The sequence below is a fragment of the Pseudarthrobacter sp. MDT3-1 genome, from assembly GCF_054510755.1.
Genome location: NZ_JBTNDX010000003.1, coordinates 1 through 114,363 on the forward strand (window position 1 = coordinate 1; position 114,363 = coordinate 114,363).

Sequence of the window (114,363 nt, forward strand, 5' to 3'; positions counted from 1 at the left end):
AAGCAGCAGGCAGCCTCAAGACAAAGCACGGCGCCCGGAACCCGCACAAACGGGTGCCGGGCGCCGTTCTTGGTTACCGACTCGATCGGATGATTCTGAGCGTATCCTCCTTGCACCATGCGGAGCCGTGAAATGAGGCATGGAGGGATGCTTGATGCAGGCGTCCTCGAGGAGCTTCTCCAGCCGCTGGATCTCCCGGGTCCGTTCCCGGGTGATGATGGTCCTGGCCCGGGTCAGGTCACGCAGTTCACGGATCGGCGGCGGGGGCACAAACGAGGCACGGACCAGCCCGTGGGCGCCCAGATCGGCCAGCCAGGCAGCGTCGGAGACATCGGTTTTGCGGCCCGGGACGTTCCTGGCATCACGGGCGTTGACCAGAACGACATTCAGGCCCTCGTCCTCGAGCAGGTAGTAGAAGGGACGCCAGTAATCACCGGTCGCTTCCATCACCACCAGGCTCACCCGCTCCTTGAGCAGGTGTTCCTTCAGGTTCAGAATCTGGCCGGTCATCGCACCCCAAGTGGTGACCGTAGAGGCAGTTGCCTTCGCTCCGCGGCCCTGGACACGGACGCAGACCTTCGCGTCCTTCTTCGAAATATCAATACCCGCGCACCGCGGGTGGATCACTTCCATCCCGGATCACCCTTCCCAGTCATTCCGGCAGGAATCAAGGTGCATGCGTTCCGGGGAGGGCGGATAAAACGACAAATCTGACATTCGTGCTCAAAGGCAACAATCCACGGTCCCGCGGACAACAAAACTGTGCCCTCCACCACCAAACTAGTCCACAGGCTCACCGGCACCATAGGGGAATCGGGGTCCACCGAAACACACACATCAAGTGTGTCCCCACAGCCTCTGCAAGCACCAGAGATCCACCGGATCAGAGGTGACCCGGCCAAATTTTCCATCCCCACGGCGGAGCGAAGCACCTCAGGAACTAGGCCCGGGAGCAGGAAATCGAGCTCGTCCATGCCGACAAATCTGGTGAAAAGGGCGCCCGCTACGGTCACTTTGCGGCGGTGGTTCCGGAGGTTGCGAGGTCGATGCCACGGGTTTCCGGGAGGCCGAAAGTGGCGAAGAGGCTCACCAGGCTCACGCCGGCCAGAAGCAGCCCGATGGCGGGACTCCCCAGGCTGGCGCCGAGCGATGCGGCCACCAGCGGCGTGATGCCGCCGCCGACGAGCGCTCCGAGGTTGTAGGCCATTCCGGCACCTGTGTAGCGGTAACGGGTGGCGAAGAGCTCCGGCAGGAAGGCGCCCACCGGACCGTAGATTCCGGCGACGATCAGCAGCGTGCCGGACAGCCCGACTGCAAACGACCAGGTGGTGCCGATGTCGAGAATCGGGAAAAGCAGGAGCGACCAGGGGATCGCCACGACGCACGAGCCAACGATCACGGCTCGGCGGCCGATCCGGTCGGAGAGCACTGCGCTGCCAATAGTTCCTGCTGCGAAGAACATCGCGCCGACGATTCCCAGCGAGAGGATGGTGGGTCGGCTGTGGCCAAGGCCCTCGGCACTTGTGCCATAGCTGCTGAGAAAGGCTGTGCCGATGTAGAAGAAAGCGAAGAGCATCATGGTGGAGGCGCCGCCCAGGAGGATCTGGCGTGGCTGGTTTCGCACCGACTCCCACACGGGTAGCTTGCGGGGCCCGGCCGGGACGGCGCTCGAGTTGCTGGCCTCCTTGAAGACCGGAGTCTCTTCGATCTTGAGGCGGATGTAGAGACCGATCATAACGAGCACTGCACTTCCGATGAAAGGAATGCGCCAGCCGTACGTGAGGAATGCCTCCGACTTGTCGCCGAGTGACAGATTGATGATGAGGAAGGTTGCACTCGCGAGGGCGAAGCCAATCGACGGGCCCAGCTGGGGGAAGGCTGCGAAGAGGCCCCGGTGTTTGGGCGGGGCGTACTCGGCGGCCATCAGTGCCGCGCCGGCCCATTCGCCGCCGACAGCGAATCCCTGAAGAAAGCGGAGAACAACGAGGATGATCGGCGCGGCGATCCCGATTACGCTGGCGTCGGGCAGCAGCCCGATGGTGACGGTCGCGATGCCCATGATGAGCAGTGTGCTGACGAGCGTTTTCTTGCGCCCCAGCCTGTCACCGAAGTGGCCGAACAGGACGGCACCAAGGGGGCGCGAGACGAAGGCCACGGCAAAGGTTCCGAATGAGGCGAGAGTGCCGGCGGCCGGGCCGAGCGCCGGGAAGAAGACCTGGGGGAAGACGAGGGCCGCAGCCGTACCGTAGATGAGGAAGTCGTAGAACTCGATGATGCTGCCCATCGAGCTGGCGACGGCGACCCTGGCCATCGAGGTGCGGCGCGGACCGGACCGGTTCGCAACCGGTGCGAGGCTTTCGAGCATGCGATATCTCCTTTGACATCGGTCGTCGAAACGAGGTTTGTTTCGACGCGAAGATGTCATCGTGCCAGCGCCGTGCGTTCGCCAACACCTCCCGATGGAGGTGTTTTCGCGCCACCGGTCAGGGCAAAAGGCGGAGCCGGCGTGCGGCCACTACGGCCTCCGCACGGCTGTGCGCGTCCAGTTTCGCCATGATCGTCTGCATGTAGCTCTTCACGGTCACTGCCTTGAGTGAGAGCCGTTTGCCGGTTTCGGCATAGGAACAGCCGAGCGCCACTTGGGCGAGCACATCCGTCTCCCGCCGGGTGAGGTGCGGGACGCCGGCCGGCGCCGCGTCGGAGCCCTCGAGCCGTGCGGTCACGGCGATGATGCGCTGGGCGAGTTCGGGATCAGTCGTGGTGCTGGCCACCGAGAGGAGCTCGGCATGCGCGAGCCGGACGGTCTCGATGAGGTTCCGGTCCGGTGGCTCCGCGGCCAGGCTTTGGACGACCCGGAGAATCGAGACTCGGTGGTCCACCTCGTCCCGAATGGCCAGTTCCCGCGAGATCCTCGAGGCGCCGGTGCTGAGTTCGGTCACCACGGACTCGCCGATCGATGTCCGCTCCCGCGTTGCCGCGTAGAGGACACACCGGGCACGGCCGTCTACGAGGATGGGGAGCGCCATCATAGTCCGCAGCCCCTCGATGCGTACGGCGGCGTCATGATGATGGGTGATGCTGTCCGAGTCAAAGTAATCGGCCACCCCGACCGTGCGCGCCTGGGAGAGGGCCCGCCCGCCCACCCCCTCCCCGGGCTGCACGCTGAGGTTCTTCAGACCGTGCGTCGTGGTGCCGAAGAACTCGGTGATGGTGAGCTCGGTGCGGTTGACGAGGCCTGCGAAGAACACCGCTGAGCCTGTCCGGGCTGCGGTTTCCCGGATCGCCCGCTTCAGCAGGTCGCGGTCGCTCGGACGGTAGACGTCGTTGTCACTCCCTGTCATAGGGCCCTTCCCCGGTTAGATGGAGCAGGTGGACTGAGCAGCCGGATGGAGCAGGCTAGACGGAGCGGCCGTCGATCTTGTCCTGGATGCGCCGCGCCAGCTCAGCAGTGGGTGTCGAGCGGGGAAAAACAGCCACAACCAGGTCGTCCCCGGCCGGGACGGATGCGGGGTCGCCCTGCGGCAGTACCCCGAAAATACGGCGCACCGCCAACAGCTCGTGTTCCAGGTTCTGGAGGGAACCGCGGGAGGAGTCCAGCATCATTTCGCGCAGCACGTAGTTATGGGTTGAGGTGACAGCAGCGGCGAACCGGATTGCGTCAAGAGTTGATATGCCCGGCAGTGCCTGGCGAAGGTAGTCCGAGAAAAGACGTTCATAGCGGGAGACCATGATCGTTTCCCGGTCCCGCAGCGCGGGCACCGCCTGCACCACGTGGTAGCGCTTTTGGGACAGCTTTCGGCGTTCGGAAAATTTCACGAAGACCAGCTCTGCGGCCTGGCACACAGCCTCCCACGGATCGGGATGGCTGGCTGCCAGGTAAACCGTCAGCTCGGCGAGCAGGGCTTCGTGGTCCGCAAAGATCACGTCTTCCTTAGCGCGGAACTGACGGAAGAAGGTGCTGCGGGAGATTCCGGCAGCGAGGGCAATATCGTCCACGCTGGTCGGGTCGTAGCCATTGTCGGTGAACAGATCCAGCGCGGCCTCGGCCACGCCGGAACGGAAATTAGCCACTGATGCCATCCCGGTACAGTAGCAGCGCGTCACCCTGTCCGCCGCCGCCACAAAGCGCGACGGCGGATTTGCCGCTCCCGCGCCGCATTAGTTCATGGACGGCCGAGACCACCAGCCGCGCTCCGGAGGCGCCGATCGGATGTCCGATGGCGATGGCTCCGCCGTTGATGTTCACCTTGTCCAAACCGACGCCCAGGGCTGCTGCGGAGTGGGCCACCACCGAGGCGAAGGCCTCGTTGATCTCCACAAAGTCAAGATCCCCGGCCGTCCAGCCGGCGCGCGCGAGGGCCGCGGTGATTGCCTGTGCCGGCTTGTCCGGCAGTGTTGTGTCGGGCCCGGCGATCTGCCCGGCGGGCCCGACGACGGCCAGCACCTCGAGCCCGTGGGCATCGGCGTACTCGCGGGTCACCAGCACGACGGCGGCGGCGCCGTCGCTCAGCGGTGAAGCATTTCCGGCGGTGACTGTTCCCTCCGCGGTGAAGGCCGGCTTTAGCCCGGCCAGCACCTCCTGCGTGGATTGCGGGCGGACGCCCTCGTCATCGCCTACCAGTACGGGCGCGCCGCGCTTCTGCGGCACCGAAACAGGGACGATTTCGGCGCTGAATCTTCCCTCGGCCCGGGCCGCGGCTGCCCGCTGGTGGGACAGCGCCGCGATAGTGTCCTGCACCTCGCGGGAGAGCTGAAGGTCCGCGTTGGCGCGGTCCGTGGCAATGCCCATGAGCTCCTGGTCAAAGGCATCCGTGAGCCCATCATGGCTGGCCGAGTCCACGGCCGTGATGCCGCCGTAGAGGTAACCGGCGCGCGAGCCGGTGAGCAGGTGCGGCGCCTGACTCATGGATTCCTGGCCGCCGGCGACCACCACATTCGCCTCGCCCAGTTTGAGCAACCGGACGCCCTCGATGATGGCACTCAGCCCGGAGAGGCAGACCTTGTTCACCGTGACGGCGGGGGCACTGAGCGGTATTCCTGCCGCGACGGCGCTTTGCCGCGCGGGGTTCTGGCCCGCGCCGGCCGTCAGGACCTGGCCCACGATGACCGCGTCGACGGACGCCGGTCCGATCCCGGAGCGCTCCAGGGCCGCGGCGATGGCCGCGGCGCCCAGCTGCACAGCGCTTTGTGAAGCCAGCTGGCCCATCAGCTTTCCTTGAGGGGTGCGGGCCGCGCCCACAACAACTATGTCCTGGCTACTCATTTAGTGGGTTCCTTGCTGGGGGCGGGGGCGCTGAGGTCCAGGGCACGTAGCCGCGACTTCAGGACTTTTCCGGTGGAGTTGTGAGGGAGCTCTTCGGGGAAAAGGATCCTGTCCGGAACCTTGAATCCTGAGAGCAGGCCCTTGACGTGCGAGCGGATCTCCTCGGCCGTGACCGAGCTGGAGCTGCTGCGGATGACAAAGGCCACCGGGCGTTCGCCCCATTTCTCGTGCGCGACGCCGATCACGGCCACGTTCAGCACCGCCGGGTGGCTCATAATGGCTTGCTCCACCTCAATTGTGGAGATGTTTTCTCCGCCGGAGATGATGATGTCCTTGGCCCGGTCCTTGAGCTGGATGTAGCCGTCGGGATGCATCACGCCGAGGTCGCCGGTATGGAACCAGCCGCCGCGGAAGGCGTCGGCCGTGGCCTCGGGATCCTTGAAGTAACCGAGCATCACGTTGTTACCCCGCAGCACGATTTCGCCCAGCGTTGCGCCGTCGGCCGGGACATCGAGCATGTCCAGATCCACGATGCGCGCCGTCTCGGCCTGCAGCATCCCCACCCCCTGGCGGGAGATCTTGACGGCCCTGTCCTGGGCGGAAAGATCATCCCACTCGGTTTGATGCTCACAGATCGTGTACGGGCCGTACACCTCGGTCAACCCGTAAACGTGGACCACGCTGATCCCGATTGACTCCAGTGACGCGATGATCGCGGGCGACGGCGGCGCCCCCGCCGTCGTGATCCGCAGCGGCACCTTGAGCTCGTGGGCCTGGGGTGCGCCGGAAATAATGCTGCACACCGTGGGGGCGCCACAGAGGTTGGTGACTCCGAGAGTGTCGATGGCGTCCCAGACGGCGTCGGCGCGCACTGCCCGCAGGCAGATGTGGACGCCTGCGGCCGCCGTCACGGCCCAAGTGGTGCACCAACCGTTGCAGTGGAACATCGGAAGGGTCCAGAGGTAGCGCGTGTCGCCGGTGAAGTGATTGTGGAAGGTTTCCCCGAGCGAGTTCAGGTAGGCACCGCGATGCGAATACAGCACTCCCTTGGGCTTGCCCGTGGTGCCGGAGGTGTAGTTGAGCGTGATCGGGGCGCGTTCGTCCTCTACGCTCCACGGAAGATCTGCGTCCTGGTGTCCGGACGCGGCGAGGAAGTCTGCGTACTGCGTCGTGCCGATGCCTGCCGGGACGTCCGGATACGGGATGGTGCTGTCAGGCACTTCGATCACCTCAGCCAGCTGTGTCAGGCCCAGGTCCATTCCCGCCACGGTGGCCAGCAGTTCCGAATCGGCAAACAGCAGCCTGGCTTCGGAATGCTCCAGGATGTATTGGAGTTCCCTGGCGGACATCCGCGAGTTCAGGGCCACCAGGACGCCGCCAGCCAGGGGGACGGCGTAATGGGCAATCAGCAGTTCCGGCACATTAGGACACAGGAAGGTTACCCGGTCTCCGGGCTGGATCCTGCTCTTGATCGCTTTGGCCAGCCCCTGGGCTTCGGCGGCGAAGTCCCGGTACGTATAGGAGCGGTCACCGTGGATGATCGCCGTCTTCTGTCCGAACACCTCGGCGGAGCGCTGCAGGAACCGCAGGGGGCTCAGCGGGGTTTCATTGGGAAGTTCAACTGTGGTCATGGCGAATCCTTAGGCGAAGGCGCTTTGTCCGGTGACATCGCGGCCGATCAATAGGGTCTGAATGCTTTGCGTTCCTTCGTACGTATGTATGGATTCGATGTCGAGAAGGTGCCGGATCACGTGGTTTTCCAGCAGGATGCCGTTGCCGCCCAACATGTCGCGGGCAATGGACGCCAGCTCGCGGGCCTTGCGGGTGTTGTGGTACTTCGCCATCGAGGCCTGGGTGGGGCGCATCTCGCCGGCCGCATCAAGTCCCGCGAGGTGGAAACAGTGCAGCTGCATGCTGGTCAGCTCCGAGAGCATGTACGCCAGTCGCTCCTGGACAAGTTGGAACTTTGCCAGCGGCTTGCCGAACTGTGTCCGCTGCGTGGCATAGTTCAACGCGGCTTCGTAGACGGCGGTGGCGTGGCCGAGAGCGGACCAGGCGACCCCCAAACGCGTGGCAACAAGGATTTCGGACGTGTCCTTGAAAGTGCGGGCGCCGGGGAGAAGATTGGCCTTTGGAATGCGGACGTTGTTCAGCTTGATCCGGGCCTGGTGGATTGCGCGCAGCGAGGCCTTTCCGGTGATGGTTTCGGCCTCGTAACCCTCCCGGTCCTGTTCCACCAGGAAACCACGGACATCGCCGTCGTCATCGCGTGCCCATACCACCGTGACATCGCCTACGGAGCCGTTGCCGATCCACTTCTTCTCGCCATTGAGGACGTAGTCCTCCGCGTCGAGCGAGGCGGTGGTTTCCAGTGCCACGGAATCGGAGCCGTGGTCCGGTTCCGTCAGGGCGAAGGCGCCGAGCTTTTCGCCGCGGGCCAGCGGACCGAGCCAGGTCCGGCGCTGGGTGTCGGAGCCAAAAAGGGCAATCGTCCGCAGTACCAGGCCGCCCTGGACTGCGATGACAGTGCCCAGGGAACCGTCCCCGCGGGAGACCTCCATGTTGACCAGGCCGGCGGCCAGCGCGGACATGGGCTCCAGGCCCTGTACGTCAATGCCATCGGCCAGGAGGTTCATGGTGCCCATCCGCTTGGCCAGATGGGCGGGGAACTCGGCCCGTTCCCAGTAGTCGTTCATCTGCGGTATGGCCTCCGCGGTGAAATCCCGGGCACGCCTCCACGCTTCGCGGTCGGGTGCGGAAATGTTGGCGAAGACGGAGTAGTAGTCCGTGTCCAGCGGTTCAGCGACGTCATAGTCGGGCATGGGCTTACATCCTTTTTTGGGGAGGAATTGAGAAATGGCGCGGAGGTGGCGGCGCTTGTTTGAGGCGGGCCGCGCGGCCCTGGCTATCAGGCGAAGCCGGACCCGGGGTGGAAATCCCTACCCCACACACGCCGGGAGGCGCCGCTTTGGTCTAGCAGCGGGGTGAGGCCCCCCAGACGCTGGGAGAAGTTGGCGCCCAGCAGCATGCACAAATCCACTTCCGCCGGACCGGCCACCACCTTTTCGGCGAGCATCAGGCCCACCTCCTCGGCCAGGGCGTCAAGTATCCCTGCCCTGATGGCCTCCGCGTCAGGTGCCGGCACCGAATCTCCGGCATCGGCAGACGGCAGCAAGGCGGCCGCCTCGGGAAGCACCGTGCCGGACTTAGCGAGGTAGCCGCGCAGCCGGGCATCCGCAATGGCTGCCAGGCTGGTACTGACATAAAACCGGTCAGGGTAGGCGGCGTGCATGGTCTCGCAGATGTGCAACTGGACCGCGGGTCCGATGAAACCCAGCAGCGTCAGCGGGGTCATGGGTAGCCCGTGCGGGTCCAGGGCATGGTCCGCCAGCTCGATATCCGTCCCGTCATCAATGACCTGCAGCAGTTCGCAGAACAGCCGGGTCAGGATCCGGTTCACGACAAAGCCCGGCGTGTCCGTTACCAGGACCGCAGTCTTGCCCAGAAGCCGGGCAAGCGAACAAGCGGTGGCGACGCTGACGTCGTCGTTGCTTTCAGTGCTGATGATTTCCACGAGCGGCAGCACAGCCACCGGATTGAAGAAATGCAGTCCCACCAGGCGTTCCGGATGGGCCAGGCCGTGACCCATCGCCGTCACGGAAAGGGACGACGTATTCGTCAGGAGCAGCGCATCAGTGCGCAGCAGGGGCTCGATCTCCGCGAAGACGGCGCGTTTGACGGCCAACTCCTCGAACACCGCCTCGATGACCACATCGCAGTCCCGGTACTCGCGCTTATCCACGGTGCCGCGGACAAGACTTCCCAAGTCGCGGGCCGCCGTTTCGCTGAGTTGCCCCCGGCTCACCAGCTTCTCCAAGTGCCCGGCGATCCAGCCAAGCGCGCCATCCACCTTTGCCTGGGAAAGATCCGTGATCAGGACCGGAACGCCGAGCTGTTTGGCAAAAACAAGGGCAAGCTGGCTCGCCATGAGCCCGGCCCCGATTACGCCAACGCTTCGGACGGGGCGCGGATCGGCGCTGGGTGCGCCCGCCGGCCGCTGCCGTTGAGTGTCCAGTAGGGCCGCGGCATACGCCTGCGCCGATTTTCCGGGCGACTTGCCGGCGTCGACGGCAGCGCCCGTGAGTGAGGCAGTTTCTACGACATTGTCAGGAACCATGTCACCGTTCTACAGTGAAACTGAGTGTCAAGTCAACTGATACTCAGTTTCAAAGAAGGTGATTGTGGCTTTGGAACGGCTGGGTTGGCGCGATGATCTCCGAGATAGTTCCCTTTTCTGTGCGCCTCAATTCGGCTGATGTCGCAGTAGGGCGAGACTAAATCGGGGCTATGCGAGACAATGGGAACGGCGGCCGCCACGCGCAACAGTGAGAGCAGTCACATTGGCCGGACGTCTGTTCAGCCGGTGTGGACTGTAAGTCTCAATGAGGAGGAACGATGGGTAACGAAGCCGAAACTCCGGACGCAGCGGCGTCCGTGGACTTCGAACAGGTCCAGTCGACAGAGCGGTTCCAGGAACTGCGCAAACGTCACCGTAGCTTTGTCTTTCCCATGGCCATTGCATTCCTGCTCTGGTATTTCGCATACGTCCTGCTGGCTGACTACGCCGTCGAGTTTATGTCCACCAAAGTGTGGGGCAACATCAACATCGGCCTGATCCTGGGCCTGCTGCAGTTCGTCTCCACGTTCGCCATCACCGGCTGGTATGTCAGCTACTCCAACCGGAAACTGGACCCCATCGCCGCCGAAATCCGCCACGAAATCGAAGGCCACGAGTTCGACCAATCCGGCAACCGAGCGGACGGAGCGGCGAAATGAGAGGGACCCGGTTCCTGTGAGAAGCCGTGTCTTACGGCTTGAGAGGCGGAATCCCGGCTTTTCCAGGGGTCTGCCCTTTCGCCTTGGAGCCCTTCCATAGATGATGGGAGCGGTGGCTGCTTTCGGTATGCAGCACCAAGACGGGGCAGTCCGCGTGGGCAACACACGCAGTGCTCACGGAGCCGAGGTGCATGCCAAGGAAGCCCCCATGGCCCCGGCGTCCAACCACCAGCAATGAAGCGCCGGCCGCCACTTCCACGAGCTTCGCCGCAGCCGGTCCGCGGACCAGTTGCGAGGTCAGTCTTTCCGGAGTCTCCTCACCGAACGCCTTTTCCAAGGCGTCCGCAAGAGTCTTCGCCGCAGCCGCTTCAAACCGGGCGAAATCGGGCGGAACATATCCGGCGTAAATCTCCGGAAAATCCCAACAGGCAATAGCGACAATGGTGGCGTTCAGGGCCGGAGCCAGCTGTGCCCCCAGACGGAGGGCCTGGATGGACGATTCCGAACCGTCCACACCGACAAGAACCTTGGCTTCCGCATCCATGATCATTCTCCTTCGAAGGTGAATCCCCTGGTTGTTCCTAGTCTGCAGCTCCCATTAGCGGTAGCTGTGTGCCGAGCATATGCGCACCCGCAGGCGAACGGAACTGCCTACGGATGTTTCTCGGGTCTGTCCGGGAATCCGATGCTATTTAGGTCCAATCACCGAAGTAGCCGCATGGGCTAAAGCAGTGTCCACGGGTCCGTCCAAACCGTGTAACCACTCGCCTTATCGACAAATTCGCGGGAGCAAGAGCCTTGAGCTGCTATCCAGAGACCGGATGAGTCGGGCATGACATCACCCTGGGCTCCTCCTTCTACCGCTGTGGGCTGATTTCGTTTTCGTAGTCATTCATAGTGGGCCACGACTGGAGCTACAAACTTGAGGAACTGCCTGAACCGGAGAAGCTTCCGCCGCTGCTGCCATAGCCCGTGGTTCCGCCGGCGCCCCTGGCAGAGCTGACGCTGCCCACGCCGGTGTTCAGGCCGGAGTTGGAGGCAGGAACAGAGAAGAAATAGTAGGACGGGTAGACGGGGCCGAGGATGCTGGGTTCGTAAGTCTGCTTACGGTGGCGGTCCGTGCCTTCCTGCGCGTTCTCCATCTCCGTGCGCATGAGCTTTGCTTCGCGGTCGGTCTTGGTAAGACCCTCGATCACGGTTTCTGCGTGGTTCTTCAGGAGAACTGAAAGATGGCTCCTGGCGTCGCGCAACCCGTCCAAGGCAGTTTCCGGTGTGATCGTGCCGTCCGCGAGTTCTGCGGTCCAGCGCTCGATCTCGGGCAGGCTCGCGTCACGGAAGGACCTGAGGGCCGCGGCGGTGGCGGAGTCACGTTGCCCGTGACGTTTGCTGAGCAGTTGCTCCACGCCCGCCAGATCGCTGCGGAAGGGCGCCAGCTGCCGGTCCCAAGCTGTGGGCCAGGCAGTGAGCTTGTTGAGCAACGCGTTGCTGTCGGCAATGACGTCGTCCAGGGCGTCCAGTTCCGCCGCCGCATCTGCGTACTCCCGCACCAGCTTGAGGTTCGACCGGCGGCCCAACGCCTTCGGTGTCAGGGCATGGACCCGGTTCGAGAGCCCGGTGGTGGCGTTGTACCGGTTGAGGAAATTGCGGTGCTTTTCCACAACACTGCTGCCATAGGAAGAGGACTGGGGGATGGTGCGGGCATTCAGTTCCGTGACATCCAGGTCCGTGCTCACACTGGCATAGCTCCGGTCTCCGCGCGCCAAGTCCTTCCGGCTGCCCGCCCTTGTCACCGCACCCACCGTTAGCCATGCCGCAATGCCCAGGGCGGCCAAGGCGCCGGTCACCCACGCAGCGACCTGGAATGCCGTGGACCGGTACCAGGGCTGGTTGATCAGTTCGGCACCGCGCCGGACTCCGGCGATGGTTCCGTCCGTCCATTGGGCGTCCCGCAGGAGGTCCTTTGCGGCATTTTGGATGTCATCCCTTTATTCCAGCGAGACCTTGCGGTCCTCGCCCATATAGGTGCTCACATGCCGGCCGACAGGATCGAGCGCAAAGATGAAGAGCCCGTTGGCCCACTTCTGCCCGTCGGGACTGATCCAGTCCGGGTGTTCCGCGCAGGCGAACCTGAGAACCTCCTCGTTCAGGTTGTCCGCGGCGCTCCCGTTGTAGGTATACACAGCCACCTTGGTGGGCTCATGGAACTCGATCGCAGTGATGGCCGGGACGAGGGTGTTGCGGTCAAGAACTCCTGCCCGGTCCTCAACAACGACGTTGGTCGGCGGGAGCCCGAGGGCTGCAGCGCAGCCGACAAGCAGTAGCGCAAACACTAAGAGCAGCCTGAACGTCTTGAGCATCATGCAACCGGCCACACAATTTTTGTTTGCGGTTCCGGGGTCAATCCATTCAAAAGGACAAGAATCCGCTGTGGATCTGCAGCGGGACAAGGGCCAGGCACGGGGGTTACGGAACTAATCGCGACGACCTTGCGGTTTCCAAGGGAATAACCTCTATCCGAGCTACTTGACCGTCCGCAGGCCCGATCACCAGCAGGACGCGCTCGGCGGCGACACCGGCAAGCGCAGCGACCACCCGTCTAACCAGCTCAGGTTCCGAGGCGAAGACGACGCCGGCAGGTAGCGTTGTGCCGCCGGCGTCGGCTCTTTTCCAGACAGTGACTTGGGCGCCTGTCGCGGTGGTGATGGCTTTGGACAGCGGCGCTGGATCGGCGGCCGTCACCATGGTGACGTGATCAATGGTTCGCGCCGAGGCCGGCGAGGCGGCTGCCAGGAGCACGTGCTCGCGGCGCCACAGGGCAAAGTGGTAAGCGGCTACGAATCCGGCCGCAACCAGGAGACCGAGCGGCGCGCGGACACGGTCCAGGAGGCTGCCTCCGGTTACCTCACCCAGCAGAAACTCGAAGAGCCGGTAGCCAACGACGAGGAGGGCGATCAGCGCGACCACCGCGCTGATGCCGAAGAACGCTACGAGGTAAACACGCCTGCCTGGCGGAATAGTGTCCGCGGTTCGCGGTTGCCTCGTAGGCCTCCACGCCCGCCACCAGACAGGACCGCCCACAACGAGGGAACTGATACCTCCCAGCAGGAGGGTTCGTGTGCCGCTGCCCGCGAGGGGTGAAACGGCCATGGCAAGCGAAGCATTGATGACTACGCCGACGCCGGACGCAGCCGCTGCCAAGGCAACCCCCGATGTCACCAGCCGACTCGCACGCCGGGTGGCAACAGACCGATGAGCCCCGCTGACGCGGTGATAGCGCCACACCAAAGCACCGACGGCAGCGGCGGCGATGGCTGGACCCAGCGGGGCCAGCAGTTCGTTCATAGGCTCACCCCGATCGAATGCCGTTCTGAGGAGCACAAAAACCACGACGCCGGCGCCACCGAGTGCTGTGATGCCCGCCGCGAAGATCCCCACACCAATCAACGCCACATCCACCAGAGTGGTGTCCAGTTTTCGCGCGCCGCCCCGAAGCCAGTGCCACCGCCACACCATACTTCCGCCAATGGCCCAAACCATCGCCCGGAGCGCCGACTGCCACCACGCGTCCCCGCCCGGGGTGAGGCTGATGTACCCCCGGATCGCGACGTCAAGCAGGCCGCCCAACGCCGTGATGGCGGCAACCGCGCCCACCGCCAGGCCGAAAACCAAACCGATGACCGCCGGGACATCCTCAAGGTGGACTGGATGTTTGACGGGGTGCCGCCACATCCAGCGGTGCCAGACGAAGATGCCGGCCCAGACAAGCCCATCCGACAAGGGCGAATACCACTGAGGTTCCGCCCGGCCGATGAACGACGCCGCCATCCCGAGGAAGGCCGTCACAGATGCGATCAGTGAGACCGCGTAGATGGCAGACAAGTAGATGCCCCACCCCACTGAGCTGCGCTCCGCGCCGTCGTCGAGCCTTTTCCAGACAACCCACCACAGAAGCGCGGCGAGCGGTCCTCCGATCAGCGTGAACGCAAGGGAACGCGCCACACCGGCCACATCGGTTGACGCCAGCACCGCGCCCGTGCTGAACAGGCGCTCCAAGAGGCCACTGAGCCCTACCGCCGCGATCAGCACCAAGGCGAACAGCAGTACGTAGACGATCAGGCGGCGGAGGGTGAGTTGGGCGGAACCTGCCGCTGAAATTGTCGTCGGCACGTCCGAATTCATGGCTTCACGGACGTTCCGGTGCACGACAGGAGCTGGTACGGTGCCTGGTCGATCAGCCATTTGCCATCTGTCTTGACCAGGGAGAAACGATCCTCCATCTCGTACTCGGACGGTCCGAACGGGCCGCCCGAACCTGAACTGACGACGGAGACCTTCACGAGAGCCGAGTTGTCCCGCTCTGTGGCAGAGATCAAAACCACCCGGGTGGGCAGCGGGCCGCTTTCACGGAAGCCGCCGCACGAGGAACTGGCCGCTTCCGTGAGGTAGGAATTGGCTGTGGCCGTATCGCCGCCGATGACCGCGGTGCTGTAACGCTGGACCACTCCCTGGGGTGTCGACCCGTCCAGTGCCTCTGGCTCGCCGCGTGTAAAAACGACTGCCAGTGCCACGATCACCAAACAGCGCAATTGCGGAAAGGATTGCGAGGAGAATCCGCTCGGGCTTTCTCGTCGCAGCGTTCATGCCGTCAGTATGGCGCAGCAGCAGCCCTTTGTATGTGTCGTCCGGCCCTGAGCCGGCATTCTCAGAGAATTTCGACCTGCCGCGGGGCACTGCGACCCAGCCGCAGTAGGAGGAAGCCAAGTTCAGCCATCCCCGGCGGCAAAGTAGACGGCTTGGAGAATGCTGAAGGGCACGAACACCAGCTGGATGAAAATCCAGATCAGGATCGAACGCGCTCAGGTGGATTCCGCCAACAGTGAGCGCGAACAGGAGCTCTGGTACGAAGTAGGCCCTGAATTTGGCGATTCCTGTGCCTCGACTGCTCCTATGGGTCCTGCGAATACGTCTCAGGAGTAGGGTTGCCCTAGTCGACGAAGGGGTCAACATGAGCTACAAATATCGAACCGTCCGCGTTCGCGGTACCGGGCTGGTTGGAACAATCGCCCGGAAGCATGGAAGCGGACCTGACATCTACGAAACGTCCAAGGACCCGAACACATCAGTGGTTCCGGTGTTCTTCGAGGCAACTGGCGAGGTCCGTTTTTTCGACAGGTCGATGCTTGAGGACGTCGTGGCGCCTGTCAGTTAGCAGCGAAAGTAAAGCAACGGTCATAGGTGTGGAAGGCAACCGCACCTGGCGGTGAAGCCAGCGCCGGTGGCGCGGTTCCACCCGCTGATCGACGGCAACAACGCACGGCGTGGGCTCTCGTGCTCTCCGTTAACGCCCACCGCCATGATTTGAGCACCGCTGTCGCTGAAGCTCGCGTCGCCGCGGCCGCGAACCGTGCCGGTTGAGGCCGCCATAGCGGCATCTGCGCGAGGGATGGGGCCCTGGAAGACGGAATGCCTGAGGGTACGTTCAGCTGCCTGACATGTCTCCCCGACGAGATCGCCACGCTCTGCAACTCCGGAAACTGACCTCCGGAAACAGCTGTATCGTTACCGGCCAATCCACTGCATCCCGGGCTACTAGCCGGGTAATGCTGGGATAACGCAGTCGCCGAGAATTTCTCGCACCTCGATCAGGAATCCTTGGCCGCGTAACCGAAATACAACGACGAAACTGTCTCAAAAACTTGACGTGCGCATGCTCTATGGAATGGGCAGATGAGGCACCAGCCAAGAGCGTCGCCCGACCACCTGAATTGTCCCGGGCCCTCGCCCTGGACAACGTCGGGTGGCCGCCAACCGCATACCCTAATAACCGACGGAAGTCACCTCCGCCTGTTCCACCGGACCGACGCGTAGACCACACTCCTGGACTCTACGGACTCGAGGGACTCCTTCCGCCGGGAAACCAGCATCACCCGTGGCATCAACAGCGCCGTCTAGAAGCAGCACGGGGCAGGAATATCTTACGAATGACGCCAAAGCTACGTGGACCGTTCGCCACCGTGACGGTCCGGGGTGCTTGGAAGGACAGGAGTCTGATCCAATCAGGCTGGTGGTCCTGCAGCTGCACGTCCGTCAGTGCAGTGGCAGTCTCCTGGACAACTAGGGCGGCCTCCAGTTCGGCGAGCTTGGCGCCGAGGCAGCGGTGGATGCCGGAGCCAAAAACAATGCCATGGCTGGTGGATTGACCGCGGTGGGCCGTCTCCGCAGGCATGGACTGGCTCGCGAGTGCGGCCGGTGACGTGATTTGGTTGCCGCTGAGTTCGAGGAGGATTTCGGTGCCTGAAGGAATTCGGGCGTCACCGAGGTTCGTATCGTGGGCTGCCACCCGGCGCCACGTGGGGACGGATGATTCGGTGGCCAGCACGTGCCGGACCATGGCCCTGGAACCGGCGTCGGATGCCGCGTCCTTCCAGCCCACGGGCGCGGACCCTTCCAGGAGCCGGAACAGCGTGGTGCTGATCAGTTGGGTGGTTGTTTCCTGTCCGGCGATCAGCAGGAAGTAGCCCAGCGAGCAGATTTCAGTCGTCGACAGGCCGTGCTCTGCCAAGGATTTGAACAGGTTCCGTCCGGGGGCCGCCCTGGATTCCGCGACGAGCTTCCGCAGCCAGACGTAGAAATCTGCGGCGCTGTGGGCCAGTTCGAGTTGCCGGTCTTGGTCCGGCCAGCCCCAGAACAGCTCCATGGACTCACGGCCCCACCGCTTGAGGTCCGCAAGATCCCGAACGGGCAGCCCGAGGAGTTCGAGCATGACGACTGCCGGGGGAAAAGCAGCCACCGCCTGCACGAGGTCCACGCTTCCGGAGAAGCCGAGCTGGTCCGCGGCGTTTCGTGCCGCTTCCTGGGCCAGCTCCCGGATCCGCGGCTCCATGGCGGCGACCGTGGCAGGGGTGAAAAAGCCCGCCACGACCTTGCGGATCCCGGCGTGTGTGTCCGTGTCGTTGCTGGCCAGCACGGGAGGCAACGCAAAGCGGACGCGCTGCAGCACGCGCAGGGCGGGCCCTTCCAGTGGCGTCACGGCGACCAGGGCATTCGCGGGGCTGAAGTCGGCAGGCCGGTGCAGCACTTCGCGGACCGCGTCCGGGTCGCGCACCACGAGGTACGGGCAGCGGGCCCCGTCGGAGCCTTCCGTCTGACGCATGGTCTCCGTCTGTCCCGGACCTCCCACCCGCGGCTTCTCGGTTCTGGCGGTCATCATCGCCGGATTCATGCGGGCAGGCCGTTCAGCCATGCAGCCGCACCGGCGCGGAAAGCAGCCGGGGGCAGTTCCGAGGCCTGCTCGGGAAGGGCGCCGAGCAAGGGCGCCCGCAACGAATCGAGCACCTGCCGGTTGCTGTGGTGTACGAAGTCGGGTTTTCCGGGCCAGCTTCCGAGCACCACCCCAAGGACCTGCAGGTCCCGCGCGTCCAGCGCTTCGAGGGTCAGGGCGGTGTGGTTCAGGGTACCGAGCCCCGGCCGGGCGACCAGCACAAATGCGGCCGCCAGGAGGGATCCAAGCTCCGCCAGGGTGCCGCCGTCGGAATCCAACTCCACCAGCAGGCCGCCTGCGCCCTCCACCAGGACGTGATCGTGGGACGCGGCGAGCTCGCGGACCTTCTTGGCGTGCGCAGCCAGCGTTGGGAGCGGCGTTCCGTCGACGGCGGCAGCGGCGACGGGCGCCAGCGGCTCCTGCAGGACAACTCCGGTTTCTGCTGTCACGGCGCCGGCGAGCCGGACAATCTCGGCAGCGTCGGAATCGCCGTCGGCTGCTCCTGACTGGCACGGTTTGTAAACCGCGACGCTGCGCCCCGTTCCGTGGAGGACGGCGGCCAGGGCCGCCGTCGTGATGGTCTTGCCGACGCCGGTGTCCGTTCCGGTTACGAGGATGATGCCGGGCAGGTTCATGGAAGTTCCTCCAAAATGCTGCGCAGCACTGCGCAGCTGTCTTCGATTTCCTCGTGCGTCAGGGTGGCACGGGCGGTGAGCCGCAGCCGGGAGATTCCGTCCGGAACGGACGGTGGGCGGAAGCATCCGATCCGGACACCGGCAGTCCGCGCCGCCTCGGCAGCTGCCAGGGCTGATGCGGCGGACGGCATGGCGATGGACTGGACGGCCCCCGCCGTTTGCTCGACGGCGGCCCGGTCGGCCGCTGTCTGCTCGACGACGGCGCCGCGGGCTGCAAGGGCAGGGCCAAGCCCGGCGGCCAGGGCTGCAGCGTTGCTTCGCACGGATTCCGCCCGCCAGGGCTCATCCCGGATGATCCGCACCGCCGCGAGGGCTGCGGCGGCGGAGGCCGGCGCCAGCCCGGTGTCGAAGATGAAGCTGCGTGCCCGGTTGAGCAGGTGTTCCCGCAGCAGGGCGGATCCCAGGACCGCTCCGCCCTGGCTGCCCAGGGCCTTGGACAGCGTCGCGGTCACGACCACATTCGGGTGCCCGGCAAGGAAGGTTCCGGCCACCGCGCCGCGGCCCTGGAAGTCACCGGTGCCGATGACTCCGAGGCTGTGGGCCTCATCGATGAGCAGCACGGCGTCGTGGTCCTCGGCCAGGGCCAGCAGGGCAGCGAGCGGGGCTTCGTCGCCGAGGACGCTGTAGAGGGATTCGACGGCGATCAGCGCCCGCGGCTCCGACCGGCCGGCAAGCAGGCGGCCGGCGTCCTCCACGCTGTTGTGGGTGAACGATTCGGTGCGGGAGCGGCTGAGCCGGAAACCGTCGATCATGGAGGCGTGGCAGTGTTCGTCCGCAATGATCAGGGTTCCGGGGCCACCGAGCGCCGTGATCACACCGATGTTTGCCAGGTAGCCGGAGGAGAACACCAACGCCATTTCCATCCCCGCCAGCAGGGCCAGTTCCTCCTCGAGGTCCAGATGCAGCCGGGTGGTTCCGCCCACCAGGCGCGAGGACGTGGCGCCCGCGCCCCACAGCGACGCGGCCGCCGCAGCGGCCTCGGCAACCCGAGGGTCCGCCGCGAGGCCCAGATAGTCGTTGCTGGCCAGGTCGATGAACTGTTCGTCCGCGGCACGGGGGAGCGGGCGGCGGACCAGGCCCCGGCGGTCCCGGACCGCGGCCTGCCGCTCGAGCCACTGGATCATGGAGCGGCTCATGCCGCACCTCCCGCCCGTGCCGGGACGCGCTCATGTACGACGCGTCCGTGTACTTCGGCGACGGCGGCCGTCATGCCCGCCGTGATCTGTTCAATGTCCGCTGCGGTGCTGATGTACGGGGGCATGGTGTAGACGAGGTTCCGGAACGGCCGGACCCAGACCCCGTGCCGGATGGCCGCGGCGGTGACCGCGGCTACGTCGACGGCGTCGTGCAGCTCGATGACTCCGACGGCGCCGATGGTGCGGACATCCCGGACCGCCTCAAGGTCCAGGGCGGGAGCGAGCCCTGTTTCGAGGCCGGCGCCGATCCGGGCGACGTCGGCCCGCCAGCCGCCGTCGCCGATGATGCCGAGGCTGGCGTTGGCAACCGCACATGCCAGCGGGTTGCCCATGAAGGTGGGGCCGTGCAGCAGCGCACCGGCCTGGCCGCGGGACACAGTCGACGCAATCTCCGCGGTGCAGACCATGGCGGCGAGGGTCAGGTAGCCGCCGGTCAGTGCCTTGCCCACGCACATGATGTCCGGCACGACGCCGGCATGATCGGCCGCGAACAGCTCGCCGGTGCGGCCAAAACCGGTGGCGATCTCATCGAAGATGAGCAGCAGGCCATGCCGGTCCGCCACGTGCCGCAGTACTGTCAGGCATTCGGCCGGGTACGCGTGCATGCCGCCGGCACCCTGCAGGACCGGTTCGACGATGATCGCGGCCAGCTCCCCGGAATGCGCCGCCGCGATGTCCCCGAGTTCGGACGCCCACGCACGCACGGTTTCCGGGGTCGCGGAGGCGGCTGCCGGGGGACGGGGCGCGAACACGTTGCCGGCCAGCAGGCCCGGGAACGCGGAGTGCATCCCGTCCACGGGATCACAGACACCCATCGCCGCGAACGTATCGCCGTGGTACCCGCCGTGGATGCTCAGGAACCGCTGCCTCAGCGGGTGCCCGGACGCGGTCTGGAACTGCACCGCCAGCTTCAGTGCAACCTCCACTGCGACCGAACCCGAGTCCGCAAGGAATACCCGCTCCAAGCCCGGCCGGCCGGGCGCGGACGGGGCCATGTCCACCAGCTGCTCGGCCAGTTCCACCGCCGGGGCGTGCGTGAGTCCGCCGAACATCACATGGCTGAAACTCTCCAGCTGCCGCCGCGCGGCGGCGTCCAGCACAGGGTTGCGGTAGCCGTGGATCACCGACCACCACGAGGACATCGCATCAACCACCTCGTGGCGTGCGCCGTCCTCGGCCCGAAGCCGCAGCCGCACGCCGTCGGCCGCCTCGACCTCCCACAGCGGAAGATCCGGGGACGCCGGCGCGTAGGGGTGCCAAAGCCTGGCGCGGTCCCGCTGGATCAGGCCCGGCGGTGTCTCGCCACTCATGGTGCGAGCATTCCATGGCGGGAGCATTCGGCGGTCCAGCCCAACGGAGTCACCTGGACTTTCATGCGGCGCCGGCAGGCGGCGCAGTACCGCGGCGGCTCCATTGCGAGCCGTTCGCCGCAACGGTGGTGAACGTCCGACGCCGGGCCGGCGCCGACGTCGGACGGTTCACCGCAGTGCCCGCAGAACTCAGCCGTGGTTGCGGTTGCTGCATCGCCGGTGGTTGAGCCTGTCGAGCCTGGGGAGCGGTGGGGGATCATAGTGTCTTCTGGAGTTCCTTGATGGGCATGTTCAGCTCGACGAGCAGGTTCAGGTCGGCGTCTGCCGGGCGGCCCAGGGTGGTCAAGTAGTTGCCGACGATGACGGCGTTGATGCCGCCCATGAGGCCTGCCTTGGTTCCGAGGTCGCCGAGGGTCAGCTCCCGTCCGCCGGCGTAGCGCAGCACGGTGCGGGGCATCGCAAGGCGGAACGCGGCGATCGCGCGGAGGGCGTCCTTGCCGTCCATGATGCCCTGGTTTTCCAGCGGGGTTCCAGGGCGGGGGTTGAGGAAGTTCAGCGGGACTTCGTGGGGTTCGAGGGCCGCGAGCTGGGCGGCGAGTTCCGCGCGCTGCTCCAGGCTCTCGCCCATGCCGATCAGGGCGCCGCAGCACAGTTCCATGCCGGCGTCTTTAACCATGTTGCAGGTGTCCAGGCGCTCCTCGTAGCTGTGGGTGGTGACGACCTCCGGGAAGTAGCTGCGGGCAGTTTCGAGGTTGTGGTTGTAGCGGTGGACGCCCCAGCTGGCGAGCTGGTCCACCTGGCGCTGGGTGAGCATACCCAGGGAGCAGGCAATGTTGATGTCCACGGCTTCGTTGATCCGGTCGATCGCGAACTTGATCTGGTTCATCAGCTTGATGTCGGGGCCGCGGACGGCGGCGACGATGCAGAACTCGGTGGCTCCCGTTGCAGCGGTTTCCTTCGCGGCCTTGACGAGTTCGGGAATGTCGAGCCAGACGCCACGGACGGGGGAGTCGAAGAGGCCGGACTGGCTGCAGAAGTGGCAGTCCTCGGGGCAACCGCCCGTCTTGATCGAGATGATGCCTTCCACCTCCACGTCCTCACCGCAGTGCCGCAGCCGGACCTCGTGGGCCAGCTGCAGGGCGGCGGGCAGATCCCGGTCCGGTAGCCTGAGGATTTCCAGAAGCTGGCTTTCGGAGAGGCCGATGCCCTGCTCCAGAACCTGGTTCCGGGCGGTCTCGAGGATTGGGCCGGGGTTGGCCTGGAGCTCTGGCTGCATCGTCATCGATAGTCCTTTGGGGGTGCATAGCTGCGGATATTGCCTCGGAACAAACGCTAGTTCCCAGTTACAAGCGAGATTTTGTTGGGTTTCGACAAAGTGGTGAAGCTGAAATTAGAAGGACCAATACCCAAGCGACGGGACGCTGGACGGAATGTCTTGACTACCTGCAGCCGGGCAATGTGGTGATGGTGGCAGATCTGTCCAGGCTGGGCCGTAGCATCGCTGACCGGCTGACATCGTGACAGTGCTCCGCCAGCGGGGGGATAGTTCCGTTCCCTTGGTGTGGACGGCGACAGCGGAATCCATTCTCGAAAAAGTCGCGCGCGGACGAGTTGCACTCCAAGCCGTCAAGCAAAACTGAGACACACCACTAGAGCATCGCTCCGCCCCTGTGATGGTGTTCGGCGGCGCTGGAATTCAATGAAGGTCAGGAGGCCGCAGGCTCAGCAGCCAGGCTCGGGGGAGAGCGGATGCTGGCCAGGGATGTTTAGGGCAGACTGGTGGCGTGAGCGGAATCCGGTGGGTGCTGCATGTCGATCTCGACCAGTTCATCGCGGCGGTCGAAGTGCTCCGGCGGCCGGAGCTTGCGGGGAAGCCGATAATTGTCGGCGGTCGGGGGGACCCCACGGAACGAGCGGTGGTATCGACCGCATCCTACGAAGCCAGGGCGTTCGGTGTGGGTTCCGGGATGCCCTTACGCATTGCGGCCCGGAAAGTGCCCGACGCTGTGATCCTGCCCGTCGATCAGGAGGCTTACCTCGCGGCGTCTGAAACGGTGATGGCTACGCTGCGCGCGCAGCCCGGCGCCACCCTGCAGGTGCTGGGTTGGGATGAAGCCTTTATGGGCACTGAGACAGAGAATCCGGAAGCCTACGCCCGGCAGGTGCAGGCGGCTGTCCTGGAGCGAACGCAGCTGCATTGCAGCGTGGGCATCGGCGACACGTTGGTCCGAGCCAAGGTCGCCACCGGATTCGGCAAGCCGGCCGGCGTTTTCCGCCTCACTGCCGGGAACTGGCTCGACGTTATGGGCAGTCGGCCCACCAAGGACCTGTGGGGTGTCGGAATCAAGGTGTCGGGCCGGCTGGCCAAGCTCGGCATCAATACAGTGGCCGAGCTCGCCGCGTCCGACCCCCAGAACCTGGTTCCGGAGTTTGGCCCCAGGATGGGTCCTTGGTACGCGGAGCTCGGACGCGGGGACGGCGCCAGCGTTGTGGACGATACGCCGTGGGTTGCCCGCGGGCATAGCCGGGAGACCACCTTCCAGCGGGACCTGACCGAGCCCGCCCAGGTGGACGACGCCGTGAGGGAGCTGACAGCGCGTGTCCTTGAGGATGTTGTGGCTGAAGGACGGCCCGTGGTTGGGCTGACTCTGAAGGTTCGGTACGCGCCGTTCGTGACCAAGAACCACGGGAGGAAGATTCCCGAGACATTCGACCGGGAGGAAATTCTCGCGAGGGCTTTGGGCCTCGCAGCAGGAATCGAAGCGGGCCGTCCGATCCGACTCCTAGGCCTGCGGGCCGAAATGGCCATGCCCGACGATGCCCGAAAGGGACATACGCCTACGCGGGGCGGTTGGTGAGTGAGATGAAGTGTTCCGTCTGGGTTTTATTGGCCGCCGTCCTGTGGTTGTGCGGGTGCACCAGTCCAAGCGGTCCGGTCACGGGGCATTCCGGGGACGTTGCCGGTGTGGTCCTGACCGCCCCGGTCTGTCCCGTCGAACGTGTTGGTCAGGAGTGTCCACCGCGCCCAGTATCAGGGGCCGCGGTTGTGGCTTTGGACGGGGACGCCGTCCGGGGCTCAACACAAACCGATAGCACCGGTGCCTTCCATCTGACGCTGCCTGACGGACGTTATGTAATCAGGGCGACCAACGTCGGCGGCTACGCTTCGACGGCTACCGAGCTTGTGGTCATCTCGGACAGGCCCGTTCACATCACGCTGGTTGTTGACAGCGGGATTCGCTAAGGCTGGTCCGCGCAGGGCCGGCAGATGTCGGCACCGAACCAAGCTATTCCGGCGGCATACGAATGGGGAAACCCCGCACCGTAAGGAGAACGATGACCGAGCCGGATCAAGGACGCGGCTGGTGGCCCGAAGAGTGCTGCCCGGCGGCGTAGAGCCGGACCCGCGGTTCACCCTGGCCAACGAGCGAACCTTCCTGGCTTGGGTCCGCACCGCCCTGGCCTTTCTCGCCGGCGGGCTGGCGCTGGAAGCCTTCGCGATTGAGGCATTCCCCGAACCCTTGCGCAAAGCGCTGGCACTACTCCTGGTAGCTATCGGGATGCTGATCAGTGCCGGCGCCGGTCACTGCAGCTGTGGTGATCATCCTGATCGCACTGAACTAATGCCGGGAGCTCGAGCTGCTCCCACGCACCAGGACCCCGGGCTCCAACCCGAGCGCACGGTGCTCTGCTGGGGCCGGACCGCGATGGCTCTTTTTGCCGCCGCGCTGGTTTTCCTGCGCTGGCTGCCTCACTACCGTTTCTGGATTCTGATTCTCATCGCGGTGGCGGGCACCATCGCGGTCAGCTTTTACGCCACACAGCGCGGCCGCTATTCCGCGCGCGTCAGGGGCATCGCGGCGGAACAGTTTCACTCAGACGTGGCTGCCGTCTTCTGGTCCAGCGGCTCCGCTCTGCTGATGGGGATCCTGGGCCTGATCATCCTGTTCACGGGCTAGCGTCCAGCATCCGGGTTCTCGTCCCGCGCTCTCGGCCGACAACTCTGGTGAGATCCGCTCGGTGGCGGCTGCCGCCGTCGTCCGGCATTTCCACTGTGGCACTGACGCCGCCCACGGCGGCACGGCCGCGCCTACCTGGCGGAGACCAACACCGGCTGGCCGCGTGAACGCTGAGCCGCGATTCCCGCCTCGTCCGGTCTCCTGGGGGCTTTCCTTGTGCCGGGCCGGCGTCTCCGATGGTCTGCGTTGATGCTGGCGGAGTGCGAGCGGCGGAAACACGAGCACCGAGAGCATTCCCGCTCCGACGAGGGCGGAGGCGATTCCGCCTGAGATCAGCCCCTCATCCCGGCCAATGCCTGTCACCCCCACGACAATCGGCAATCCTGTTGCACCAAACAGGATGATGGCCCGCTTGTCGGCATGGCTGGACTTTGGGGGAGCCGCGAGTATCGACGGCAGACCTCGGATGATGAGCAAGAGGAGCAGGAACAGGGGGACCAGTGCGAGAGCTGCGGGGCTGGCGGTTAGCGCGCGTAGGTCGAAGTCTATGCCTGTGTCGATGAAGAAGACCGGCACCAGGAATCCGAAAGCGATGGCGTCGATTTTCCCCTCAATGACTTTCCGGTCTTGCTCGGGAGCGCGCGCGATGGCGACTTTCCAGAGGACTCCGGCGGCGAATGCACCCAACAGCATGTCGAGTCCCAGGACCATGCTGAGTACAACGAGCACAGTGAGGATAAAGATGATGGACCGGAGGGCGAACTGGCCGCTGGTGTGGAGGGTCCTGGTGACCTGGGAATGGAGCAGTGAGTGCCGTGCGCGCGACGCGAGATAAATCGCCAGGCCGGTCAGGAGAACAAACCCGAGGGGTATAGCTGTTGCCGGGCCCAACTGCCAACGAAGAAGAGCATGGCCAGCCCGAAATCGGCGAGCGTATCCGTGAACTGGGCGGGTTGGATCCATCCCAACAGGCTGGGGCCGAGCATGATTCCGAGGACAATTTCGAAGACCACGATCGGCACCTTGACCACCCGATCAAGGAAACGGGCCGCAAGGGGCGCCGCGATAGCCAGCAAGGCGATCAGAACCATTGACGTCGACAAGCCATCCATCGGCGGTACCTCCGGTAGCTCGGCTGCTTCGAAGGAAAAGTAATCCAAAGCTACCGCCACTGTTGGGGATGGCGCCATAACAGCCACCTCCCACTGGGACACGATCAGGAAGTCGTACTAACGATCGCGGTGGGCGAAAGCGTTAGCCCGCGGGTCCACCCGGCTGGCCACCCCCATGAGATATAAACCGAGTGGCTTGCCGCGACTTCGGACACGGTTGAACCGGCTCGTCCCGCCATGGCATGTTGCGCGGCCGGTGGGATCATCCGGTCAGCGGAGGCGATCAGGTACTAACCGGGCAAGGAACGCAAGGCAGGTTGGGTGATGGCTCCTTCGAGGGCATCGACGCCCCAAGGGACCTGCGAGTGAGATGGCGCGACCCTGTCCAGCTGAGGACGAGGTTCGGCGGGACGTCAGGTTTCCCTGTTCCGCCGGGAGAACTGGCGGTGGAGTTTGTTCCTGGCGCCGTGTTCGACAAGGGTCGGGATGTAGGTCCGGATCCGGCCGGCATCCAGTGTTTCGTACTCCTCTGTGACGACCCGGACAACCAGCGGCCGGGGTGCGTCGGGATAGCGTGCGGCGAGGAGGTCGCTGACTTTGGCGATGGTGTCGTGCTTCTCCGTATCTTCCATCCAACTAGTTTGATGCCGAAGACTTGTGGCGTCTATCACATTTTGCTGGGATGGGGGAAGCGCTGAAGACCCGCTCGACGCGCGCACGTCCGGTTTCCGTTGCGGTGTCAGGATCCCGGGCGCCCGGGCCACTGCTTGCCGGCCCACGGGTCGTAGTCGGCGATGAGCTCCTCCTGTGGCGGACGCTCCGGTTCGGGGACGTGCTGCAGGTTCACCCGCACCCGGTACCAGAGCGAGCTTGATCCGCGCATTCCGTCGACGAGCACATCGGCGGGGTGCAGGGCCGGGACGAGGTCCGCATGCCGGGACTTCCACTCATCGAGTGCCGCGAGGGCCTCGGGCTTGGTCCTGGTGCGGGCAACCTCGATGAGCGGCATCAGCGACTGCCGGCGGCCGGAGCCGTCTCCGCTGCGCGACGGCTTCTCGGCGGGGCCGAGCTCGGCCGCCAGTGCCAGAAGTCCATCGAGTGTGCCCACCGCGTCATCGATGCCTGCGTGGGGGTCACCCACGTCGGCGAAGCGCCCGGGCACCGTGCGGACCGTGAACTGTTCGGGCCGGATGGAGCGGACCTCATCCCAGGTGAGCGGCGTCGAAACCCGGGCATCGGGCAACGGTCGGATCGAGTACGCCGATGCCACGGTGCGGTCCTTTGCGTTCTGGTTGAAGTCGACGAACACACTTTCGCCGCGCTCTTCCTTCCACCACCGCGCGGTAGCGAGGCCGGGAGCGCGGTTTTCGACCTCGCGGGCGAGGGTCTCGGCGGCGAGCCGCACCTCGCGGTACTGCCACTGCGGCGCGATCCGCACCAGGATATGCAGTCCGCGCGATCCGCTCGTCTTCGGCCACCCCACCAGCCCCACGTCGTCGAGCACCTCCCGCGCGACATATGCGACATCAACGATCTGGGACCAGCCGACCCCCGGCATCGGATCGAGGTCCACCCGGAGCTCGTCCGGGTGCTCAAGGTCCTCAGCGCGCACGGGATGCGGGTTAAGGTCCAGGCAGCCAAGATTCACCACCCACGCCAGGCCCGCAGCATCCCGGATGACGGCCTCCTCAGCCGACGTCCCCGACGCGTAGTGCAGCGTCGTTGTGTCGATGAAGTCGGGGTGGTTTTCGGGCACGCGCTTTTGGAAAAACGGCTCAGCGTAGATGCCCTTCGGGAAGCGCTTGAGCACCATGGGCCGGCCACCCGCACCGCGCAGCGCACCATCCGCGACGGCGAGGTAATAGCGCACCAGGTCGAGCTTAGTCAGCCCGGGCTCGGGGAAAACCACCTTGTCCGGACTCGAGATGCGCACCTCGGCGCCGCCAATGTCGAGGATCTCGGCCGGGGTCTTCGACGGGCTCATGCCGCCACGCTAGCAACGATTGGAGGCCCCAGCCAGACCTGCTGGAGGGAACAGCTGCACCACGAGGGATGGCCGGAGGGGAGCCCGACACTCCGTGCCTGCAGTTCAGAGCAGCAGGACTACGCCGACCGCCACCAGCCAGAGTGACCACACCACGTAGGTCACTGGCGTCAGCGTCGCGGCCAGCTTCCAGCCATGCGGTTCGAACGATCCCACGAATTCCAGCGAGCACAGTGCCAGCACTGCGCCGACGACGATCCCCATAATCCCGAGCAAGGCCGGAACGGCGGTGCTCTGGATCATGGCCACGCCGGCGAGCACCCTGGGCAGCCTCAGTCTCTGCCGGTCGCTGCTGACCGCTGGCCTCGTGGACAGGTTCCGATTGGTCGTCTTCCCAGTGATTACAGGCAGCACCGGCAAGGAACGGATCTACGACGGCTATCCGGACATCTCGCTCGGGATGGTAAATAGTAGGACCTTCGACGGTCGGCTCCAGCTGCTCGAGTACATCCCCACCGTCCTCAGCGGCCCGCCGGGCAGCGGTCCCACCTGAGCCAATCCGTGGAGTTCCCGCGTCAGTAGCTGGCGGGGGTTTCGCCGTCGGAGGCCTCAGTGAAAGCGGCGGCCAGCGCCTCGGAGCCGCGGGCGAGGATAGCGACGTCGGCGCCCACCAGGACAAAGGCGGTGCCGGCCGCCAGGTAGCTGCGGGCAGTATCGGGGTTGAACGCGTTCACCCCGGCAGGTTTCCCGGCCGCTTTTGCGGCGGCAAGGCAGTGTTCGACGGCGGCGCGCACCTTGGGGTGTTCCTGGTGTCCCAGCACGCCCATCGAAGCCGCGAGGTCGGACGGTCCCAGGAAGATGCCGTCCACGCCGTCCACGGCCAGGATATGCTCGACGGCTTCGACGGCCGCTGTCGATTCGATCTGGACGGTGACGCTGACGGTCTCTGACGCCCGGGTGAGGTAGTCCGGGACACGGTTCCAGCGCGAGGCCCGGGCGAGGGCGGATCCCACGCCGCGGACGCCGTGCGGCGGGTAGCGGGTGGCGGCCACCGCTGCTTCCGCCTCCTGCACCGAGTTCACCATGGGAATCAGCAGGTTCTGCACACCCAGATCCAGGTACTGCTTGATCAGCACGGTGTCGTTGACCGGGGGCCGGACCAGGACCTGGACCGGGTAGCCGTTGACGGCCTGGAGCTGGGCGAGGATGGATTCGAGGCCGTTGGGGCTGTGTTCGGCGTCGATGAGGAGCCAGTCCAGGCCGGATCCGGCGCAGAGTTCTGCGATCAGCGGGCTGCCGGAGCAGACCCACATTCCTGCCAGGGGGCGGTCCGCCGCGGCGAGGGCGTCGCGGAAGGTGTTCGCGTAGACAGGATTTCCGGGTTCTACTCGAAGCGGCATGTGATGGCTCCCAAGGGTCCGTAGTCGGCGTGGACGGTGTCGCCTTTGTACACCCACAGCGGGCGGGTGAAGGAGCCGGCGAGGATGATGTCCCCGGCTTTCATTCCGTCGCCGTGGGCGGCGATCTTGTTGGCGAGCCAGTGCACGCCGTTGGCGGGGTGGTCCAGGACGCCGGCGGCAACACCGGTTTCCTCCACGGTCTGGTTTTTGTAGAGGATGGCCGAGACCCAGCGGAGGTCCACGGCGTCGGGTTTTACGGGGTTGCCGCCGATCACCATGGCGCCCATCGCGGCGTTGTCTGCGATGGTGTCCACGATGGTCCGGCCCTCCATTTCGATCCGGGAGTCCAGGATTTCCAGTGCCGGAACCACGTAGTCCGTGGCGTCCAGGACGTCGAAGATGGTGCAGCCGGGTCCGGACAGGTCCTTCTTCAGCACAAATGCCAGTTCAACTTCCACCCGGGGATGGGTGTACTGGTCCCACTCCACCGAGCAGCCGGTTCCGAGCACCATGTCATCGAAGATGGCGCCGTAGTCCGGCTCGGTGATGCCGGTGGCGGACTGCATGGCCTTGGAGGTGAGGCCGATCTTGCGGCCCACCAGCTTGCGGCCGGCGTCCTCGTTGCGCCGCCGCCACAGCTGCTGCACGGCATAGGAGTCCTCCACCGTCATCTCCGGGTAGCGGGCGGTGAGGCGGGGGACCGGGGTGCGGGTCCGGGCGGCCGCCAGGAGTTCGTCGGCGATGGCCTCAATCGTCTTCGCGTCCAGCATGGCTACAGCTGCGCCCCCAGCTTGAAGCCTGTCCGGTCCCCTTCGGGGGCCCCGTCTTTGCGGGTGTAGGAGAAGCCGTCGGCACCCACGGTGACCGCCATTTCGCTCTTTTCCTCACGCACGACGACGGGCTGCGGCTTACCGTCGAGGTCCAGGACCAGGGAGGCCTCGGTGTACCAGGACGGGACCACGGGGTTGCCCCACCAGTCGCGGCGCTGGTTGTCGTGGACGTCCCAGGTGACGACGGGGTTGTCGGGGTCGCCGGTGTAGTAGTCCTGGGTGTAGATCTCGATGCGGTGTCCGTCGGGATCCAGGATGTAGAGGTAGAAGGCGTTGGACACGCCGTGCCGGCCGGGGCCGCGTTCGATCCGGTCGCTGATGCGCAGGGCGCCCATCTTGTCGCAGATCTGGATGATGTTGTGCTTTTCGTGGGTGGCGAACGCGATGTGGTGCATGCGCGGGCCGTTGCCGCCGGTCAGGGCGGTGTCGTGCACGGTCTGCTTGCGGTGCATCCAGACCGCGTACGTGACGCCGTCGGAGTCCTGGATGTCCTCGGAGACGCGGAAGCCGAGGTCCTCAAGGTACTTGCGGCCGCGGGGCACGTCGGGGGTGACCTGGTTGAAGTGGTCCAGGCGGACCAGTTCGCCGGCGGAGTAGAGGTCGTAGCGCTGGGTGAGGCGTTCGACGTGTTCCACGTCGTAGAAGAACTCGTAGGGGAATCCCAGCGGGTCCTCCACGCGGACAGAGTCACCCACACCTTTCGTGAAGCCCTCCTTGCGGCGTTCGGTGCGGCAGCCCAGTTCCTGGTAATAGGCCTCTGCGGCGTCCACTTCGTCGGGGGACTTCACCCGGTAGGCAAAAGCGGCGACGGCGGCGATGGGTCCCTTGCGGAGCACGAGGTTGTGGTGGATGAACTCCTCCAGGGAGCGCAGGTAGATGTTGTTCTCATCTTCCTCGGTCACGTGCAGGCCCAGGACGTCCACGTAGAACGCGCGGGACCTGGCAAGGTCGGTGACCACGATCTCCATGTAGGCGCAGCGGACGATGTCCGGAGCCGGGACGGTGGGGGTGCGGACAAAGTCGGTCATGGGATTCTCTCTTCTTTGAAAGGGCTTGGCGGCTCAGGCGCCGAATTTGGGTGTGTGAACGGTGCCGAGGCTGATGTGCACGGCCTGCTGATCGGTGTAGAAATCGATGGAGCGGTAGCCGCCCTCGTGGCCCAGGCCCGAGGCTTTAACGCCGCCGAACGGGGTGCGGAGGTCGCGGACGTTGTGGCTGTTCAGCCAGACCATGCCGGCCTCGACGTTCTGCGAGAAGTTGTGGGCGCGGGTCAGGTTCTGGGTCCAGATGTAGGCCGCGAGACCGTAGCGGGTGTTGTTCGCCAGGGCGAGTGCTTCGTCGTCGTTCTCGAACGGGGTGATCGCGACGACGGGACCGAAGATTTCCTCCTGGAAGATCCGCGCGTCGGGGGCGACGTCGGCGAACACGGTGGGTGCGATGTAGTTGCCTTCGGGGAGGTGGTCGGGGCGGCCGCCTCCGGCGAGGAGCCGGCCTTCGGTCTTGCCGATCTCCACGTAGGAGGCCACCTTCGCATAGTGCTCCGGGTGGACCAGGGCACCCACTTCGGTCTTGGGATCGTGCGGGTCCCCGACCACAATGTTTTTGGCGCGGGCGGCGTACTTTTCGCAGAACTCGTCGTAGATGGCGCGTTCCACGAGGATGCGGGAACCGGCGGTGCAGCGTTCGCCGTTGAGGGAGAAGACCCCGAACAGGGCGGAATCGATCGCGGCATCCAGGTCGGCGTCGGCAAACACCACACAGGGGGATTTGCCGCCGAGTTCCATCGAGAGGCCCTTGAGGTTGGCGGCGGCGTTCCGGAAGATCGTCTGGCCCGTGGTGGTCTCGCCGGTGAACGAGATCAGCGGGACGTCCGGGTGCTTGACGAGGGCGTCGCCGGCTTCCTCGCCGAGGCCGTTGACCAGGTTGAACACACCGTCCGGGAGCCCGGCGTCCTTGAAGATCTGCGCCCAGAGCGACGCGGACAGGGGCGTGAACTCGGCGGGTTTGAGGACCACTGTGTTCCCGGTGGCCAGCGCGGGGGCGAGTTTCCAGGACTCCAGCATGAACGGCGTGTTCCACGGGGTGATGAGGCCGGCGACGCCGATCGGCTTGCGGTTCACGTAGTTGATCTGGGCACCGGGGACCTTCATGGCGTCGTCAAACTGGGCCACGATCAGGTCCGCGAAGAACCGGAAGTTCTCGGCCGCGCGCAGCGCCTGGCCCTTGGCCTGGGTGATCGGCAGGCCGGTGTCGAACGTTTCGAGTTCGGCGAGGCGCTCCTCCTGGGCCTCGACAGCGTCAGCAATCCTGTTCAGCACGCGGGCGCGTTCCCGCGGCTTCATCTTCGGCCACGGGCCGTTGGTGAAGGCTTCGCGGGCGGCGGCGACGGCGAGGTCGATGTCCTCCTTCTGGCCGGCCGCAGCGGTGGCGTAGGTCTGGTTGGAGACCGGAGCCAGGACGTCGAAAGTCTTCCCGCCCACGGAGTCAACGAACTGGCCATTGATGTAGTGCTGGATGTGTGTGGGGAGGTCCTGCGGCACGTAGTGTTTCGTGGACTGTTCGGCGGTGAACGTCATTGTTGTTTTCCTTTGCTTCTAATGCAACGCGGGGTCACTTCTTGCCCATGCGGGGCCGTTTATCGGGCGTTTAGTGACCCCGCGTTGCTTTGGGCGAGGTACGCGTCCAAGGTGGCGGAGCGGTGCCGGCGGGCGGACTTCTCAATCTCTTCCGCGCCGGCTCCGCCCTCGATGAGCCGGAGCAGCGCCTCGTGCTCGTCCACCGATTCGTGGGCACGGCCCGGAACGAACCGGAACGTCGAAGACCGGAGCGAGGCGAGCCGGTTCCAGCCCCGGTGGACCAGGTCCAGGATGTGCGGGTTGGGGCACTGCTCAAAGAGGATGCTGTGGAAGTCCTGGTTCAGCGCCGTGAAGCGGACGGGGTCGAAATGCTGGAGGCATTCGCGCATGTCCTCGTTCACCGCCCGGGCACGTGCAATATCCGCCGGGCCAATCAGCGGCGCCGACAACGCGGTGGCTGCGCCCTCGACGATGCTCAGGGTCTGCATCGTGTAGAGGTACTCGGTGGGGTCGATCCCGGATACCGTAGCGCCGACGTTCCGCTCAAATGTCACCAGACCTTCGGCCTCGAGGCGGCGGATCGCTTCACGGACCGGGACCACGCTGACTCCCAGATCCTTGGCGATGGCGGCCAGGACCAGCCGGTAGCCGGGGGAGTAGGTACCGTCCACGATCCGTGCCTTGACGGCCGCGTAGGCCTGCTCTGATTTGCTGCCTGTCGCCATCAACGTCTCAGTCATTGGGCTTTGCCTGCTTCCCATGCCTCGTACTTCATCCGCCAGGTGGCGTTCAGCGGGTAGAGGCCGTCCACGCTGTGGCCCTGTGCCACCATTTCCGCGATGAAGGTTTCCTCGCGCTCTTGGATGATGGACTCGTCCGCGAGCTCATCGGCGAGGGCCGGCGGGATCACCAGGATGCCGTCGGCGTCGGCCACGATGATGTCCCCGGGCTGCACGGTGGTGCCGCCGCAGGCGATGGTGATGTCCGTGTCCCACGGGATGTGCCGGCGCCCCAGGACGGCGGGGTGCGGGTTGGCGTAGTAGGTGGGCATGTCCATCGCGGCCACCGCGGCGAAGTCCCGGACCCCGCCGTCGGTGATGATCGCCGCAGCACCCCGGACCTGGGCCCGCAGTGCCAGGATGTCACCGATCGTGCCGGTGCCCTTTTCCCCTCGGGCTTCCATCACCAGAATTTCACCCTCGTTGACGGAGTCGATGGCCTGCTTCTGGGCGTTGAAACCGCCGCCATGTGACTTGAACAGGTCCTCGCGATTGGGCACATACCGCAGGGTCCGGGCCAGGCCCACGATCCGCTTCTCCGGGCGGGTGGAGGTGAGTCCGTCGATGCTGACATTGTTCAGGCCGCGCTTGCGCAGCTGCGAGGACAGGGTGGCGGTGCAGACGCTTTCCAGCTTCGCTTTCAGCTCAGGGGTCAGAACATGCCCGACGGCGGCAGCCTCCACGGGTGCAAGGCCCGCCGCTGCCCGCGAACCGTACGCCTCCTCCCGCTGCCCGTCATCTGCCTTGGGCTGCGCACCAAAGTCAGCGAACGCCGTCGTGCCTTCCTCCACCCGGGTGACCAGACGCCCCGTGGAGAGACTGGTGGATGCGCTGGCTTCAACGGTGCTGACTTCAACCTCGACGACGTCGCCCGGCTTGGCCACCGAGGCGCCGGCGGGGGTGCCGGTCAGGATGATGTCGCCCTCCTCTAGCGTCGACAGCTGGGACAGGTCGGCGACGAGGCGGGCGAATGGAAAAAGCAGGTCCGCGGTCGTGTCGTCCTGGACGAGGTCGCCGTTGTGCCAGGTACGGATGCGGAGACCGGCGGGGTCCACGGCGTCCGCGGGGATCAACTCGGGGCCGATCGGCGTGAAGCCGTCGCCGCCCTTGGACCGGAGGTTGGAGCCCTTGTCCGCGTAGCGGAGATCGTAGACGCCGAGGTCGTTGCTGGCGGTCACCCACTCGACATGGCTCCAGGCGTCCTCCACGCCGACCCGGCGGGCGGGCTTGCCGATGATCAGGGCGACCTCGCCCTCGAAGCCGAGGAGTTCGCAGCCGGACGGACGCTCTACAGCGGAAGGGGCTTCTGCCGAACCGAACGTTAGGGAGGACGGCGGCTTCAGGAAGTAGGAGGGCTGCTCCGGCGTGCGGCCACGCTGGGCTGCCCGGCTGGGGTAATTGATGTGCACCGCGATGACCTTGCGGGCCGCGGCCAGGGTATGGTCGGTGACCTGTTCCAAGAATTACTCCTCATCGAGTATGAAATCGTATACGAAGCAATATTCCATATAACTCGTACTGCGTCAATGCGTGTGTCCGAGCAAAGGCTTTGCCGGTCGGCGTTTACCGTGCGGGCTTGGAGAGTGTCCCCGAGCACGTTTCCGGCGTCAGTCCTTCGTCCGTGGAAACGTGGGGTTGCATCCCAGGGACGATATCGGTGTTTTGCGCGCTCATGGCCAGCCACCGACCTTTCGATTGGCGGGCGCCGTGAAGCTGATGACTCCGCGCCTTGTTCCTGTTCGGTCCCCGTCGGGGTCAATCTGCCCGGTCATGGTCCACCGGGCGTGAACCACGGCCACATCAGTCCCGAGGAAGCGGACCCTGACGCGCTCCAGCACCATCACGGTGTCCGGGAACATGCGCCGGAACCCAATGGCATGGTTCTCACGGATCTGACGCCGGTTCGTCCACCAAAGACCGACAACGTTAACGAAGTCGGCGTCGTCTACAAAGAGGGCCGCCAAGGCCTCCGGATCCGCCGCGTTCCAGGCAGCACCGAACTCCTCAGCGATCCCACGCGGGTTACTGGGCATTGGATAGGGCACTTTCAGGGCTCTTTGGGGATTCATCCTTTCAGGAGAGCCTTAGCGACCTACCTCGGTGCTGACTGGAAGTCGGCTAGCTGGAAATCGAAGGCACTGCGGCGCGGCTGTCCTCATCAATATGCCCACAGGCCCGCGCGTACTGCTGGCCGATGACGGGCTGGAAGTCCGACGCCGGCGCCGCGACAAGTGCCACCGGCCAGTCGGGACGGGCTCCCGTGAGTGCCCAGGCGGCCTGTGCTGCGGCGCCGCGGGCCACGTATTCGTCGGGGCTTGGCACCACCACCGGCAGGTCAAACACCTGTGACGCGATCTTCTGTACCGCCGGGTTCTGCACGGCTCCGCCGATCAGCAGCAGCCGCCGCGCCGGGTAGCCCAAAGCCAGCAAGGCTGCCAGGCCGCCGGACAATCCGCACAGCATCCCTTCGATGGCCGCCCGGGCAATGTTGCTTCGGGTGGCGGACGCGATGCTGAGACCATGCAGGCTGGCCTTGGCGTGTGGCAGGTTGGGGGTGCGTTCGCCCTCAAAATACGGCACGAGCACCACACCATCTGCCCCGGGCGCAGCGTCCAATGCCAGCCTGGAGAGTTCATCAAAACCGACGTCCAGCAGCGTGGCCATGGAGCTCAGCACCCTGGCGGCGTTCAGCGTACGGCGATGGGCAGATAGTCGCCGCCCGCGTCTGCAAAGCCGGCAACTGTTCCGCTGGGATCGTAACCAACCTCGGATGCGACGGCGAAGACTGTTCCGCTGGTGCCGACGGAGACCACCACATCCCCGGGCTTGGCGCCCAGACCCAGGGCCGCGGCTGCGTTATCCCCGGCGCCGGCGCCGAGCAGGATTTCAGCCCGCCCGCCGCCACCACTTGGGCCAGCATCCGTACGAGGGCGAGCGCCGGCGTTGCTCCCCGCAAAACAGAGTGGATGAACACGGCCGGCGGCTTCGCCGGCAGCCAGCACGCGCGGCAGGATGACAGCGCCCCCGGCCGCGGGGGCAGCCGAAACAGGTGCAGGTCCAGCCGCTTCCGGCTCTTGACGGGCTTCGCGTGCGTCCCTGCCGAAGGCCAGCCGGAATAGCTCCACGTCATAGCTGCCGGAAGCGGGGCTCCAGTAGCCGGTCCCGCTGGCATCCGAGCGGTCCGTGGTGAGCGCCTCCAGGTCCGGGCCCAGCGGGCTGGCCCCGGCCGGACCGTATCCCCGCAGGCGCCAGCTCAGCCAGTCATGGGGGAGGGCGACGGCTGCCACCCTGGCAGCGGATTCGGGCTCGTTGTCCCTGACCCAGCGGACCTTGGTGACCGTGAAGGATGCCACCGGTACCAGCCCGGTACGCCGCGCGAACTCCCCGGCCCCTACCTCATCGATCAGTGCCGCTGCAGCTGCCGCGGAGCGCGTGTCATTCCACAGGAGCGCGGGCCGCACCACGTTGCCGTCGCGGTCCAGCAGCACCATGCCGTGCTGCTGGCCCGCGACGGACAACGCGTCCACGTCCGCCAGCCCGCCGGCGTCCTCGATGGCTTCGGCCAGGGCCCGCCACCAATGGTCAGGATGGACTTCCGTCCCGTCCGGGTGGCTCGCCCGGCCCTCGCGGACCAGGACACCGCTTTGAGCGTCCAGGACCGCAACCTTGCAACTTTGGGTGGAGGAGTCAACCCCGGCAACGAGGTTCAACGAAGCAGCCGCCACAGTATCAGCGCGCTCCGAGAAGGTGCTCGATGAAGAGCTGCTGCAGCCGCACGAATCCGAAGCCCTTGCCGCCAAAGTAGGCATCGGCGTCGAAATCCTCGTAGGAAGCGCCGTCCGATCGCAGCTGCTCGTAGCCTTCACCGGGGTTGAGGGTGGGCTCATTGATTTGGGCAACGCGGGAAGCCAACAGCGCTTCCTGCACTTCGGGGTCGGCACGGAAGGCCTTCGCGCGTTCCTTCAGCAGCAGGTAGGTCTGCATGTTCGCGGCGGCGGAGTCCCACACGCCGTCGATGTCCTCGGTGCGGCCGGGCTTGTAGTCGGAGTGGCGGGGGCCGCTGTAGGCCGGTCCGCCGTCGGGGCCGCCGTTTTCGAGCAGGTCCACCAGGGAGAACGCGTTCTGCAGGTCGCCGTGGCCGAACACCAGGTCCTGGTCGAACTTGATGCTGCGCTGGCCGTTGAGGTCGATGTGGAACAGCTTGCCCTGGTAAAGGGCCTGGGCAATCCCGTGGGTGAAGTTGAGACCGGCCATCTGCTCGTGGCCGGTCTCGGGGTTAACGCCCACAAGTTCCGGACGTTCCAGGGTCTCGATGAACGCAAGGGCGTGTCCCAGGGTGGGGAGCAGGATGTCGCCGCGGGGTTCGTTCGGCTTCGGTTTGATGGCGAAGCGGATGTTGTAGCCCTTGTCCGTGACGTAGTCGCCGAGCAGATTCACGGCCTCGCGGTAACGCTCCAGGGCGCCGCGGATGTCCTTGGCGGCGTCGTACTCGCTGCCCTCACGGCCGCCCCACATCACGAACGTTTCGGCGCCGAGTTCAGCTGCGAGGTCGATGTTGTCCAGCACTTTGCGCAAGGCGAAGCGGCGCACGCCCCGGTCATTGCTGGTGAAGCCGCCGTCCTTGAAAACCGGGTGGCTGAACAGATTCGTGGTGACCATGGGAACGATCATCCCCGTGGACTTGAGCGCACCGGTCAGCCGGTCGATCTCACGCTGGCGATCAGCTGCCGAGCAGCCAAAGGGAAAGAGATCGTTGTCGTGGAAGGTGATGCCGTAGGCACCCAGATCACTCAGCTTGTTGACGGTTTCGACGGTGTCCAGGGGCGGACGGGTGGCAGAACCGAACTGGTCCTGGGCCTCCCAGCCGACCGTCCAAAGGCCGAAGGAAAACTTGTCTTCGCGGGTGGGCTGAATCGTCATTGAATGCTCCGTTAGTAGGTATGAAGAGGAGTGCGTACCGCGTCCCTTTGATGAGTCGCAGCATTTTGTTCTGCGCACACACATATTAGGAATTTCCGTGATGTCAACTACTAGGCACTCCGAGCTAGGCTGGGTTCTGAATGCCAACTCCCTCGAAATCTCTGGTTTTCCGCACCCGAAGCGGTTATGTTGTGAAGAACACCAAACCTGAAAACGAGACTCCGTGGAGGACGCAGAGCGTGACTGAACAACGTGTGCAGCAACGGAACTGGGCCGGAAACTTCGGCTACCGGGCGGAACGGATCGCGCACCCGCGCACCGTGGCGGAGCTGCAGGAACTGGTGGCCGGAGCCCGGACCATCCGCGCCCTGGGATCCCGCCATTCATTCAACGACATCGCCGACACTTCAGGCACGCTGGCGGCCCTGAACCTGCTGGATCCGGCCATCACTGTCGATGCTGAGAACCTGAACGTCACGGTGAGCGGAGGCACGCGGTACGGGACGCTCGCCGCGGAGCTGCAGCGGCAAGGTTTCGCCCTGCACAACCTGGCCTCGCTGCCCCATATTTCGGTGGCCGGTGCGGTGGCCACGGCCACGCACGGCTCCGGAGACGGCAACGGAAATCTGGCCACCGCCGTCGCCGGTTTGGAACTCGTGACCGCAGACGGCGGCATCCTCACCGCCCGCCGCGGCGAGACCATGGACTTTGACGGCATGGTGGTGGGACTGGGCGCCCTGGGAATCGTCAGCAGCGTGACCCTGGACATAGAGCCGGCCTTCCATGTTGCCCAGCACGTTTTTGAGGACCTGGATTGGGAGCGGGTTCTGGAGAATTTCGACGACGTCACCTCCTCCGCGTACAGCGTCAGCCTCTTCACTGACTGGAGCGGCAGTACCGTTGGGCAAGCATGGCTGAAGGGCCGGGCGTCTCCGGAAGTAACTGCACGGAACAACTCGGCGTGCCGGGGCCGTGGTCGGACCGGCTTGCCCACTTCAGGATGGAGTTCACGCCCAGCAAGGGCGACGAACTCCAGTCCGAGTACCTGGTGCCCCGGGAACACGCTGTGGATGCCATTCGCACGCTGCGCAAACTCTCCGGGGTCCTGACTCCCTTGCTCCTGGTCTCCGAGATCCGCACGATTGCTGCCGACCGGCTCTGGCTGAGCCCAAATTATGGTCGCGACGGCATCGGCCTGCACTTCACCTGGCGGCAGGACCAGCCAGCGGTGGAGGCGGTACTGCCACTGCTTGAGGCGGAGCTGGCGCCCTTTGCCGCACGGCCTCACTGGGGCAAGCTGTTCGACGGCGGTACTGCCGCCGTCGGGCCCCTGTACCCACGCTTCGATGACTTCAGGGCCCTGGCCGGCCGGCTGGATCCGGCCGGAAAGTTCCGCAACCGGTTCCTGGACTACGCGGTCTTCGGCTCCTGATATTGTCACGGATGATGTCCTCAGCAACCCGCCTCCCCGCAACGGCCAGCGATCCCGATCCGTCGCGGCGGAACAACCTTGCCCTGATCGCAACCCTGGTGCACCACCATGGTGTCCTCAGCCGAGCGGAGCTGACCAGACGGACGGGGCTGAACAGGTCCACGGTGGGGACGCTGGTGGGCCAGCTGGTGGCCCTCGGACTCGTCTATGAAGCGGCGCCGTCCGGCGAAGCCCAGGTTGGCCGTCCGAGCCCGGACGTAAGGCCTGATCCGTCCACGGCGGCATTGGCCGTGAACCCGGAAGTGGACGCCGTCACCATCGGACTGGTGAGCCTGGGCGGAAAAGTCCAGAAGAAGATCCGCTTCGCCACGGAGCGGATCCCCACCGCCAAGGAAGCAGTCAACATAGCTGCCGCAGTCATTGCAGGGATGCGGTCGGAGCTCGATGCGTCCTACCGGATCGTTGGCATCGGATTGGCAGTGCCCGGCCTGGTCAACCGTGCCGACGGGGTGGTCCGCCACGCCCCCCATTTGGGTTGGCGCGACGAACCCGTGGCCCGGATGTTGGGCGAGGCCACCGGCTACCCGTGCCTGGCGGACAACGATGCCTCCCTGGGTGCGGAAGCCGAGCTCATTTTCGGGGCCGGCGCCGGCCGCGGCAACCTGGTCTACCTCAACGGCGGCGCCAGCGGCATCGGCGGCGGCGTCATTGCCGATGGAGCGTTGCTGCGCGGGTCCGCCGGATATGCGGGCGAGCTGGGACACACCTTCGTGCGCACCGCCGGCCAGATCTGCCACTGCGGCGCCTCCGGCTGCCTCGAAACCGAGGTGTCCCAGTCCCGGCTCTTCGACCTGGCAGGGCTCGGCGGCGGCGACGCCAGCCAGCTCGAAGCGGCCCTCCGCTCGAAAGCCAGTGCGGAGCTGGCCGCGGAAGTGGCCCGCCAACTGGGCTATCTGGGCATCACCCTGCGCAACGCGGTCAACACGTTCAACCCGGACGCGATCGTCCTCGATGGGTTCCTGGGCATTCTGCACGCACTCTCGCCTGACACGCTGGACGGCCTGATCCGGACCCAGGCCCTGGACGAGGCGGCGGGCCGGGCCAGGATCTACCGTGCCGCGCTGGGCTCCGATCTTATGATGATCGGGGCTGCCGAACTGGCGTTTACCCGATTACTCGCGGACCCGGCAGGCATCACTGCCCTGCCCGCACCTCCTGCGAAGGTGCGCTGAGCGGCCTGAGGACGGCACCTCCCCGTGGGCGGGCGTGCCCGGGGCAGTGCTCACGGCGCACGCTGCTTCCAGCAGGGATCGCGGCCATAGAATGTTGGACACCACCTTGTCTTCCACCGAAGGGTCCCTCGCATGGGCAACACGATTGACCGACGCCAGCCACGCCTGGAGGACGTGGCAGCGCGGGCAAAAGTGTCCCACCAGACGGTCTCGCGGGTCATCAACAACCACCCCAATGTCAGCAGCGCCACCAGGGAGAAAGTGGAAGCGGCGATTGCGGAACTCGGCTACCGGCGCAACACCGCCGCCAGGAGCCTGGTCACCCGGCGTTCGCAAACCATAGGTGTGCTCGCGGCCGAAATGGGGCAGTACGGCCCGGCCAACACCCTTCTCGGAGTCCAGCAGGCTGCCCGGGAGGCCGGTTACTTTGTGAGCATCGAGGCCATCAAGGAGGCCGGAGCAGATGCCATCTCGGACGCCGTCCGCCATCTCACGGACCAGGGCGCGGACGGGATCATCGTCATTGTGCCCCACGACGGTACCGTTCAGGCGCTGGAGGGCCTCACCCTGGACGTTCCCGTGATCCTTGTGGGTGCCGCCGGTGGGGGCCTCTTCAGCGGAGCGTTGGTGGACCAGAAGCTCGGGGCGCGCCTGGCGGTCTCGCACTTGATCGACCTGGGGCACCGGCGGATCGGGCATGTTTCCGGGCCCCAGGACTGGGTTGACGGCAGGTCACGTGCCGAGGGGTGGGGTGAGCGGCTCCGCGAGGCCGGCCTGGCTGATGACCTGTTGATCGAAGGGGACTGGAGCGCCGGCAGCGGGTACCGGATCGGCCGGCAGCTTGCCGCTGAGCGCACGGCAACGGCCCTGTTTGTGGGCAACGACCAGATGGCCCTGGGCCTGCTGCGCGCCTTCAGCGAAGCGGGGGTCCGCGTGCCCGACGACGTCTCCGTGGTGGGCTTCGATGACCAGCCTGAGTCGGGCTACTTCACGCCGCCGCTGACCACCGTGCGCCAGGACTTCGAGGAACTTGGCAGGAGCTGCCTGGGCGTTATGCTGAACGCCCTTGAGGGCGGCGCGGGCGCAGGCACCATCATGGTGGAGCCGGAGCTGGTTGTCCGCAGCAGCACGTCCGCTCCCGCCTGATTCCTTCCTGAGCGTCCCAGTCGCGGTCCACACTTGACGTGCCAATTGTTAGCGCTCACAATTGAATCAATCCGCGCTCACCGGACCAGCTATTTGGAGGACTTCATGGACGTCACAGTGGACGGCACAGACAACTACGTCATCGGCGTGGACTACGGAACGCTCTCGGGACGGGCCGTTGTGGTCCGGGTCCGTGACGGCAAGGAACTGGGCAGCGGTGTCTTCGGCTATCCGCACGCCGTGGTCACGGATTCCCTGCCGGCGGATGTAACGGGCGTTGCGGGCGACGGCGCCGCCCGGCTTCCCACGGAATGGGCACTTCAGGTGCCCAATGACTACCGCGACGTCCTCCGCCACGCCGTCCCCGCAGCGATCGTAGACGCCGGGATCAACCCGGCAGCCGTCGTCGGAATTGCCACTGACTTCACGGCCTGCACCATGGTGCCGGTCAAGGCCGACGGCACCCCGCTTAACGAACTGCCCGGCTTTGCCAGCCGCCCGCACGCCTACGTGAAGCTGTGGCGGCACCACGCCGCGCAGCCGCAGGCGGACCGGATCAACGCCCTGGCCGCCGAGCGCGGCGAAGCCTGGCTGCCGCGCTACGGGGGACTGATTTCCTCCGAGTGGGAATTCGCCAAGGGCCTGCAGCTGCTGGAGGAGGACCCGGAAGCCTACGCCGCCATGGACCACTGGGTGGAGGCGGCCGACTGGATCGTCTGGCAGCTTTGCGGCCAATACGTTCGTAACGCCTGCACCGCCGGCTACAAGGGCATCTACCAGGACGGCGGGTATCCCTCCGAGGACTTCCTCGCCGCGCTGAACCCGGAATTCAAGGACTTCGTCAGCACCAAACTTGAGCACACCATCGGCCGGCTCGGCGACGCCGCGGGCTACTTGACCACCGAGGCCGCCGCCTGGACCGGACTGCCGGAAGGCATCGCCGTGGCCGTCGGCAACGTGGACGCCCACGCCACAGCCCCCGCCGCAAAGGCAGTGGAGCCGGGGCAGCTGGTGGCCATCATGGGCACGTCCACCTGCCACGTTATGAACGGTTCAGATCTTCGCGAAGTGCCGGGCATGTGCGGCGTAGTGGACGGCGGGATCGTGGACGGCCTGTGGGGCTACGAAGCCGGACAATCCGGCGTAGGCGACATCTTCGGCTGGTTCACCAAGAACGGTGTCCCGCCGGAATACCACCAGGCGGCGGCCGCGGCAGGCCTGGGCATCCACGAATACCTCACCGAACTCGCCGCACACCAGGCCGTCGGAGAGCACGGTCTCATCGCCCTGGACTGGCACTCGGGGAACCGTTCGGTGCTGGTGGACCACGAGCTCTCCGGCGTGGTGGTGGGCCAGACCCTCGCCACCAAGCCCGAGGACACCTACCGCGCGCTGCTGGAGGCCACGGCCTTCGGCACCCGCACCATCGTGGATGCCTTCCGCGACTCCGGTGTGCCCGTCAAGGAGTTCATCGTGGCCGGCGGCCTGCTGAAGAACAAGCTGCTCATGCAGATCTACGCCGACATCACCGGCCTGCAGCTTTCGACCATTGGCTCAACCCAGGGTCCGGCGCTGGGATCGGCCATCCATGCCGCCGTTGCGGCCGGGAAGTACGCCAATATCCGCGAAGCCGCGGCCACCATGGGCTCGGAACCCGGCGACGTCTACACACCGATCCCGGAGAACGTGGCGGCCTATGAGGAACTGTTCCAGGAATACCGGACACTGTACGACTACTTCGGCCGGGGAGCCAATGACGTGATGCACCGGCTCAAGGCCATCCAGCGCAACGCCACCAAAGCACTCGTTGCGGCTGGAGCCTCCGCATGAGCGCCGCGCTTTCAGACACCCTGGAAACGATCGCCCGGATCCGTGCCGACGTCTGCGCCCTGCATGCCGAGCTCACCCGCTATGGGCTGGTGGTATGGACGGCAGGCAATGTCTCCGCGCGCGTTCCAGGCCATGACCTGATGGTCATTAAGCCGTCGGGCGTTTCCTACGATGACCTCACACCCGAGCAGATGGTGGTCACCGACCTGTATGGGGTACCCGTGGCGGGTGACGCCGCCGGTGAGTGGGGCAACCCGGGGCTGTCGCCGTCGTCGGACACGGCCGCGCACGCCTATGTCTACCGGCAAATGCCCGACGTCGGCGGCGTGGTGCACACGCACTCCACCTACGCCACGGCCTGGGCAGCGCGGGGCGAAGCGATCCCGTGCGTGCTGACCATGATGGGCGACGAGTTCGGCGGCACCATTCCGGTCGGACCGTTCGCACTGATCGGTGACGACTCGATCGGACAGGGCATCGTGGAGACTCTGAAGGACTCCAACTCGCCCGCGGTGCTGATGCAGAACCACGGCCCGTTCACCATCGGCAAGGATGCCAGGGACGCGGTGAAGGCTGCGGTGATGTGCGAGGAAGTGGCGCGGACAGTGCACATTTCCCGGCAGCTCGGCGAGCCGCTGCCGATCGACCAGGCCAAGATCGAATCCCTCTACGCGCGCTACCAGAACGTCTACGGCCGCTAGCTGGCCCGGACCCCGCACTTCACCGGACTTTCACAGGAGAAAACCATGAACAACGCCAACAGCACGTCCCTCGGCCACTACGAGGTCTGGTTCCTCACCGGCAGCCAGCACCTCTACGGCGACGATGTCCTCAAGCAGGTCGCCGCCCAGTCGCAGGAGATTGCCGCAGCGCTGAACGCCTCCTCCGACGTTCCCGTCAAGGTGGTCTGGAAGCCGGTCCTCACTGATTCGGACGCCATCCGCCGCACCGCGCTGGAAGCGAACTCGGACGATTCAGTGATCGGTGTGACGGCGTGGATGCACACGTTCTCCCCGGCCAAGATGTGGATCCAGGGCCTGGACCTGCTGCGCAAGCCGCTCCTGCACCTGCACACCCAGGCAAATGTTGAGCTGCCCTGGGCGGACATCGACTTCGACTTCATGAACCTGAACCAGGCCGCCCACGGCGACCGCGAATTCGGCTACATCCAGTCCCGCCTCGGCATTCCCCGCAAGACCGTGGTGGGCCACGTGTCCAACCCGGAAGTCTCGCGCCAGGTGGGCGTGTGGCAGCGGGCGTCGGCCGGCTGGGCCGCGGTCCGGACCCTCAAGCTGACCCGCTTCGGTGACAACATGCGCAACGTCGCCGTCACCGAAGGCGACAAGATCGAAGCGGAGCTGCGCTTCGGCGTCTCCGTGAACACGTGGTCCGTCAACGAGCTCGCCGACGCCGTGCACGGCGCCGCAGAGTCCGACGTCGACGTCCTGGTTGCGGAATACGAGAGCCTCTACGAGGTGGTCCCGGAACTCCGCGCCGGGGGAGCGCGGCACGAGTCGCTGCGATACAGCGCCCGGATCGAACTGGGGCTGCGCAGCTTCCTTGAGGCCAACGGCTCCGCCGCGTTCACCACCTCCTTCGAAGACCTGGGCGAACTTCGCCAGCTGCCCGGCATGGCCGTCCAGCGGCTCATGGCCGACGGCTACGGCTTCGGCGCCGAAGGCGACTGGAAGACGGCCATTCTGGTCCGCGCCGCCAAGGTAATGGGCGCGGGCCTGCCCGGCGGCGCCTCCCTGATGGAGGACTACACGTACCACCTCGAGCCCGGCGCCGAGAAGATCCTGGGCGCGCACATGCTCGAGGTCTGCCCGTCGCTGACGGCCACAAAACCGCGCGTCGAGATCCACCCGCTCGGTATCGGCGGCAAGGAAGACCCGGTCCGGATGGTGTTCGACACCGACGCCGGCCCCGGTGTCGTGGTGGCGCTCTCGGACATGCGCGACCGATTCCGGCTCGTGGCGAACGCCGTCGACGTCGTGGACCTGGACGAGCCGCTGCCCAACCTGCCGGTGGCCCGGGCTCTCTGGTCGCCGAAACCCGACTTCGCCACGTCGGCCGCCGCGTGGCTCACCGCAGGCGCCGCGCACCATACGGTACTGTCCACGCAGGTGGGGCTGGACGTGTTCGAGGACTTCGCCGAAATTGCCAAGACCGAACTCCTCACCATCGATGAAGGCACCACCATCAAGCAGTTCAAGAAGGAACTCAACTGGAACGCCGCCTACTACAAGCTGGCCGGCGGCCTGTGAACGGCGTCGAACTTCAGCTCGTCTCGCGGGACTACACCGCCTCCATTGTGCAGCGCGGCGGTGCCCTCAGGCGGCTGGCCTTCCAGGGCCGGGACCTGGTGGTGCCGTTCGACGCAGATGCGCCCATCCCGGACTACCGGGGGATCATCGCTGCGCCGTGGCCCAACCGGATCGCCGATGGCACCTACCGGTTTGCCGGCGTCGAACACCAACTCCCCATCAACGAACAGGAGCGGAGCACGGCACTGCACGGGCTCTCATTCGACCGTTTGTGGACCGTTGAACGCAGCGGTGCCGACGCGGTGAGCCTGTCCTGTGAGATCCCCGGGGCCCCAGGGTATCCGTTCCACCTTCGGCTCCACGTGGACTACAAGCTGGACGACGCCGGGCTGCACACCACGGTCACGGCAAGCAACGTCGGGGACGAGACGGCCCCTTACGGGGTTTGCCCGCACCCCTACCTGCTGGCCGGACCCGCACCGTTGGATGAGTGGACCGTCCGGATCCCCGCGGCGTCCTTCCTCGAGGTCACGCCGGACCGGCTGCTGCCGGTTAGCACGCGGACGGTGGCGGGCCATCAGTTCGACTTCCGTGTGCCAAGGGCAATCGGCGCCACGCAGATCGACCACGCCTTCACGGACCTTGAGTTCGACGACGGCGGCCGCACGCAGCTGATTGCCAGGGACCCCGGCGGAACCGGAGTGGGCATGGCCTGGGGCCGGGCCTGTCCCTGGCTGCAGATCCATACCGCAGACAAACCCGCCCCCGCAGCCAACAGGCTGGGCCTGGCGGTTGAGCCGATGACCTGTCCGCCGGACGCCTTCAACAGCGGCCAGGACCTGGTGCAGCTGGAGCCGGGCAGCAGCCACCAGGCCGGCTGGAGCATCTTCGCCGCCTGATGCCGCCTGATGCCACCTGATGGCGGCGCTGACACGCACAGAAACGGCCGGCCCCGGCAGTCTGCCGGGGTCGGCCGCTTCAGTGGACAAGCCGGTCAGTGAACAATCAAGTCAGTGCACAATCAAGCCAGTGCACGCGCAGGTCAGTGCGCCAGCAGCGTCTCGAGCGGTTCTCCGGCCGCGATCCGTGCCAGCAGCTCCGGCTTGGCCGCATCGGAGGCGAGCGCCTGCTCCAGGACAGCTGCCGTCTCCCGCGGGGACAACACAATCTCGCCGTTATCGTCGCCCAGCACCCAGTCGCCGGGGGCCACGTCAACGCCCCCGCATGTCACGGGAACGTTGACCGCAGACCGACGTGCGTGCCGGCTTGGCGTCGCCGAAGAACTCCGCATAGACGCGGCTGTACTCCTACAGCTGCCCCGGGTCGGTGAGGTAGGTGTTCACCTTGACTACCTGGGCCGGCCCGGATCCAGCGGCCTCCAGCACCGTGGTGAGGTTTCGGATTGTCTGGCGGACCTGTTCCTCGAACGTTTCGGGCTGGTGGTCCAGTTCCGTGATGGCGGGGATTTGGCCGGCCGTGAATACGAACCCGTTGGCCACCACTGCCTGGGAGAAGGGGCCGACGGCGGCCGCCCCGCCGGGGATCTCAGCGATCCGCCGAATGGTCCCCGCGGGGGAGGCTGCCGTCACTTCGCCGCCGCCTCGACGGGGGACTCGTCGACGGCGTCGATGTTGCCGTAGCGGGTCTCCGTCAGAATCACGAGCGCCCCGAGCGACACCAGGGAGGCTCCCATGATGTACCAGGCGATGGACGAGCTCTGGTGCGTGACGCCCAGGAGCCAGGTGGCGATGAACGGTGTCGCGGCGCTGCCCAGGAGTTCTGAGAGCATGTACGCCACCGACACGGGGAGAGTGCCACGGCAGCCGATTCAGCTTCGAGCGCTTGCAGAATGCTGCCGCCCTCTCCAAGGCTGGTTGCCATTCCCTGCGGCTTGGCAGGACTGCTGAGCATGGCCCGCTGTGGCCCGGATCCGGGGTACCGCGCCACGGTGACATCCAGCACCGCGCCCGCGAGCTGCGGCGTCGCCAGCGCCTCGCTCTGGGCAGCAAAATCGAGGACGACGACGACCGTTCCGTCGGGTGCGCGGAGCCAGGTCCGCTGCTGCTGGAGCCGCCCGTCGTCGCTGCGGTGGGCGCCGAGCACCAGCCACGGCCCATGCAGTGCCTCGGTGCCCTGAACGTCGGCGGCAGGCGTGGCCCAGCCGACGGCCACCCGGAGATCCGCAAGCTCTTTGCCGCTCAAGGTGTCCCGCTTGCTCCAAGCCTTGGTCACTGCCCACCAGCGGCCCGCCCGCAGCAGCAGGTGATCTGCCCAATCGGTCCGTGCGTGCACATCCGATCCCATTGTCCGTACCTGTTCAGCCAAACCCGGGAGCTGGGCGTCGACGAGCCGTGCTGCCACTCCGTCCCACCAGGCATACGGCTGGGTGCGGGCAGTTGCCAAGCCTGTCCGCACCAGATCAGTCAGCCACCGGGCAAAGTCGTCCATCCCGGCATCCATCAGAGCTATTCGGTCGGCCAGCCGCTTGGCCTGGGCCGCCGGATGCACCGGCTGGTCAGGCTGGCGCCGCTCCCTTACGGTGGCCCGTTCCGCCCGCTGGGCCGCCCATTCCTGGGCGAAATCAGCGGTCTTCGCCCCGGCGTCGGCCGCTTCGCCGCGGGACCACAGAAGCAGCAGCGCCAGCGCGTGCTTGCAGGGAAACTTCCGGCTGGGGCAGGAACATCTGTAGGCAGGCGCGGCAGTATCCACGCTCACCTGGGGGGGAATCTTGCCGCTGCCTTGGCACTTGCCCCAGACCAGGACATCGTTGCTGCCTGTATCGGACCATGGACCCTGACGTGCCAGCTTACGGGCGGCTGCCAGGGAGGATGCGTCGGGAGCGGCGTTGATAACCCGCTCCTCGCTCCAACGCCCCATGAAGCACATTGTGCCCGATGCCACAGGAAGCGTAAGCGAGGCGGCGCGGCGTGGCGGCGGTGCGGGGGGCGGCAACCCGCGTTCCGGCCGGATCCGAAGCAAGATTGCCGGAATCTTGACCCAAACCGGCATGCTGGTGCACCCATTGCCGTTTAGGGTGGGCCCAATGGTTCAGGCGGCCGGATCAAAATCACCAGCGTTCGGAGCGCACTAAGTGGCCCAGAAAACGAAATCCTGCCTTCACCTTGGAGCGAAAAAGTGGACGACAAACCAGGCACCGCCGCGGGACACGAGGAAGATCACAATTGTCCGACGAGCCGAAGGCCAGGCCCCCTCTCTATGGCAATTACCAGGATCTGTGGCCCTAAACCGTCGGCTCAGCGCCGCTTGCGTTTGGACCGTTGGTCCTCCCGCCGCTCGGAACTGTCACGCTCTGCGGAACGCTGCGATTTCCCTGCCACCACCACCCTCTGGTGCCACTCGCGCTGGTAGGCCCGGCGGGCGGCGGCATCTGTGCGCCGGGCCAGGGCGGCGAGTTCGCGCTGGAGTTTGCCGTAGCTCAGCCAGCGGCGCTCATCGAGTGTCCCGTCCGCCAAAGCCGCCTGCACGGCGCAGCCGGGCTCCTGCTGGTGGGCGCAGTTGGAGAACCGGCACAGGCCGGCGAGTTCCTCTACGTCCCCGAACATCTCGCCTAGGCCTTCATCGGCGTCGAACAGGCCGAATCCCCGGACGCCCGGAGTGTCCATGAGGACGGCTCCGTTAGGCAGCGGCACGAGTTCGCGCGACGTGGTGGTGTGCTTGCCTTTGAAGTCGCCGGAGCGGACCTCGCGAGTGTGCTGGACCGCGCGTCCCGCCAGCGCGTTGATGAGCGTGGACTTGCCGGCGCCCGACGGGCCGAGGAGGACCAGCGTGCCGTGCGGCGGCAAGTGCTCCAGCAGCGCATCGATCCCGTCGCCGTTCTCGGCTGACGTGGTGACCACGTCCACGCCCGCCGCCTGCAGGATGACCTTCCCGACGACGTCGTCCGCTATGTCCGCAAGGTCGGCTTTGGTGATGATCACCAGCGGAACCGCTCCGGAATCCCAGGCTGCAACGAGCGTGCGTTCGAGGCGGTTGTGCGTGAGCGGCCGGTCCACCGGGACCACCACACCCACCACATCCATGTTCGCTGCCAGCACCTGCGCCTCCGAGGAATCTTCAAAGGCGCGCTTCCGGCTGAGCTCAGACCGGCGCGGGAGGATCCCGGTGATCTGGCGGCCGCCCGCGCGGTTGGGCCCGATCCAGACCCAGTCGCCGGTAACCGGAACGCCGGCGTCGAGCGGGTACGGCAGGTGGAGCAGTTCGCCGCCAACGTTGGTTCGCTGGGTGGCGGGTCCGGTGTTGGGGCTGGTGGGCGTCGAAATGACAGGCGACGGCGGGGGAGTAGCCGTACCTTGTGGGCCCTTCGGGGCCGGGGGCTGAATCGGAGGTTGATGGGGAGTAGCTGTCCAAGCGTGTGCCTGAGGAATTGTTCAAGGTGAGTCCTCGGGAGAGTTCTCCAGACTCCGGAATCAGCGCAGCCCTGCGGCCGTTAGGCCTGTCCGTTGGTGTGTTGCGCGCTTACGCCGTGCGGATGCTGGAGACGTTGGTGATTGGTTTGATGCGTGCGTGGCACTCTGGGCGCGGGGCCGTAGCAGTCATCAAAACCACCTCCGTTTCTCTCCAGATGTCCGGATGCTGTCACGGACTCTCGGCTCTGAGTTTAGCTGCCCGGGGTTGAGTTGAATAGGGAAGCTTCCGCTTCGTCCGGCCGCGCCGGTTCCCGTCAGCCGGTGGGGCCGGTCAGTTGATAGTTCAGCAGCACGATGCCGGACGGAAAGGAGCGGCACTCCCGGAGCGCAAGCTTTTTCCATTCGCTGATCCTGCCGAAGAAGGGCACTCCGCCGCCGAGGATGACCGGCACGACGGCGACGCCCAGTTCGTCCAGCAGGCCCAACTCGATGAATTCAGTGATGAGCTGACCGCCGCCGAACACGCAAATGTCCTTCTCCTCAGGGATGGCGGGCTTTATCCGGGCGACAAGATCGCGCAAATCTCCGGAGTGCAGGTGCGTGTTCCGTCCCGTGGCCAGAGTTTCATCGTGGGAGAGGACATACGTTGGAACCGCGGAGCCCCGGCCGCCCATTGCCGCCATTTCCCGGTATGTATTGGCACCCACGACATAGGCTCCGGTTCTGCGCTCAGTTGCCTCGCATCCGTAGTCCTCGTTCTTGGCCATGGCATCGTTCAGCCATGACAGGTCCCCGCTCTCTGAACGGATGTAGCCGTCGAGGCTGACCGCCATGCCGCCAAACATAGTGCCCATAGTCGCGACGCTATCCAGCGCCGATGTCACGGTCAAGACCACCACTTCGCTAGCCGAAAACGCCGGCTGGCGCACCTCCGGTGGCGGCCTATTTGTGGATTCCGATGCCGCGGGTTTTGCCGCCCACCGCGAATATGAACACATCGAGCGGATCGGGGCTGCACAGATCATTTCGCGGCTGGAGCGCAGGACCATCCAAACGTTCGAGGTTACGGCGGACGCCTAGGTTTATCAGCCCCGGGCTGCAGCCACTACGCGCTCGCCGTTGAAGTATTCGAGGTGCCAGCCCTCGGTGGCATGGTAGAGGGCAAGGTTCAGCACCGCGTTGTCGATCCTGTGCAATGTGCGGCCGATGGCGCGGTTAAGGCTCACCCGGAGGAGTGTGCCGTGTGCGACCACAAGGACGCGGCGGGCGGGGAATTCTTCGGCTAGTGCTTCCAGTGCACCCAACCCGCGCGCAGCCGCGTCTTCCTCGCTTTCGGCGCCGCGGTAGCCACCGGGTATGCGCAGGGCCTCCAGCTCGGGGCCGGCCTGCAACCCCTCTGCCGGTCCGAAGCTGCGTTCGGCGAGCGCCGGAATGTGCCGCGTAACGCTCAGCCCCAGCCCGTCCGCAATCACGCTGGCGGTTTCCGCGGCACGGCTAAGCGGCGAGGACACGATCGCATCCCACTCGTAGTCTGACAGGACGTCGACGGCGTCGCGCGCCTGGCCGCGGCCGACGTCGTTCAGCGGAATGTCGGTGGCTCCCTGGAGCCGACGCTGCGCATTCCAGTCTGTCTGGCCATGGCGGATCAGGGCGAAGGTCGTAAGGGTCATGCTGTCTATTCTGCCCTGACGGCGGGCTCGGTCCGGGCGGCCGCGAAGATTAGGGCAACCTTTCTAGGCCCAAGGGTCCGGTCCGGCGTTGCGGTCGATGAAGTCCAGGACAGCCGGATGGGCGGGATCAATAAGATGCCCGCCCGGGACCAGAACCGTATGGGTAAAGGGCAACGCACCCGACAACCTTGCGTTCACGGACCGGCAGGCCTCGGGGGAGTCCTCGGCGGAGACGATCAGGGCGGGCCGGCGGATCCCGGCGAGTTGCTCCTCGTTCAGTTCCAATGCATCGTCGCTGAGATCCAGGCCGTGGCCGTTGATTTCGGCCAGGACAGCGTGGCTCGTGCCGGCAAACATCTGTTTGAGCCCGGGGGGAAACGACTCCCACGTCGCGTCCCCCAGGGCTTCCCGGATCACAATCTCGGCGGCAAGCCCGGGCTGACCGTCCGTGCGCTCAAGCACACGGCGGCGCAGGCCGCGGGCCCAGGCGTCGGCATCCGGAGCGATGGTGAACAACGCCGGTTCCAATAGGACCAGCGCTTTGACTTTGTCCGGGAAACGGCGGGCAAGTTCGACGGCGATCAGGCCGCCTGTGCTGCGGCCGATCACGATTGCCGGCCCGGCATGGAGCGCCGCCAGGACTGGCGCTGCGTCGTCGACATGATCCACCAGGTCCAAGGTCGCGAACGGCCGCGGCGGGGCACTGCGGTGGAAACCCCTGCGGTCGTAGATGATGCAGCGGCCATGCCGGGCGAGTTCGGTTGCGGCGTCCGCCCACATCACAGCCGAACTGGGTGTTCCGTGCACGCCTAGTATTGGCGTCCCTTGGCCGCTCTCTTCGTAGTAGAGATCAACACCGTTGACGCTGAGGTGGGGCATGTCGTCAGCCTGGAGTTCGCGCGCTCACCGCAGGACACCACCCGGGCTCAGGGGCCCGGCCAGTGTTCTCGGTCGAATCCATAGGGGTTGGGAGCAGCGTTCCGCTCAGCCGCTGCGGCGGGGCCGTTCCGTTCGTCGTCGTGATGAGGTGGCGGGGCGTGCGGGTCCGAAGCCTGCTTCAAGGGCACGCGGGGCGCGGTCTCTACGGGTGCATCTTCGGCCAAGGGGAAACCTCACAGACACAGAAGGTTGGCCCGCTGCTTGAACCGATAGAGGCATCCTAACCCCAAGGGAGCGTTCTGTCGCTGGTAAATGCTCGTAGCCCGGCAGCTGCTTCCGTGTCAGGATCAGGTATGCCACACCGCCTGATGCTGCTTGATACTGCGTCACTGTACTTTCGCGCCTTTTATGGCTTGCCGGACACGATCCGCCGTGCTGACGGAACGCCGGTCAACGCGGTTCGCGGTCTCCTGGACATGATCGCCCGCCTCACCACGGATTACGGGGCAACGCATCTGATTGCCTGCTGGGACGACGACTGGCGTCCGCAGTGGCGCGTGGACCTCATCCCGACCTACAAGTCGCACCGGGTTGCCGAACTTGTGTCGGATGCCCCCGACGTCGAGGTCGTCCAGGACGCGCTCGAGGCGCAGCTTCCGATGATCCGCCGCGTGCTCGAACTCGCCGGCATCGCCATCGTGGGGGCCGCGGAACACGAGGCCGACGACGTCGTCGGTACTTATGCCAGCCATGCAGACCTTCCCGTCGATGTGGTCACCGGAGATCGTGACCTTTTCCAAACAGTCAACGATGACCGTCAGGTGCGGGTGATCTACACCGCGCGGGGCATGAGGAACCTCGAAGTCGTGACCGACGCCGTCGTCGTCGGGAAGTACCGCGTGCTGCCCGAACAGTATGCCGATTACGCGACCCTTCGCGGCGACGCCTCCGACGGGCTGCCAGGCGTGGCCGGCATCGGCGAGAAGACCGCTGCTTCGCTCCTTGGCGAGTACGGCACACTGGAGAACTTGCTCGCTGCAGCCGCTGACGGTGGCGGCGGACTATCCGCCTCGGTTCGGTCAAAGCTGGCCGCGGCCGCCGACTACCTCACGGTCGCGCCAACGGTTGTGAAAATCGTGCGCGACCTCCCACTTCCCACCCTCGAGGAAGCCGGAGCACAGCTGCACCCCGTCGGCGGGGAATCGCGCGCCGTGCTGGAGCGTCTCGCCGTCGAATGGAACCTTGGAGGCTCGGTCAAACGGCTGCTCGACGCGCTTGACCGGCAGTAGCGGTGATTGCTGCAAGGCCCAGCTAGACCGTTTGCGGGATTCTCCACTCCGGCCATGGCTCGTCGAGCGGTGCCTGTTGCCAGCTCCACTCCGGCACGGGATCGACAGGGCGCAGATCTGAAGCAGGCGGTTCGGCGGGCAGGATGTCTTCGGGCACGTCAGGACCAAGTTCCTGATGTCCAAGTCTGCTCATGATGTGGGGTGGCCAGTGGGGTGGTTCCCAGTTTTGTTGTTCGCTGGCGTACTGACGGCCTGTCGGTGAGATCCAGCCGGGTGGCTTGCCGGCGCTCGCCCCGGTGGGTGTCCAGGCGGTTGTGTGTTTCAGACTGTGGTGTTTGTGGCATGGCTGGCCGAGGTTGCTGAGGCCGGTGGTGCCGCCGTCGGCCCAGGCGAGGAGGTGGTCGGCCTCATTGTCCAGAGACTGGCTGGTGGAGCCGGGGAACGGGCATTTGCCGTCCCGCAGGCGGAGCCATTGCCGCATGCTGACGGGGATGCGGTAGCTGGTACGCCCGATCTCCAGCGGTGCCCCGTCGCGGGGGTCTGTAAGGACCCGGTGGAACGATGTGGAACTTTCGGCCATGAGCCGGCTGGCCATCGACGTCGGGATGGGTCCATATCCGTCGAGCATGGCGGGCTCGTCGGTGAGGCCCATCAGGGCGAACACCGGCACAGTCACCAGAACCTGCGCCGACGGTGACGGCACGTGCTCCGCAGTGCCGCCAAGGAGCCACCCGGCGGCCACGTCGGCGCGGATTTGGCTCAGGTTCCGGTCCTCATGGGGTCCTTGGAGGGCGCGGGCCGCCGTGGTGGTGCGGTCCCAGATCCCGGCCGCCTGGTCCGCGGGGAGGTACGCGCTCAGCCAGGCCATGCCGTCCCGGTCCGGGGCGAACTCCAGCCGGCGGGCCAGGGCGCTTTTGGTGTGGCGTTTTTCGATGCTGTCCGGATGGTGGCGTTCGCGCCAGGTCCGGGCTTTGTGCCGGAACCTGGACGGAACGAGTTCCCCCGCGGGACAGCATTGTGCCGGGTTGGGTGCGTCCGGGTCCAGGAAGTGGGCTTCCAGGGCGGCGGCGGCGCCAGCCGGGTTCAGGCTGGCGGTTTCGTCGACCATGGCCCGGGCGTGCTGCCACGAAATGTTCCCGTCCTGCAGGGCGGCCAGCGTCAGCGGGAGGGTGGTTGTCAGTTCGTGGGCCTCGGACAGAAGCGCACCGGCCGTCCGTTCGCTGACCGTCAGGACGCACGCCACCTCAGCGACTACCGCCATCTCCTGAGCGATGCGGCCCTGCGGCAGCGCGTTCGGGGAGGCCATCGCCCGTGTGGTGTCTGTGAATCCGGCGGCGGCGTGGACCACCAGGGCAGCCGTCGCAGCTTGCAGTTGTGCGGCCACCGCGAGCGTGTCCAGCCAGCCGTCAGACTGCTGCCGCAGCGGATCCGGATCCCCTGGACCGGTGAAGCCTGCGCCAGGGATCACCTCAGCAAGCGCAGCGACAGAAGCCTTGATGGCCTCCAAAGCCTCCACCGCTGTTGTCCTTTTCATACTCACATCATCTTGCGAGCCACTGACATTTAAGGTCCCCTCTAGCCAGTAACGAGAAATACTTTGGGAAAGTTTTTCGCGTGGGGCCTCAAGTGTCCGTTCGCGCAGGGGTGTGGGGGAGTGGCCGCAAGGGTCCGTTCGCGCAGCGTGCGGGCCTGGAACGGTGCCGCGCTCTGACGCGTTGGCAGCTCAGTCAGCCGCAGAGAGGAACCGGCCGTTCCTGATCCGCGACGGGCCAAAGACGACGGTCAGCGGGGCAATCGTCCGCGGCCGGTGATCCCGCGACAGGGGACGGCCGACGGCGACATGGGGCACCCAGTGCGGGTACCGGTAGCCCAGCGCCGGGGAGCTGAGGATGAAGTCGTCCATATTGTCCACGAGGAGCCGGTCCAGGAGATCATGCAGGCCCTGCACCAGAAACACCTGGTAGTCGTGCACGCGATCGGGCACATCCACTTCGAGCCCGGAAATGCCGCCGCCACCCAGCACGATCACTTGTTCCGAGGTGCCCGCAAACCCGTCCAGAACGGGCAGGCCCTGCAACCAGCCCGTCGTGCGCCGGGCGGCTTCACCGGCCGAGGTGATCCCCTTGGTCCAGTCCGCGACGTCCTGCGCAAAATCCGCCAGGATGCCGATATGCAGCAGCGTCAGGTGCAGCCCCTGCGGCCTGCGCAGGGCATTGACATAGCTGGCCAGCGCATCGTAGTCGGACGGGCCCGCACCAACCGTGAGGACGGGAACCTCCACTGTGATGCGCGGAACCGGCTGCATGGGACCCCCTCACAGTGGCACGGACTCTTGGGCTCTGGCTGCCATTATCCTCCGCTGCGGCCACCCCGTCCCGGCGCGTGCTCTTGCCCTTGCGCCCGCCAGGGTGTCGAATCAGAGAAACATGATTCGGCCCGGTGCATGGCAAAGACGCCAGGAGGTTCCCATGTCAGTGAAAGCCGCAAAGGACGCAGCACGGACACCGGGGCGGGGAGGGCCGGAGGTGCGCCGGGCTGATGCTCCGCACGGCATCGCGGCAACAGATCCGGAACAGGTGCGCAACGTGGCGCTCGTGGGGCATTCGGGAGCCGGGAAGACCCTGCTGATCGAAGCAATGCTGGCCGCCCACGGCATGATTTCACGCAAAGGCTCCATCGCGGAGGGCACCACCGTCAGCGATTCTGACCCTTCGGCAGTGCGGCAGCAACGGTCGGTCACGCTGTCCCTGGTTCCGCTGCTCGTCGACGGGACCAAGGTGAACCTCCTGGATACTCCGGGATATCCGGACTTTATCGGCGAACTTCGGGCGGGGCTCCGGGCTGCGGACGCCGCCCTCTTTGTTGTCTCCGCCGTTGACGGCATCGACGCCACCACTACGGCGCTCTGGGGCGAATGCGAAAGCCTCGGGATGCCGCGGGCTGTGGTCATCACCCGCCTGGACCACCCTCGGGCAGATTACGACGGCGTCCTGGCCGCCTGCCAGCAGGCGTTCGGCGACGCGGTGCTGCCGTTGTACGTCCCGGTCAGGTCCGGCGGCGAAACCAGCGGGCTGCTGGGACTGCTGACGGGCACAGTCTCTGACTACTCCGCCGGGGAGGCGGCGGCAGGTTCCCGGGACGTTGACGCCGGCGAGCGCGCGGCGTCGGAAGCCGCCCGGGGCCGGCTCATCGAAGGGATCATCGCCGAGAGCGAGGACGAGACCCTGATGGACCGCTATCTGGGTGGTGAGGACATCGATACCGATGTCCTCACCGCGGACCTGGAAACCGCCGTCGCCCGCGGTTCCTTTTTCCCGGTGGTGCCGGCCTCGGCTGTCACCGGACTCGGCACGGCGGAACTGCTGGAAGTCCTGACCCGGGGCTTCCCGTCGCCGGTGGAGGGCGGCCTCCCGGAGGTGACTGACCTGGCGGGCGCTCCAGCGGCGGCCTTGGCCTGTGACCCGGACGGGCCGCTGGCCGCTGAGGTGGTCCGCACCACCATTGATCCGTTCCTGGGGAGGGTCTGCCTGACGCGTGTATTTTCAGGTACTTTGCGTGCTGACACTCCAGTGCACGTCGGCGGGCACGGGCTCGCGGACCGCGGCCATCAGGACCATGACACCGACGAGCGCGTCACCCACCTGTATTCTCCGCTGGGCCCCAACCTGCGTCCGGTGGCGCACTGCGTGGCCGGTGACATCTGTGCGGTGGCGAAACTGGGAAGCGCCGAAACCGGGGACACCATTTCGGCGAAGGACCAGCCGCTCCTGCTGGCTACCTGGGAGATGCCGGAGCCGCTGATGCCGGTGGCCGTCGAGGCGGACTCGCGCAGTGACGAAGACGCGCTGGCGCGGAGCCTGGCGAAGGTGGCCGCCGGCGATCCCACGCTGCGTGTTGAGCGGAACGCGGAAACACACCAGCTGATCCTCTGGTGCATGGGGGAGGCCCATGCCGACGTGGTGCTGGACAGGCTGCGCGACCAGGGCGTGAAGCTGCACACCGTTGACGTAGTGACGCCACTGCGGGAAACGTTCGCCGCCCCGGCAACGGGCCACGGCCGGCACGTCAAACAGTCCGGCGGCCACGGGCAGTATGCCGTCTGCGACATCGACGTGGAGCCGCTGGACCGTGGCGGCGGGTTCGAATTCGTCGACAAAACGGTGGGCGGGGTGATCCCAGGAACGTTCATCTCCTCCGTGGAGAAAGGGGTGCGTGCGCAGATGCAGAAAGGGCTGGCTGCCGGGTTCCCCGTGGTGGACCTCCGCGTCACGCTGGTGGGCGGCAAGGCCCACAGCGTTGACTCTTCCGACGCCGCCTTCCAGGCGGCGGGGGCCCTGGCGCTCCGGGAGGCTGCCGCGGCCGGTCGCATCCAGCTGCTCGAGCCGGTTTCCGCGGTCAGCATCACCGTGTCCGAGGCGCACGTGGGGGCCGTGATGAGTGACCTCTCAGCACGCCGCGGACGGCTCACCGGCACGGCCACCTCCGGTAGTGAGCTGACCGAAATCAGCGCGGAAGTCCCGGACCAGGAACTGCTGAAGTACGCTGTGGAGCTGCGGGCGCTGACTGCCGGGACCGGCCGGTTCCGGCGCCGGTACCTCCGGCATGACCCGGTGCCCAGCGGCTCATCAACGCCACGTTTATGAACGCCACGTCATGAACGGATCGTCATGAACGCCGCCGCGCGGAAGATCCAGCGCATCTACCTCACCCTGACGCTGGGCAACACCCTTGCGGCCTCCTTCATCTGGGGCATCAATACGCTCTTTCTGTTGGATGCCGGGCTGAGCAACCTGGAAGCATTCGCGGCCAACGCCTTTTTCACGGCCGGCATGGTCCTGTTCGAAGTGCCTACCGGGGTCATCGCGGACGGTTGGGGACGCCGGGTCTCATTCCTTCTCGGAACTGTGACCCTGGCTGCCTCCACCTACCTGTACTACCTGCTCTGGCAGTTGTCCGCTCCCTTCTGGGCCTGGGCAGTGGTGTCGGTCCTGCTGGGCCTGGGCTTCACGTTCTTCTCCGGGGCCGTGGAGGCTTGGCTGGTGGATGCGTTGCGTTTCTCCGGCTACGACGGTGAGTTGGAGGCAGTGTTCGGGCGGGCATTGATGGTCTCCGGCATCGCGATGCTCGTCGGTTCGACGGCCGGCGGCGTGATTGCCCAGGCCACCGACCTCGGCGTGCCGTTCCTGTTGCGCGTTGGAGTGCTCCTGGCGATGTTCGGGGCGGCCTTTTGGCTGATGCGCGATGTGGGCTTCACTCCGGAACGTTCTCCCCATCCGCTCAAGGCGAGCCGGGACGTGCTGTCCGCCTCCATCGACAACGGCCTGAAAAACCCGCCCGTACGGTACATCATGCTCGCAGCGCCTTTCAGCGCCGGCGTCGGGATCTATGTTTTCTATGCCCTGCAGCCCTACCTGCTGGAGCTCTTCGGTGACCCGCGCGCCTACTCCGTCGCCGGCCTCGCGGCGGGCATTGTGGCCGGGGCCCAGGTGGTGGGCGGCTGGCTGGCGCCCATGGTCCGGCGCCTGGTCCACAAACGCACCACGGTCCTGGTAGCGAGCAGCAGCATGGGCGCCTTGATCCTAGTGGCTCTCGGTATCACGCGTGTGTTTTGGGTGGCGTTGCTGCTGCTGGTGTTGTGGGCGCTGATCTCAGCGGCGGGCACTCCGGTGCGGCAGGCCTATTTGAACGACATGATTGCTTCAAAGCAGCGGGCAACGGTGCTCAGCTTCGATTCACTCATGGGATCCAGCGGTGGAATTGTGGTGCAGCCGCTGATGGGCCGGGCAGCGGACGTGTACGGCTACCCCCTTTCGCTTGCCATCAGCGGTGTGATCGAACTGTTCGCCGTGCCGTTCCTGCTGGCGAGCCGGCGGCGGCGCTCGCCGGCCGACACAGCAACCACCGAAGCCGGCACACCGGCCTGAAGCCATGGCCTCGGCACAAAAAAGTTGAGCCTTGAGAGTCCCAACCCGGCGGAGTATCGTGGCGCAAACCCACCCTGCGCAACACCCCGACTTGGGAGAGATCCTAGTGTGCGACGTCAATTAGCTGCTGTAACGGCTGTTCTGGCCTTGAGCGTGACGGGTGGGGCGGTGACCAGCCCCGCGTTCGCAGATCCCCGCGCGACCGATAAAACGCCGATGGCGACCGGGTACGGCGGGGCGGTGAGCACCGTTGACCCGGAGGCGTCCGCTGCGGCTATCGAGGTCCTGCGCGACGGCGGCAATGCGGCGGATGCCGCCGTGGCCGCGGCCGCGACCCTGGGTGTGACCGAGCCATACAGCGCCGGCGTCGGCGGAGGCGGATACTTCGTGTTCTACGACGCGAAGACCGGCAAAGTGGGAACCATCGATGGTCGGGAAACGGCTCCGGCAACGATGCCGACCACTGCGTTCGTGAATCCGGCCACCGGCGTCGTATACACGTTCGCAGAGCTCGTCTCGAGCGGCGTCTCCGTGGGCGTCCCCGGAACGCCGGCGACGTGGGAACGGGCGCTGGAGCGTTGGGGGACGCTGGACCTTGACGAGGCCCTCGAACCTGCCATCAAGGTGGCCAACCGCGGCTTCGTGGTGGACGAGACCTTCCGCCAGCAGACACTCGACAACAAAGTCCGGTTCTCGGCCTTCCCCGCCACGGCGAGTCTCTTCCTGCCCGGCGGTGACGCTCCCGCCGTCGGCAGTATTTTCCACAGCAAGGACCTCGCCAAGACGTACCGGCTCCTCGCGAAGGAGGGAACGGATGCCTTCTACGGCGGACAGCTCGCGACGGAGATCGCGGCAACTGTCAAGGACCCGCCGAAAGACCCCGCCTGGGTGCCTCCTGTGACTGTCCCGCCCACCAGCATTCCAGCCCTTCCGGGCTACCTGACGACGGCGGATCTCGCCGCATACCGGACGCTGGACCAGGAACCCACACATGTGGAGTACCGCGGCTACGACGTTTACGGCATGGCGCCCTCCAGCAGCGGTGGCACAACTGTGGGCGAAGCGCTGAACATCCTGGAACCGTTTGACTTGTCGCCCACGGCTAAACCAGCTGCCCTGCACCACTACCTCGAAGCCAGCGCGCTCGCCTTCGCAGACCGCGGCAAGTACCTCGGGGACCCGGCATTTGTCGACGTCCCCACCGAAGCCCTCACCGACCCGGTGTTTGGCAAGGAGCGGGCGTGCGCCATCGATCCGGGGACGGCGGCAATCAAGCCGGTACCGGCAGGGGACGTGTCAGACTACAACGGCGTGTGCCCGGTTGCACCTGCGGCAGCCGCAGACGAGAAGGACACCGAAAACATCTCCACGACCAACCTGACTGTCGCCGACAAGTGGGGGAACGTGGTGGAATACACTCTCACCATCGAGCAGACTGGCGGGTCCGGCATCGTGGTGCCCGGCCGTGGGTTCCTGCTCAACAACGAGCTCACCGACTTCTCCTATACGTCGACCAATCCGGAGGACCCGAACCGGATCGAGCCGGGGAAGCGTCCGCGCTCGTCGATGTCTCCCACCATCATGCTCAAGGACGAAAAGCCGTTCCTGGCGCTCGGTTCGCCCGGCGGATCGACCATTATCACCACGGTGCTGCAGACCATCCTCAACAGGGTGGACTTGGGTATGAGCATTTTGGACTCGCTCGCGGCCCCGCGTGCGTCCCAGCGCAACACAGCCAATGTCACGGCCGAGCCGGAGTTCATCAAGCAGTACGGAGACGCCTTGGCACCATACAAACACAAACTGGTACCCGCAGGTGACGCCTTCACGTCGGCTGCAGAGATCGGCGCCGCGACGGCCATCGAGTTTGGGCCCGGCAAGAGCATGACCGCGGTTGCCGAGCCCCTGCGGCGCGGTGGCGGTTCCGCGATGGTGGTCAAACCGTCGCGGTGAGACGGGGTGCCGCGGTGAGCCGGATGGCCGGGGTGGGCCGGGTTACTGCCCCATCCCGGGCCGGACGGGGACAAACTCGATGCTGGTCTGCACCTTTTTCTGCGGGCCACGGGAAAAACCTTTGGCATCAAGGTGGTTCTGGGCGCGGTACACCGCCAAGGCGTCGTCGTAGATCTCGTTGAGCCGGCGGCCGGAGAATTCCTCTTGGGAGCCGTCGCTGAACGTGACTGTCACGGCGGCACTGGCTGGAAAGTGCCTCTTCATGCGGATGAAGCCTTCGGAGTCCTGCTGGAGGTTGATCAAGGGAAGTCCTGCTTTCGTGGTCGATGACCTCCAGTCTGACCTATCCCACCCGCACGTGCGCTGACGGCGGTGGGGGATTGCGGCGACAATGGACGGGTGACATCGCCAACCGACTCCGCCGCCGTCCCTGCTGGCCCCTCTGGTGCCGGCACCTTTGATCTGGCGGTCATCGGCACCGGTCTTGCCTTCGCCGAATCGCTCGCCGAGTTGTCGTCTGTGCTGCGCGCCGGCGGTGCGGCGGGTACGGCAGTGGTGCAGGCGCCGCCCGGCACCGGCAAAACAACGCTTGTCCCGCCGCTGCTCGCCAACCTTGCCGCGCCTGCAGGAATGGCCAAGCGCGTGGTCGTCACCCAGCCGCGGCGGGTCGCTGCGCGTGCCGCCGCCCGGCGACTGGCCTCATTGGACGGCAGCCAGATCGGCGACCGCGTGGGGTACACCGTCCGCGGTGAACGCCAGGCCGGATCCGCCACCCTGGTGGAGTTTGTCACGCCGGGCATCCTGCTGCGGCGCCTGCTCGATGATCCCGGCCTGGAAAGCACGGGCGCGGTCATCCTGGACGAGGTCCATGAACGCGGCCTCGAAACCGACCTGCTGCTGGGGATGCTCGCCGAAGTTCGGCAGCTCCGCGGCGACCTCACGCTGGTGGCCATGTCCGCCACCCTGGACGCGCCCCACTTCGCCGCCCTGATCGGGGGTGCAACCGCGAATGCAGGGACAGGACAGGCAGGGACAGCGGACGACGACGGCGGGCCAGCTCCCGTCGTCGACTGCCCCTCAGCGCTGTACCCCCTGGCAGTGGAGTGGGTACCCGCCGCCGTGGCGCGGCTGGATGACCGTGGGGTCACACGCGCGTTCCTGGACCACGTGGCCGATACAGCCGCGCAGGCCCATACCGCGGCGGTGGGGCAGGACGCGGGCACCGATGCGCTGGTTTTTGTCCCGGGAGCCTGGGAGGTCTCCTATGTGGCGGCTCGCCTCCGCGGCCGGGCTGCCCCCGGAACCGACGTGCTGGAGCTCCACGGCCAGGTCAGCCCAGCCGAACAGGACCAGGCAGTTTCGGGGCGCCGGCCGGGCGGCCCGGCACGGATCATCGTGTCCACGGATCTGGCCGAGTCATCCCTGACCGTCCCTGGAGTGCGCCTTGTCATTGATTCCGGGCTGACCCGCGAGCCGCGCCGTGATGCCAGCCGCGGCATGTCCGGGCTGGTCACTGTTTCCTGCTCCCGGGCATCAGCCGAACAGCGGGCCGGCCGGGCCGCGCGGCAGGGTCCGGGCCGGGTGGTCCGGTGCTACGACCAGCGGACCTATGGCGCCGCGCCGGCGCACGTGACGCCGGAGATCGCGGTCGCGGACCTGACCGGTGCTGCGCTGGTCCTGGCCTGCTGGGGATCGCCGGGCGGCGCCGGGCTGGCGCTTCCGGATGCACCTCCGGCAGCTGCCATGGGCGAGGCTGTTGAAGTCCTCCGCGAACTCGGAGCCGTGGCGCGTGACGGACATGCCACCGCGGTGGGGCGGGCGCTGGCCAGGGTCCCGGCCGATCCGCGGCTGGCCCGCGCACTGCTCGACGGTGCCGCGGCCGTAGGTCACCGCGCCGCAGCGGAAGCGGTGGCGCTCGTAGCCGGGGACCAGCGGGCCCCGGGGGCCGACCTCACCCGGCTCCTGTCCGGCCTGCGCGCCGGAAAGGACCCCGCCGCCAGGCGCTGGGCGGAGGACGTCCGCCGGCTGGAGGGCATTGCGCGGACTGAAGGCGCCGCCATCGGCACGTCCGGCATCGCCTCCCTCGTCAGCACCGCGCCGGTGACCGCTGCGGAGGCGGTGGGCGTCGTCGTCGCGCTGGCGTTCCCGGACCGCGTGGCCCGGCGCGTCCCGGGCGATGGCCCGGCCCGGTACCTGCTGTCGTCCGGCACTCGTGCGGGATTGCCGGCGGGCAGTCCGCTCACCGGGCATGAGTGGCTGGCCGTGGCGGAAGTTTCACGCGCCGCCGGCCGGGACGCAGCCGGTACCGGCGCGGTGATCCGGTCCGCCGCGCCGCTGAGCGCCGACACCGCCGAGGCGGCCGCCGGGCACCTCTTGACCGACACGGTGGAAGCGCAGTTCAGCCAGGGCCGGGTGAAGGCCAGGCGGGAACGCCGGCTGGGTGCCATCAGCCTGTCCTCCACCCCCATCCGCCCCTCCGCCGAGGAAGGCCGTGCCGCCGTGGCCCGTGCCCTCGCGAAGGAGGGGCTGGGAACCATCGGATGGTCGACGGCGGCCGATGTGTTGCGCCGCCGCCTCGCCTTGCTGCGCCGCGAACTTGGCGAGCCGTGGCCCGACGTTTCCGAACCGGCCCTGCTGGCCCGGCTGGACTCCTGGCTGGGACCCGAGCTCGAGGCACTGGCCGGCGGCGCCGCCACCAGCAGCATCGACCTCACCAACCCCCTGCGGAGGCTGCTGCCCTGGCCGGAGGCGGTCCGTCTGGCGGAGCTGGCACCGGAGGCACTGAAAGTACCCAGCGGATCGATGGTGCGGATCGACTACCCCGAGGTGTCGGACAAAGCGGCGTCAGGCGGTGCCGGGTCAGGCTCGGCCGCGGCGGACCAGGCAGGACCCGGGCAGGAAGCGCCTCGGCAGCCACGCGCGGACGACGGCGGCCGGCCGGTTGTCGCGGTCAAGCTGCAGGAGTGCTTTGGCTGGGCTGAGACCCCACGGCTGGTGGACGGCAGGGTTCCTGTCCTCTTCCACCTGCTGTCGCCCGCGCGGCGGCCGCTCGCCGTGACGGACGACCTGGCATCGTTCTGGTCCGGGCCGTACGCGCAGGTGCGGGCCGAGATGCGCGGCCGCTACCCCAGGCATCCCTGGCCGGAGGATCCCTGGACGGCACTGCCGACGGCCCGGACCAAAGCCCGCATGTAGCGCCGGACCGCCGGCGGCCCTTCTTTCGCTGGTTGCACCGGTGAGATGTCCGATACCTCGCCGAAACGTTACGTCGACCCGCTGAAACATGGCACAGTTAGGCTCGTTCCTACTTGGACAACGTGGTCCAGACCACCACACGAAGGGACACACATAATGTTGCTTTTGAGTAGCCTGAACTTCCTCTTTGACGCCGGCCGCGGAGAGGGTAGCCGCCCGCACAATGGCGGGATCGGGAAGGCCGATTTCCCCACCGGCCGGCTGACCTCCACCGCCTGGGAAGGCTGGTGGCACGAGGACGCTGCGTAACCGGTCGGGACACGTGGCCGTTACGGCTGGCCGGATGGGTTAGCCGCGGCTCCGCATGAACCCGGCCACCTTGGGCGCCAGCGACGCTCCGATCTCTGCAGCGTCGCGTTTCTTTCCTGCGACGGCGAAGGAGTGGTCACCGCCGTCGATCCAGTCCAGGACAGCGGACGGACCGATCCGGGAGACCACACCCTCCAGCAGATCCGGCGTCGCAAAGGTGTCGCGCGTGCCCTGCAGGAACAACATGGGGAGCGTGAGCCCGAAGAGGTGCTCGTCGCGGAGCTTTTCGGGCTTGCCGGGCGGGTGGAGGGGATAGCCGAGGTAGACAAGGCCGGCAGTGTCCATTCCCTCGGCAACTGCCATGGACGCCATCCGGCCGCCAAACGATTTGCCGGCAGCCCACACCGGTCCCGTATCACCGTGCTCGGTTCCTCGCCGCATTGCTTCATGCATGGCGGCGCGCCAGGCGGCGATGGCTGCCGGCGGCCGGTCCGGGAATTTTCGGCCAGCCTCGCGGTAGGGGAAGTTGAAGCGCAAGGTGGCAACGCCGTCGTCGTTCAGTCCATGGGTGAAACCGCTCATGAACGGGTGCTCCATACCGGCGCCTGCCCCGTGCGCCAGCACGAGAGTGGCGAAGGGGCTGTCCGGGCGGGCGTAAACGCCGGAGACCTCAACGTCGCCGACGGGAAAGGTGACAGGGGATTCAGCTACGGCCATAGGTCCATGATGCCGGATCACCGGCAGCCCTGGGCGCCGGGGTGCTGACGCCACGCGTGGCGCAGGGTAGGTTGTCCCCATGGCGAGCGAACAGACCACCCTCACTGTCCCGGGACCGCACGGCGAGCGCGAGATGCGTGTTTCCAGCCCCAGCAGGGTGCTCTGGCCGGAGCTGGGTCTGACCAAGCTGGACCTCGCACGCTACATGGTGGATGTGGGGGAGGCGTTCATTGCCGCGAACGGTGACCGGCCGGTGGCGCTGCAGAGGTTCTCGGAAAACGTCGAGGGGGACCAGTTCTTCTCCAAGAACCCGCCCAAGGGAACCCCGGACTTCATCCGGTCGGTGAAGGTGGTCTTTCCGAGCGCGCGCTCGCACCCCATGCTGGTCCTTGACGAACCCGCCGCGGCAGTATGGGCGGTCCAGATGAATACGGTGGTGTTCCATCCGTGGCCGTCACATGCGGAAAACACCGATAACCCGGACCAGCTGCGCATCGACCTTGACCCGCAGCCGGGCACAGACTTCGACGACGCCGTCCCGGCTGCACTGGCGCTGAAGGACGTGTTGGCGGAGGCCGGGTTGGACACGTTCATCAAGACATCGGGGAACCGCGGCCTGCACGTCTACGCGCCCATCGAGCCCACCCACGAATTCCTGGACGTCCGCCACGCAGTGATCGCTGCGGCCCGCGAGCTGGAGCGGCGGATGCCGGACAAGGTCACCACGGCCTGGTGGAAAGAGGAACGCGGGGTGAAGGTGTTCCTGGACTTCAACCAGGCGAACCGGGACCGGACCATCGCCGGCGCGTACAGCCCCCGCGCGCTGGCCCATGCGCCGGTCTCCTGCCCCATCAGCTGGGACGAACTGGGCAGCGCGGATCCCAAGGACTTCACCATCCTGACGGTCCCCGAGCGGCTCAGGACCATCGGCGATCCCTGGGCAGACATGAAGTCGCATCCGGGCACCATTGACGTGCTGTTGGAGTGGTGGGAGCGGGACCTCAAGACCGGGCTCGGCGAACTGCCGTTCCCGCCGGACTACCCGAAGATGCCCGGTGAGCCCCCGCGGGTGCAGCCGAGCCGGGCCCGCAAACAGGACTGAGTCCGTTCGAGCCGGCTACTCGAACCGGGACGGGTCGCCGGTGCCGCGACGCACCACCTCGGCCACTCCGCTGGAATAGTCGATCACCGTGGTGGGCTCTGCCCCGCAGTCGCCGGAATCGATGACCGCGTCCACCTCGTGCTCAAGCCGTTCCTTGATTTCCCAGCCCTGGGTCAGCGGGTCTTCCTCGTCCGGGAGCAGCAGGGTGCTGGAGAGGAGGGGCTCGCCGAGTTCGGCCAGCAGCGCCTGGACCACCCGGTTGTCCGGGATGCGCACGCCCACGGTCTTTTTCTTCGGGTGCAGCAGCCGGCGCGGCACTTCCTTGGTGGCCGGCAGGATAAACGTGTAGCTGCCGGGCGTGACGGCCTTAATGGCGCGGAAGACGTCGTTGCCGATGTTCACGAACTGTCCCAGCTGGGCGAAATCCTTGCACACCAGCGTGAAGTGGTGCTTGTCGTCGAGCTTGCGGATATTCCGGATCCGGTCCAGGGCATCCTTGTTGCCCAGCTGGGCCCCGAGGGCGTAGCAGGAGTCCGTGGGGTAGGCGATCAGCCCGCCGTCGAGCACGATCTTCACGGCCTGCGTGATCGCGCGGGGCTGGGGATCCTGGGGATGAACATCAAAGTATCTGGCCATGCTCCTGAGCCTACGACAATTGGCGCCCTGGCCAGTAGACAGGCACGGCGCCGTGCGTGCAACGCCGAGGGAGGATAGGTTCAGGGCCTATGGGTTCAGTCAGCAGGGTGAGTCCCGTGCGGGGCGAACGAAAGGTGGCAGCATGCCGGTGTGGCTTCAGGCGTTGATGTGGGGAACCGTGGCCGGTGCCGCCCTGGTGCTGGGGGCCGCCGCGTCGTGGAAATGGGCCATTCCGTCCAAACTAGTCTCCTCGATCATGTCCTTTGGGGCGGGCGTGCTGATTTCGGCACTGGCGTTCGAGCTCGTCTCCGAGGCGGTTGATGGCGGGGGCCTGTGGCCCACCGTGACCGGATTCCTGGCCGGCTCCGTGGTCTACGTGGGAGCGAACATGCTCCTCACACGGGCCGGCGCAAAACACCGCAAACGCTCAGGCAGCCAGCAACCGTCGGAGCAGGACAGCCCGGGCAGCGGCACGGCCATCGCCTTCGGCGCCCTCCTGGACGGGATCCCGGAGTCGATAGTGCTCGGCGTCGGACTCGTCACCGCGGGATCGGTCAGTCCGGCCATGCTTGCGGCTGTCTTCATTTCCAACGTTCCCGAGGGTCTTTCCGGAACTGCCGGGATGAAAAAGGCAGGACGCAGTACCGGCTACATTTTTGGGGTGTGGGGAGGCATAGCCGTCATGTGCGGGTTCGCCTCACTGCTCGGGTATGTGGCGCTGGAGAACGCTCCGGACGCCGTCATCGCCTTCATTACCGCGATCGCGGCGGGCGGGATCCTGGCGATGCTCGCCGACACCATGATCCCCGAGGCGTTCGAAGAGCACCACAACCTCACCGGGCTGACCGCATCCGTCGGGTTCCTGACGGCCTTCACAGTCCACCAGCTCGGGGGGTGAAGTCCCGCCGTCGTCAACGGTCAACCCACGTGCACCCACGGCCGCTTGGTGACATCCGGTTCGGCCTCGCGGAGGATCTCGCGGGTCACGGGGGCGATCTCGCCTTCGCCCAGCACCAGGAATTTCAGGAGGTTCACGGCAGGATTTCCTTCGGTCCAGCGGAAGTAGACGTGCGGCATCAGCCCGGTCACATCGCGGATGTGCAGGAGCACCGAGGCGATGGTGTTGGGCACAACCGGTCCGTGCACTTCCAGGACGGCGAACCCGTGCCGCACCACGCCGCGGACTTCCAAGGCCGTCTCGAAGTCGGAGGAGTCATCCACTGTCACTTCCAGGAACAGGGGCCGGTAATCAGAGGGGAAATGGCTTGCTTCGGTGGCGGACGCCAGTTTCTGCCGGTATGCGTCCGCCGACTGGCGAAGCGGTTCGTGGGCGATGATCCCGATGGGCCCGCTCAGATTCTCCGCCATGAACTCCAGGGCCTGGGTGTCCAGCCGGACGTGCGTGGCGTGCAGTTCGAAGGATCGCAGCACCCTCGAGAGCAGCGAGATGCTGATGATCCCCAGGATGAAGAAGCCGGCAATCCGGATGCCTTCGGGACGTTCAAAGATAATGGTGACCGTTGTGTAGACAAACAGCACCGTGATGATGCCGAAGCCGATGGTCCGCTTACGCTGCTGAAGCCGGCGGGCCGAGAGTGTCACAGCCACTGCAGCCGAGGTCATCAGCACCAGGACGCCGGTGGCGTACGCCCCGCCCTGGGCATCGACGTCGGCCTCAAACAGCCAGGTGATCAGGAACCCGATCAGCGTGAAGACAAGCACGAGCGGCCGGACTGCCTTCGCCCACGCAGGGGCCATGCCGTACCGCGGCAGGTACCGGGGGACAAGGTTCAGCAAGCCGGCCATCGCGGACGCACCGGCGAACCACAGGATGGCGATGGTGCTCACGTCATACACCGTGCCGAAGCCCGGCCCGAGGTATTCGTGGGCCAGGAACGCCAGCGCCCTGCCGTTGGCTTCGCCGCCCGGCAGGAACTCAGCCTCGGGGATCAGGACAACCGTGGTGAAGCTGCTGGTCACCAGGAAGGAACTCATGATCAGGGCGGCGGTGGTCAGCATCCGCCGGGTCCCCTGGATCCGTCCGGCCGGGTTCTCCTGGGTGTCGGCCGCGCCGCCGCGGACCTGCGGCATCACCGCCACACCGGTTTCAAAGCCGGACAGCCCCAGCGCCAGCTTGGGGAAGACGAGCAACGCGATGGCCACCGCCATCAGCGGATTCCCGTGGGAGGTATTAAGAGTCTGCCACCAGTCACCGACGGCCACCGGATGGGCGGCTGCCTCCGCGAGCGACCTCGCGATGACCACCACGTTGAGCCCCAGGTACAGGACCACCAGCACAACGGCGACGCCGATGGCCTCCTTGAACCCGCGCAGGAAAACGGCAGCGAGCAGGGCAAGCAGGACCAGCGTTACGGCCACCTCCTGGCCGTGCAGGGCGTCCGGTGCAAACGGATTCTCGATCAGGTGTGCCGTGGCATCGGCGGCGGACAGCGTCATGGTGATCATGAAGTCGGTGGCCGCGAAACCCAGCAGCACCAGCACCAGGAGCTTGCCCCGCCACTTGGGGAGCAGCCGCTCCAGCATGGCAATGGACCCTTCGCCGCGGTGGCTCTCGCCGGCAACCCGGCGGTAGACGGGGAGGGCGCCGAACAGCGTCACGGCCACCAGGACAAGCGTTGCCAAGGGGGAGATGGCACCGGCCGCGAGCGCCGCGATGGCCGGCTGATAGCCCAGCGTGGAGAAGTAGTCCACGCCGGTCAGGCACATCACCTGCCACCAGTGGTGCTTCTTTTGTTCGTCCGCGAGCCCGCCCGGCCCCTGATGGGTGCCCTTGGCATCCTCCAATCCATGCATCAGCCAACTGCCAAGGGCCTCCTTCCGCGTCGCACGGAGTGCCGAGGGATCGGCAGGGGGTCTGCTCATGGTGGTCATGGAAGCCTTTCAGCCTGCGGCACAGCACCGCGGGCACAGCCGAATCTAGTACTGCCCACTCGCCTTGGAGCCGGATTCGGGCGGATCTTGACGCATCCTTAACGTCCGCATGACCAAAGCCCTAACCCCGGGAAAGGCCCGCACGGGACGTCGGGATCCGGGTGGGAGAATGGCGGCATGGCACGGGAACGGATAGTCATTGGCCTCAACGGCAGCGATGACGCAGAACTGCTCATCCGGCGCGCCGCCAGGATTCTCGAAAGGACCGACGGCGGCGAGCTGGTGGCCGTCCACGTCCGCACCACAGGGGGTGCCGCGGGCGAGTCTCCCCAGGTTTTGGAGGCACAGCGGCGGCTGGTCAATGACCTGGGCGGGACCTACCACACCGTCTCCGCGACGGATCCGGCCCGGGCCCTGCTCGATTACGCCCGCAAGTCCAGTGCCACCCATATTGTTGTGGGGCAGTCCCGCCGCGGACCGCTTGCCGGTGTGCTGGCAGGGTTGTTCGCCGGCGGCACCGTGGAAGCCCGGGTGGTCCGCGGTGCGGGCGACGTTGATGTCCAGGTAGTTCCCCGCGTCCCGCACCAGCGGAACGCACCACGCCGGCGGCCTGACCTGGGCCGCACCAGGGTTGCTATTGGCTTTGCGCTCGCAGCAGCCCTGCCCGCCCTGCTGCAGCTGCTGCTCGCAGCCTTCGACCACAGCGTTGCCACCGCCGTCCTAATCCAGCTTGCCGGCGCCGTTGCGGTGGCGCTGGTGGGCGGGTTGTGGCCTGCCGTGGTCGGCGCGCTGTGGAGCAGCGTGCTGGTGAACTACTTTTCCACGCCGCCCCTGGGGGACCTGGCGATCAGTGATCCCCAGGACCTCCTGTCCCTGGCCGTTTTTGTGGGGGTGTCAGTGGCAGTCGCCGGGGTGGTGGACGGGTCTGCCCGCCGGTCCAAGGAGGCTGCCCGCGCACAGGCGGAGGCGGCGACGCTGGGCGACCTCGCCCTGGGCGCCTCCCGTTCGGAGGACACCCTGGACGGGATCCTGGCGGAGGCCCTGGACGTTTTTGGTGCCACCGGTGCCGGTGTGTACAGCAGCCGGAAGGGCACAGCGCAAGGTTCCGTTCCGACGTCGGGACCCTCCGGAGTCCGCGGCGCGGACGGCAGGATCTGGTCGCTCGTGGCCGCTGCGGGGGATACCGCCGGGTGGGAGCATGGCGTCACCGGACTGCCGGGCAGCACCGCAGAACCGGTCGACGCCGACACCCGGCTGGTGCTGTTCGGCCGGGAGGTGCCGGCAGTGGAAAGCCGGTTGCTGGGTGCGTTTGCGGTCCACGTGAAAGCCCAGCTGGAACGCCGCCAGCTGGCCGTCAGCCGGCGCGAGGTGCTGCGGCTGGCCGAAGGGAACTCCATGCGCACGGCGATCCTGCGGGCGGTGTCCCACGACCTGCGGACGCCCCTGGCGGGGATCAAGCTCGCCGCCGGTGGCTTGCTGCAGCGGACCGTCACCTATACGCCCGCGGAAGAACGGGAGCTGCTGGAAACCATTGACGAATGCACGGACCGGCTGGACCAGCTGGTGGGAAACCTCTTGGACATGTCAAGGATCACCGCCGATTCCGTCCGGCCGCTGCTGGGACCCGTGCGGTGGAGCGAGGTTGTTGCCCCGGCCCTGCGCGGGCTCCCGGACGGTACAGTCCGGGTGGAGCTGCCCGCCAACATGCCCACTGTGGAAGCCGATCCGGTGCTGCTGGACCGAGTGATCGCGAACATTGTGGAAAACGCCGTCAAATACGCGCCGGGTTCGGGGATCACCATCACCGGCACTTCCGACGGCATGGGTGCAGCCACGCTGGATGGCTATCCGTCCGGCGAACTGCGGATCATCGATCACGGCGCCGGTGTGCCCGCCGGGAAGGTGCTTGAGATGTTCCAGCCGTTCCAGCGGCTCCACGACCGGCCACAGGCCACCGGAGTGGGACTGGGCCTGGCCGTCGCCGACGGGTTCGTCAGGGCCATGGGCGGCACGCTGACTGCACAGGAAACTCCCGGCGGCGGGCTGACCATGGTGATCAGGCTGGCCCTTTCCACCGGCTCGCCGGGCGCGCGTCACGCGGCCGGCCAGCCGCGTCAGGAGGCCACGTGAATTCGGACCAGGCTGATTCTTCCGGCACGCAGGGCGGCCGCCGGACCAGTGTGCTGGTTGTCGACGACGATCCCCACCTGCTGAAGGCACTCCGGATCACACTCCAGGCCCACGGCTACGCCGTGGAGTCAGCGGCCGACGGCGGCACAGCCTTGCGTGCCGCTTCCCACCGTCCGCCGGACGTGATGATCCTGGACCTCGGACTGCCGGACCTGGATGGCGCGGAAGTCCTGCGGGAACTCCGTCGATGGAGCAACCTGCCCGTACTGGTGCTGTCTGCACGCCACGGCTCATCGGACAAAGTCGACGCCCTGGATGCAGGTGCGGACGACTACATCACCAAGCCGTTCGGACTCGACGAGCTGTTGGCCCGCCTGCGTGCGCTCCTGCGCCGCGTTCCGGATCCGGCGTCGGCACCCACGGTGGCCGCTTCCTCGTTCACTGTGGACTTGGCCCAACGGCAGGTCACGAGGGACGGGGACGTTGTCCGGCTGACGCCGACCGAATGGAACATCTTGGAACTGCTGGTCCGGAACCCTGCCCGGCTGGTGACCCAGCAGCAGTTGCTGCTGGACGTCTGGGGACCGGCCTACCAGACGGAAGCCAACTACCTGCGTGTGTACATGGCCCAGTTGCGGCGGAAGCTGGAGGCCGATCCCGGGAAACCCCGCCACCTCCTCACGGAACCTGGTGTGGGATACCGCTTTATGCCCTGAAAACTGCGGGGCAATCAGGTTCCGTGAACCCTATGAACGCGGCGGGAAGTGCGGCAGGATGTTGACTGTTTCGAATCCGAATCAGTTCTGTACTTCAAGGAGACCCGGCCATGCCAACGACGCTCAACCCCTACCTTGGCTTCCGCGAGAACGCCCGCGAAGCGATGACCTTCTACCAGTCTGTCTTCGGCGGCGACCTGGCCCTCAGCACGTTCGGGGAGTTCCACGCCAGCGAAGATCCGGCGGAAGCCGACAAAATCATGCACGGCATGCTGACGGCCAGCAACGGCGTGGTCCTGATGGGGGCGGACACGCCGAACGGCATGGACCTCGCGACCGGCAGCTCCATTTCGGTTTCGCTCAGCGGCGACGACGAAGCCGAACTGCGCGGCTATTGGGAAAAGCTGTCCGCCGACGGCGGCACGGTCACCGTTCCGTTGGAGCCGGCGCCCTGGGGCGACATCTTCGGCATGTGCACGGACCGGTTCGGGACTGCCTGGCTGGTCAACATCAATAACCCCCAGGCCGCTCCCGCCTCATAGGCTCCACTCATTAGAACGGGACATAGAACGACGGAACAGCGGCGGGTTATCCCGCCGCTGTTCCGTTATCCTGACTATTTGCAGTGCTTTTCGGCTGCCCGAAGGTCACAGGCTCAGATCCATTTGGGGGCTGCGGGCGTTTCGTCCAGGGGTGTTCCGTTGTGTGTTGCGGTGACGCCGCGGGTGCCGCGTCCGGTGGCCCATTGGGTGATGCCGGGCAGGGTTCCGGTGATGAGCGTCGGGTTCTGGGCGGTGGTGTCGCCGAATGTCAGGTCCGGTCCGGTGACGTTGATGAGCAGGCCGGTGTCGGTGCCGCGGGTGTGCCACGCGGTGGTGATGTCTGTTAGGAGCCGTTCGAGCACGGGCGCGGGGATGTCGGAGAACGCCGCTCCGTTGTCCAGGTCGATGGCGTGGGTCCAGACTTCGCGGGTGCGCATCCACACGGTTTCCGTGGCGGGCACAACGCGGCCCTGAGCGGTTTTGACCTGGTGGTGCCAGGCCTGTGCCGGGAGGTCGCGCCATTCGACGTTCAGGTGCACCGCGGAGTGGTCGAACAGGTACCGCAGCGCGATCGGCGGCAGGGTCGCCCCGAAGCTGATTTCGTGGTCCCGGGCTTCGGGCGACGCGTACATGGGTGTTTCGGTCCCTGTTGCGGCCCATTCGATGAGGCGGGCGATGGCGCGGGCGTTGTAGCCGATGTGCGCGGTGACGTGCCGGCGGTTCCACCCCGGCAGCAGCGAGGGGCCGTCGAGGTCCTCGTCGGAGAGCTCGTTGAGTTTCCGGGCGAAGAACGCGGTCCCCCGTCGGGCCTGGAGCAGCGCCTCGAGCAGCTCCGGGTCCGTCGTCTGGTCCTGGCGGGCGGTCATCAGGCTTCCTTGACCACTCGGTTGGTCAGCTGGCCCAGGCCCTCGATGGTGGTGACCAGGAGTTGGCCTTCCTGCAGGTAGCGCTTGGGGTCCTGGGCGTGGCCCACCCCGCCCGGGGTGCCGGTCGCGATCACATCTCCCGGGTTCAGGGTGATGATCGTGGAGATGTAGGAGACCAGGAATTCGGGCGTGAAGACCAGGTCGGAGGTGGGGGTCTGCTGCTGGATTTCCCCGTCCACGGCGCTGGTCATCAGCGGGCCTGCGCTGAATTCGTCCTGCGTGACCAGGGCGGGTCCGAACGGGGTGGACTTCTCCCACGTCTTGCCCTGGAGCCACTGGACGGTCCGGAACTGGTAGTCCCGCATGGACACGTCGTTGAGCACGGCGTAGCCGGCGATGTGATCCTTGGCGTCGGCCTCGGCGATGCGTCGGCCTGTCTTGCCGATCACGACCGCAAGCTCGGCTTCCCAGTCCACCGCGTCGGACTCCTGCGGCAGGGCCAGGTCGTCATTTGGCCCGATCAGGGACTCGGCGTACTTGGCGAACAGGGTGGGGTACTCGGGGACTTCCCGGCCCATTTCCTTGATGTGGTTGCGGTAGTTGTGGCCCACGCAGATGATCTTGCCCGGGGCGGGGATGACGGCGGCGAGGTCGGCGCCCTCAGACGGGTGGGTGGCGCCGTTGGCGGCTTTGGCGATGGCCTCCCAGGCGGGGTCCTTCAGGAGGGCCCCGACGTCGGTGAATCCGTCGATCTCGGTGAGGGTGGTCCCGTCCTGGCGGACCGCGACGGTGTTGGTGCTGATGCCGTTGCTGGTCTGGGTGCGGAGGGTGAGGAGTCTCATGCGTTCTTGCGTCCTTCGGTGTAGGTGCGGCTGAAGTTCAGGCGTTCAAAGATGGGGGCGTCGCTGAATCGGAACAGATCAAACTCTGCAGCCTCGTCGGCGGTCAGGGACCATTCGGTCCAGGACGGGACGACGAACAGGTCGCCCTTGGCCAGAGACTTGGCCTCGCCGTTCAGGACCGCGGTGCCGGTGCCTTCGAAGACCTGCCAGACGCTGGAGCCGACTTCGCGCAAGGGCTCGGTGGTGGCGCCGGGCCGGAGGCGGTGGAATTCGGCCCGGATGGTGGGCATGACGTCCCCGCCGGTGGTCGGGTTCGAGTACCGGACCGCGGCGTGGCCCTGGGACACGGTGGCCGGATGGCCCTCGTCCTCGAGGAGTAGCTGTTCTGCCAGGGCGGCGTCGGTGTGTTCCCACCGGTACGCCGCGATGGGGGAGTTGGCCGTGTCCTGGAGACCCGAGAGCGGGCGGAGGCCGGGGTGGGCCCAGAGCCGCTCGGACCGGGAAATCTCCGGGGTCGCTTCGTCGGTGACGCGTTCGGTGCCGAACTCGAAGAACCCGGCGTCCGCGTAATGCACAAACGGGATATCCAGCCCATCGATCCAGGCCATCGGGGAGTCGGTGTCGTTGTGGTGGCCGTGGAAATTCCAGCCCGGCGTGAGGAGGAAATCACCGCGGCGCATCGCCACCGGATCCCCGTTCACCACCGTCCACACGCCTTCGCCCTCGACCACGAACCGGAACGCGTTCTGGGAATGGCGGTGCTCCGGGGCGGTCTCGCGGGCCCCTAGGTACTGGATCGCAGCCCACAACGTCGGGGTCGCGTACGGGGTCCCGGCAAGGCCAGGGTTCGCCAACGCAATCGCCCGGCGTTCCCCGCCACGCCCAACAGGGACCAGATCCCCCGCCCGCGCAGCCAACGGATACAGATCATCCCACCGCCACACATGCGGCACAGCCTTCGGCGACGGGACCATCGGCATCAGATCCCCGATCTCCGTCCATAACGGGACCAGGTTCTCACTCTCAAAACCCTGATAAAGCTTCACCAGCTGCGCAGCCTCCTCCGGCGTCGGCTCCGGAACAATCTGGCCGGCGGCAACAGAAGCATGCGTAAGATTCTCGGCGCTGACGGACATGGGGGCCTCCTTGATGGTGCGATGAGCGTTTGGGCGTACGAACGACTCTAGGGAGCGGAGTATGTGACCTCCAACATATTCTGCCTAGCAGAATCACCGGGCAAGGGCCCGGTCTGTTGGATCAGTCCCTGTTGAAAGGGTTGGCGGCAATGTCGATTTCGAGCTGGCGCCGGGTCTCCATCATGACGCCAACCAATCCTGCGTCAAAGAGTCGCCGGAACCTTGCAACCGGGGTGGCTACGCTCAATGCCCCGACGACGTCGCCGGCGCGGTTGTGCAGGGCCATCCCCAGGGCGCTGATGCCTTCCTCGGTACCTTCGAAGTTGGCGGCGAATCCGTTGCCGCGGATGGTTTGAAGTTCCCGCAAGAAGGCCGGGTACTCGGCGTCGGGGATGTTGTCGCCGCCGATCTCCGCGTTGCTGCTGCGGAACAGTTGGTCGACCATGGCGGGTTCAAGTTCCGCCAGCATCGCCTTGCCGCCCGAGGCCTTGTGGGCCGGCAGGACTGTTCCTTGGCGGTCGCCAACGCGCAGGGCGCTGGTGCTCTCGACGGTGTCCAGGAACCTGACCTTCGTGCCCACGCGGATCATCAGGTTGACCGTTTCGTTGACCCGCGAACACAACATCTCCATATGCGGCCTGGCCACTTCCCGCAGCAGGCGTGACCAACTCACGCGGGCGGGGCCTGCACCCATGGCCGGCCCGGGAACATAACGCCGGGACTCGTCCTGGACCGCGAAGCCCCGGTATACCAGCATGGCCAGGAGCCGATGGGCGGTGGAAGGAGCCACGCCCAGTTCGTTGGCGGCATCCTTGAGCCTCAGGCTGCCCCCGTCACGCAGGAGTTGAAGTAACAGCAGGGCGTTGTCCACCGTCTCGATGGGGTAGGTAGGTTTTCGTTGGACCGGTAAGTTCTGCATGGCAGAATTATATAGCGAGGCCGTATGAGGTGGCCGACAGTGGTGGGATGAATCACACACCTACCGCCGCGGCGCCGGGAATCACAGGCGGCGCCGGCCTTTTCTCCTCTGGCGCATCGCGGTTCTCGAAGCAGTCCGCCATGGCTGTGCTGGTCTGCTGGCTCCTGGTGGTCTTTGACGGCTACGACCTCATTGTTTACGGCACGGTGCAGTCGTCCCTTATCAATGACACCGGCTGGGGGCTGACGAAGGCCACAGCTGGGACCGTCGGCTCGATGGCGTTCGTTGGCATGATGATAGGCGCCATCTTCGCGGGTCGGATGTCGGACACGTGGGGACGCCGCCGGACCATCATCGGCTGCGCCATTCTTTTCTCCGTCTTCACCATCCTGTGCGCGTTTTCCCCCAACGCCGTCGTCTTCGGTGCCCTCCGACTGTTGGCGGGCATCGGCCTGGGTGGCCTCGTCCCCTCAGCCAACGCGCTCGTGGCAGAACTGGTCCCCACAAAGTGGCGTTCAACGGTGGCCACGCTCATGATGTCTGGCGTACCGATCGGCGGCTCCATCGCCGCGCTGGTAGGGATCCCGCTGATTCCCGCCTTCGGCTGGCCGGCGATGTTCCTGGTCGCCGTGTTGGCCTTGATAGTGGTCATTCCGCTGGGACTCCGCTACCTCCCTGAAACCCTGGCACCGTCCGCGTCCTCCGACGCTGCAGTAGCCCGGGAACCCGCCGGTTTCGGGTCACTGCTCCGGGCGCCGTTCCTCGGCATGAGCCTGCTCTACGCATTCGCCACCTTGGTGACCCTGTTCGCCTGGTACGGCCTCGGCACGTGGCTGCCCAACCTGATGCAGCTGGCCGGTTACAACCTCGGCTCAGCATTGACTTTCGCCCTCGCCCTGAACGTGGGTGCCGTAGCGGGATCCGTCATCACCGCCTGGGCCGGGACCCGGTTCGGCCCGATCCCGACGGCGATCGCCGCCGCCGGCGTCGCTGCCGCCGCGCTGTTCGTGCTGGTCACCGGCCCGCCCGTCGCCGTCGTCTACCTCATGCTGGTCCTGGCCGGCGTGGGAACCCACGGCACGCAGTGCCTCGTCATTGCTGCAGTGGCCAGCCACTACCCTGCGCACCTGCGCGGAACGGCCCTTGGCTGGGCCCTCGGCGTCGGCCGCATAGGCGCCGTCGCGGCACCGCAGGTGGGCGGGCTGCTGCTGGCTGCCGGGCTGGGCGTCAACTCCAACTTCCTGGCTTTCGCCGGTGCGGCAGCCGTGGCAGCCGTCCTGCTGGCAGCCATTTCCGCCAAGATCAATTCCACTACCAGAATCTCTGAAGGAGACAGCAATGTCTGACCTGAAATCGTCCACCGAAGTCCTCGTTATCGGCGGCGGAATGGCCGGCCTGGCCGGGGCCCTCGCGCTGCGGGAGAACGGCGCCGAAGTGACTCTCGTGGAGCGTGCTCCTGAGTTCGGCGAAGTGGGCGCGGGCCTGCAGATGGCCCCCAACGCCTCACGCGTACTGAAGCGTTGGGGCCTGCTGGAGAAGGCCCTCGAAATCGGCGTCCGCCCCAAGCACCTCGTGTTTCGCGACGCAGTGACCGGCGAGGAGCTCACCAGGCAGACGCTCGGCGGCGAATTCGAGGAACGCTATGGCGCTCCCTACGTCGTGATCCACCGCAGCGACCTGCACCGGGTCCTGCTCGACGGCTGTGAGGCGGCGGGCGTCAAACTCGTCAACGACGTCATGGTGGAGAGTGTGGAAACCGTGAACGGCCGCGGCATTGCGCACACCGCCGCCGGCGTTGACTATGAGGCGGACGCCATCATCGGCGCCGATGGACTTAAGTCCACCCTGCGCCCCCTCGTTGCCAACGACGAGCCGGTTTCCTCGGCCTACGTGGCGTACCGCGGTACCGTGCCGATCACCGAAAACACGCCCAAAGCCGACCTTGAAGACGTCATCGTCTACCTTGGACCGGACTGCCACCTGGTGCAGTACCCGCTGCGCAAGGGTGAGCTGCTGAACACCGTCGCGGTGTTCAAGTCCCCCTCCTTCGAACGCGGCGAAGAGCAGTATGGCGGTGTGGATGAACTCGAAGCGGCTTACAAGGACTGCATTCCGGCAGTGCAGGAGGCACTGAAGAATCTTGGCACCGCCATGCGCTGGCCCATGTACGACCGTGACCCGATCGAAAACTGGGTGGCCGGCCGAATGGTCCTGGTGGGTGACGCCGCGCACCCCATGCTCCAGTACCTGGCCCAGGGCGCCTGCCAGGCCCTCGAAGACGCGGCCGTGCTGCAGGACGTCACCAACGGCACCGTCTTCACCGCGGACGGCGTCAACCCCGCAGCCTGGGATGGTGCCATCAAGGAATTCAACACCATCCGTGCCGGCCGCACGGCCCGGGTCCAGCGGAATGCCCGTGTATGGGGCGAGTCGTGGCACGTCTCCGGCCTGGCCCGCACGCTCCGGAATCTGCTGTTCAAGAGCCGGACGGACAACAACTTCCAGTACAACGACTGGCTCTACGGCCATGACCAGCACGGAAGCCCCGCCCGCCCTGAAGCCGCCCCGGCCAAGGCGTTCTCTGCCTAGGACACACTCCTTATCCGCGAGTCCTTGAGGAGGGGCTGGGCGCAGTGCAACCATTGATGCGTGCAGCCCCTCAATCGCTTAAGGGCCGTTCCGGGCCTGCCGGCCTGACCGGGAGCGGCAGTGCGGAACGTCACCCTGTACCTGGACGTCGACGGCGTCGTTTGCCCGTTCGGAGCGACGGGCACGACGCCATGGGGTTCCGGCTGGATACTTGCGAACGCCGGCGTGCTTGAGGTGGCATATGCGGGCCAGCTGGTTGACGGGCTGAACCGGCTTTCCCGGTTGCCTGGAGTCCGGTGCGTGTGGCTCACGAGCTGGGAGGAGATGGCCGCGGAATACTTATGCCCTGCCATCGGACTTGCAGGTGGCCACTGGCCCTGCCTGACAGCGGATGGTGCCGGAACGGGGGAGGGCTGGTGGAAGCTTGCCGCTCTCCAGGAGGACCTGGCGGCCAACGCCCCGGATGGCATCGTGTGGATTGACGATCAGCTCCGCTATGAACAGGAAGCACTGGCGTGGGCCGGATTCCTGGGCCGACGCATCCTCACGGTGTCGCCCGATCCGCGCCGGGGAATCTCTCCCGCCGAGCTGGCCGCCGTCGGTGGGTTTGTCACGGAGCAGCTGTTTTTGACCTGATGCCATGGACGCGTACGATCGATAGGCTTTTACGCCGGTTCCGTTAACTCCACAGGTCATTTCACATGAACTGTAGGTGAAGTATGCGTTGCAGGGCACGGCGGGTAGTGGAACTGCTGAACGTCGACTCAGCAGATTGGGCAACAGGTGGATATCACCTTTATGGTGGCGCTGGTCATCGGACTGGCATTATTTTTTGACTTCACAAATGGATTCCACGACACCGCCAATGCGATGGCTACGCCCATCGCCACCGGTGCCATCAAGCCGAAGACCGCGGTGACTCTCGCGGCAATCCTGAACCTGGTAGGTGCCTTCCTCTCGACGGAAGTGGCCAAAACAGTCTCCGGCGGCATCATCCGGGAAGGCTCGGACGGTGTCCAGATCACGCCGGACATTATTTTCGCCGGGCTTATGGGTGCCATTCTCTGGAACATGATCACGTGGCTCAAGGGACTGCCGTCCAGCTCATCGCATGCGCTCTTCGGCGGGCTGATCGGCGCGGCCATCGCCGGTATCGGGTTCAATTCCGTGAACCTGGAAACGCTGCTGCAGAAGGTCATCCTGCCCGCCATTTTCGCCCCGCTGATTGCCGGCCTGGTGGCGTACCTTTGCACGCGGCTCGCGTATGCCCTGACGTCGCGGCACGATCCGGAAACCGGCAGCAAGCTGACGCAGAAGCGGGGCGGGTTCCGCACCGGCAGATCTTCACGTCCAGCCTCGTGGCGCTGGCCCACGGAACCAACGATGCACAGAAGACCATGGGCATCATCACCCTGGTGCTGATTTCCGCCGGCACCCAGTCCCCGGGTTCGGGCCCGCAGTTCTGGGTCATCACGGCATGCGCCCTAGCCATCGCGGTCGGCACCTATGCCGGTGGCTGGCGCATCATCCGGACCATGGGCTCCGGGTTGACTGAGGTCAAGCCCGCACAGGGGTTTGCGGCCGAGACCAGCACCGCCTCAGCCATCCTTGCGTCCTCCCACCTGGGTTTCGCTCTTTCCACCACGCAGGTGGCGTCCGGCTCCGTCATCGGGTCAGGCATGGGCCGTAAGGGCACCACGGTGCGGTGGAACATGGTGGGCAAGATCGCCCTGGGGTGGCTGTTCACGCTTCCCGCGGCCGGCATTGTGGGCGCGCTGACCGCGCTGCTCGTGAAGACGGGGGTGGTGATTGCCGCCGTCGCCGGCACCGCCGCGGTGCTGTTTATGTTCTTCTACTCCCGCAAGTCCTCGGTGGGCCACCACAATGCCGTGGAAGTCGAAGAAGCGGGCCAGACCGTCCGCTTCGCCAAGAAGAAAGCCCTCGCCCGGGCCCGCGCCAAGGCGAACCAGCACAAGGACGCTCAGCTATGAAGTGGTTGGAACTCTTGACTGTGGCCGGCACCACCCTGGTGTCCGCGGTAACGGTTGTGGTCCTGTATTCGCTGGGCGTGCGGCTGACGGCCATCGCCGGCGACGCCCAGCAGGCCTCACCCCGCGCCAAACGCTACTTCGCCTCCGCCTGCTTCGGCCTCTGCGGCCTGGCTGTGATGTTCGGGCTGTACCTGATCATTCCGTACTTCAGCAAGTAGCCCTTCAGCCCGTCCACACCGCAGCGCTACTCTGGTTCCATGTCCAGGATCCAGTATTTTGTCGCGGCCTCCATCGACGGGTTCATCGCCACCACGAAGGATGACCTCGCCTGGCTTCTTGAGTTCGACGGCTTCGAGGGCGGCAAGGAAAGCTACGAAACCTTCATGGCCGGCGTCGGCTGCATTGTTATGGGCGGCGAGACGTACGCCTGGCTGATGGAGCACGAACCCGGCAACTGGCCGTACCCTTCCACACCCTGTTATGTGTTTACCCGGCACGAGCACGTTGCCCCGGCCGGCACGGACATCACGTTCGTCCGCGGACCCGTCCAGGAGTTCATCCAGGACTTCAGGGACCACGCCGGCGGCTTGAACGTCTGGGTGGTGGGCGGCGGCAACCTCGCTGCGCAGTTCGCCAACGCGGGACTGCTGGATGACCTCATCCTTTCTGTCATCCCCGTGGTCCTGGGCGACGGCAAACGGCTGCTGCCATTGGAGGGCCCGACGTCGCCACTTGAGTTGACGGCGTCCCGCACCTTGGGACGGGGCATAGTGGAGCTCCGCTACACCCTCACCTCCCCGGTTCCGGCGCGCTAGGGAGCTGAACGGACTGAGGCGCTTAGGCCTCCGCGGGCTCGTTGTCCCGCAGCATGTTGGTGAGGCGTGCGGTGGAGAGGCGGCGGCCTTGTTCGTCGGTCATCACGATTTCATGCGTTGTCAGTGTCCGGCCCAGGTGGATCGCGGTGCACGTACCTGTCACGGTGCCCGCGGCGATTGCACGGTGGTGGGTGGCGCTCACTTCGATGCCCAGGGCGTGCCTGCCTGCGCCTGCGTGCATCCCGGCGGCAAAGGATCCCAAGGTTTCGGCCAGCACCACATGGGCGCCGCCGTGCAGGATGCCTGCCACCTGGGTGTTCCCTTCCACCGGCATGGTGGCCACCGTTCGTTCCGGGCTCATCTCGAGGAAGTGGATCCCCATCTTCACCACCAGGGCACCGATGCCCAGGCGGCCGAGCCAGTCGTGGAGGTGCGCCGGGATGCCTGCTGTGACCAATTCCTCAGTGAAGGGCCCGGGCGTGAAATTGTCCATCATGGGAACTAGGCTGGCACCTGTGAGTGAAACTACCAAACCGGCCCCCTTCCCGTCCGAGACCGCAGTGCTTGACGCTGATGCTGCCCTGCAGGACATCAACGTCCTGCCGGCCGGAGGCCAGGTTTCCGCCACGGAAGGCCCCGTGGTTCCCATCACCGGCCAGCCGCGGCTCCTGGTTCTGGACGGCCACTCGATGGCGTTCCGCGCGTTCTTCGCCTTGCCGGCGGACAAGTTCTCCACCGCCAACGGACAGCACACCAACGCCATCCACGGTTTCACGTCCATGCTCATCAACCTGATCAAGGAACAGAAGCCCACCCACATTTGTGTCGCCTTCGACGTCTCGGATGACACCACGCACCGCAAAGCCGAGTACAGCGAGTACAAGGGAGGACGCAACGAAACGCCCCGTGAGATGAGCGGCCAGATCGACCTCATCGACAAGGTCATGGGCGCCTGGGGCATCAAAACCATCAAACTGCCCGGCTATGAGGCCGATGACATCCTGGCCACCCTCGCCGCCATGGGGGAAAAGGCCGGTTTCGAGGTGCTGCTCGTCTCGGGCGACCGTGACGCCTTCCAGCTGATCACGGACAACGTTTTTGTGCTTTACCCGAGGAAGGGCGTCAGCGACATTCCCCGGATGGACGCGGCAGCCATCCAGGAAAAGTATTTTGTGACGCCCGCGCAGTATTCGGACCTTGCCGCTTTGGTGGGCGAGACCGCGGACAATCTTCCGGGCGTTCCGGGCGTCGGCCCGAAAACCGCGGCCAAGTGGATCAACCTTTACGGCGGTCTTGAGGGCGTCCTCGAGCACCTGGATGCGATCGGCGGCAAGGTGGGCGATGCCCTCCGGGAAAACGTGGAGGACGTCAAACGCAACCGACGCCTGAACAGGCTCCACACGGATCTCGAACTTCCGCTCACCCTGGATGATCTCGCGGAACCGCGGCCGGACGAAGCCGCGCTGGAGGCTTTGTTCGACGAACTTGAATTCAAGACCATCCGTTCCCGGCTCTTTGCCCTGTACGGCAGCGAGGACGTGGAATCTGCGGAGCGCGAAACCATCGCCGCGCCGGACTTCGTGATTCCCGCCGGGGCCGCCGAGCTGGGTGCCTTCCTGGCGGCGGGCGCTGGCAAGACGTCGGCAGTCGCCGTCGACCTGGTGCCCGGGCGGATCGGCGAGGACGCCGCCGCACTGGCCATCGTCCGTGACGATGCCGCCGTCTATATCGACCTCGCCGCGCAGGACGCCGCAGCCGAAAACGTCCTGGCGGACTGGCTGCGCGATGAAAGCTCGTCAAAGGTCATGCACGGCTACAAGGCTGCGTTGAAGGCCCTGTCCAGCCGTGGCCTGGGACTGGAAGGCGTAGTGGATGACACGTCAATTTCCGGATACCTCATCCAGCCGGACCGCCGCACGTATGAACTCGCCGAGTTGGCCCAGCATCACCTCAACGTCAGTGTTCCGTCCGAGGCCTCCAAGGCGGGCCAGCTGGAGCTGGCGTTCGACGACGCCGCCGCCGCCGGCGCGCTGGTCCAGGTGGCGGCCGTGGTCCAGGCCCTGAGCCGGCACTTCGCATCAGAGCTCACCGAACGCAAGGCGGGGGACCTGCTGACCACCCTGGAACTGCCCGTCAGCCGGGTGCTGGCCGACATGGAAACAGCGGGCATCGCCATCGACCTGCCGCGCATGGACGAGCAGATCGCCGATCTGGCCAAAGTGATCGACAACGCGCAGGAACTTGCCTTCGCCGCGATCGGCCACGAGGTTAATCTCGGATCGCCCAAGCAGTTGCAGACCGTGCTCTTTGACGAACTCGAATTGCCGAAAACGAAGAAGATCAAGTCCGGCTACACCACCGATGCCGCGTCGCTGAAGAACCTGCTGGAAAAGACCGGCCACGAATTCCTGGTCCAGCTGATGGCGCACCGGGAGTCCTCGAAGCTGCGCCAGATGCTGGAGTCGCTCAAGAAGTCCGTGACGGAAGACGGCCGGATCCACACCACCTACGCGCAGAACGTGGCAGCGACGGGCCGGATCTCCTCCAACAATCCCAACCTGCAGAACATCCCCATCCGCAGCGAGGAAGGCCGTCGCGTCCGCGGCATCTTTGTGGTCAGCGACGGCTACGAGTGCCTGCTGTCTGCGGACTACTCACAGATCGAAATGCGGATCATGGCGCACCTTTCGGGCGACGCAGGCCTGATCCAGGCCTACCAGGACGGCGAAGACCTCCACCGGTTTGTGGGCTCGAACATCTTCCACGTGCCCACCGAAGAAGTCACCAGTGCCATGCGCTCCAAGGTCAAGGCGATGTCCTACGGCCTCGCCTATGGCCTCACATCGTTTGGCCTGTCCAAGCAGCTGGAAATTTCCGTGGACGAGGCCCGCACGCTGATGAAGGACTACTTTGACCGGTTCGGCGCCGTCCGCGACTACCTCCGCGGAGTGGTGGACCAGGCCCGGGTGGACGGCTATACGGCCACCATCGAGGGGCGTCGCCGCTACCTGCCGGACCTCACCAGCACGGACCGGCAGCTTCGCGAAAACGCGGAGCGCATCGCCCTGAACTCACCCATCCAGGGATCGGCCGCGGACATCATCAAACGCGCCATGCTGGGCGTGCACGCTGAACTGGCGGCCCAGGGCCTGAAGTCGCGCATGCTCCTGCAGGTCCACGACGAACTGGTCCTTGAAGTCGCCGCCGGCGAACGTGTTGCGGTGGAGAAGCTCGTCACCGAGCAGATGGGCTCCGCCGCGGACCTCAGCATCCCGCTGGATGTCCAGATCGGGGTGGGCCCCAGCTGGTACGACGCCGGCCACTAGGCTGCTGGGAACGAATGGGTGGGGCGCGATGGACAAGTACGACGTCAAGAAACAGTTCAAGGATCTGTACGCGCCCCGGGCCCGGGACTTCGAAGTGGTCACCGTCCCTCCGCTGAGCTACCTGATGCTGGACGGGCAAGGTAATCCGGGGACGGCCCCCGCCTACGCCGCCGCCCTCGAGGCCCTGTATTCGGTGTCCTACGCCGTCAAGTTCGCCAGCAAGCACGCGGGCCGGGACTACGTCGTCGGGCCGCTGGAGGGCCTGTGGACAGCAGACGATCCTGACGCCTTCACCCGGGGCGAGAAGAACAGCTGGAAGTGGACCATGATGATCCATCAGCCAGGCTGGATCGGCGCCGCCGAGGTGCAGGACGGTATCGCGGAGGCGGCGGCGAAGAACGTTCCGGGGCTGGACCTGCTCCGCCTTGAGACCCTCGATGAAGGCCTCTCGCTGCAGATCCGGCACATCGGCAGCTACGACGACGAGGCCCCCACGCTGCACCGCCTGCACAGTGAATACATTCCGTCCAAGGGCTTCGGATTTGCCGGCCTGCACCACGAGATCTACCTCAGCGACGCCCGCCGGGTGGCACCGGAAAAGCTCAAAACCATCCTCCGCCAACCCGTGCGGCGGCTCTGAGCCATTTCCCGCCGGCTCTGCGGAACTTCCTGCCTGCGAGCGTGTTGCTGCTGGCCAGGCGCCGGAATCATTGGTTAGGCTCGGCGGTGTGGCCGAACTGAGTGATGACTATGAAATCCGGCGCTTCCCAGCGGCATCCAAAGGCGAGGCGGGTTATCCCGACGCCGAATCATGGGTGAAGGCGGTCGCCTTTGGCTTCCACGAATCCACGCGGACACCGGAGCATGTTGCCAAATCCTTGGAGACCTACGCAGCTGACCGGCGGATCTTCACCGGCGCCTACCAGACCCGGGAAGTCGCGCCTGGGTCGCTCCCCGCGGAGGTACCGGTGGCAACCTTCGGCACCCTGCGCAAAACACTCAACATCGGCTTCGGCCGGCTGCTGGAAACGCAACTGGTCACAGCTGTGACGGTCCGGACCTCACATCGGCGGCGCGGCTTGCTGCGCCGGATGATGTCCGAGGACCTGGCCATGGCGAAAAACGATGGCCTGGCAATGGCCGCCCTGACAGCGTCAGAAGGCTCCATCTATGGGCGCTTTGGCTACGGCGTGGCCAGCTTCGAACAGACCGTGAAAGTGGACACCACTGCCCGGTTCCGGCTCAACCATCACGCCGTCGGTACCGTGGACATCGCGGACCCCCGTGTGCTGCTGGACCTGGCGCCGGTCGTCTTCGACCGCGTGCACCGCCTGACGCCGGGATCGATCGGCCGCCAGGACTGGTACCGCCAGCTTGCTTCAGGTTCCTTGGGCCGCGAGGGCAAGGAAGATCCTGCCGTCAAGGCGGCACTGCACTACGGCCCCGACGGCGCCGTGGACGGCTACGTCTCTTACAAATTCCTTGGCTGGGACACCGAGCCCTACACCATGCAGGTGGTGGACCTCGTGGCGGCCACGAACGAGGCGTACCTGGAGCTCTGGCAGTTCCTGGCCGCCATCGACCTGGTGGAACGCATCACGTGGGACGAAGCACCGCTGGATGACCCGCTCACGTGGGCACTGGCCGATCCCCGCTGCATCGACTCCTCAGACGGCCGGGACATGCTCTGGCTCCGCATCCTGGACGTGGCCCAGGCGCTGGAAGCCCGGCATTACCCGCTGGACGGCAGGCTGGTGCTCGAGGTGCAGGACCCGCTTGGTCTCACGGCGGGAACGTTTGCCGTGGACGTCAGCGGCGGCGAGGCCGCCGTCGTGCGTCTGGCAGCTGCGCAGGATCCGGACCTGACGCTGGATGTCTCCGCGCTGTCATCCATCTACCTCGGCGCTGTCAGCCCGGTGACGCTGACGGCGGCGGGCCGGATCCGTGAACACACCCAGGGCGCGGCGCTCCGGGCCCGCGGGATGTTCGCGGTGGAGCGCGCCACGCACTGCCTCACACACTTCTGAGCCCCGGCATTGCAGGCACGCTCAGCCAGGCCGCTCGTTGCCATGCGCTTTGACCCTCGTTGGCCGCTGCGACTAGAATAAGTGGGCGCGTACTACGTGCGCGTTTCTAGAATCCACAAATCAGGAAGACCCGGAAGATCCCTGCGATCGCCCGAAGACCTGCGCCTGCGTTCCATAACGCGGGCGCGGCGGTTTGCCTGACCGACTTACTATCCACAACGGAGCCCCTACTACATGACCATCACCTCCACCGAGAAGCCCGGTACCCCCGTAGTCGCCATTAACGACATCGGTACCGCTGAGGACTTCCTCGCAGCAGTCGACGCCACCATCAAGTACTTCAACGACGGAGACCTCGTCGAAGGTACCGTCGTCAAGGTCGACCGCGATGAAGTTCTGCTCGACATCGGTTACAAGACCGAAGGTGTCATCCCCTCCCGCGAGCTGTCCATCAAGCACGACGTTGATCCCGGAGACGTTGTCTCCGTTGGCGATCTCGTCGAAGCCCTGGTGCTCACCAAGGAAGACAAAGAAGGCCGCCTGATCCTCTCCAAGAAGCGGGCTCAGTACGAGCGCGCCTGGGGCGACATCGAGAAGGTCAAGGAAGAAGACGGTGTTGTCACCGGTACCGTCATCGAGGTTGTCAAGGGTGGTCTTATCCTCGACATCGGTCTGCGCGGCTTCCTGCCCGCATCCCTCGTCGAGATGCGCCGTGTGCGCGACCTCGCTCCGTACATCGGTCAGAAGATCGAAGCCAAAATCATCGAGCTGGACAAGAACCGCAACAACGTTGTGCTGTCCCGCCGTGCCTGGCTCGAGCAGACCCAGTCCGAGGTCCGCTCCACGTTCCTCAACAAGCTGGAAAAGGGCCAGGTTCGTCCCGGCGTTGTTTCCTCTATCGTCAACTTCGGTGCCTTCGTGGACCTGGGCGGCGTAGACGGCCTCGTTCACGTTTCCGAGCTGTCCTGGAAGCACATCGACCACCCGTCCGAGGTTGTCGAAGTTGGCCAGGAAGTCACTGTCGAGGTTCTCGAAGTCGACCTGGACCGCGAGCGTGTTTCCCTGTCGCTCAAGGCTACGCAGGAAGATCCGTGGCAGACCTTCGCCCGCACCCACGCCCTCGGGCAGGTTGTTCCGGGTAAGGTCACCAAGCTCGTTCCGTTCGGTGCGTTCGTACGCGTCGAAGACGGCATCGAAGGCCTCGTGCACATCTCCGAACTGGCAGTCCGCCACGTGGAGCTGGCTGAGCAGGTTGTCTCCGTTGGTGACGAGCTGTTCGTCAAGGTCATCGACATCGACCTCGAGCGCCGCCGCATCTCCCTCTCCCTCAAGCAGGCTAACGAGGGCGTTGACGCCGAGTCCACCGAATTCGATCCGGCTCTCTACGGCATGTCCGCTGAGTACGACGAAGAGGGCAACTACAAGTACCCGGAGGGCTTCGACCCGGAGTCCAACGAGTGGCTTGAAGGCTACGAGAACCAGCGCGCCGTCTGGGAGCAGCAGTACGCTGACGCCCAGACCCGCTGGGAAGCACACAAGAAGCAGGTTGCCCAGCACGCTGCTGACGACGCTGCAGCTGCAACGTCCGGTGACAGCGATTCCGGCACCACCAGCTACTCTTCGGAGCCTGCTGCCGAGTCCAACGCCGGGGCCGGTACCCTTGCTTCGGACGAGGCTCTTGCAGCTCTGCGCGAGAAGCTGACCGGCAACTAATTGCCACCGGCCCGGGGCTTCCCGGGCCAGCACAGCGGGCCCCTGCGAAGGCAGGGGCCCGCTGTGCTTAATGCGCCATCCGTGGTTGGCCGGCCATCTGACCAGCACTTAATGCTCCCAAACGAGGCTTTCGGTGCGTCTACTGCGAGTTAGTTGAGAGTACGACGACGGCACTCACCGCGCCGCCGTCGTCGTGCGTCAGGACCGCGCCAGCGGCGGTGAGGAGCCGCTGCGCGCCGATGTTGGCTGCTGTGGTGTTGGCCACGACCTGGTGCAATCCCGCGCGGCGGGCTTCCGCCAACACCAGCCGCAACGCGGCGCCGCCGACACCGTGGCGGCGGTAGCTCCGGCCCAGCCAGATGCCCGTCTCAGCTGTTTCGTGTTGCGCCGTTTCCGCGTCCGTCAGCTTGAGCCTGATCGCGCCGGCCGGGCTGCCGTCGCATAGCACTGCCCAGCTCTTTTCCGCTACCGGTCCCTCCAGTCCCGCGGCTGCAGACCGGTGGTAGACGCGGAACCAGTCGATGCGTTCGGCATTCCAGCCCGTCCCGTTGCCCAGCGGCGGCGTGACGTCATCCGCGGACGCATCCAGCTGCGCCAGCTGCAGCAGCCGCTCCAGCATGGGGTCGTCGACGTCTGCCAGACGGACTTCAGGGCAGCGGGACATCGAGCCACTCCGTTCCGGCCGGCGTGAGCACGGTTCTCCCGGCGGTGAGTGACAACACGCGATCGGTGGCGGCAGAAACTTCCGCGGCATCGTCAGGCACGGCCAGGCGAAGGACCGTGTCCTGCGCTCCGTAGGTGGTTTCCGCCATCACAAACCCGGCCGCGCGAAGGTCGTTCTCCAGCCGTCCCGCGGCGGAGTGCGGCACCGACGCCGAACAGATCCGCAGCCGGCTGCGACGAACCAGTGGGGCCCGTTGCAGGGCCGCGGAAACCGACTCGGAATATGCACGCACCAGCCCACCCGCCCCCAGCAGGATGCCGCCGAAGTAGCGGACGACGACGGCGCTGACGTCGCTGAGGTCCGTCACGCCCGGCGCTGTTTCCCTCTTGATGATGGCCTCCAGCATGGGGATGCCGGCCGTGCCGGAGGGCTCGCCGTCGTCATTGGAGCGTTGGATGTCCCGGTCCGGCCCCAGGACGAACGCCGAGCAGTGGTGGCGGGCATCGTGGAACTCGCGGCGCAGGGCGGCCACCAGATCCCGCGCGGTGTCCTCATTGTCCGCGCGGCGCAGCACCGTGATGAACCTGGAGCGTTTGATCTCGATCTCGTGCCGGAACTCCGGCCCCAACGCGAGCGTGGTGTAGGCGGTGGCCCTGCTGTCTGCGGCGTCAGTGCTCTGTGTATCCGCTGTTTGTGCCACGTCTTCAGTTTAGGGTGGTGGGATGCTGAAGATCGGTTTGACGGGCGGCATCGCCTCAGGGAAGTCAGTGGTCGCCACACGCCTGGCGGAGCTCGGTGCGGTGCTGGTGGACGCGGATGCGCTGGCTCGGGACGTCGTTGAACCGGGAACGCCGGGGCTGGCCAGCGTGGTGGAAGCCTTTGGAGCGGAAATGCTCGACGGCGGCGGCCGGCTGGATCGGGCCAGGCTGGGTGCCGTGGTGTTCGGCAATCCCTCGCAGCTGGCCGTGCTGAACGGCATTGTGCACCCGCTGGTCCGGGCCGCCGCGGCCAGGATCATCGCCACAGCCCCGGCCGGCGCCATTGTGGTCCAGGACATTCCACTGCTCGTGGAGACGGGCCAGGGGAGCGGCTTCCATCTTGTCCTTGTGGTGGACGCGGCCGATGACGTCAGGATCGCCCGGATGCTCGAACACCGCGGCATGACGGCCGAGGACGCCCGGTCACGCATGGCTGCCCAGGCCTCGCGCGGGGCGCGGCTGGCCGCTGCCGACGTCGTGCTGGACAACTCCGGATCACTGGCGGACGTGACGGCGCAGGTGGACCGGCTCTGGGCCGAACGACTGGTGCCGTTCGCGCGCAATCTCCGGCGCAGCGTCAGGGCGGTCAGGGCAGGCATGGCAGTCTTGTCGGTGCCGCAGCAGGATTGGGCGGTCCAGGCTGCACGGCTTGGCGCCCGAATCACGGCCGCAGCACCGGACGACATCCTGGCTGTGGACCATATCGGCTCCACAGCCGTGCCTGGCCTGGCAGCCAAGGACGTCATCGACCTCCAGGTCACGGTGTCCGATCTCAACGCCGCGGACCGGATCGCACCGCTGCTGGCCGCTGCTGGCTTCCCGGCCGTGCCGGGGGTTGGCTTCGACACTCCGAAACTGACGGATCCGGACCCGGCGCAGTGGCAAAAACGCTTCCACGCCAACGCGGACCCCGGCCGCCCCGCCAACGTGCACGTACGGGCGGCCGGATCGGCCGGCTGGCGCTACGCGCTGCTCTTCCGCGACTGGCTCAGGAACGACACGGAAGCCGCCGCCTTGTATGAAGACCATAAACGCGCGTTGACCGAACAGTTTGCCGGCAGTAGAGGTACCCACGCCTATGCGGAGGCGAAGGAGCCGTGGTTCACGGACGTCGCCTGGCCGCGTATGGACGGTTGGGCTGCGCGCACGGGGTGGGTGCCGCCGTCGTACGCGCCCTGATCCTGTCCGCCCGTTTAGGGTGATGTTCGCCGGTAACTGATCCGGCTTTCACTGTCGGTCCCCGGTTGTAGATTAGATGCATGAGCCTTGCCCAGGAGATCAACCGCGTCGTCGCTCCGTTTGAAGTCATCAGCGAGTTCCAGCCGGCCGGCGACCAGCCTGCCGCCATCACCGAACTCACGGAGCGGATCAGGAACGGCGAAAAGGACGTTGTCCTGCTGGGCGCCACCGGCACCGGCAAGAGCGCCACCACGGCGTGGCTCATCGAACAGGTCCAGCGGCCCACGTTGGTCATGGTGCAGAACAAGACCTTGGCCGCCCAACTCGCCAACGAATTCCGTGAACTCCTGCCCAACAACGCGGTGGAGTACTTCGTTTCGTACTACGACTACTACCAACCTGAGGCCTACGTAGCGCAGACGGACACCTTCATTGAGAAGGACTCGTCCATCAACGAGGAAGTGGAACGGCTCCGCCACTCCGCCACCAATGCGCTGCTGACCCGCCGGGACGTTATTGTGGTGGCCACGGTGTCCTGCATCTACGGCCTGGGCACGCCGGAAGAGTACATTGCCGGCATGGTCACGCTCCGCAAAGGGGCGCAGATGAACCGCGACGACCTGCTCCGGAAATTCGTCTCCATGCAGTACGCGCGCAACGACATGGACTTCCACCGCGGCACGTTCCGGGTCCGCGGCGACACCGTGGAAATCATCCCGATGTACGAGGAACTGGCCATCCGCATCGAATTCTTCGGAGACGAGATTGAGAACATCCACACTCTCCATCCGCTGACTGGCGAACTGATCCGGGACGAGGAGGAAATGTACGTCTTCCCGGCCTCGCACTATGTGGCCGGGCCCGAGCGGATGGCCCGGGCCATCAAGCGGATTGAGGACGAACTCGCCGAACGCCTGGCCGTCCTGGAAGGCCAGAACAAGCTGGTGGAAGCCCAGCGGCTCCGGATGCGCACCACCTACGACCTCGAAATGATGCAGCAGATGGGCTTCTGCAACGGCATCGAAAACTACTCGTCGCACATCGACGGCCGTGCCCGCGGGACCGCTCCGCACTGCCTCATCGACTACTTCCCGGACGACTTCCTGCTGGTGATCGACGAATCCCATGTCACCGTGCCGCAGATCGGCGCCATGTACGAGGGCGACATGTCCCGCAAGCGGAACCTCGTGGACTTCGGCTTCCGCCTGCCGTCGGCCATGGACAACCGACCGCTGAAATGGGACGAATTCCTCCAACGCGTGGGCCAGACGGTCTACCTGTCGGCCACGCCCGGCAAGTACGAACTCGGCAAGGCTGACGGCTTTGTGCAGCAGATCATCCGGCCCACCGGACTGATCGACCCCGAGGTGGTGGTCAAACCCACCAAGGGCCAGATTGATGACCTCCTCGGCGAGATCAAGACCCGCACGGCAAAGAACGAACGCGTCCTGGTCACCACCCTGACCAAGCGGATGGCGGAGGACCTCACCGACTACCTGCTGGGCCACGGCATCAAGGTCGAATACCTGCACTCGGACGTGGACACCCTCCGACGCGTTGAACTGCTCCGGGAACTCCGGATGGGTGTCTTCGACGTCCTGGTGGGCATCAACCTGCTTCGCGAAGGCCTGGACCTGCCCGAGGTCTCCCTCGTGAGCATCCTGGACGCGGACAAGGAAGGCTTCCTGCGCTCGGCGACTTCGCTGATCCAGACCATCGGCCGTGCTGCCCGCAACGTGTCCGGCGAGGTCCACATGTACGCGGACCGCATCACCGACTCCATGGCCAAGGCTATCGACGAGACCAACCGGCGCCGCGCCATCCAGGTTGCCTACAACACGGAACGGGGCATCGATCCGCAGCCGCTGCGGAAGAAGATTGCCGACATTACCGACCAACTTGCCAAGGAAGACGCCGACACCCAGGAGCTGCTCAACAACAACCGGCTGGCCAAGGGCGCCAAACGTAGCAAGTCTGCGGCCAAGGGCGCGGCACAAGTCCGCAAGGACGGCCTCGCCGCGGCACCGGCCGAAGACCTCGTGGGCCTCATCGAACAGCTGACCGAACAGATGCACGGCGCTGCCACCGAACTCCAGTTCGAGCTGGCCGCGCGGATCCGGGACGAGGTCAGTGACCTTAAGAAGGAACTCCGCCAGATGCAGGCGGCCGGCCACGCCTAGTCCACCCCCGGGCGTCGAAGGGACGTGGCAGTCGGGGCATGTTTCCGCATGTCGGGACGCTGCTGTACAGTTAACGTCACGTAGGGGAGTATCCCGAGCGCTACGATCGTCAACACGCCAGGCACAGTTGCCTGGCCGGGCGTAGCGGGCCGCCATTTCAGCACCAAGTGCACAGGCTGGCCGGAGAGACTTACACCATTTCTCTGTACCCTGCGAAAGGCTAACCTGTGCCCGAATTACCCGTGTGGTTCGAGGTCGGCTCACTTGTCGTCCTTGGCCTGATCCTCCTCATTGACCTTCTGCTGGTCGTCCGGCGCCCCCACGAGCCTTCCATGAAGGAAGCCGGCCTGTGGGTTGCGTTCTACGTCTCCCTGGCCCTGCTGTTCGCCGGGGCCATGTTCTTCTTTACCGGCGCCGAATTCGGCGGCCAGTTTGTGGCCGGCTGGGTCACTGAATACAGCCTCAGCATCGACAACCTGTTTGTCTTCATCATCATCATGGCCCGCTTCTCCGTGCCTCGTAAGTACCAGCAGGAAGTCCTGATGGTGGGCATCATCATCGCCCTGATCCTGCGCGGCATCTTCATCCTCCTCGGCGCCATCGTGATCGAGCAGTTCAGCTGGGTGTTCTACATCTTTGGCGCGTTCCTGCTCTGGACCGCCTGGAAGCAGGCCCAGGACGAAGGCGAGGACGAAGAGGACAAGGAAAACCCGCTCATCGCCCGGATCCGCAAGGTCATCCCCATGTCGGAGAAGTTCGACGGCGGCAAGCTGCGCACCACGGTGGACGGCAAGAAGGTCTTCACCCCCATGCTGATCGTGTTCATCACCATCGGCCTGACCGACCTCCTCTTCGCAGTGGACTCGATTCCCGCGATCTTCGGCCTGACGCAGAGCCCGTTCATCGTCTTCACCGCCAACCTGTTCGCCCTGATGGGCCTGCGCCAGCTCTACTTCCTGCTGGGTGGCCTGATGAACCGCCTGATCTACCTGAAGCACGCGCTGTCCTTCATCCTGGCGTTCATCGGCGTGAAGCTGGTGCTCCACGCCATGCACGTGAACGAACTGCCGTTCATCAATGGCGGCAACCACATCGAGTGGGCCCCGGAGATTCCGACATTCGTCTCCCTGGCCGTCATCGTGGGCACCATCATCGTTGCCGTGATTGCCAGCCTCCTGAGCTCCAAGGCAAAGACAGCCCACCTGGACCCCCGACTCGAGGAAGACGCCAAGAAGAGCCTCAGCGACGCCGAGTAGGCTGTCTCCGCGTTCCGTTGACGCACACTGCATTTCCACTGATCCCGGCCGCACGGCGGCCGGGATCAGTGGCTTAATCTGCCCCCTGTAGGACCTGGCCGCCCAGGACTATGCTCGGACCATGGCCCGCACACTGATCACGGAAAGAGGAGTGCGCCAGGTGCAACGGCGCACCGTGGTGCTGCTGAGCGCGGCCCAGGTTTTCGGTGGCATCGGCACCGGAGCCACGGTTTCCATTGGGTCCATCCTGGCCGTGGAACAGTCAGGTTCCAGCGTGTGGGCGGGTGCCGTGGCCACGGTTATGACATTGGGGGCCGCGCTGACAGCACTGCCCCTTGCTTCGCTGGCGGACCGGCGGGGCCGTCGGGCCGGGCAGGTCACGGGGCTTTCCGCCGCCCTCGCCGGCACAGTTCTGATAGTGATGTCGGTGGTGTCCGGCTTGTTCGTCCTGCTGGTGCTGGGGGCGGTGGGCATCGGGGTGGGTACCGCGGCCAGCCTGCAGGCACGCTTCGCCGCCGTCGACCTTGCGGATGCTGAACACCGCGGCAGGGCGCTTTCCGCCGTGGTGTGGGCTGTGACGGTCGGCGCCGTGGCCGGACCCAACCTGATCCAGCCCGGCACCGTTGTGGGCCTGGCCCTCGGCCTGCCGCCCGTCGCCGGACCGTTCGTGATCTCCGCAGCCGGACTCCTGCTGGCCATTGTGCTGCTTTTCGCTGGCCTCAGGCCGGACCCGCTCCTGCTCGCGCGGGAAATCGCCGCCCAGGATCTTGCCGCCCGGGATCTTGCCACTCAGGAACCCGCCGCACTGGATCTCGACGCCCAGCCAGCTGGCGGGAAGATGCAGGGCACGCCACCACGTACGGCAAATCAGCAAAGCGCCACCGCGCGCAACGCAGTCGGGGGATCGCTCGTCCGCGGGCTGCGGGCAATCCGCCAGTCCAGGGCTTCCTGGCTGGCGCTTGCCGCCGTCGTCGGAGCGCACGCCGTGATGGTGGGCGTGATGTCCATGACCCCGCTGCATTTGCAGGAACTCGTGGCCGGGCCTGGTGCCTCCCATGCCGGCCACGCCGCCTCCGGCGATGTCCTGGTGATCATCGGCTTCACCGTCTCCCTGCATATCGCAGGCATGTTCGCGTTGTCGCCGGTCATGGGCTGGCTGACGGACAAGGCAGGCAGGACTGAGACCATCATGATCGGCTTCGCCACGCTGATCGCTGCCGTCGCCGTCGCCGGATTTGGCCAGACGTCCACCGTCGCGGTGGCCGTGGGACTTGTGCTGCTGGGCATGGGCTGGTCTGCGGCCACCATTTCCGGGTCCACGCTGCTGGCGGAGAGCGTCCCCCAGGAGTCCCGCGTGCTGGTCCAGGGTGTGTCGGACATGCTGATGGGCGCCGCAGGTGCGGTGGGCGGGGCCACTTCCGGACTGATCCTCAGCTGGGCCGGCTACCTGGGGCTCAACATGGCAGGCGGACTGGTGGGGGCTGCTGTCCTGACCGCCGCCGTCGTTGCCCTGGTGGCGCGCCGCCGCAGCCCGGCGGCCGGCTCAGCTGCCGGCTGAGCCGGCAACCGAGCGCACCATACCCAGCAGCCGCCCGAAAATAGCCTCGCCGTCGTCCGCTATGCCGTCATGGTGGAAGTCGGCCGTCTCCCATACCCGGAGTCCGCGCACAGCAGCCGCCGTCTCCAGTGACAGGCTGCGGTCCACGTAAATGTCGTCCTGGTAAACCGCGGCGGCGACCGGCACGCTGTTCGCGGCCAACTGTGTGGGGTCATACAGCGGCTTCCAGTCCGTTTTGGCGGCCAGCAGATGGGCCACCTGCCGCAGCGGCACCAAGGCGGGATCCTGTTCGAAATACCACGGGTACACCATCTCGCCGGTCAGCAGCAGCGCCTCCGCATCCGGGCGGAATGCCGGATTTTCCTGCAGCACACGCCAGGCAGCCCAGTCCGTCGCTTGTCCCTGCCCGTAGATGGACTCGTGCAGCAGAGCATAGAGCGGGTTCGCCAGGCGGGACACGATGCCCTGGACCTGCTCCAGGAAGGCATCGGAGAGCCTGTTCCCGTGTGGTGGCTCGGTGAAGGCGTCTTCCAGCAGGTAGTGCAGGCCGTCCACCCGCGTGTTTCCGCCCAGGAAGGAGCCCACCATCTGGAACCGTTCAACCGTGAGCCGGCCGCCGTCGGGAAGGAACTCCTCGGTCTGCCGAAGGTGCGATGCGATCGCATTCACTGTCCGGCGGTCCTCCGGATACCAGCTGAAGTACTCGGTGTTGCGGGCGGCAACGCGCGCGAACGTGGCGCGGTAGACGTCGTCGGCATGGCCGGCTAGCGGCGCAAGTCCGCCCGTGATGAGAGCCTCCTTCAGCCCGTCCGGGGCAAAGGACAGGTACGTCAGTGCGCAGAATCCGCCGTAGCTTTGGCCGTAGATGCTCCAGGGGCCGGAGCCGAGCGCCGCCCGGATGAGCTCCGCGTCGGCCACGATGGAATCCGCACGGAAATGCTCAAGGTACGCAGCCTGTGCCTCTGCCGTTCCACGCGCCGGCAGCGTGTTCCGGTCGATGGGGGTCGAAAGCCCGGTGCCGCGCTGGTCCAGCATCAGGATCCGGAAGTCCCGGGCCGCCGCCTTGCTCCAGCCGCTCAGCGAAGCCAGCCGGTTGCCGCGGCCGCCCGGCCCGCCCTGGAGGAACACCAGCCAGGGAAGCTCCTCGGCTTCAGCCTGAGTGTGGGCCGACGAGACGTACTCTCGGGCGAACACGGTGATGGTCTCGGCGGCGGCGTCACTGCCGGGCGCGAAGTGGTCCAAAGGAACGGTGAAGTAGTGCTCGGCGGTGCGCATGCCCCGGAATTCGTGCCGGGCCTTCACAAAATGCGGGACAGGGGTCCGCGTTTGCATGGTTTGAGTGGAAGCGTCCCGCTCAACCACGGATGGACGCTGCCGTTCTGGTGCCAAAGCTCTCCAGCGCGTCGCCGGTCAGCCGGAACGTGGACCAGCCGTCCAGGGGGCGGGCGCCGAGGCTGCGGTAGAAGTTGATGGACGGTTCGTTCCAGTCCAGGACGCTCCACTCAACCCGGGCGTAACCGTTCTCGACGGCGGTGGCGGCCAGGTGCTGCAGGAGCGCCTTGCCGTGGCCCTCGCCGCGGGCGTGCGGGCTGACGTAGAGGTCTTCCAGGTAGATGCCGTGGACGCCTTCCCAGGTGGAGTAGTTCAGGAACCAGAGCGCGAAACCCCGGACCGCGCCTGCGCTGTTCTCAGCCAATGTGGCAAACACGCGCGGGTTCTCGCCGAACAGGACATCAGCCAGCATTTCCGGTGTGTTGCGGACCGCGTCCGGTTCCTTCTCGTAAATGGCCAGTTCGTGGATCATCTCCAGAATGGCGGGGACGTCTTGCCGGGTGGCGGGGCGGATTACACTCATGGTCCGAGTTTACTGGCGGGGCCGTGATCCCTACTGCCAGGCTCCCTATTGCCAGCGAAGCTGCGATGTTCCGTAGCGGACGGGTCCCTTGCTGTACTCCAGCGGCACGCCGTCCGCCATGATGGGCGGCCCAACATATCGCAGGCGGCCGTAGGGGCTGTCCATCACGCGGAGTTCCGGGTCAGGCAGGGAACCGCCGTGACTGGCCACTGCGGGCAGTCGGTACAATTCTTCAGCGGTGCGGGCCAGGGAAAGCCGGGCAGCGCCGCCACGTCCGCTTCGGAGCCGTTCGGCCAGCAAGGCAATTGCTGCCGCCGCCAGGCCATAACCGGTGGCATGATCCAGTGCCTGCACTGGAAGCGCCCCCGGCTGCCACCCGTCATCAGTCGTGCGGCCATACCGTTCGGCGATGCCGCAAGCGGCCTGTACCAGGCTGTCAAAACCGCGCCGTCCGTTCCAAGGGCCGCCGCTGCCCCAGGCGCTGAGGGTGACGATCACGAGTTCCGGCCGGGCAAGCAACAGCGCTTCGGGCGCCAGCCCAAAAGGGTCCAGCCCGCCGTCGCGGTAACCCGTGACCACCACGTCTGCAGACTCAATGAGAAGCCTGACCGTTTCCATGGCGGCAGGATCCCGGAGGTCCGCCTCGGCGCTGCGCTTGTCAAAGCCCGAGTCAATGAACACATCGCTCAACTCCGGAAGCTGGGGCGGGTCGATGCGCAGAACGTCCGCGCCCAGGGCGCCCAGGAGGCGTGTGGCAGTGGGCCCCGCAATGACGCGCGTCAGGTCCAGCACCTTTAGCCCGGCCAAGGGGTGGCGCGGAACTGCCGATGGAACCCACCGGGAGAGCTGCGGACTTTCACTGGCTGACGGTGGCGGACTGGAGATTCTGATCCATGGACCGGAGCTGGCCGTCGCATACATGGGGGTCGCGATCCAATCGTCCCGTGTGCGCACGGCAGCAGCGACGCCGTTGTTTGCCGTGATGGCTTCCTCGGCTGTCAGCGACGTCATACCTAGCAGGGCGTGTTCCACGTCCTGTGGTGTGCTCACGGTGAGGGCCGACGTCAGCCGGGCTGCGTGGTGGGGGTAATTGGCGTGGAGGCGGATCCAGCCGTCCGACGTGCGCCGAAAGCCGGACATCGGAGCGAACCCTTCGGGTTTGACGCCCGCGACCCGCAGATGTCCCAGCGAATCGAAGGCCGCCGCGGTGGCTCCGGATGCCAGGGAATACCGGCCCGGAACGCCAACAAGCGCGTTCAGCGACGTCGCTGCTGCCTGGACCGCCCCCAAAGCCAGTCCCTCGACGTCCAGCGGGCCCTTCCACCACTGCCGTGGACCGTTGGAAGGTGCCACGGGCTGGGCCTCCAGGGCTTCCACAACCCGAAGGCTGCCGGTCAGGTCGGGGACGGAGTCCATTCGGTCAGAGCCTAGAGCCGGTTGACGTCGGTGACACGGACCACTGCCGTACCGGTTTCATCCGAGGCCGCCAGGTCCACTTCCGCGGAGATGCCCCAGTCATGGTTGCTCGCCGGATCGTCGAAAATCTGCCGGACCTTCCAAAGCCCTGGCTCTTCGGTGATCATGAGCAGTCCGGGACCGCGGGCATCCGGGCCGGTGCCAATGTCGTTGTGTTCGTCGAAGTAGTCGTCCAGGACGTCTTCCCAGCGGTTGGCATCCCAGCCCGCGCCGCCGTCGAGCTCGCCCAGGGCTGCGGCGTTTTCGTCCGCGAACAGTTCCACGCGGCGGAACATCTCGTTGCGGACCATCACGCGGAAGGCGCGGATGTTGGACGTCAGCGACGGCGGCGGGGGAGGGGGAGCGTCGTGCGGGGTGGGCATCGCGCCGGACGTCAGCTCCTCCCATTCGTCCAGGAGGCTGGAGTCCACCTGCCGCACCAGCTCGCCAAGCCAGGCGATGAGGTCTTCAAGGTCCTCCCGGAGCATGTCCTGCGGCACGGTCTGGCGCAGCGCCTTGAAGCAGTCGGCGAGGTAGCGCAGCACAATGCCCTCGGAGCGGGCCAGCCCGTAGAACTGGACGAATTCGCCGAAGTTCATTGCCCGCTCGTACATGTCGCGGACCACGGACTTGGGCGCCAGTTCAAAGTCGCCCACCCATGGCGCGGCCTTGCGGTAGACCTCGAAGGCTTCGCCCAGGAGTTCGGCGAGCGGCTGCGGGTAGGTGACTTCCTCCAGCATGGCCATGCGCTGGTCGTACTCGATGCCGTCAGCCTTCATCGCGGCAATCGCTTCCCCGCGGGCCTTCTTCTGCTGCGCGGAGAGGATCTGGCGGGGCTTTTCGAGGGTCGCCTCGATCACGGACACCACGTCCAGGGCGTACGACGGCGAATCCGGGTCAAGGAGCTCCAGCGCCGCCAGCGCAAACGGCGAGAGTGGCTGGTTCAGGGCAAAGTTGGCCTGCAGATGGACGGTGAGCCGTACTGTCCTGCCGTCATGGCCCTGCTCTTCTGCCGGGATGCGCTCCACCACCTCAGCGGCGAGGAGCTCACGATAGATTCCCAGGGCTTTTTTCATCAGCCGCAGCTGTGAGGACCGCGTCTCGTGGTTTTCGGTCAGCAGCTGGCGGGCCGCTGTGAACGGGTCGCCGGGCCGTTCCATCAGGTTCATCAGCATCGAATGCGTCACGCTGAAGCTGGACGTCAAAGGATCGGGCACGGATTCCACGAGGCGCTTGAAGGTGGGTTCCCCCCAGGAGACGAAGCCCTCCGGCGGCTTCTTTTTGACCACCTGGCGGAGCTTCTTCTGGTCGTCACCAAACTTGGCGGTGGCCTTGGCCATCGCCTTCACGTTTTCGATGACGTGCTCGGGTGCCTGGACCACCACTGTCCCCGCGGTGTCATACCCGGCGCGGCCGGCCCTTCCGGCAATCTGGTGGAACTCCCGGGAGTTAAGCGGGCGGGTGCGGACGCCGTCGTACTTGCTCAGTGCGGTGAGCAACACGGTGCGGATGGGCACGTTGATCCCCACGCCCAGTGTGTCCGTACCGCAGATCACCTTGAGCAGGCCCGCCTGGGCGAGCTGCTCCACGAGCCTGCGGTACTTCGGCAGCATGCCGGCGTGATGGACCCCGATACCGTGCCGGACCAGCCGGTTGAGCGTCTTGCCGAAGCCTGCGGCGAAACGGAAATTCGCGATCAGCTCCGCGATCTTGTCCTTCTCCTCGCGGGTGCACACGTTGATGCTCATCAGTGTCTGGGCCCGGTCAATGGCCTCGATCTGGCTGAAGTGCACCACATAGGCGGGCACCTGACGGGTGGAGAGGAGTTCCTCGAGTGTTTCGTGGACCGGCGTCTGGTGGTAGTAGTAATGCAGCGGAATGGGGCGCTCGGCTGAACTGACGGTGGTGGTGGGGCGGCCCGTAAGTTCGGTGATGCCGGCCTCGAACCGGCTGACATCGCCCAGGGTGGCGGACATCAGAAGGAACTGGGCCTGGGGGAGCTCCAGCAGCGGGACCTGCCAGGCCCACCCACGCTGGGGGTCGGAGTAGAAATGGAATTCGTCCATGATGACCGCACCGAGCTCGGCGTCGGCCCCTTCGCGGAGGGCGATGTTCGCGAGGATTTCTGCCGTGCAGCAGATGATCGGTGCGTTCTGGTTGACGCCGGAGTCACCCGTGATCATGCCGACGTTTTCTGCACCGAAAATGTCGCACAGGGCAAAGAACTTCTCCGAGACCAGCGCTTTAATGGGGGCGGTGTAGTAACTGCGCTGGCCCCGCGCCATGGCCTGGAAGTGCGCCGCGATGGCCACCAGCGATTTGCCGGAGCCCGTCGGGGTGGCGAGGATGACGTTGGCTCCGGTGGCGAGCTCCATGATGGCCTCGTCCTGGGCAGCGTAAAGTTCCAGGCCCCGGCTTTCGGTCCACTCAAGGAATTGCGTGTACAGGGCGTCCGGGCCGATGCCTGCGCCGGAGGGGTCTGAGGCGGACAGGACAGGCAGCTGGTCAACGAGTTTCATTGATTTCCAGCTTAGTGCCCAGCCGGTGCCGGATATCCGGGCGGGCCCGGGTTAGGCTCGCGGTACTGCCAGACAGCACCCGGCGATGGAGGTAACTGTGAAGTGGGACCCCGTAAAGTACGTCCAGTTCGGCGATTACCGGGACCGGCCGTTTTTCGACCTGACGGGGCGGATCCAGGCCGACCGGCCACAGCACGTTGTGGACCTGGGATGTGGTCCGGGAAACCTCACGGCCACCCTCGCCCGGAGATGGCCGGAAGCGCAAGTGGTGGGGCTGGATTCGTCCAGGCAGATGCTGGACAAGGCCGCCGCGCACGCAGCCAGGCATGCGGGCCTCAGCTTCGGGCTGGCGGATATCGCAGCCTGGACGCCCCCGGCTGAAACGGACGTGGTGGTCACCAATGCCGCGCTTCAGTGGGTGCCTGGGCATCAGGAAATGCTGGCGGGCTGGCTGGCGGCGCTCAAGCCCGGTGCCTGGTTCGCCATGCAAGTGCCGGGGAACTTCAATGCCCCGTCCCATGCCCTGATGCGGGAACTCGCAGGTTCGGCACGCTGGGCGCCCCAGCTCGCCGGCGTACTTCGCGGTGGAGAGTCCGTGGGGGAGCCCGCAGACTACCTCAGCCTCATGCTGGACGCGGGCTGCACGGCAGACGCCTGGGAAACCACATACCAGCAGGTCCTCACTGGAACGGATCCGGTGCTGGACTGGGTGCGCGGCACGGCGTTGCGCCCGGTCGTGGCGGCACTTTCGGCCGAGGACGGGCACGCCTTTGAAGCGGAGTATGCTGCAGCCCTGCTGTCCGCATACCCGGCAACGGCACATGGCACGGTGTTTCCGTTCCGGCGGATCTTTGCCGTGGCGCAAAAGCGGCCAGGCGCATAAACTCCATTCGTTTGAGGTTCTCTGGTCGGTAATGCCTTATGACTGAGTCGAGAATGTGATGCTGGTTACAATGACGACAACGGCTTCTGGGGATGGCAAATGGCCGGACCCTCATCGGCCTCCCAAATCCGTCCTGGAGGTGCGATGCTTTTCGGCTTGATGACCCGGCTGCTGGCTGGCCACAAAGGCGCCGTGACCGCGATCGTTGCTCTCCAGCTTGTCCAGACCGCAGGCAACCTCCTGCTGCCCACCATCAACGCTGCCATCATCGACGACGGCATCGTTGCGGGGAACACGCCGGAAATCTTCCGTTTGGGCACTGTCATGGTCCTGATAGCTGCGGTCCAGGCGTCGGCGGCCATCGCCGCGGGCTACTTCGGGGCAGTGGTGGCCATGAAGCTCGGGCACCAGCTGCGCGGCGAGGTCTTCACCAGGATCCAGTCGCTTTCTTCCCAGGAAATGGCAGCCTTCGGCACGCAAAGTCTTGTTACCAGGGCCACCAACGACACCCAGCAGATCCAGTCGTTCGCCGTCCTGGTCTTCACCATGCTTGTGGCGGCCCCCGTGATGGCCGCCGGGGGCGTCTTACTGGCGTGGCAGCAGGACATGGTGCTTTCAAGCGTCGTGATGGTCATCATGCCAATACTTCTGCTCATCATGTATCTCATCGTCCGGCGCCTCGTTCCCCTGTACCGGCAGGGGCAGGAGCTCCTGGACCGAACGGGGGAGCTCTTTCGTGAACAGATCATCGGCGCGAATGTGATCCGCGCCTTCGTCAGGCAGGGACACGAAACGCGCCGGTTTGCGAAGACCAACAGCAGCCTCACGGGAAACAACCTTCAGTCGTCGCTGCTCGTGGCCGGCATGCTGCCACTGATCATGATTGTGGTCAACCTGTCGTCGGTGGCCGTGGTGTGGTTCGGTGGTCACCGGGTTTACGACGGCGGGATGAAGATTGGTGCCCTCACGGCCTTTATCGCGTACATCCTGCAGATTCTCCTGGCAATCATGATGGCCATGTACGTGTTCATGACGGCGCCGCGGGCCGTTGCCTGCGCAGAACGGCTGGGAGCCGTGCTCGACGCAAGACCGTCAGTCCAGGACCACAAGGCGCCGACCCAAGAGACCCGCCATGGGAGCTCCCTGGAGGGCGGCAGCGTCACTTTCAGGAACGTCAGCTTCTCCTACCCCGGCGCCGAAAATCCGGTACTGGAAGACATCAGCTTCACGGCCCGGCCAGGAACCACTGTTGCCATCGTCGGCTCAACAGGGAGCGGCAAGTCGACACTCCTGAGCCTGGTGCCCCGGTTCCTGGACGCCACGGCCGGAACCATCAGCATCGGCGGCCGGAACATCTGCTCGATGTCCCTGGACGTCCTCCGCCGGACCATGGCGGTGGTGCCGCAAATGTCGCACCTTTTCTCCGGAACCATCGCCGACAACCTGCGCGTCGCAGCTCCGGAGGCAACCGAGGGCCAGCTTTGGGAAGCCATGGAGACAGCTCAGGCCGCCGGCTTCGTCCGTGCGCTGCCACGGGGGATGGACACGGAGGTCGGGCCAGGCGGAACGAATCTCTCCGGCGGCCAGCGGCAGCGTATCTGCATAGCGCGGGCCCTCCTGCGGAGGGTCCCCGTCTATCTCTTTGACGACAGCTTTTCTGCGCTGGACTTCGCCACCGAGGCCCGGGTCCGGGATGCCCTGGAGATTGCCCTTGAGGGTGCAGTGGTCATTGTCGTGGCGGAACGGATCTCCACCGCTGCCGGAGCCGGCCAGATCCTGGTGCTCGACGACGGCCGGCTGGCTGCCCAGGGAACACACCTGCAACTGCTGGAGACGTCTGCCACCTACCGGGAAATCGCCGAGTCCCAACTGGCGCTGGACGACGCGCCATGACCGCTTCGCCCGGCGCCGGGGCGTCCGAAGGGTTCTGGCCCACAGCGCGCCGGGTCCTCGCGTTGCTGCGCCCGTCCAGGGGGCGGATGCTGGGTGCAGTTGCGGCCACCTGCGCTTTTGTTGCCCTCAACGTCGCGGCGCCGAACTACCTCGGTGATGCCACCGATGTGGTGGTGGATGGGGTCTACAGCGGAGCGCTCGACGGGCAGCGCCTGGGACTCCTGCTGGCCGCCGTTGCCGCGATGTACATCGGCGCTTCGCTGTTCAACTGGATCCAGGGAGCGCTGACGGCCAGCGCGGTTCACGGCCTGATGTACCGCCTCCGGGCATCGGTTCAAGACAAGCTGCACCGGCTTCCTTCCACGTACTTCCAAGAGCAGTCCAGGGGTGATGTCCTGAGCCGCGTCACCAATGACATCGACAATATTTCGCAAGCGCTCAGCCAGGTCCTCACGCAGCTGATCATGTCTGTCCTGATGCTATGCGGTGCCTTGGCCATGATGCTGTGGATCTCGCCGCTCCTGGCCCTGATCGCGCTTGTTTCGGTGCCCTTGTCCACCCTTATCACCGTTATGGTGGCCCGGAAGTCCCAAGCGCATTTTGCCCGCCAGTGGACCGAAACGGGTGAGTTGAACGCGCACGTGGAGGAGTTTGTCACCGGGCACGAGGTTATTAAGGCCTTCGGGTACCAGGACCAGGCAGCGGCAGTCTTCAAGGCAAGCAACGACCGCCTGGCCCGGGCATCCGCACGGGCCCAGTATTCATCCGGCATTGTCCAGCCATTGATGGTCCTTATCGCCAATATCAACTACATCGCGGTGGCGGTGGTGGGGGCGCTCCAGGTCACCATGGGGGCCATGACCATCGGCGGGATCCAGGCGTTCATCCAGTTCAGCCGGCTTTTCACCCAGCCAGTGGGCCAGATCGGCGGCATGCTCAACGTCATCCAGTCCTGCGTGGCTTCGGCGCGCCGTGTGTTCGACCTGCTCGACGCCGCGGAGATACCTGCCGAGCCCGAAAGTGACGGTCACAAACACAGTCAGGAAGGGCGGATTGTGTTCAGTGATGTCACCTTCGGCTATGCCCGGGCTGACCCTGTGGTCCGTGGACTGTCGTTCACGGTGGAACCGGGCCGGACGGTCGCGATTGTCGGGCACACGGGCGCCGGCAAGACCACCGTTGTCAACCTGCTCATGCGGTTCTATGAGGTCGACGCCGGCACGATCACCATCGGGGGTACCGACATTGCTGACATTCCGCGGGACGTCCTGCGCAAGGGATTCGGGGTGGTGCTGCAGGATGCCTGGCTGTTTTCCGGCACCATCAGGGAGAACATCGAATACGGCCGGCCAGGAGCCACGTTTGCGGAGATCACTGCGGCAGCAGAGGCGAGCCACGTGGACCACCTCATCAGGTCGCTGCCGGCCGGCTACGACACGATGCTGGGCAACGGGGGAGAGCCGCTCAGCCAGGGCCAGCGCCAGCTGATCTCCATCGCCCGGGCGCAGTTGGCGGACCGCACTGTGCTGGTCCTGGATGAGGCCACCAGTTCAGTGGATTCCCGGACTGAGGTCCTGATCCGCCAGGCCATGCGGAGGTTGCGCCGTGGAAAAACAAGCTTTGTGATCGCCCACCGTTTGTCCACGGTCCGGGACGCTGATCTAATTCTGGTCATGGACCACGGACGCATTGCAGAGCAGGGAACCCATCGAAGCCTCCTGGCGGCCAACGGCCGCTATGCACGGCTTTACAACGCCCAGTTCGCCGGACGCTCGGGCCGGGCCGGCACGTTGGAGGCCGGACGATGACAACAACTGGTCCGTTCCCCGGGCCCTGGAAGCCCAACCAGTCCAGCACGGTGGCACTGTTTGAGCAGCTGCGCCTGCATGTGATCCGCCTCGCGGACAGCGGGGCCCTTCCGCCGGGAACCAAGCTGCCGGCGGTGCGGACCCTGGCGGGGCTGCTCGACGTCGCGCCCCACACGGCGGCCAGGGCGTATAAGGAGCTGGAGGCAGCCGGTGTCGTGGCCACGAAGGGCAGGAACGGCACCGTGGTGTGCGCGCGTGATGAGCGGGCGGACGCGCTCTCTCTGGCCGCCAACTCCTATGCGTCGGTGGCCAAGGCCCAAGGTGCCACCTTTGCGGAAGCGGTCCAGCTGCTGGCAGCAGCCTACGACGCCGACTAGCCGGACCCCGCATGGATATTCGAAGAAGTTTTCGATTAGCATTAGTGGGTGCCTAAAGCCGTAGCTGAAGAAACAGCAGTCGAATCCGTCCCCGTCGCCGTTCCCCAGGCCCCAGCCACGCCTGCCCGGCCAGACCTCTCCCGCCTTGTGGTCAAGGGGGCGCGCGAGCATAACCTGCGCAACGTGGACCTGGATCTGCCCCGTGATGCCATGATCGTTTTCACCGGGCTGTCCGGTTCCGGGAAGTCGTCGCTGGCGTTCGACACAATCTTCGCCGAGGGCCAGCGGCGCTACGTTGAGTCCCTGTCGGCCTATGCCCGCCAGTTCCTCGGCCAGGTGGACAAGCCGGACGTCGATTTCATCGAGGGGCTCTCGCCGGCGGTATCGATTGACCAGAAGTCCACCAGCAAGAACCCCCGGTCCACGGTTGGCACCATCACCGAAATTTATGACTACATGCGATTGCTGTGGGCACGCGTGGGACGGCCGCATTGCCCGGTCTGTGGCGAGGTTGTGGCCCGGCAGACTCCGCAGCAGATCGTGGACCAGCTGCTAGAGCTTGACGAAGGCACACGCTTCCAGGTCCTGGCGCCTGTGGTGCGGGGGCGCAAGGGCGAGTTCGTGGACCTCTTCAAGGAGCTGACCGCCAAGGGCTATTCGCGTGCCCGGGTGGACGGTGAGCTGATCCAGCTGAGCGAGCCGCCCAAACTCGGCAAGCAGTTCAAGCACACGATTGAGGTGGTGGTGGACCGCCTGGTGGCTAAGGAAGGCATCAGCCAGCGCCTCACGGACTCCGTTGAAACGGCGCTTGGCCTGGCCGAAGGCCGGGTGCTGGCCGAGTTCGTCGATCTGGACGCAGACGCGCCGGGACGGCTGCGGGCATTTTCCGAGAACCTCGCCTGCCCGAACGAACATCCCCTGGCCATCGATGAAATCGAGCCGCGGTCCTTCTCCTTCAACAACCCTTTCGGCGCCTGTTCCGCGTGCAGCGGTATCGGTACACGGCTCGAGGTTGACGAAGAACTGATCATTCCGAATCCTGAGCTGTCGTTGTCCGAGGGCGCCATCGCGCCATGGTCACTTGGCACCGCAACAACCGAGTATTGGAACCGCCTGCTCGAAGGGCTGTCCAAGGAGCTTGGCTTCTCCATGGACACACCCTGGGAGAAGCTGGGCAACGACGTCCGCCAGACCGTCCTGCACGGCAAGGACCACAAGGTGGTTGTGCAGTACAAGAACCGCTTCGGACGGGAACGCAAATACAGCACCGGCTTCGAAGGTGCCATCCAGTACGTCCACCGCAAGCACGGTGAGACGGACTCCGAGTGGGCGCGCGACCGCTACGAAGAGTACATGCGGCAGATCGCTTGCCCCGCGTGCAATGGCGCCCGGCTCAACCCCGCCTCGCTGTCCGTCCTGATCAACGGCAAGTCCATCGCCGACGTCGCGGCCATGCCCATGCGCGTGTGCGCGGACTTCCTGAACAACCTGGTCCTCACCGGCCGCGAGGCCCAGATCGCCCACCAGGTGCTCAAGGAAATACAGGCCCGGCTGACCTTCCTGCTCGACGTCGGGCTGGAATACCTGAATCTCGAGCGCCCCTCCGCCACCTTGTCCGGCGGCGAAGCGCAGCGAATCCGGCTCGCCACCCAGATCGGTTCCGGCCTCGTGGGCGTCCTTTACGTCCTGGATGAGCCCTCCATCGGCCTCCACCAGCGCGACAACCGCCGGCTTATTGAGACCCTGACCCGGCTCCGCGACATGGGCAACACGCTTATCGTTGTGGAGCACGATGAGGACACCATCCAGGTGGCGGACTGGATCGTGGATATCGGGCCCGGCGCAGGCGAGCACGGCGGCCAGGTGGTGCACTCGGGTTCGTACCAGGATCTCCTGGCCAACACCAACTCACTGACCGGCGATTACCTGTCCGGCCGCAAGAAGATCGACATCCCCAAGAAGCGGCGCAAATACGACAAAAAGCGTGAGCTGAAGGTCGTCGGGGCGCGTGAAAACAACCTGGTCAACGTTGATGCGGTCTTCCCCTTGGGCCTGTTCACCGCCGTGACCGGCGTGAGCGGCTCCGGCAAATCCACCCTGGTCAACGAGATCCTCTACAAGGTGCTGGCCAACAAGCTCAACGGCGCAAAACAGGTGGCCGGACGCCACAAGAGCATCATGGGCCTGGAGCACCTGGACAAGGTGGTGCACGTGGACCAGAGCCCTATCGGGCGCACCCCACGCTCCAACCCGGCCACGTACACCGGCGTCTTTGACAACATCCGCAAGCTCTTCGCCGAGACCACCGAGGCCAAGGTCCGTGGCTACCTGCCAGGCCGGTTCTCCTTCAACGTCAAGGGCGGGCGCTGCGAAGCCTGCGCAGGTGACGGCACGCTGAAGATCGAAATGAACTTCCTGCCGGACGTCTACGTGCCCTGCGAGGTGTGCCACGGCGCACGGTATAACCGCGAAACCCTCGAAGTCCACTACAAGGGCAAGACCATCGCGGACGTGCTCAACATGCCCATCGAAGAAGGTGCGGAGTTCTTCGCGGCCTTCTCCCCGATCGCCCGGCACCTGAACACCCTTGTGGACGTGGGCCTCGGCTACGTACGGCTGGGACAGCCGGCAACCACCCTCTCCGGCGGCGAGGCCCAGCGTGTCAAGCTCGCCGCGGAACTGCAGAAGCGCTCCAACGGACGCAGTGTGTATGTTCTCGACGAGCCCACCACGGGCCTGCACTTCGAGGACATCCGCAAGCTCCTGATGGTCCTTCAAAGTCTGGTGGACAAGGGCAACACCGTGATCACCATCGAACACAACCTGGACGTGATCAAGAGTGCCGACTGGATCGTGGATCTTGGCCCGGACGGCGGTTCGGGCGGCGGCCAGATCGTGGCCACCGGCACGCCCGAGCAGGTATCGAAATCCACCAAGGGCCACACGGCATCCTTCCTCGCGGAAATACTCGGCTAGGCGGTTGGCCTCCGATGACGTATGCCGTGTCGGGCATGCGAGTTTCAGCCATGCTCGGTGTCGTGAGAAACTAAGCCGGTGACTCAAACAACAGTGCCCGTGATCTTTGACCTGGACGGCACTCTTGTCGATCCGGCCGGCGGAATATCCGGCGGAATCGCAGCAGCCCTTGCCGCCGCAGGTCTGCCGGTTCCTGGCCAGGACGTCCTGAACTCGATGATCGGCCCCAAACTCAGCGACGCACTCCAGAGTGTCTGCAAGGTTCCGGCCGAGATGCTTGACGAGGTCATCCGGACTTACCGGCAGTACTACCTGGCCACGGGGATAGCCCAGAGCAGGCTGTACCCCGGGATCAGGGAAGCGCTGGAGACCTTCGCGGCCGAAGGCAGGCCAGTGGCCGTCGCCACGCAGAAGCCCGAAGGGCTGGCCCAGATCGTGCTGCGCCACCACGGCATCGCCAACCTGTTCCAGTCCATCAGGGGTTCGGCAGACAACGAATCGTCAACGGACGGTCCGGTGGGGAAGGCCGACATCATCGCGGCGGCCCTGGCTGACCTCTCCACCCAGCACGCCGTTATGGTGGGTGACCGCGCCCAGGATGTGGCGGGCGCCATCGCGAACGGGCTTGACTGCATCGGTGTGGGTTGGGGTTTCGCTCCCGACGGCGAACTCGAGGAAGCCGGGGCCGTCACCGTGGTGGACACCACCGCGGGCATGGTTGCCGCCATCGGGCGCCTCGAAGCCATCCACGCTGCCGCGATGAGCGAGGTGCGCAACGATGGCGCTGTTTGAGGCGGTCCGCTGGACATTTCGCGGGCTCGTCGCGGGCACCTGCCGGCCCACCGTCGTCGGCCTTGAAAACGTCCCCAAAGAGGGGCCCTTCATTGTGGCCCCGAACCATCTTTCCTTCTTTGACAGCGTCATTGTCCAGGCACTGATGCCGCGGCCCGTGGCCTTCTTCGCCAAAGCCGAGTACTTCACCACGGGTGGCGTCAAGGGCAGAGTCATGAAGTCCTTTTTTGAGTCCGTGGGTTCCATCCCGGTGGAGCGCGGCGAGCAGGCAGCAAGCGTCCAGGCGCTCAAAACCCTCCTGGACATCCTCGAAGCGGGCAAAGGCATTGGCATCTACCCCGAGGGCACGCGCTCACGGGACGGCATCCTCTACCGCGGCCGCACCGGGGTGGGCTGGCTTGCACTGGCAACCGGAGCTCCCGTGATCCCGGTTGGACTGATCGGGACGGAGAACCTGCAGCCGGCCGGTGAGAAGGGCTTCAAGCCGCATCACTTCACCATGAAGGTAGGGGAGCCCCTGTATTTCGACAAGACCGGCCCGGACCATTCGCTGCCGGCGCGGCGGCAGGTCACGGACCGCATCATGGATGCGATCGCCGAACTCAGCGGCCAGGAACGCTCCACCAGCTACAACCAAAGTAAAAGCACGGATTAGTAGAATGAAGTAGTGGCAGATCCAGCAAGTTACAGGCCCCAAACGGGTGAAATTCCCACCAATCCCGGGGTGTACCGGTTCCGCGATCCCCACGGCCGGGTCATCTACGTCGGCAAAGCCAAAAGCCTTCGCTCCCGCCTGAACTCCTACTTCGCGAATCCGGCGGGCCTGCTGCCCAAAACCCACGCAATGGTTCACACAGCCAGCAGTGTCGAGTGGACGGTGGTGGGCAGCGAGCTGGAGTCGCTGCAGCTTGAATACACCTGGATCAAGGAATACAAGCCACGCTTCAACGTGGTCTTCCGCGACGACAAAACCTATCCGTACCTGGCCCTCACCATGAGCGAGAAGCTCCCCAGGGTCCAGGTCATGCGGGGGGACCGCCGCAAAGGCACACGGTACTTCGGCCCGTACACGGCTGGCGCGATCCGGGAAACCATGGACACCTTGCTGCGGGTTTTCCCCGTCCGCAGCTGCAGCGCCGGGGTCCTCAAACGGGCCCAGGCGAGCGGCCGGCCCTGCCTGCTGGGCTACATCGACAAATGCTCGGCCCCCTGCGTTGGCCGGGTGACTCCCGAGGAACACCGGGCCCTGGCGGAGGACTTCTGCGCGTTTATGGGCGGCGAGGCCAAACGCTTCATCACCAAGCTCGAAAAGGAGATGGCCGACGCCGTCGGCACCCTCGACTACGAGCGTGCGGCGAGGCTCCGTGATGACATCTCCGCCCTGCGGAAGGTCTTTGAGCGCAACGCCGTGGTGCTCGCCGACGCTACCGACGCCGATGTCTTCGCGCTGCACGAGGACGAGTTGGAGGCTGCCGTCCAGGTGTTCCACGTCAGGGGTGGCCGGATCCGTGGCCAGCGCGGCTGGGTAGTGGAAAAAGTGGAGGACGCCACCACCCCGGATCTCGTCGAACACCTGCTGCAGCAGGTCTACGGCGACGACGGCGACAGCCATGGCAGGCTGCCCCGCGAAGTCCTGG

General features: G+C 65.8%; 96 protein-coding genes and 9 pseudogenes (1 of these 105 only partly in view). 48 read left to right on the forward strand and 57 right to left on the reverse strand.

What is annotated here, in order from left to right; all coding sequences use genetic code 11:
* Positions 1-138 precede the first annotated feature (138 nt).
* From ACX80X_RS02640 to ACX80X_RS02675, 8 genes and pseudogenes are all read right to left on the reverse strand, one after another.
* Positions 139-633, reverse strand: a pseudogene (locus ACX80X_RS02640) (IS110 family transposase); the annotation flags it as partial.
* Positions 634-1,009: 376 nt separating this feature from the next.
* Entirely contained in the window at positions 1,010-2,365 is a 1,356-nt protein-coding gene (locus ACX80X_RS02645; RefSeq protein WP_252611973.1) for an MFS transporter, read from the reverse strand.
* 118 nt (positions 2,366-2,483) lie between these two features.
* Entirely contained in the window at positions 2,484-3,341 is an 858-nt protein-coding gene (locus tag ACX80X_RS02650; protein ID WP_459311140.1) for a LuxR C-terminal-related transcriptional regulator, read from the reverse strand.
* A 55-nt stretch (positions 3,342-3,396) separates the two neighbouring features.
* Positions 3,397-4,080: a TetR/AcrR family transcriptional regulator gene (locus tag ACX80X_RS02655; RefSeq protein ID WP_459311142.1), complete on the reverse strand. Its 684-nt coding sequence runs from the start codon at positions 4,078-4,080 to the stop codon at positions 3,397-3,399.
* Positions 4,064-5,263, reverse strand: coding sequence for an acetyl-CoA C-acyltransferase (locus ACX80X_RS02660; protein ID WP_252611979.1), 1,200 nt, complete (start codon positions 5,261-5,263; stop codon positions 4,064-4,066). Before ACX80X_RS02660 ends, ACX80X_RS02655 begins: the two co-directional genes overlap by 17 nt.
* Entirely contained in the window at positions 5,260-6,894 is a 1,635-nt protein-coding gene (locus ACX80X_RS02665) for an AMP-binding protein (RefSeq protein WP_459311144.1), read from the reverse strand. The genes ACX80X_RS02660 and ACX80X_RS02665 overlap by 4 nt, the downstream gene beginning before the upstream one ends.
* Positions 6,895-6,903: 9 nt before the next feature.
* Entirely contained in the window at positions 6,904-8,085 is a 1,182-nt protein-coding gene (locus ACX80X_RS02670) for an acyl-CoA dehydrogenase family protein (protein WP_252598696.1), read from the reverse strand.
* An 86-nt stretch (positions 8,086-8,171) separates the two neighbouring features.
* Entirely contained in the window at positions 8,172-9,440 is a 1,269-nt protein-coding gene (locus ACX80X_RS02675) for a 3-hydroxyacyl-CoA dehydrogenase family protein (protein WP_459311146.1), read from the reverse strand.
* 278 nt (positions 9,441-9,718) lie between these two features.
* Between ACX80X_RS02675 and ACX80X_RS02680 the strand changes: the two genes are divergently transcribed.
* On the forward strand, positions 9,719-10,099 hold the full coding sequence (locus ACX80X_RS02680) for a DUF485 domain-containing protein (protein ID WP_459311148.1): 381 nt from the start codon (positions 9,719-9,721) through the stop codon (positions 10,097-10,099).
* 31 nt (positions 10,100-10,130) lie between these two features.
* Here ACX80X_RS02680 and ACX80X_RS02685 read toward each other — a convergent pair whose 3' ends face one another.
* From ACX80X_RS02685 to ACX80X_RS02700, 4 genes and pseudogenes are all read right to left on the reverse strand, one after another.
* Complete coding sequence (locus ACX80X_RS02685; RefSeq protein ID WP_252598699.1) at positions 10,131-10,643, reverse strand: universal stress protein; 513 nt, start codon at positions 10,641-10,643, stop codon at positions 10,131-10,133.
* A 370-nt stretch (positions 10,644-11,013) separates the two neighbouring features.
* A pseudogene (locus ACX80X_RS02690) lies at positions 11,014-12,459 on the reverse strand (DUF5129 domain-containing protein).
* Between the two features lie 103 nt (positions 12,460-12,562).
* Positions 12,563-14,266 (reverse strand): DUF5671 domain-containing protein, encoded by a 1,704-nt coding sequence (locus ACX80X_RS02695; protein WP_252598700.1) that lies wholly within the window; start codon positions 14,264-14,266, stop codon positions 12,563-12,565.
* A gap of 8 nt (positions 14,267-14,274) precedes the next feature.
* Positions 14,275-14,667, reverse strand: coding sequence for a hypothetical protein (locus tag ACX80X_RS02700; RefSeq protein ID WP_308216154.1), 393 nt, complete (start codon positions 14,665-14,667; stop codon positions 14,275-14,277).
* Positions 14,668-15,104: 437 nt separating this feature from the next.
* On the opposite strand from ACX80X_RS02700, the gene ACX80X_RS02705 reads away from it, so the two are divergent.
* The gene (locus tag ACX80X_RS02705) at positions 15,105-15,308 is read left to right on the forward strand and encodes a hypothetical protein (RefSeq protein WP_104061341.1); all 204 of its coding nucleotides are present in this window, start codon (positions 15,105-15,107) and stop codon (positions 15,306-15,308) included.
* A gap of 726 nt (positions 15,309-16,034) precedes the next feature.
* Here the strand turns inward: ACX80X_RS02705 and ACX80X_RS02710 are convergent.
* The 6 genes from ACX80X_RS02710 to bioB form a co-directional block, all read right to left on the reverse strand.
* The gene (locus tag ACX80X_RS02710) at positions 16,035-17,252 is read right to left on the reverse strand and encodes a cytochrome P450 (protein WP_252598701.1); all 1,218 of its coding nucleotides are present in this window, start codon (positions 17,250-17,252) and stop codon (positions 16,035-16,037) included.
* A gap of 65 nt (positions 17,253-17,317) precedes the next feature.
* Complete coding sequence (bioD, locus tag ACX80X_RS02715; protein WP_252598702.1) at positions 17,318-17,995, reverse strand: dethiobiotin synthase; 678 nt, start codon at positions 17,993-17,995, stop codon at positions 17,318-17,320.
* A complete protein-coding gene (locus ACX80X_RS02720) occupies positions 17,992-19,179 on the reverse strand; it encodes an aminotransferase class I/II-fold pyridoxal phosphate-dependent enzyme (protein ID WP_374209899.1) in 1,188 nt (395 codons plus the stop codon). Before ACX80X_RS02720 ends, bioD begins: the two co-directional genes overlap by 4 nt.
* An 8-nt stretch (positions 19,180-19,187) precedes the next feature.
* The gene (locus ACX80X_RS02725; protein WP_252611985.1) at positions 19,188-20,561 is read right to left on the reverse strand and encodes an adenosylmethionine--8-amino-7-oxononanoate transaminase; all 1,374 of its coding nucleotides are present in this window, start codon (positions 20,559-20,561) and stop codon (positions 19,188-19,190) included.
* Positions 20,558-20,821 carry a biotin synthase auxiliary protein BsaP gene (bsaP, locus tag ACX80X_RS02730; RefSeq protein WP_445260443.1) on the reverse strand — a complete coding sequence of 88 codons (264 nt, stop codon included), beginning with the start codon at positions 20,819-20,821 and terminating at the stop codon, positions 20,558-20,560. Before bsaP ends, ACX80X_RS02725 begins: the two co-directional genes overlap by 4 nt.
* A complete protein-coding gene (gene bioB / locus ACX80X_RS02735; RefSeq protein ID WP_252598705.1) occupies positions 20,818-21,843 on the reverse strand; it encodes a biotin synthase BioB in 1,026 nt (341 codons plus the stop codon). The genes bsaP and bioB overlap by 4 nt, the downstream gene beginning before the upstream one ends.
* Positions 21,844-22,345: 502 nt before the next feature.
* Between bioB and ACX80X_RS02740 the strand changes: the two genes are divergently transcribed.
* From ACX80X_RS02740 to ACX80X_RS02755, 4 genes and pseudogenes are all read left to right on the forward strand, one after another.
* Entirely contained in the window at positions 22,346-23,419 is a 1,074-nt protein-coding gene (locus tag ACX80X_RS02740) for a DNA polymerase IV (protein WP_445260444.1), read from the forward strand.
* 5 nt (positions 23,420-23,424) lie between these two features.
* A complete protein-coding gene (locus ACX80X_RS02745) occupies positions 23,425-23,805 on the forward strand; it encodes a carboxypeptidase-like regulatory domain-containing protein (RefSeq protein WP_459308802.1) in 381 nt (126 codons plus the stop codon).
* 118 nt (positions 23,806-23,923) lie between these two features.
* Positions 23,924-24,142, forward strand: a pseudogene (locus tag ACX80X_RS02750) (YidH family protein); the annotation flags it as partial.
* Positions 24,122-24,520, forward strand: a complete 399-nt coding sequence (locus tag ACX80X_RS02755) for a DUF202 domain-containing protein (protein WP_374209900.1) — start codon at positions 24,122-24,124, stop codon at positions 24,518-24,520. The pseudogene ACX80X_RS02750 and the gene ACX80X_RS02755, both read left to right, overlap by 21 nt.
* Here ACX80X_RS02755 and ACX80X_RS02760 read toward each other — a convergent pair.
* From ACX80X_RS02760 to ACX80X_RS02780, 5 genes are all read right to left on the reverse strand, one after another.
* On the reverse strand, positions 24,437-25,411 hold the full coding sequence (locus ACX80X_RS02760) for a cation:proton antiporter (protein WP_459311150.1): 975 nt from the start codon (positions 25,409-25,411) through the stop codon (positions 24,437-24,439). The two genes, ACX80X_RS02755 and ACX80X_RS02760, sit on opposite strands and share 84 nt — an antisense overlap.
* A complete protein-coding gene (locus ACX80X_RS02765; RefSeq protein ID WP_252613727.1) occupies positions 25,369-25,710 on the reverse strand; it encodes a cation:proton antiporter domain-containing protein in 342 nt (113 codons plus the stop codon). Before ACX80X_RS02765 ends, ACX80X_RS02760 begins: the two co-directional genes overlap by 43 nt.
* A 335-nt stretch (positions 25,711-26,045) precedes the next feature.
* Positions 26,046-26,264: a three-helix bundle dimerization domain-containing protein gene (locus ACX80X_RS02770; protein WP_252598706.1), complete on the reverse strand. Its 219-nt coding sequence runs from the start codon at positions 26,262-26,264 to the stop codon at positions 26,046-26,048.
* 107 nt (positions 26,265-26,371) lie between these two features.
* Entirely contained in the window at positions 26,372-27,616 is a 1,245-nt protein-coding gene (gene ligD, locus ACX80X_RS02775; protein WP_459308795.1) for a non-homologous end-joining DNA ligase, read from the reverse strand.
* A 105-nt stretch (positions 27,617-27,721) separates the two neighbouring features.
* A complete protein-coding gene (locus tag ACX80X_RS02780; protein ID WP_252607904.1) occupies positions 27,722-27,919 on the reverse strand; it encodes a hypothetical protein in 198 nt (65 codons plus the stop codon).
* 13 nt (positions 27,920-27,932) lie between these two features.
* Here ACX80X_RS02780 and ACX80X_RS02785 point away from each other — a divergent pair.
* A pseudogene (locus tag ACX80X_RS02785) lies at positions 27,933-28,169 on the forward strand (dihydrofolate reductase family protein); the annotation flags it as partial.
* A 22-nt stretch (positions 28,170-28,191) separates the two neighbouring features.
* Here ACX80X_RS02785 and ACX80X_RS02790 read toward each other — a convergent pair.
* From ACX80X_RS02790 to xylA, 9 genes and pseudogenes are all read right to left on the reverse strand, one after another.
* Positions 28,192-29,016 carry an aldolase/citrate lyase family protein gene (locus ACX80X_RS02790; RefSeq protein WP_459308793.1) on the reverse strand — a complete coding sequence of 275 codons (825 nt, stop codon included), beginning with the start codon at positions 29,014-29,016 and terminating at the stop codon, positions 28,192-28,194.
* A complete protein-coding gene (hpaH, locus tag ACX80X_RS02795; RefSeq protein ID WP_252598712.1) occupies positions 29,001-29,786 on the reverse strand; it encodes a 2-oxo-hept-4-ene-1,7-dioate hydratase in 786 nt (261 codons plus the stop codon). Before hpaH ends, ACX80X_RS02790 begins: the two co-directional genes overlap by 16 nt.
* 2 nt (positions 29,787-29,788) lie before the next feature.
* On the reverse strand, positions 29,789-30,874 hold the full coding sequence (gene hpaD, locus ACX80X_RS02800; RefSeq protein WP_252598713.1) for a 3,4-dihydroxyphenylacetate 2,3-dioxygenase: 1,086 nt from the start codon (positions 30,872-30,874) through the stop codon (positions 29,789-29,791).
* Positions 30,875-30,907: 33 nt separating this feature from the next.
* Entirely contained in the window at positions 30,908-32,422 is a 1,515-nt protein-coding gene (hpaE, locus tag ACX80X_RS02805; protein WP_459311153.1) for a 5-carboxymethyl-2-hydroxymuconate semialdehyde dehydrogenase, read from the reverse strand.
* 59 nt (positions 32,423-32,481) lie between these two features.
* Positions 32,482-33,162, reverse strand: a complete 681-nt coding sequence (locus ACX80X_RS02810; RefSeq protein ID WP_252598715.1) for a GntR family transcriptional regulator — start codon at positions 33,160-33,162, stop codon at positions 32,482-32,484.
* Positions 33,159-34,661, reverse strand: coding sequence for a fumarylacetoacetate hydrolase family protein (locus tag ACX80X_RS02815; protein WP_252607907.1), 1,503 nt, complete (start codon positions 34,659-34,661; stop codon positions 33,159-33,161). Before ACX80X_RS02815 ends, ACX80X_RS02810 begins: the two co-directional genes overlap by 4 nt.
* 210 nt (positions 34,662-34,871) lie before the next feature.
* Positions 34,872-35,234: an SgcJ/EcaC family oxidoreductase gene (locus ACX80X_RS02820; protein WP_252598717.1), complete on the reverse strand. Its 363-nt coding sequence runs from the start codon at positions 35,232-35,234 to the stop codon at positions 34,872-34,874.
* An 85-nt stretch (positions 35,235-35,319) separates the two neighbouring features.
* Positions 35,320-36,911: pseudogene (locus tag ACX80X_RS02825) on the reverse strand (FGGY family carbohydrate kinase).
* Positions 36,912-36,930: 19 nt separating this feature from the next.
* Positions 36,931-38,121, reverse strand: coding sequence for a xylose isomerase (gene xylA / locus ACX80X_RS02830; RefSeq protein ID WP_459311155.1), 1,191 nt, complete (start codon positions 38,119-38,121; stop codon positions 36,931-36,933).
* Between the two features lie 254 nt (positions 38,122-38,375).
* On the opposite strand from xylA, the pseudogene ACX80X_RS02835 reads away from it, so the two are divergent.
* From ACX80X_RS02835 to ACX80X_RS02865, 7 genes and pseudogenes are all read left to right on the forward strand, one after another.
* A pseudogene (locus tag ACX80X_RS02835) lies at positions 38,376-39,553 on the forward strand (FAD-binding protein).
* 11 nt (positions 39,554-39,564) lie between these two features.
* Positions 39,565-40,785: an ROK family transcriptional regulator gene (locus ACX80X_RS02840; RefSeq protein ID WP_459308785.1), complete on the forward strand. Its 1,221-nt coding sequence runs from the start codon at positions 39,565-39,567 to the stop codon at positions 40,783-40,785.
* 132 nt (positions 40,786-40,917) lie between these two features.
* Positions 40,918-41,931, forward strand: a complete 1,014-nt coding sequence (locus ACX80X_RS02845; protein ID WP_252613731.1) for a LacI family DNA-binding transcriptional regulator — start codon at positions 40,918-40,920, stop codon at positions 41,929-41,931.
* A gap of 105 nt (positions 41,932-42,036) precedes the next feature.
* A complete protein-coding gene (gene araB, locus ACX80X_RS02850; protein ID WP_252613732.1) occupies positions 42,037-43,761 on the forward strand; it encodes a ribulokinase in 1,725 nt (574 codons plus the stop codon).
* A complete protein-coding gene (locus tag ACX80X_RS02855) occupies positions 43,758-44,462 on the forward strand; it encodes an L-ribulose-5-phosphate 4-epimerase (RefSeq protein ID WP_252598723.1) in 705 nt (234 codons plus the stop codon). Before araB ends, ACX80X_RS02855 begins: the two co-directional genes overlap by 4 nt.
* A 45-nt stretch (positions 44,463-44,507) precedes the next feature.
* Positions 44,508-46,028 carry an L-arabinose isomerase gene (gene araA / locus ACX80X_RS02860; protein WP_252613733.1) on the forward strand — a complete coding sequence of 507 codons (1,521 nt, stop codon included), beginning with the start codon at positions 44,508-44,510 and terminating at the stop codon, positions 46,026-46,028.
* Positions 46,025-46,927, forward strand: a complete 903-nt coding sequence (locus tag ACX80X_RS02865; RefSeq protein WP_459311158.1) for an aldose 1-epimerase family protein — start codon at positions 46,025-46,027, stop codon at positions 46,925-46,927. Before araA ends, ACX80X_RS02865 begins: the two co-directional genes overlap by 4 nt.
* Before the next feature lie 143 nt (positions 46,928-47,070).
* Here ACX80X_RS02865 and ACX80X_RS02870 read toward each other — a convergent pair whose 3' ends face one another.
* The 6 genes and pseudogenes from ACX80X_RS02870 to ACX80X_RS02895 form a co-directional block, all read right to left on the reverse strand.
* A complete protein-coding gene (locus ACX80X_RS02870; RefSeq protein WP_459311258.1) occupies positions 47,071-47,238 on the reverse strand; it encodes a hypothetical protein in 168 nt (55 codons plus the stop codon).
* Positions 47,239-47,250: 12 nt separating this feature from the next.
* Positions 47,251-47,319 (reverse strand): annotated as a pseudogene (locus ACX80X_RS02875) (hypothetical protein); the annotation flags it as partial.
* 16 nt (positions 47,320-47,335) lie between these two features.
* Positions 47,336-47,617 carry a RidA family protein gene (locus ACX80X_RS02880; protein ID WP_252598727.1) on the reverse strand — a complete coding sequence of 94 codons (282 nt, stop codon included), beginning with the start codon at positions 47,615-47,617 and terminating at the stop codon, positions 47,336-47,338.
* 67 nt (positions 47,618-47,684) lie between these two features.
* Positions 47,685-48,905: an SWIM zinc finger family protein gene (locus ACX80X_RS02885; RefSeq protein ID WP_459311160.1), complete on the reverse strand. Its 1,221-nt coding sequence runs from the start codon at positions 48,903-48,905 to the stop codon at positions 47,685-47,687.
* 377 nt (positions 48,906-49,282) lie between these two features.
* Positions 49,283-50,420: pseudogene (gene rsgA, locus ACX80X_RS02890) on the reverse strand (ribosome small subunit-dependent GTPase A).
* A 289-nt stretch (positions 50,421-50,709) separates the two neighbouring features.
* The gene (locus ACX80X_RS02895; RefSeq protein ID WP_252607917.1) at positions 50,710-51,249 is read right to left on the reverse strand and encodes a dihydrofolate reductase family protein; all 540 of its coding nucleotides are present in this window, start codon (positions 51,247-51,249) and stop codon (positions 50,710-50,712) included.
* Between ACX80X_RS02895 and ACX80X_RS02900 the strand changes: the two genes are divergently transcribed.
* Positions 51,227-51,475, forward strand: coding sequence for a hypothetical protein (locus tag ACX80X_RS02900; protein WP_459308773.1), 249 nt, complete (start codon positions 51,227-51,229; stop codon positions 51,473-51,475). The two genes, ACX80X_RS02895 and ACX80X_RS02900, sit on opposite strands and share 23 nt — an antisense overlap.
* Positions 51,476-51,480: 5 nt before the next feature.
* Here the strand turns inward: ACX80X_RS02900 and ACX80X_RS02905 are convergent, their stop codons facing one another.
* Both ACX80X_RS02905 and ACX80X_RS02910 read right to left on the reverse strand, forming a co-directional pair.
* Positions 51,481-52,065 (reverse strand): histidine phosphatase family protein, encoded by a 585-nt coding sequence (locus ACX80X_RS02905; protein ID WP_252607918.1) that lies wholly within the window; start codon positions 52,063-52,065, stop codon positions 51,481-51,483.
* A gap of 63 nt (positions 52,066-52,128) precedes the next feature.
* The gene (locus ACX80X_RS02910) at positions 52,129-52,944 is read right to left on the reverse strand and encodes an alpha/beta fold hydrolase (RefSeq protein ID WP_459311165.1); all 816 of its coding nucleotides are present in this window, start codon (positions 52,942-52,944) and stop codon (positions 52,129-52,131) included.
* A gap of 353 nt (positions 52,945-53,297) precedes the next feature.
* Between ACX80X_RS02910 and ACX80X_RS02915 the strand changes: the two genes are divergently transcribed.
* Positions 53,298-54,233, forward strand: coding sequence for a 5'-3' exonuclease (locus tag ACX80X_RS02915; RefSeq protein WP_252598733.1), 936 nt, complete (start codon positions 53,298-53,300; stop codon positions 54,231-54,233).
* A gap of 22 nt (positions 54,234-54,255) precedes the next feature.
* Here the strand turns inward: ACX80X_RS02915 and ACX80X_RS02920 are convergent, their stop codons facing one another.
* Both ACX80X_RS02920 and ACX80X_RS02925 read right to left on the reverse strand, forming a co-directional pair.
* Positions 54,256-55,767 (reverse strand): HNH endonuclease signature motif containing protein, encoded by a 1,512-nt coding sequence (locus tag ACX80X_RS02920; protein WP_252598734.1) that lies wholly within the window; start codon positions 55,765-55,767, stop codon positions 54,256-54,258.
* Between the two features lie 189 nt (positions 55,768-55,956).
* Complete coding sequence (locus ACX80X_RS02925) at positions 55,957-56,538, reverse strand: hypothetical protein (RefSeq protein WP_252598735.1); 582 nt, start codon at positions 56,536-56,538, stop codon at positions 55,957-55,959.
* A 163-nt stretch (positions 56,539-56,701) separates the two neighbouring features.
* On the opposite strand from ACX80X_RS02925, the gene ACX80X_RS02930 reads away from it, so the two are divergent.
* The 3 genes from ACX80X_RS02930 (at position 56,702) to ACX80X_RS02940 (ending at position 62,110) form a co-directional block, all read left to right on the forward strand.
* Positions 56,702-58,876 carry an elongation factor G-like protein EF-G2 gene (locus ACX80X_RS02930; RefSeq protein ID WP_252598736.1) on the forward strand — a complete coding sequence of 725 codons (2,175 nt, stop codon included), beginning with the start codon at positions 56,702-56,704 and terminating at the stop codon, positions 58,874-58,876.
* A gap of 24 nt (positions 58,877-58,900) precedes the next feature.
* Positions 58,901-60,157, forward strand: a complete 1,257-nt coding sequence (locus ACX80X_RS02935; RefSeq protein ID WP_252598737.1) for an MFS transporter — start codon at positions 58,901-58,903, stop codon at positions 60,155-60,157.
* Between the two features lie 216 nt (positions 60,158-60,373).
* Positions 60,374-62,110, forward strand: coding sequence for a gamma-glutamyltransferase family protein (locus ACX80X_RS02940; protein WP_252598738.1), 1,737 nt, complete (start codon positions 60,374-60,376; stop codon positions 62,108-62,110).
* 42 nt (positions 62,111-62,152) lie between these two features.
* Here ACX80X_RS02940 and ACX80X_RS02945 read toward each other — a convergent pair whose 3' ends face one another.
* Positions 62,153-62,413 (reverse strand): hypothetical protein, encoded by a 261-nt coding sequence (locus ACX80X_RS02945; protein WP_252598739.1) that lies wholly within the window; start codon positions 62,411-62,413, stop codon positions 62,153-62,155.
* 96 nt (positions 62,414-62,509) lie between these two features.
* Between ACX80X_RS02945 and hrpB the strand changes: the two genes are divergently transcribed.
* Both hrpB and ACX80X_RS02955 read left to right on the forward strand, forming a co-directional pair.
* Positions 62,510-65,305, forward strand: a complete 2,796-nt coding sequence (hrpB, locus tag ACX80X_RS02950) for an ATP-dependent helicase HrpB (protein ID WP_459308766.1) — start codon at positions 62,510-62,512, stop codon at positions 65,303-65,305.
* A gap of 165 nt (positions 65,306-65,470) precedes the next feature.
* On the forward strand, positions 65,471-65,614 hold the full coding sequence (locus ACX80X_RS02955; RefSeq protein ID WP_252608023.1) for a hypothetical protein: 144 nt from the start codon (positions 65,471-65,473) through the stop codon (positions 65,612-65,614).
* A 39-nt stretch (positions 65,615-65,653) separates the two neighbouring features.
* Here ACX80X_RS02955 and ACX80X_RS02960 read toward each other — a convergent pair whose 3' ends face one another.
* Positions 65,654-66,331 carry an alpha/beta hydrolase family protein gene (locus ACX80X_RS02960; RefSeq protein WP_252598741.1) on the reverse strand — a complete coding sequence of 226 codons (678 nt, stop codon included), beginning with the start codon at positions 66,329-66,331 and terminating at the stop codon, positions 65,654-65,656.
* Positions 66,332-66,410: 79 nt separating this feature from the next.
* On the opposite strand from ACX80X_RS02960, the gene ligD (ACX80X_RS02965) reads away from it, so the two are divergent.
* Positions 66,411-67,433 (forward strand): non-homologous end-joining DNA ligase, encoded by a 1,023-nt coding sequence (ligD, locus tag ACX80X_RS02965; protein ID WP_252598742.1) that lies wholly within the window; start codon positions 66,411-66,413, stop codon positions 67,431-67,433.
* Between the two features lie 15 nt (positions 67,434-67,448).
* Here ligD (ACX80X_RS02965) and ACX80X_RS02970 read toward each other — a convergent pair whose 3' ends face one another.
* The gene (locus tag ACX80X_RS02970) at positions 67,449-68,069 is read right to left on the reverse strand and encodes an L-threonylcarbamoyladenylate synthase (protein ID WP_058932553.1); all 621 of its coding nucleotides are present in this window, start codon (positions 68,067-68,069) and stop codon (positions 67,449-67,451) included.
* A 142-nt stretch (positions 68,070-68,211) separates the two neighbouring features.
* On the opposite strand from ACX80X_RS02970, the gene ACX80X_RS02975 reads away from it, so the two are divergent.
* Positions 68,212-68,967, forward strand: a complete 756-nt coding sequence (locus ACX80X_RS02975) for a ZIP family metal transporter (protein ID WP_252598744.1) — start codon at positions 68,212-68,214, stop codon at positions 68,965-68,967.
* A gap of 20 nt (positions 68,968-68,987) precedes the next feature.
* Here the strand turns inward: ACX80X_RS02975 and ACX80X_RS02980 are convergent, their stop codons facing one another.
* Positions 68,988-70,961, reverse strand: a complete 1,974-nt coding sequence (locus ACX80X_RS02980; RefSeq protein WP_459311169.1) for an APC family permease — start codon at positions 70,959-70,961, stop codon at positions 68,988-68,990.
* A 177-nt stretch (positions 70,962-71,138) separates the two neighbouring features.
* On the opposite strand from ACX80X_RS02980, the gene ACX80X_RS02985 reads away from it, so the two are divergent.
* From ACX80X_RS02985 to ACX80X_RS02995, 3 genes are all read left to right on the forward strand, one after another.
* Positions 71,139-73,091: a DUF4118 domain-containing protein gene (locus ACX80X_RS02985; protein ID WP_459308759.1), complete on the forward strand. Its 1,953-nt coding sequence runs from the start codon at positions 71,139-71,141 to the stop codon at positions 73,089-73,091.
* Positions 73,088-73,807: a response regulator gene (locus ACX80X_RS02990; protein WP_459308757.1), complete on the forward strand. Its 720-nt coding sequence runs from the start codon at positions 73,088-73,090 to the stop codon at positions 73,805-73,807. Before ACX80X_RS02985 ends, ACX80X_RS02990 begins: the two co-directional genes overlap by 4 nt.
* 110 nt (positions 73,808-73,917) lie before the next feature.
* The gene (locus tag ACX80X_RS02995) at positions 73,918-74,349 is read left to right on the forward strand and encodes a VOC family protein (RefSeq protein ID WP_459308755.1); all 432 of its coding nucleotides are present in this window, start codon (positions 73,918-73,920) and stop codon (positions 74,347-74,349) included.
* A gap of 113 nt (positions 74,350-74,462) precedes the next feature.
* Here the strand turns inward: ACX80X_RS02995 and ACX80X_RS03000 are convergent, their stop codons facing one another.
* The 4 genes from ACX80X_RS03000 to ACX80X_RS03015 all read right to left on the reverse strand — a co-directional run bounded on the left by ACX80X_RS03000 (position 74,463) and on the right by ACX80X_RS03015 (position 78,112).
* Complete coding sequence (locus ACX80X_RS03000; RefSeq protein ID WP_252598748.1) at positions 74,463-75,215, reverse strand: maleylpyruvate isomerase family mycothiol-dependent enzyme; 753 nt, start codon at positions 75,213-75,215, stop codon at positions 74,463-74,465.
* Positions 75,215-76,057, reverse strand: a complete 843-nt coding sequence (locus ACX80X_RS03005; RefSeq protein ID WP_252607930.1) for a fumarylacetoacetate hydrolase family protein — start codon at positions 76,055-76,057, stop codon at positions 75,215-75,217. Before ACX80X_RS03005 ends, ACX80X_RS03000 begins: the two co-directional genes overlap by 1 nt.
* The gene (locus ACX80X_RS03010; RefSeq protein WP_252598750.1) at positions 76,054-77,193 is read right to left on the reverse strand and encodes a cupin domain-containing protein; all 1,140 of its coding nucleotides are present in this window, start codon (positions 77,191-77,193) and stop codon (positions 76,054-76,056) included. The genes ACX80X_RS03005 and ACX80X_RS03010 overlap by 4 nt, the downstream gene beginning before the upstream one ends.
* A 121-nt stretch (positions 77,194-77,314) precedes the next feature.
* On the reverse strand, positions 77,315-78,112 hold the full coding sequence (locus ACX80X_RS03015; RefSeq protein ID WP_252607932.1) for an IclR family transcriptional regulator: 798 nt from the start codon (positions 78,110-78,112) through the stop codon (positions 77,315-77,317).
* 47 nt (positions 78,113-78,159) lie between these two features.
* Between ACX80X_RS03015 and ACX80X_RS03020 the strand changes: the two genes are divergently transcribed.
* The 6 genes and pseudogenes from ACX80X_RS03020 to ACX80X_RS03045 all read left to right on the forward strand — a co-directional run bounded on the left by ACX80X_RS03020 (position 78,160) and on the right by ACX80X_RS03045 (position 83,507).
* On the forward strand, positions 78,160-79,458 hold the full coding sequence (locus ACX80X_RS03020) for an MFS transporter (RefSeq protein ID WP_252598752.1): 1,299 nt from the start codon (positions 78,160-78,162) through the stop codon (positions 79,456-79,458).
* On the forward strand, positions 79,451-80,701 hold the full coding sequence (locus tag ACX80X_RS03025; protein ID WP_252613747.1) for an FAD-dependent oxidoreductase: 1,251 nt from the start codon (positions 79,451-79,453) through the stop codon (positions 80,699-80,701). The genes ACX80X_RS03020 and ACX80X_RS03025 overlap by 8 nt, the downstream gene beginning before the upstream one ends.
* A gap of 120 nt (positions 80,702-80,821) precedes the next feature.
* The gene (locus tag ACX80X_RS03030) at positions 80,822-81,337 is read left to right on the forward strand and encodes an HAD domain-containing protein (RefSeq protein ID WP_252598754.1); all 516 of its coding nucleotides are present in this window, start codon (positions 80,822-80,824) and stop codon (positions 81,335-81,337) included.
* A 147-nt stretch (positions 81,338-81,484) separates the two neighbouring features.
* Positions 81,485-82,692: pseudogene (locus ACX80X_RS03035) on the forward strand (inorganic phosphate transporter).
* Positions 82,689-82,910, forward strand: coding sequence for a hypothetical protein (locus ACX80X_RS03040; protein WP_252598755.1), 222 nt, complete (start codon positions 82,689-82,691; stop codon positions 82,908-82,910). Before ACX80X_RS03035 ends, ACX80X_RS03040 begins: the two are co-directional and overlap by 4 nt.
* 39 nt (positions 82,911-82,949) lie before the next feature.
* Positions 82,950-83,507: a dihydrofolate reductase family protein gene (locus ACX80X_RS03045; protein WP_252598756.1), complete on the forward strand. Its 558-nt coding sequence runs from the start codon at positions 82,950-82,952 to the stop codon at positions 83,505-83,507.
* Between the two features lie 22 nt (positions 83,508-83,529).
* Here ACX80X_RS03045 and ACX80X_RS03050 read toward each other — a convergent pair whose 3' ends face one another.
* Entirely contained in the window at positions 83,530-84,003 is a 474-nt protein-coding gene (locus ACX80X_RS03050; RefSeq protein ID WP_099093412.1) for a hotdog fold thioesterase, read from the reverse strand.
* A 193-nt stretch (positions 84,004-84,196) separates the two neighbouring features.
* On the opposite strand from ACX80X_RS03050, the gene polA reads away from it, so the two are divergent.
* The 4 genes from polA to rpsA all read left to right on the forward strand — a co-directional run bounded on the left by polA (position 84,197) and on the right by rpsA (position 90,573).
* On the forward strand, positions 84,197-86,833 hold the full coding sequence (gene polA / locus ACX80X_RS03055) for a DNA polymerase I (RefSeq protein WP_252613781.1): 2,637 nt from the start codon (positions 84,197-84,199) through the stop codon (positions 86,831-86,833).
* 28 nt (positions 86,834-86,861) lie between these two features.
* Positions 86,862-87,473 carry a GyrI-like domain-containing protein gene (locus ACX80X_RS03060; protein WP_459311171.1) on the forward strand — a complete coding sequence of 204 codons (612 nt, stop codon included), beginning with the start codon at positions 86,862-86,864 and terminating at the stop codon, positions 87,471-87,473.
* A 97-nt stretch (positions 87,474-87,570) separates the two neighbouring features.
* Complete coding sequence (locus tag ACX80X_RS03065) at positions 87,571-88,860, forward strand: GNAT family N-acetyltransferase (protein ID WP_459311253.1); 1,290 nt, start codon at positions 87,571-87,573, stop codon at positions 88,858-88,860.
* Between the two features lie 234 nt (positions 88,861-89,094).
* Positions 89,095-90,573, forward strand: coding sequence for a 30S ribosomal protein S1 (gene rpsA, locus ACX80X_RS03070; protein WP_056339708.1), 1,479 nt, complete (start codon positions 89,095-89,097; stop codon positions 90,571-90,573).
* Positions 90,574-90,712: 139 nt separating this feature from the next.
* On the opposite strand, the gene ACX80X_RS03075 is transcribed toward rpsA, so the two are convergent.
* Positions 90,713-91,237 (reverse strand): GNAT family N-acetyltransferase, encoded by a 525-nt coding sequence (locus ACX80X_RS03075; protein ID WP_252598758.1) that lies wholly within the window; start codon positions 91,235-91,237, stop codon positions 90,713-90,715.
* Positions 91,221-91,937, reverse strand: a complete 717-nt coding sequence (locus ACX80X_RS03080; protein WP_252598759.1) for an IMPACT family protein — start codon at positions 91,935-91,937, stop codon at positions 91,221-91,223. The genes ACX80X_RS03075 and ACX80X_RS03080 overlap by 17 nt, the downstream gene beginning before the upstream one ends.
* Before the next feature lie 22 nt (positions 91,938-91,959).
* Between ACX80X_RS03080 and coaE the strand changes: the two genes are divergently transcribed.
* The 4 genes from coaE to ACX80X_RS03100 all read left to right on the forward strand — a co-directional run bounded on the left by coaE (position 91,960) and on the right by ACX80X_RS03100 (position 98,168).
* Positions 91,960-93,174, forward strand: a complete 1,215-nt coding sequence (gene coaE, locus ACX80X_RS03085; protein WP_459308747.1) for a dephospho-CoA kinase — start codon at positions 91,960-91,962, stop codon at positions 93,172-93,174.
* Between the two features lie 80 nt (positions 93,175-93,254).
* Positions 93,255-95,354 (forward strand): excinuclease ABC subunit UvrB, encoded by a 2,100-nt coding sequence (gene uvrB / locus ACX80X_RS03090; protein ID WP_252598761.1) that lies wholly within the window; start codon positions 93,255-93,257, stop codon positions 95,352-95,354.
* A 227-nt stretch (positions 95,355-95,581) separates the two neighbouring features.
* Positions 95,582-96,610: a TerC family protein gene (locus tag ACX80X_RS03095; RefSeq protein WP_252598762.1), complete on the forward strand. Its 1,029-nt coding sequence runs from the start codon at positions 95,582-95,584 to the stop codon at positions 96,608-96,610.
* Between the two features lie 121 nt (positions 96,611-96,731).
* The gene (locus ACX80X_RS03100) at positions 96,732-98,168 is read left to right on the forward strand and encodes an MFS transporter (RefSeq protein ID WP_252598763.1); all 1,437 of its coding nucleotides are present in this window, start codon (positions 96,732-96,734) and stop codon (positions 98,166-98,168) included.
* Here ACX80X_RS03100 and ACX80X_RS03105 read toward each other — a convergent pair.
* The 4 genes from ACX80X_RS03105 to ACX80X_RS03120 are packed head-to-tail and all read right to left on the reverse strand — an operon-like array spanning position 98,154 to position 103,997.
* Positions 98,154-99,500 carry an alpha/beta fold hydrolase gene (locus ACX80X_RS03105; protein WP_459311173.1) on the reverse strand — a complete coding sequence of 449 codons (1,347 nt, stop codon included), beginning with the start codon at positions 99,498-99,500 and terminating at the stop codon, positions 98,154-98,156. The two genes, ACX80X_RS03100 and ACX80X_RS03105, sit on opposite strands and share 15 nt — an antisense overlap.
* A 22-nt stretch (positions 99,501-99,522) precedes the next feature.
* Complete coding sequence (locus tag ACX80X_RS03110; protein WP_459308742.1) at positions 99,523-100,023, reverse strand: GNAT family N-acetyltransferase; 501 nt, start codon at positions 100,021-100,023, stop codon at positions 99,523-99,525.
* A 45-nt stretch (positions 100,024-100,068) separates the two neighbouring features.
* The gene (locus tag ACX80X_RS03115; protein ID WP_459311175.1) at positions 100,069-101,439 is read right to left on the reverse strand and encodes a CoA transferase; all 1,371 of its coding nucleotides are present in this window, start codon (positions 101,437-101,439) and stop codon (positions 100,069-100,071) included.
* 11 nt (positions 101,440-101,450) lie between these two features.
* Positions 101,451-103,997: a DEAD/DEAH box helicase gene (locus tag ACX80X_RS03120; protein ID WP_459311177.1), complete on the reverse strand. Its 2,547-nt coding sequence runs from the start codon at positions 103,995-103,997 to the stop codon at positions 101,451-101,453.
* A 97-nt stretch (positions 103,998-104,094) separates the two neighbouring features.
* Here ACX80X_RS03120 and ACX80X_RS03125 point away from each other — a divergent pair, with 97 nt between their 5' ends.
* From ACX80X_RS03125 to uvrC, 8 genes are all read left to right on the forward strand, one after another.
* Positions 104,095-104,880, forward strand: coding sequence for a trans-aconitate 2-methyltransferase (locus ACX80X_RS03125; protein WP_252598768.1), 786 nt, complete (start codon positions 104,095-104,097; stop codon positions 104,878-104,880).
* 144 nt (positions 104,881-105,024) lie between these two features.
* Complete coding sequence (locus ACX80X_RS03130) at positions 105,025-106,773, forward strand: ABC transporter ATP-binding protein (RefSeq protein WP_252598769.1); 1,749 nt, start codon at positions 105,025-105,027, stop codon at positions 106,771-106,773.
* Complete coding sequence (locus ACX80X_RS03135) at positions 106,770-108,581, forward strand: ABC transporter ATP-binding protein (RefSeq protein WP_252598770.1); 1,812 nt, start codon at positions 106,770-106,772, stop codon at positions 108,579-108,581. Before ACX80X_RS03130 ends, ACX80X_RS03135 begins: the two co-directional genes overlap by 4 nt.
* A complete protein-coding gene (locus ACX80X_RS03140) occupies positions 108,578-108,958 on the forward strand; it encodes a GntR family transcriptional regulator (RefSeq protein WP_252598771.1) in 381 nt (126 codons plus the stop codon). Before ACX80X_RS03135 ends, ACX80X_RS03140 begins: the two co-directional genes overlap by 4 nt.
* Before the next feature lie 48 nt (positions 108,959-109,006).
* A complete protein-coding gene (gene uvrA / locus ACX80X_RS03145) occupies positions 109,007-111,934 on the forward strand; it encodes an excinuclease ABC subunit UvrA (protein ID WP_459308729.1) in 2,928 nt (975 codons plus the stop codon).
* Positions 111,935-112,012: 78 nt separating this feature from the next.
* Positions 112,013-112,726 (forward strand): HAD hydrolase-like protein, encoded by a 714-nt coding sequence (locus ACX80X_RS03150; protein WP_459311181.1) that lies wholly within the window; start codon positions 112,013-112,015, stop codon positions 112,724-112,726.
* Positions 112,713-113,381: a lysophospholipid acyltransferase family protein gene (locus ACX80X_RS03155; protein WP_104061423.1), complete on the forward strand. Its 669-nt coding sequence runs from the start codon at positions 112,713-112,715 to the stop codon at positions 113,379-113,381. Before ACX80X_RS03150 ends, ACX80X_RS03155 begins: the two co-directional genes overlap by 14 nt.
* A 12-nt stretch (positions 113,382-113,393) precedes the next feature.
* Positions 113,394-114,363, forward strand: partial view of an excinuclease ABC subunit UvrC gene (gene uvrC / locus ACX80X_RS03160; protein ID WP_459311183.1) — the 5' end (the start) only. The gene runs 1,034 nt beyond the window's last position; 970 of the gene's 2,004 nt are visible here — the first part of the coding sequence; the start codon lies at positions 113,394-113,396; its stop codon lies beyond the right edge, outside the window.

What these genes read in the sequence shown, in the direction of transcription:
- bioB (WP_252598705.1), bottom strand. Translation starts at nt 21,843, where the DNA reads ATGACGATGCAGCCAGAGCTCCAGGCCAACCCCGGCCCAATCCTCGAG.
- ACX80X_RS03100 (WP_252598763.1), top strand. Translation starts at nt 96,732, where the DNA reads ATGGCCCGCACACTGATCACGGAAAGAGGAGTGCGCCAGGTGCAACGG.
- araB (WP_252613732.1), top strand. Translation starts at nt 42,037, where the DNA reads ATGGACGTCACAGTGGACGGCACAGACAACTACGTCATCGGCGTGGAC.
- ACX80X_RS03020 (WP_252598752.1), top strand. Translation starts at nt 78,160, where the DNA reads ATGAATCACACACCTACCGCCGCGGCGCCGGGAATCACAGGCGGCGCC.
- polA (WP_252613781.1), top strand. Translation starts at nt 84,197, where the DNA reads ATGGCGTTCCGCGCGTTCTTCGCCTTGCCGGCGGACAAGTTCTCCACC.
- ACX80X_RS03075 (WP_252598758.1), bottom strand. Translation starts at nt 91,237, where the DNA reads ATGTCCCGCTGCCCTGAAGTCCGTCTGGCAGACGTCGACGACCCCATG.
- ACX80X_RS03155 (WP_104061423.1), top strand. Translation starts at nt 112,713, where the DNA reads ATGGCGCTGTTTGAGGCGGTCCGCTGGACATTTCGCGGGCTCGTCGCG.
- ACX80X_RS03015 (WP_252607932.1), bottom strand. Translation starts at nt 78,112, where the DNA reads ATGCAGAACTTACCGGTCCAACGAAAACCTACCTACCCCATCGAGACG.
- ACX80X_RS02725 (WP_252611985.1), bottom strand. Translation starts at nt 20,561, where the DNA reads ATGAGTGGCGAGACACCGCCGGGCCTGATCCAGCGGGACCGCGCCAGG.
- hpaH (WP_252598712.1), bottom strand. Translation starts at nt 29,786, where the DNA reads ATGCTGGACGCGAAGACGATTGAGGCCATCGCCGACGAACTCCTGGCG.
- coaE (WP_459308747.1), top strand. Translation starts at nt 91,960, where the DNA reads ATGCTGAAGATCGGTTTGACGGGCGGCATCGCCTCAGGGAAGTCAGTG.
- ACX80X_RS02685 (WP_252598699.1), bottom strand. Translation starts at nt 10,643, where the DNA reads ATGGATGCGGAAGCCAAGGTTCTTGTCGGTGTGGACGGTTCGGAATCG.
- ACX80X_RS02675 (WP_459311146.1), bottom strand. Translation starts at nt 9,440, where the DNA reads ATGGTTCCTGACAATGTCGTAGAAACTGCCTCACTCACGGGCGCTGCC.
- ACX80X_RS02660 (WP_252611979.1), bottom strand. Translation starts at nt 5,263, where the DNA reads ATGAGTAGCCAGGACATAGTTGTTGTGGGCGCGGCCCGCACCCCTCAA.
- ACX80X_RS02650 (WP_459311140.1), bottom strand. Translation starts at nt 3,341, where the DNA reads ATGACAGGGAGTGACAACGACGTCTACCGTCCGAGCGACCGCGACCTG.
- ACX80X_RS02765 (WP_252613727.1), bottom strand. Translation starts at nt 25,710, where the DNA reads ATGGCGCCATCCCCAACAGTGGCGGTAGCTTTGGATTACTTTTCCTTC.
- ACX80X_RS02745 (WP_459308802.1), top strand. Translation starts at nt 23,425, where the DNA reads ATGAAGTGTTCCGTCTGGGTTTTATTGGCCGCCGTCCTGTGGTTGTGC.
- ACX80X_RS03045 (WP_252598756.1), top strand. Translation starts at nt 82,950, where the DNA reads ATGTCCAGGATCCAGTATTTTGTCGCGGCCTCCATCGACGGGTTCATC.
- ACX80X_RS02925 (WP_252598735.1), bottom strand. Translation starts at nt 56,538, where the DNA reads ATGCAGCCGGTTCCGCGCATCACAGTGGAGGTTCCCGTCCTCACGGTT.
- ACX80X_RS02840 (WP_459308785.1), top strand. Translation starts at nt 39,565, where the DNA reads ATGATGTCCTCAGCAACCCGCCTCCCCGCAACGGCCAGCGATCCCGAT.
- ACX80X_RS03105 (WP_459311173.1), bottom strand. Translation starts at nt 99,500, where the DNA reads ATGCAAACGCGGACCCCTGTCCCGCATTTTGTGAAGGCCCGGCACGAA.
- ACX80X_RS02755 (WP_374209900.1), top strand. Translation starts at nt 24,122, where the DNA reads ATGCTGATCAGTGCCGGCGCCGGTCACTGCAGCTGTGGTGATCATCCT.
- ACX80X_RS02970 (WP_058932553.1), bottom strand. Translation starts at nt 68,069, where the DNA reads ATGGCCAGATACTTTGATGTTCATCCCCAGGATCCCCAGCCCCGCGCG.
- ACX80X_RS02985 (WP_459308759.1), top strand. Translation starts at nt 71,139, where the DNA reads ATGGCACGGGAACGGATAGTCATTGGCCTCAACGGCAGCGATGACGCA.
- ACX80X_RS02770 (WP_252598706.1), bottom strand. Translation starts at nt 26,264, where the DNA reads ATGGAAGATACGGAGAAGCACGACACCATCGCCAAAGTCAGCGACCTC.
- ACX80X_RS03115 (WP_459311175.1), bottom strand. Translation starts at nt 101,439, where the DNA reads ATGGACTCCGTCCCCGACCTGACCGGCAGCCTTCGGGTTGTGGAAGCC.
- ACX80X_RS03005 (WP_252607930.1), bottom strand. Translation starts at nt 76,057, where the DNA reads ATGAGACTCCTCACCCTCCGCACCCAGACCAGCAACGGCATCAGCACC.
- ACX80X_RS02720 (WP_374209899.1), bottom strand. Translation starts at nt 19,179, where the DNA reads ATGATCCAGTGGCTCGAGCGGCAGGCCGCGGTCCGGGACCGCCGGGGC.
- uvrB (WP_252598761.1), top strand. Translation starts at nt 93,255, where the DNA reads ATGAGCCTTGCCCAGGAGATCAACCGCGTCGTCGCTCCGTTTGAAGTC.
- ACX80X_RS02845 (WP_252613731.1), top strand. Translation starts at nt 40,918, where the DNA reads ATGGGCAACACGATTGACCGACGCCAGCCACGCCTGGAGGACGTGGCA.
- ACX80X_RS03135 (WP_252598770.1), top strand. Translation starts at nt 106,770, where the DNA reads ATGACCGCTTCGCCCGGCGCCGGGGCGTCCGAAGGGTTCTGGCCCACA.
- ACX80X_RS03050 (WP_099093412.1), bottom strand. Translation starts at nt 84,003, where the DNA reads ATGATGGACAATTTCACGCCCGGGCCCTTCACTGAGGAATTGGTCACA.
- ACX80X_RS02960 (WP_252598741.1), bottom strand. Translation starts at nt 66,331, where the DNA reads ATGGCCGTAGCTGAATCCCCTGTCACCTTTCCCGTCGGCGACGTTGAG.
- ACX80X_RS02855 (WP_252598723.1), top strand. Translation starts at nt 43,758, where the DNA reads ATGAGCGCCGCGCTTTCAGACACCCTGGAAACGATCGCCCGGATCCGT.
- ACX80X_RS03110 (WP_459308742.1), bottom strand. Translation starts at nt 100,023, where the DNA reads ATGAGTGTAATCCGCCCCGCCACCCGGCAAGACGTCCCCGCCATTCTG.
- ACX80X_RS03140 (WP_252598771.1), top strand. Translation starts at nt 108,578, where the DNA reads ATGACAACAACTGGTCCGTTCCCCGGGCCCTGGAAGCCCAACCAGTCC.
- araA (WP_252613733.1), top strand. Translation starts at nt 44,508, where the DNA reads ATGAACAACGCCAACAGCACGTCCCTCGGCCACTACGAGGTCTGGTTC.
- ACX80X_RS02810 (WP_252598715.1), bottom strand. Translation starts at nt 33,162, where the DNA reads ATGACTGAGACGTTGATGGCGACAGGCAGCAAATCAGAGCAGGCCTAC.
- ACX80X_RS03025 (WP_252613747.1), top strand. Translation starts at nt 79,451, where the DNA reads ATGTCTGACCTGAAATCGTCCACCGAAGTCCTCGTTATCGGCGGCGGA.
- ACX80X_RS02905 (WP_252607918.1), bottom strand. Translation starts at nt 52,065, where the DNA reads ATGACCCTTACGACCTTCGCCCTGATCCGCCATGGCCAGACAGACTGG.
- ACX80X_RS02935 (WP_252598737.1), top strand. Translation starts at nt 58,901, where the DNA reads ATGAACGCCGCCGCGCGGAAGATCCAGCGCATCTACCTCACCCTGACG.
- ACX80X_RS02790 (WP_459308793.1), bottom strand. Translation starts at nt 29,016, where the DNA reads ATGCCGCTTCGAGTAGAACCCGGAAATCCTGTCTACGCGAACACCTTC.
- ligD (WP_252598742.1), top strand. Translation starts at nt 66,411, where the DNA reads ATGGCGAGCGAACAGACCACCCTCACTGTCCCGGGACCGCACGGCGAG.
- ACX80X_RS02920 (WP_252598734.1), bottom strand. Translation starts at nt 55,767, where the DNA reads ATGAAAAGGACAACAGCGGTGGAGGCTTTGGAGGCCATCAAGGCTTCT.
- ACX80X_RS02895 (WP_252607917.1), bottom strand. Translation starts at nt 51,249, where the DNA reads ATGGGCACTATGTTTGGCGGCATGGCGGTCAGCCTCGACGGCTACATC.
- ACX80X_RS02930 (WP_252598736.1), top strand. Translation starts at nt 56,702, where the DNA reads ATGTCAGTGAAAGCCGCAAAGGACGCAGCACGGACACCGGGGCGGGGA.
- hpaD (WP_252598713.1), bottom strand. Translation starts at nt 30,874, where the DNA reads ATGACCGACTTTGTCCGCACCCCCACCGTCCCGGCTCCGGACATCGTC.
- ACX80X_RS02705 (WP_104061341.1), top strand. Translation starts at nt 15,105, where the DNA reads ATGAGCTACAAATATCGAACCGTCCGCGTTCGCGGTACCGGGCTGGTT.
- hpaE (WP_459311153.1), bottom strand. Translation starts at nt 32,422, where the DNA reads ATGACGTTCACCGCCGAACAGTCCACGAAACACTACGTGCCGCAGGAC.
- ACX80X_RS02665 (WP_459311144.1), bottom strand. Translation starts at nt 6,894, where the DNA reads ATGACCACAGTTGAACTTCCCAATGAAACCCCGCTGAGCCCCCTGCGG.
- rpsA (WP_056339708.1), top strand. Translation starts at nt 89,095, where the DNA reads ATGACCATCACCTCCACCGAGAAGCCCGGTACCCCCGTAGTCGCCATT.
- ACX80X_RS02645 (WP_252611973.1), bottom strand. Translation starts at nt 2,365, where the DNA reads ATGCTCGAAAGCCTCGCACCGGTTGCGAACCGGTCCGGTCCGCGCCGC.
- ACX80X_RS02975 (WP_252598744.1), top strand. Translation starts at nt 68,212, where the DNA reads ATGCCGGTGTGGCTTCAGGCGTTGATGTGGGGAACCGTGGCCGGTGCC.
- ACX80X_RS02900 (WP_459308773.1), top strand. Translation starts at nt 51,227, where the DNA reads ATGCCGCCAAACATAGTGCCCATAGTCGCGACGCTATCCAGCGCCGAT.
- ACX80X_RS03120 (WP_459311177.1), bottom strand. Translation starts at nt 103,997, where the DNA reads ATGAAACTCGTTGACCAGCTGCCTGTCCTGTCCGCCTCAGACCCCTCC.
- ACX80X_RS03000 (WP_252598748.1), bottom strand. Translation starts at nt 75,215, where the DNA reads ATGACCGCCCGCCAGGACCAGACGACGGACCCGGAGCTGCTCGAGGCG.
- ACX80X_RS02820 (WP_252598717.1), bottom strand. Translation starts at nt 35,234, where the DNA reads ATGCCCAGTAACCCGCGTGGGATCGCTGAGGAGTTCGGTGCTGCCTGG.
- bsaP (WP_445260443.1), bottom strand. Translation starts at nt 20,821, where the DNA reads ATGATCCCCCACCGCTCCCCAGGCTCGACAGGCTCAACCACCGGCGAT.
- xylA (WP_459311155.1), bottom strand. Translation starts at nt 38,121, where the DNA reads ATGACGATTCAGCCCACCCGCGAAGACAAGTTTTCCTTCGGCCTTTGG.
- ACX80X_RS03130 (WP_252598769.1), top strand. Translation starts at nt 105,025, where the DNA reads ATGCTTTTCGGCTTGATGACCCGGCTGCTGGCTGGCCACAAAGGCGCC.
- ACX80X_RS02940 (WP_252598738.1), top strand. Translation starts at nt 60,374, where the DNA reads ATGGCGACCGGGTACGGCGGGGCGGTGAGCACCGTTGACCCGGAGGCG.
- ACX80X_RS03060 (WP_459311171.1), top strand. Translation starts at nt 86,862, where the DNA reads ATGGACAAGTACGACGTCAAGAAACAGTTCAAGGATCTGTACGCGCCC.
- ACX80X_RS03010 (WP_252598750.1), bottom strand. Translation starts at nt 77,193, where the DNA reads ATGTCCGTCAGCGCCGAGAATCTTACGCATGCTTCTGTTGCCGCCGGC.
- ACX80X_RS02680 (WP_459311148.1), top strand. Translation starts at nt 9,719, where the DNA reads ATGGGTAACGAAGCCGAAACTCCGGACGCAGCGGCGTCCGTGGACTTC.
- ACX80X_RS02710 (WP_252598701.1), bottom strand. Translation starts at nt 17,252, where the DNA reads ATGCGTCAGACGGAAGGCTCCGACGGGGCCCGCTGCCCGTACCTCGTG.
- ACX80X_RS02885 (WP_459311160.1), bottom strand. Translation starts at nt 48,905, where the DNA reads ATGGGGCGTTGGAGCGAGGAGCGGGTTATCAACGCCGCTCCCGACGCA.
- ACX80X_RS03040 (WP_252598755.1), top strand. Translation starts at nt 82,689, where the DNA reads ATGAAGTGGTTGGAACTCTTGACTGTGGCCGGCACCACCCTGGTGTCC.
- ACX80X_RS02780 (WP_252607904.1), bottom strand. Translation starts at nt 27,919, where the DNA reads ATGATCCAGAGCACCGCCGTTCCGGCCTTGCTCGGGATTATGGGGATC.
- bioD (WP_252598702.1), bottom strand. Translation starts at nt 17,995, where the DNA reads ATGAACCTGCCCGGCATCATCCTCGTAACCGGAACGGACACCGGCGTC.
- ACX80X_RS02995 (WP_459308755.1), top strand. Translation starts at nt 73,918, where the DNA reads ATGCCAACGACGCTCAACCCCTACCTTGGCTTCCGCGAGAACGCCCGC.
- ACX80X_RS02910 (WP_459311165.1), bottom strand. Translation starts at nt 52,944, where the DNA reads ATGCCCCACCTCAGCGTCAACGGTGTTGATCTCTACTACGAAGAGAGC.
- ACX80X_RS02915 (WP_252598733.1), top strand. Translation starts at nt 53,298, where the DNA reads ATGCCACACCGCCTGATGCTGCTTGATACTGCGTCACTGTACTTTCGC.
- ACX80X_RS02980 (WP_459311169.1), bottom strand. Translation starts at nt 70,961, where the DNA reads ATGACCACCATGAGCAGACCCCCTGCCGATCCCTCGGCACTCCGTGCG.
- ACX80X_RS02670 (WP_252598696.1), bottom strand. Translation starts at nt 8,085, where the DNA reads ATGCCCGACTATGACGTCGCTGAACCGCTGGACACGGACTACTACTCC.
- ligD (WP_459308795.1), bottom strand. Translation starts at nt 27,616, where the DNA reads ATGAGCCCGTCGAAGACCCCGGCCGAGATCCTCGACATTGGCGGCGCC.
- ACX80X_RS02655 (WP_459311142.1), bottom strand. Translation starts at nt 4,080, where the DNA reads ATGGCATCAGTGGCTAATTTCCGTTCCGGCGTGGCCGAGGCCGCGCTG.